This window comes from Leifsonia sp. Ger2509 (genome assembly GCF_055231915.1).
Genome location: NZ_JBUYVB010000003.1, coordinates 398301 through 512446, shown reverse-complemented (window position 1 = coordinate 512446; position 114146 = coordinate 398301). Strand labels below are relative to the sequence as shown.

Annotated in this window: 110 protein-coding genes and 1 tRNA gene (2 of these 111 cut by a window edge); 66 read left to right on the top strand and 45 right to left on the bottom strand. The window is 66.6% G+C overall.

From position 1 onward, the window contains the following. The 20 genes from mraZ to dnaE form a co-directional block, all read left to right on the top strand. A protein-coding gene (mraZ, locus tag ACV7NN_RS02700) for a division/cell wall cluster transcriptional repressor MraZ (RefSeq protein WP_463348047.1) crosses the window boundary here: on the top strand, positions 1 to 278 show its 3' portion. Its footprint begins 154 nt before the window's first position; 278 of the gene's 432 nt are visible here — the last part of the coding sequence; its start codon lies off the left edge, out of view; its stop codon occupies positions 276 to 278. 101 nt (positions 279 to 379) lie between these two features. Next, positions 380 to 1345 carry a 16S rRNA (cytosine(1402)-N(4))-methyltransferase RsmH gene (gene rsmH, locus ACV7NN_RS02695; RefSeq protein ID WP_463348046.1) on the top strand — a complete coding sequence of 322 codons (966 nt, stop codon included), beginning with the start codon at positions 380 to 382 and terminating at the stop codon, positions 1343 to 1345. After that, on the top strand, positions 1342 to 1962 hold the full coding sequence (gene ftsL / locus ACV7NN_RS02690) for a cell division protein FtsL (RefSeq protein ID WP_463348045.1): 621 nt from the start codon (positions 1342 to 1344) through the stop codon (positions 1960 to 1962). The genes rsmH and ftsL overlap by 4 nt, the downstream gene beginning before the upstream one ends. Positions 1963 to 2043: 81 nt before the next feature. Then, positions 2044 to 3801, top strand: coding sequence for a peptidoglycan D,D-transpeptidase FtsI family protein (locus tag ACV7NN_RS02685; protein ID WP_463348044.1), 1758 nt, complete (start codon positions 2044 to 2046; stop codon positions 3799 to 3801). A gap of 11 nt (positions 3802 to 3812) precedes the next feature. Next, positions 3813 to 5357: a Mur ligase family protein gene (locus tag ACV7NN_RS02680; protein WP_463348043.1), complete on the top strand. Its 1545-nt coding sequence runs from the start codon at positions 3813 to 3815 to the stop codon at positions 5355 to 5357. After that, positions 5358 to 6800: a UDP-N-acetylmuramoyl-tripeptide--D-alanyl-D-alanine ligase gene (locus tag ACV7NN_RS02675; protein WP_463348042.1), complete on the top strand. Its 1443-nt coding sequence runs from the start codon at positions 5358 to 5360 to the stop codon at positions 6798 to 6800. Continuing rightward, positions 6797 to 7906 carry a phospho-N-acetylmuramoyl-pentapeptide-transferase gene (mraY, locus tag ACV7NN_RS02670; protein ID WP_463348041.1) on the top strand — a complete coding sequence of 370 codons (1110 nt, stop codon included), beginning with the start codon at positions 6797 to 6799 and terminating at the stop codon, positions 7904 to 7906. Before ACV7NN_RS02675 ends, mraY begins: the two co-directional genes overlap by 4 nt. Next, positions 7903 to 9432 carry a UDP-N-acetylmuramoyl-L-alanine--D-glutamate ligase gene (gene murD / locus ACV7NN_RS02665; protein ID WP_463348040.1) on the top strand — a complete coding sequence of 510 codons (1530 nt, stop codon included), beginning with the start codon at positions 7903 to 7905 and terminating at the stop codon, positions 9430 to 9432. Before mraY ends, murD begins: the two co-directional genes overlap by 4 nt. Before the next feature lie 152 nt (positions 9433 to 9584). After that, positions 9585 to 10877, top strand: a complete 1293-nt coding sequence (gene ftsW / locus ACV7NN_RS02660) for a putative lipid II flippase FtsW (protein ID WP_463348039.1) — start codon at positions 9585 to 9587, stop codon at positions 10875 to 10877. Next, positions 10874 to 11950 (top strand): UDP-N-acetylglucosamine--N-acetylmuramyl-(pentapeptide) pyrophosphoryl-undecaprenol N-acetylglucosamine transferase, encoded by a 1077-nt coding sequence (locus ACV7NN_RS02655; protein ID WP_463348038.1) that lies wholly within the window; start codon positions 10874 to 10876, stop codon positions 11948 to 11950. Before ftsW ends, ACV7NN_RS02655 begins: the two co-directional genes overlap by 4 nt. A 71-nt stretch (positions 11951 to 12021) precedes the next feature. Next, positions 12022 to 13419, top strand: a complete 1398-nt coding sequence (gene murC, locus ACV7NN_RS02650) for a UDP-N-acetylmuramate--L-alanine ligase (RefSeq protein ID WP_463348037.1) — start codon at positions 12022 to 12024, stop codon at positions 13417 to 13419. Between the two features lie 10 nt (positions 13420 to 13429). After that, complete coding sequence (locus tag ACV7NN_RS02645) at positions 13430 to 14563, top strand: FtsQ-type POTRA domain-containing protein (protein WP_463348036.1); 1134 nt, start codon at positions 13430 to 13432, stop codon at positions 14561 to 14563. Between the two features lie 150 nt (positions 14564 to 14713). Further along, on the top strand, positions 14714 to 15886 hold the full coding sequence (ftsZ, locus tag ACV7NN_RS02640) for a cell division protein FtsZ (RefSeq protein ID WP_463348035.1): 1173 nt from the start codon (positions 14714 to 14716) through the stop codon (positions 15884 to 15886). After that, positions 15852 to 16553 carry a YggS family pyridoxal phosphate-dependent enzyme gene (locus tag ACV7NN_RS02635; protein WP_463348034.1) on the top strand — a complete coding sequence of 234 codons (702 nt, stop codon included), beginning with the start codon at positions 15852 to 15854 and terminating at the stop codon, positions 16551 to 16553. Before ftsZ ends, ACV7NN_RS02635 begins: the two co-directional genes overlap by 35 nt. 78 nt (positions 16554 to 16631) lie before the next feature. Further along, positions 16632 to 17132, top strand: coding sequence for a cell division protein SepF (locus ACV7NN_RS02630; protein WP_463348033.1), 501 nt, complete (start codon positions 16632 to 16634; stop codon positions 17130 to 17132). Positions 17133 to 17197: 65 nt separating this feature from the next. Then, positions 17198 to 17497 carry a YggT family protein gene (locus tag ACV7NN_RS02625; RefSeq protein ID WP_463348032.1) on the top strand — a complete coding sequence of 100 codons (300 nt, stop codon included), beginning with the start codon at positions 17198 to 17200 and terminating at the stop codon, positions 17495 to 17497. A gap of 190 nt (positions 17498 to 17687) precedes the next feature. Further along, positions 17688 to 18464, top strand: a complete 777-nt coding sequence (locus ACV7NN_RS02620) for a DivIVA domain-containing protein (RefSeq protein WP_463348031.1) — start codon at positions 17688 to 17690, stop codon at positions 18462 to 18464. Beyond that, on the top strand, positions 18454 to 19083 hold the full coding sequence (gene lspA, locus ACV7NN_RS02615) for a signal peptidase II (protein WP_463348030.1): 630 nt from the start codon (positions 18454 to 18456) through the stop codon (positions 19081 to 19083). Before ACV7NN_RS02620 ends, lspA begins: the two co-directional genes overlap by 11 nt. A 6-nt stretch (positions 19084 to 19089) precedes the next feature. Next, positions 19090 to 20010, top strand: coding sequence for an RluA family pseudouridine synthase (locus ACV7NN_RS02610; protein ID WP_463348029.1), 921 nt, complete (start codon positions 19090 to 19092; stop codon positions 20008 to 20010). Between the two features lie 36 nt (positions 20011 to 20046). Further along, positions 20047 to 23559, top strand: a complete 3513-nt coding sequence (gene dnaE, locus ACV7NN_RS02605; RefSeq protein ID WP_463348028.1) for a DNA polymerase III subunit alpha — start codon at positions 20047 to 20049, stop codon at positions 23557 to 23559. 22 nt (positions 23560 to 23581) lie between these two features. Here the strand turns inward: dnaE and ACV7NN_RS02600 are convergent, their stop codons facing one another. Continuing rightward, positions 23582 to 24124, bottom strand: a complete 543-nt coding sequence (locus tag ACV7NN_RS02600) for a flavin reductase family protein (protein WP_463348027.1) — start codon at positions 24122 to 24124, stop codon at positions 23582 to 23584. 92 nt (positions 24125 to 24216) lie between these two features. Between ACV7NN_RS02600 and hisD the strand changes: the two genes are divergently transcribed. The 3 genes from hisD to ACV7NN_RS02585 are packed head-to-tail and all read left to right on the top strand — an operon-like array spanning position 24217 to position 27152. After that, positions 24217 to 25530, top strand: a complete 1314-nt coding sequence (gene hisD, locus ACV7NN_RS02595) for a histidinol dehydrogenase (protein WP_463348026.1) — start codon at positions 24217 to 24219, stop codon at positions 25528 to 25530. A gap of 53 nt (positions 25531 to 25583) precedes the next feature. Further along, positions 25584 to 26057 (top strand): transcriptional regulator NrdR, encoded by a 474-nt coding sequence (nrdR, locus tag ACV7NN_RS02590; RefSeq protein WP_463348025.1) that lies wholly within the window; start codon positions 25584 to 25586, stop codon positions 26055 to 26057. Between the two features lie 36 nt (positions 26058 to 26093). Then, entirely contained in the window at positions 26094 to 27152 is a 1059-nt protein-coding gene (locus ACV7NN_RS02585; RefSeq protein WP_463348024.1) for a quinone-dependent dihydroorotate dehydrogenase, read from the top strand. A 32-nt stretch (positions 27153 to 27184) separates the two neighbouring features. Here the strand turns inward: ACV7NN_RS02585 and ACV7NN_RS02580 are convergent, their stop codons facing one another. Then, complete coding sequence (locus ACV7NN_RS02580) at positions 27185 to 28144, bottom strand: RNase H family protein (protein ID WP_463348023.1); 960 nt, start codon at positions 28142 to 28144, stop codon at positions 27185 to 27187. A 2-nt stretch (positions 28145 to 28146) separates the two neighbouring features. Then, on the bottom strand, positions 28147 to 28749 hold the full coding sequence (locus tag ACV7NN_RS02575; protein WP_463348022.1) for a DUF3043 domain-containing protein: 603 nt from the start codon (positions 28747 to 28749) through the stop codon (positions 28147 to 28149). A gap of 41 nt (positions 28750 to 28790) precedes the next feature. On the opposite strand from ACV7NN_RS02575, the gene ACV7NN_RS02570 reads away from it, so the two are divergent. The 5 genes from ACV7NN_RS02570 to ACV7NN_RS02550 all read left to right on the top strand — a co-directional run bounded on the left by ACV7NN_RS02570 (position 28791) and on the right by ACV7NN_RS02550 (position 33887). After that, a complete protein-coding gene (locus ACV7NN_RS02570; RefSeq protein ID WP_463351218.1) occupies positions 28791 to 30239 on the top strand; it encodes a M20/M25/M40 family metallo-hydrolase in 1449 nt (482 codons plus the stop codon). 79 nt (positions 30240 to 30318) lie between these two features. Further along, positions 30319 to 30675 carry an iron-sulfur cluster insertion protein ErpA gene (erpA, locus tag ACV7NN_RS02565; protein ID WP_345761034.1) on the top strand — a complete coding sequence of 119 codons (357 nt, stop codon included), beginning with the start codon at positions 30319 to 30321 and terminating at the stop codon, positions 30673 to 30675. A gap of 143 nt (positions 30676 to 30818) precedes the next feature. Next, positions 30819 to 31706, top strand: coding sequence for an aa3-type cytochrome oxidase subunit II (ctaC, locus tag ACV7NN_RS02560; protein WP_463348021.1), 888 nt, complete (start codon positions 30819 to 30821; stop codon positions 31704 to 31706). An 8-nt stretch (positions 31707 to 31714) separates the two neighbouring features. Further along, positions 31715 to 33469 carry an aa3-type cytochrome oxidase subunit I gene (ctaD, locus tag ACV7NN_RS02555; RefSeq protein ID WP_463348020.1) on the top strand — a complete coding sequence of 585 codons (1755 nt, stop codon included), beginning with the start codon at positions 31715 to 31717 and terminating at the stop codon, positions 33467 to 33469. A 1-nt stretch (position 33470) separates the two neighbouring features. Continuing rightward, positions 33471 to 33887: a cytochrome c oxidase subunit 4 gene (locus ACV7NN_RS02550; RefSeq protein ID WP_463348019.1), complete on the top strand. Its 417-nt coding sequence runs from the start codon at positions 33471 to 33473 to the stop codon at positions 33885 to 33887. A gap of 98 nt (positions 33888 to 33985) precedes the next feature. Here the strand turns inward: ACV7NN_RS02550 and ACV7NN_RS02545 are convergent, their stop codons facing one another. The 5 genes from ACV7NN_RS02545 to ctaE all read right to left on the bottom strand — a co-directional run bounded on the left by ACV7NN_RS02545 (position 33986) and on the right by ctaE (position 39196). Then, a complete protein-coding gene (locus tag ACV7NN_RS02545; RefSeq protein WP_463348018.1) occupies positions 33986 to 34843 on the bottom strand; it encodes a methyltransferase domain-containing protein in 858 nt (285 codons plus the stop codon). A gap of 90 nt (positions 34844 to 34933) precedes the next feature. Next, the gene (gene qcrB / locus ACV7NN_RS02540; protein WP_463348017.1) at positions 34934 to 36574 is read right to left on the bottom strand and encodes a cytochrome bc1 complex cytochrome b subunit; all 1641 of its coding nucleotides are present in this window, start codon (positions 36572 to 36574) and stop codon (positions 34934 to 34936) included. Then, a complete protein-coding gene (gene qcrA, locus ACV7NN_RS02535; protein ID WP_463348016.1) occupies positions 36571 to 37644 on the bottom strand; it encodes a cytochrome bc1 complex Rieske iron-sulfur subunit in 1074 nt (357 codons plus the stop codon). Before qcrA ends, qcrB begins: the two co-directional genes overlap by 4 nt. 37 nt (positions 37645 to 37681) lie before the next feature. Next, positions 37682 to 38503: a cytochrome bc1 complex diheme cytochrome c subunit gene (gene qcrC, locus ACV7NN_RS02530; RefSeq protein WP_463348015.1), complete on the bottom strand. Its 822-nt coding sequence runs from the start codon at positions 38501 to 38503 to the stop codon at positions 37682 to 37684. Positions 38504 to 38527: 24 nt separating this feature from the next. Next, entirely contained in the window at positions 38528 to 39196 is a 669-nt protein-coding gene (gene ctaE, locus ACV7NN_RS02525) for an aa3-type cytochrome oxidase subunit III (protein WP_463348014.1), read from the bottom strand. 102 nt (positions 39197 to 39298) lie between these two features. Between ctaE and trpD the strand changes: the two genes are divergently transcribed. The 6 genes from trpD to ACV7NN_RS02495 all read left to right on the top strand — a co-directional run bounded on the left by trpD (position 39299) and on the right by ACV7NN_RS02495 (position 43737). Continuing rightward, entirely contained in the window at positions 39299 to 40348 is a 1050-nt protein-coding gene (gene trpD / locus ACV7NN_RS02520; protein ID WP_463348013.1) for an anthranilate phosphoribosyltransferase, read from the top strand. 14 nt (positions 40349 to 40362) lie between these two features. Beyond that, positions 40363 to 41364 (top strand): dihydroxyacetone kinase subunit DhaK, encoded by a 1002-nt coding sequence (gene dhaK, locus ACV7NN_RS02515; protein WP_463348012.1) that lies wholly within the window; start codon positions 40363 to 40365, stop codon positions 41362 to 41364. Positions 41365 to 41414: 50 nt separating this feature from the next. Then, positions 41415 to 42053 carry a dihydroxyacetone kinase subunit DhaL gene (gene dhaL / locus ACV7NN_RS02510; protein ID WP_463348011.1) on the top strand — a complete coding sequence of 213 codons (639 nt, stop codon included), beginning with the start codon at positions 41415 to 41417 and terminating at the stop codon, positions 42051 to 42053. Beyond that, entirely contained in the window at positions 42046 to 42771 is a 726-nt protein-coding gene (gene dhaM / locus ACV7NN_RS02505; RefSeq protein WP_463348010.1) for a dihydroxyacetone kinase phosphoryl donor subunit DhaM, read from the top strand. The genes dhaL and dhaM overlap by 8 nt, the downstream gene beginning before the upstream one ends. Before the next feature lie 35 nt (positions 42772 to 42806). After that, positions 42807 to 43253 (top strand): YdeI/OmpD-associated family protein, encoded by a 447-nt coding sequence (locus ACV7NN_RS02500; protein WP_463348009.1) that lies wholly within the window; start codon positions 42807 to 42809, stop codon positions 43251 to 43253. An 82-nt stretch (positions 43254 to 43335) separates the two neighbouring features. Further along, the gene (locus ACV7NN_RS02495) at positions 43336 to 43737 is read left to right on the top strand and encodes a hypothetical protein (RefSeq protein ID WP_463348008.1); all 402 of its coding nucleotides are present in this window, start codon (positions 43336 to 43338) and stop codon (positions 43735 to 43737) included. Here ACV7NN_RS02495 and ACV7NN_RS02490 read toward each other — a convergent pair. Then, the gene (locus ACV7NN_RS02490; RefSeq protein WP_463348007.1) at positions 43734 to 44474 is read right to left on the bottom strand and encodes an SDR family oxidoreductase; all 741 of its coding nucleotides are present in this window, start codon (positions 44472 to 44474) and stop codon (positions 43734 to 43736) included. The genes ACV7NN_RS02495 and ACV7NN_RS02490 overlap by 4 nt on opposite strands. A gap of 148 nt (positions 44475 to 44622) precedes the next feature. Between ACV7NN_RS02490 and ACV7NN_RS02485 the strand changes: the two genes are divergently transcribed. From ACV7NN_RS02485 to ACV7NN_RS02475, 3 genes are read left to right on the top strand one after another with little or no spacing between them, the layout of a single operon-like run. Beyond that, positions 44623 to 45951: an amidase gene (locus ACV7NN_RS02485; RefSeq protein ID WP_463348006.1), complete on the top strand. Its 1329-nt coding sequence runs from the start codon at positions 44623 to 44625 to the stop codon at positions 45949 to 45951. 58 nt (positions 45952 to 46009) lie between these two features. After that, positions 46010 to 47152, top strand: a complete 1143-nt coding sequence (locus ACV7NN_RS02480; protein ID WP_463348005.1) for a zinc-ribbon domain-containing protein — start codon at positions 46010 to 46012, stop codon at positions 47150 to 47152. Between the two features lie 35 nt (positions 47153 to 47187). Further along, complete coding sequence (locus ACV7NN_RS02475; RefSeq protein WP_463348004.1) at positions 47188 to 47604, top strand: VOC family protein; 417 nt, start codon at positions 47188 to 47190, stop codon at positions 47602 to 47604. A gap of 44 nt (positions 47605 to 47648) precedes the next feature. Here ACV7NN_RS02475 and ACV7NN_RS02470 read toward each other — a convergent pair whose 3' ends face one another. The 3 genes from ACV7NN_RS02470 to ACV7NN_RS02460 form a co-directional block, all read right to left on the bottom strand. Next, positions 47649 to 48611 (bottom strand): peptidoglycan DD-metalloendopeptidase family protein, encoded by a 963-nt coding sequence (locus ACV7NN_RS02470; RefSeq protein WP_463348003.1) that lies wholly within the window; start codon positions 48609 to 48611, stop codon positions 47649 to 47651. A gap of 786 nt (positions 48612 to 49397) precedes the next feature. Beyond that, positions 49398 to 50348: an alkaline phosphatase family protein gene (locus ACV7NN_RS02465; protein ID WP_463348002.1), complete on the bottom strand. Its 951-nt coding sequence runs from the start codon at positions 50346 to 50348 to the stop codon at positions 49398 to 49400. Positions 50349 to 50422: 74 nt separating this feature from the next. Next, positions 50423 to 51067 carry a VOC family protein gene (locus tag ACV7NN_RS02460; RefSeq protein WP_463348001.1) on the bottom strand — a complete coding sequence of 215 codons (645 nt, stop codon included), beginning with the start codon at positions 51065 to 51067 and terminating at the stop codon, positions 50423 to 50425. A 115-nt stretch (positions 51068 to 51182) separates the two neighbouring features. Between ACV7NN_RS02460 and ACV7NN_RS02455 the strand changes: the two genes are divergently transcribed. Both ACV7NN_RS02455 and ACV7NN_RS02450 read left to right on the top strand, forming a co-directional pair. Continuing rightward, entirely contained in the window at positions 51183 to 51794 is a 612-nt protein-coding gene (locus tag ACV7NN_RS02455; RefSeq protein WP_463348000.1) for a VOC family protein, read from the top strand. 192 nt (positions 51795 to 51986) lie between these two features. Beyond that, positions 51987 to 52259: a DUF4190 domain-containing protein gene (locus tag ACV7NN_RS02450; protein WP_463347999.1), complete on the top strand. Its 273-nt coding sequence runs from the start codon at positions 51987 to 51989 to the stop codon at positions 52257 to 52259. Between the two features lie 40 nt (positions 52260 to 52299). Here the strand turns inward: ACV7NN_RS02450 and ACV7NN_RS02445 are convergent, their stop codons facing one another. From ACV7NN_RS02445 to melA, 7 genes are all read right to left on the bottom strand, one after another. After that, positions 52300 to 53268 (bottom strand): carbohydrate kinase family protein, encoded by a 969-nt coding sequence (locus ACV7NN_RS02445; RefSeq protein ID WP_463347998.1) that lies wholly within the window; start codon positions 53266 to 53268, stop codon positions 52300 to 52302. After that, on the bottom strand, positions 53265 to 54155 hold the full coding sequence (locus tag ACV7NN_RS02440; RefSeq protein ID WP_463347997.1) for a carbohydrate ABC transporter permease: 891 nt from the start codon (positions 54153 to 54155) through the stop codon (positions 53265 to 53267). The genes ACV7NN_RS02445 and ACV7NN_RS02440 overlap by 4 nt, the downstream gene beginning before the upstream one ends. Continuing rightward, positions 54155 to 55105, bottom strand: coding sequence for a carbohydrate ABC transporter permease (locus ACV7NN_RS02435; protein WP_463347996.1), 951 nt, complete (start codon positions 55103 to 55105; stop codon positions 54155 to 54157). The genes ACV7NN_RS02440 and ACV7NN_RS02435 overlap by 1 nt, the downstream gene beginning before the upstream one ends. 20 nt (positions 55106 to 55125) lie before the next feature. Continuing rightward, a complete protein-coding gene (locus ACV7NN_RS02430) occupies positions 55126 to 56442 on the bottom strand; it encodes an ABC transporter substrate-binding protein (protein ID WP_463347995.1) in 1317 nt (438 codons plus the stop codon). Between the two features lie 63 nt (positions 56443 to 56505). After that, complete coding sequence (locus tag ACV7NN_RS02425) at positions 56506 to 57387, bottom strand: SIS domain-containing protein (protein WP_463347994.1); 882 nt, start codon at positions 57385 to 57387, stop codon at positions 56506 to 56508. Between the two features lie 145 nt (positions 57388 to 57532). Beyond that, positions 57533 to 58384, bottom strand: a complete 852-nt coding sequence (locus tag ACV7NN_RS02420; protein WP_463347993.1) for a class II fructose-bisphosphate aldolase — start codon at positions 58382 to 58384, stop codon at positions 57533 to 57535. After that, on the bottom strand, positions 58381 to 59697 hold the full coding sequence (gene melA / locus ACV7NN_RS02415) for an alpha-galactosidase (protein ID WP_463347992.1): 1317 nt from the start codon (positions 59695 to 59697) through the stop codon (positions 58381 to 58383). The genes ACV7NN_RS02420 and melA overlap by 4 nt, the downstream gene beginning before the upstream one ends. A gap of 111 nt (positions 59698 to 59808) precedes the next feature. Here melA and ACV7NN_RS02410 point away from each other — a divergent pair, with 111 nt between their 5' ends. The 4 genes from ACV7NN_RS02410 (at position 59809) to ACV7NN_RS02395 (ending at position 62212) form a co-directional block, all read left to right on the top strand. Next, positions 59809 to 60624 carry a DeoR/GlpR family DNA-binding transcription regulator gene (locus tag ACV7NN_RS02410; protein WP_463347991.1) on the top strand — a complete coding sequence of 272 codons (816 nt, stop codon included), beginning with the start codon at positions 59809 to 59811 and terminating at the stop codon, positions 60622 to 60624. Between the two features lie 66 nt (positions 60625 to 60690). Next, entirely contained in the window at positions 60691 to 61107 is a 417-nt protein-coding gene (locus ACV7NN_RS02405; RefSeq protein WP_463347990.1) for a hypothetical protein, read from the top strand. Continuing rightward, on the top strand, positions 61107 to 61307 hold the full coding sequence (locus ACV7NN_RS02400) for a helix-turn-helix transcriptional regulator (protein WP_463347989.1): 201 nt from the start codon (positions 61107 to 61109) through the stop codon (positions 61305 to 61307). Before ACV7NN_RS02405 ends, ACV7NN_RS02400 begins: the two co-directional genes overlap by 1 nt. A gap of 167 nt (positions 61308 to 61474) precedes the next feature. Beyond that, positions 61475 to 62212: a phosphotransferase family protein gene (locus ACV7NN_RS02395; protein ID WP_463347988.1), complete on the top strand. Its 738-nt coding sequence runs from the start codon at positions 61475 to 61477 to the stop codon at positions 62210 to 62212. Between the two features lie 99 nt (positions 62213 to 62311). On the opposite strand, the gene ACV7NN_RS02390 is transcribed toward ACV7NN_RS02395, so the two are convergent. Further along, positions 62312 to 63001, bottom strand: a complete 690-nt coding sequence (locus tag ACV7NN_RS02390) for a DUF4190 domain-containing protein (RefSeq protein WP_463347987.1) — start codon at positions 62999 to 63001, stop codon at positions 62312 to 62314. A gap of 276 nt (positions 63002 to 63277) precedes the next feature. Here ACV7NN_RS02390 and ACV7NN_RS02385 point away from each other — a divergent pair, with 276 nt between their 5' ends. After that, the gene (locus ACV7NN_RS02385) at positions 63278 to 63898 is read left to right on the top strand and encodes an HdeD family acid-resistance protein (protein WP_463347986.1); all 621 of its coding nucleotides are present in this window, start codon (positions 63278 to 63280) and stop codon (positions 63896 to 63898) included. Between the two features lie 67 nt (positions 63899 to 63965). Here the strand turns inward: ACV7NN_RS02385 and ACV7NN_RS02380 are convergent, their stop codons facing one another. Together ACV7NN_RS02380 and ACV7NN_RS02375 are read right to left on the bottom strand one after the other, a co-directional pair. Further along, a complete protein-coding gene (locus ACV7NN_RS02380; RefSeq protein WP_463347985.1) occupies positions 63966 to 65969 on the bottom strand; it encodes a S9 family peptidase in 2004 nt (667 codons plus the stop codon). Continuing rightward, on the bottom strand, positions 65956 to 66735 hold the full coding sequence (locus ACV7NN_RS02375) for an SDR family oxidoreductase (RefSeq protein ID WP_463347984.1): 780 nt from the start codon (positions 66733 to 66735) through the stop codon (positions 65956 to 65958). Before ACV7NN_RS02375 ends, ACV7NN_RS02380 begins: the two co-directional genes overlap by 14 nt. Positions 66736 to 66862: 127 nt before the next feature. Here ACV7NN_RS02375 and ACV7NN_RS02370 point away from each other — a divergent pair, with 127 nt between their 5' ends. The 4 genes from ACV7NN_RS02370 (at position 66863) to ACV7NN_RS02355 (ending at position 69607) form a co-directional block, all read left to right on the top strand. Further along, positions 66863 to 67318 carry an NfeD family protein gene (locus tag ACV7NN_RS02370; protein ID WP_463347983.1) on the top strand — a complete coding sequence of 152 codons (456 nt, stop codon included), beginning with the start codon at positions 66863 to 66865 and terminating at the stop codon, positions 67316 to 67318. Continuing rightward, positions 67315 to 68370, top strand: coding sequence for an SPFH domain-containing protein (locus ACV7NN_RS02365; protein WP_463347982.1), 1056 nt, complete (start codon positions 67315 to 67317; stop codon positions 68368 to 68370). The genes ACV7NN_RS02370 and ACV7NN_RS02365 overlap by 4 nt, the downstream gene beginning before the upstream one ends. Next, complete coding sequence (locus tag ACV7NN_RS02360) at positions 68363 to 69151, top strand: glycerophosphodiester phosphodiesterase family protein (RefSeq protein WP_463347981.1); 789 nt, start codon at positions 68363 to 68365, stop codon at positions 69149 to 69151. Before ACV7NN_RS02365 ends, ACV7NN_RS02360 begins: the two co-directional genes overlap by 8 nt. 90 nt (positions 69152 to 69241) lie before the next feature. Continuing rightward, complete coding sequence (locus ACV7NN_RS02355; RefSeq protein ID WP_463347980.1) at positions 69242 to 69607, top strand: RNA polymerase-binding protein RbpA; 366 nt, start codon at positions 69242 to 69244, stop codon at positions 69605 to 69607. Positions 69608 to 69644: 37 nt separating this feature from the next. On the opposite strand, the gene lnt is transcribed toward ACV7NN_RS02355, so the two are convergent. The 10 genes from lnt to ACV7NN_RS02305 all read right to left on the bottom strand — a co-directional run bounded on the left by lnt (position 69645) and on the right by ACV7NN_RS02305 (position 80086). Beyond that, a complete protein-coding gene (lnt, locus tag ACV7NN_RS02350; RefSeq protein WP_463347979.1) occupies positions 69645 to 71231 on the bottom strand; it encodes an apolipoprotein N-acyltransferase in 1587 nt (528 codons plus the stop codon). A gap of 46 nt (positions 71232 to 71277) precedes the next feature. Then, on the bottom strand, positions 71278 to 73710 hold the full coding sequence (locus ACV7NN_RS02345) for a DEAD/DEAH box helicase (protein ID WP_463347978.1): 2433 nt from the start codon (positions 73708 to 73710) through the stop codon (positions 71278 to 71280). A 64-nt stretch (positions 73711 to 73774) separates the two neighbouring features. Continuing rightward, positions 73775 to 74527 (bottom strand): twin-arginine translocase subunit TatC, encoded by a 753-nt coding sequence (tatC, locus tag ACV7NN_RS02340; RefSeq protein ID WP_463351217.1) that lies wholly within the window; start codon positions 74525 to 74527, stop codon positions 73775 to 73777. 45 nt (positions 74528 to 74572) lie between these two features. Beyond that, complete coding sequence (tatA, locus tag ACV7NN_RS02335; RefSeq protein WP_463347977.1) at positions 74573 to 74830, bottom strand: Sec-independent protein translocase subunit TatA; 258 nt, start codon at positions 74828 to 74830, stop codon at positions 74573 to 74575. A 4-nt stretch (positions 74831 to 74834) separates the two neighbouring features. After that, a complete protein-coding gene (locus tag ACV7NN_RS02330) occupies positions 74835 to 75185 on the bottom strand; it encodes a hypothetical protein (protein ID WP_463347976.1) in 351 nt (116 codons plus the stop codon). Positions 75186 to 75227: 42 nt separating this feature from the next. Then, positions 75228 to 76202 carry a helix-turn-helix transcriptional regulator gene (locus ACV7NN_RS02325; protein ID WP_463347975.1) on the bottom strand — a complete coding sequence of 325 codons (975 nt, stop codon included), beginning with the start codon at positions 76200 to 76202 and terminating at the stop codon, positions 75228 to 75230. After that, positions 76195 to 77256 carry a helix-turn-helix transcriptional regulator gene (locus ACV7NN_RS02320; protein ID WP_463347974.1) on the bottom strand — a complete coding sequence of 354 codons (1062 nt, stop codon included), beginning with the start codon at positions 77254 to 77256 and terminating at the stop codon, positions 76195 to 76197. The genes ACV7NN_RS02325 and ACV7NN_RS02320 overlap by 8 nt, the downstream gene beginning before the upstream one ends. A gap of 43 nt (positions 77257 to 77299) precedes the next feature. Then, the gene (locus ACV7NN_RS02315; protein WP_463347973.1) at positions 77300 to 78256 is read right to left on the bottom strand and encodes an FKBP-type peptidyl-prolyl cis-trans isomerase; all 957 of its coding nucleotides are present in this window, start codon (positions 78254 to 78256) and stop codon (positions 77300 to 77302) included. Positions 78257 to 78314: 58 nt separating this feature from the next. Continuing rightward, on the bottom strand, positions 78315 to 79403 hold the full coding sequence (locus ACV7NN_RS02310) for a tRNA (adenine-N1)-methyltransferase (protein ID WP_463347972.1): 1089 nt from the start codon (positions 79401 to 79403) through the stop codon (positions 78315 to 78317). After that, entirely contained in the window at positions 79400 to 80086 is a 687-nt protein-coding gene (locus tag ACV7NN_RS02305) for an HAD family hydrolase (RefSeq protein ID WP_463347971.1), read from the bottom strand. Before ACV7NN_RS02305 ends, ACV7NN_RS02310 begins: the two co-directional genes overlap by 4 nt. A 100-nt stretch (positions 80087 to 80186) precedes the next feature. On the opposite strand from ACV7NN_RS02305, the gene ACV7NN_RS02300 reads away from it, so the two are divergent. After that, positions 80187 to 81110, top strand: coding sequence for a proteasome assembly chaperone family protein (locus tag ACV7NN_RS02300; RefSeq protein ID WP_463347970.1), 924 nt, complete (start codon positions 80187 to 80189; stop codon positions 81108 to 81110). Between the two features lie 54 nt (positions 81111 to 81164). Here the strand turns inward: ACV7NN_RS02300 and ACV7NN_RS02295 are convergent, their stop codons facing one another. Both ACV7NN_RS02295 and ACV7NN_RS02290 read right to left on the bottom strand, forming a co-directional pair. Then, positions 81165 to 82019, bottom strand: coding sequence for an undecaprenyl-diphosphate phosphatase (locus tag ACV7NN_RS02295; RefSeq protein WP_463347969.1), 855 nt, complete (start codon positions 82017 to 82019; stop codon positions 81165 to 81167). Positions 82020 to 82057: 38 nt separating this feature from the next. Further along, positions 82058 to 83368, bottom strand: coding sequence for a M20/M25/M40 family metallo-hydrolase (locus ACV7NN_RS02290; protein WP_463351216.1), 1311 nt, complete (start codon positions 83366 to 83368; stop codon positions 82058 to 82060). Between the two features lie 113 nt (positions 83369 to 83481). Here ACV7NN_RS02290 and ACV7NN_RS02285 point away from each other — a divergent pair. After that, positions 83482 to 83566, top strand: a tRNA-Leu gene (locus ACV7NN_RS02285). A 270-nt stretch (positions 83567 to 83836) separates the two neighbouring features. Here ACV7NN_RS02285 and ACV7NN_RS02280 read toward each other — a convergent pair. Both ACV7NN_RS02280 and ACV7NN_RS02275 read right to left on the bottom strand, forming a co-directional pair. After that, positions 83837 to 85609, bottom strand: coding sequence for a sensor histidine kinase (locus ACV7NN_RS02280; protein ID WP_463347968.1), 1773 nt, complete (start codon positions 85607 to 85609; stop codon positions 83837 to 83839). Then, positions 85606 to 86286, bottom strand: coding sequence for a response regulator (locus ACV7NN_RS02275; RefSeq protein WP_463347967.1), 681 nt, complete (start codon positions 86284 to 86286; stop codon positions 85606 to 85608). The genes ACV7NN_RS02280 and ACV7NN_RS02275 overlap by 4 nt, the downstream gene beginning before the upstream one ends. Positions 86287 to 86372: 86 nt before the next feature. Here ACV7NN_RS02275 and ACV7NN_RS02270 point away from each other — a divergent pair, with 86 nt between their 5' ends. The 3 genes from ACV7NN_RS02270 (at position 86373) to ACV7NN_RS02260 (ending at position 89738) form a co-directional block, all read left to right on the top strand. Further along, the gene (locus tag ACV7NN_RS02270; RefSeq protein ID WP_463347966.1) at positions 86373 to 87377 is read left to right on the top strand and encodes a cation diffusion facilitator family transporter; all 1005 of its coding nucleotides are present in this window, start codon (positions 86373 to 86375) and stop codon (positions 87375 to 87377) included. Between the two features lie 58 nt (positions 87378 to 87435). Beyond that, positions 87436 to 88434, top strand: a complete 999-nt coding sequence (locus tag ACV7NN_RS02265) for a helix-turn-helix transcriptional regulator (protein ID WP_463347965.1) — start codon at positions 87436 to 87438, stop codon at positions 88432 to 88434. 188 nt (positions 88435 to 88622) lie between these two features. Continuing rightward, complete coding sequence (locus tag ACV7NN_RS02260) at positions 88623 to 89738, top strand: VIT1/CCC1 transporter family protein (protein ID WP_463347964.1); 1116 nt, start codon at positions 88623 to 88625, stop codon at positions 89736 to 89738. A 98-nt stretch (positions 89739 to 89836) separates the two neighbouring features. On the opposite strand, the gene ACV7NN_RS02255 is transcribed toward ACV7NN_RS02260, so the two are convergent. Further along, positions 89837 to 90310 (bottom strand): DUF1707 SHOCT-like domain-containing protein, encoded by a 474-nt coding sequence (locus ACV7NN_RS02255; protein WP_463347963.1) that lies wholly within the window; start codon positions 90308 to 90310, stop codon positions 89837 to 89839. A gap of 126 nt (positions 90311 to 90436) precedes the next feature. On the opposite strand from ACV7NN_RS02255, the gene ACV7NN_RS02250 reads away from it, so the two are divergent. The 7 genes from ACV7NN_RS02250 (at position 90437) to ACV7NN_RS02220 (ending at position 99277) form a co-directional block, all read left to right on the top strand. Next, positions 90437 to 90727, top strand: coding sequence for a DUF6504 family protein (locus ACV7NN_RS02250; protein WP_463347962.1), 291 nt, complete (start codon positions 90437 to 90439; stop codon positions 90725 to 90727). Between the two features lie 48 nt (positions 90728 to 90775). Further along, on the top strand, positions 90776 to 91615 hold the full coding sequence (locus ACV7NN_RS02245; RefSeq protein WP_463347961.1) for a DUF3097 domain-containing protein: 840 nt from the start codon (positions 90776 to 90778) through the stop codon (positions 91613 to 91615). Between the two features lie 223 nt (positions 91616 to 91838). After that, entirely contained in the window at positions 91839 to 92042 is a 204-nt protein-coding gene (locus ACV7NN_RS02240; protein WP_163289618.1) for a cold-shock protein, read from the top strand. Positions 92043 to 92432: 390 nt separating this feature from the next. Next, positions 92433 to 93371, top strand: a complete 939-nt coding sequence (locus tag ACV7NN_RS02235; protein ID WP_463347960.1) for a DUF222 domain-containing protein — start codon at positions 92433 to 92435, stop codon at positions 93369 to 93371. Between the two features lie 70 nt (positions 93372 to 93441). Beyond that, the gene (locus ACV7NN_RS02230) at positions 93442 to 94167 is read left to right on the top strand and encodes a hypothetical protein (RefSeq protein WP_463347959.1); all 726 of its coding nucleotides are present in this window, start codon (positions 93442 to 93444) and stop codon (positions 94165 to 94167) included. A 1-nt stretch (position 94168) separates the two neighbouring features. Further along, a complete protein-coding gene (locus tag ACV7NN_RS02225) occupies positions 94169 to 95719 on the top strand; it encodes a DNA polymerase Y family protein (RefSeq protein WP_463347958.1) in 1551 nt (516 codons plus the stop codon). A gap of 30 nt (positions 95720 to 95749) precedes the next feature. Then, positions 95750 to 99277, top strand: coding sequence for an error-prone DNA polymerase (locus ACV7NN_RS02220; protein ID WP_463347957.1), 3528 nt, complete (start codon positions 95750 to 95752; stop codon positions 99275 to 99277). Between the two features lie 41 nt (positions 99278 to 99318). On the opposite strand, the gene ACV7NN_RS02215 is transcribed toward ACV7NN_RS02220, so the two are convergent. The 3 genes from ACV7NN_RS02215 to ACV7NN_RS02205 are packed head-to-tail and all read right to left on the bottom strand — an operon-like array spanning position 99319 to position 102766. Then, a complete protein-coding gene (locus ACV7NN_RS02215; protein ID WP_463347956.1) occupies positions 99319 to 100041 on the bottom strand; it encodes a VIT1/CCC1 transporter family protein in 723 nt (240 codons plus the stop codon). Positions 100042 to 100078: 37 nt separating this feature from the next. Further along, entirely contained in the window at positions 100079 to 101908 is a 1830-nt protein-coding gene (locus ACV7NN_RS02210; protein ID WP_463347955.1) for a DEAD/DEAH box helicase, read from the bottom strand. A gap of 39 nt (positions 101909 to 101947) precedes the next feature. After that, complete coding sequence (locus tag ACV7NN_RS02205; protein WP_463347954.1) at positions 101948 to 102766, bottom strand: mechanosensitive ion channel family protein; 819 nt, start codon at positions 102764 to 102766, stop codon at positions 101948 to 101950. A gap of 167 nt (positions 102767 to 102933) precedes the next feature. On the opposite strand from ACV7NN_RS02205, the gene ACV7NN_RS02200 reads away from it, so the two are divergent. Both ACV7NN_RS02200 and ACV7NN_RS02195 read left to right on the top strand, forming a co-directional pair. Beyond that, positions 102934 to 104595, top strand: coding sequence for a SulP family inorganic anion transporter (locus ACV7NN_RS02200; RefSeq protein WP_463347953.1), 1662 nt, complete (start codon positions 102934 to 102936; stop codon positions 104593 to 104595). A gap of 25 nt (positions 104596 to 104620) precedes the next feature. Beyond that, positions 104621 to 105418 carry an SGNH/GDSL hydrolase family protein gene (locus ACV7NN_RS02195; RefSeq protein WP_463347952.1) on the top strand — a complete coding sequence of 266 codons (798 nt, stop codon included), beginning with the start codon at positions 104621 to 104623 and terminating at the stop codon, positions 105416 to 105418. A gap of 7 nt (positions 105419 to 105425) precedes the next feature. On the opposite strand, the gene ACV7NN_RS02190 is transcribed toward ACV7NN_RS02195, so the two are convergent. Both ACV7NN_RS02190 and ACV7NN_RS02185 read right to left on the bottom strand, forming a co-directional pair. Then, positions 105426 to 106682: a D-alanyl-D-alanine carboxypeptidase family protein gene (locus ACV7NN_RS02190; protein ID WP_463347951.1), complete on the bottom strand. Its 1257-nt coding sequence runs from the start codon at positions 106680 to 106682 to the stop codon at positions 105426 to 105428. A gap of 71 nt (positions 106683 to 106753) precedes the next feature. Then, positions 106754 to 107560 carry a TrmH family RNA methyltransferase gene (locus ACV7NN_RS02185; RefSeq protein WP_463347950.1) on the bottom strand — a complete coding sequence of 269 codons (807 nt, stop codon included), beginning with the start codon at positions 107558 to 107560 and terminating at the stop codon, positions 106754 to 106756. Positions 107561 to 107690: 130 nt separating this feature from the next. Here ACV7NN_RS02185 and ACV7NN_RS02180 point away from each other — a divergent pair, with 130 nt between their 5' ends. Both ACV7NN_RS02180 and ACV7NN_RS02175 read left to right on the top strand, forming a co-directional pair. After that, complete coding sequence (locus tag ACV7NN_RS02180) at positions 107691 to 108539, top strand: Sir2 family NAD-dependent protein deacetylase (RefSeq protein ID WP_463347949.1); 849 nt, start codon at positions 107691 to 107693, stop codon at positions 108537 to 108539. A 76-nt stretch (positions 108540 to 108615) separates the two neighbouring features. After that, complete coding sequence (locus ACV7NN_RS02175) at positions 108616 to 109215, top strand: histidine phosphatase family protein (RefSeq protein ID WP_463347948.1); 600 nt, start codon at positions 108616 to 108618, stop codon at positions 109213 to 109215. A gap of 37 nt (positions 109216 to 109252) precedes the next feature. Here the strand turns inward: ACV7NN_RS02175 and ACV7NN_RS02170 are convergent, their stop codons facing one another. Further along, positions 109253 to 110347, bottom strand: a complete 1095-nt coding sequence (locus ACV7NN_RS02170; protein WP_463347947.1) for a glycosyltransferase family 4 protein — start codon at positions 110345 to 110347, stop codon at positions 109253 to 109255. Beyond that, the gene (locus ACV7NN_RS02165; protein WP_463347946.1) at positions 110344 to 111267 is read right to left on the bottom strand and encodes an alpha/beta fold hydrolase; all 924 of its coding nucleotides are present in this window, start codon (positions 111265 to 111267) and stop codon (positions 110344 to 110346) included. Before ACV7NN_RS02165 ends, ACV7NN_RS02170 begins: the two co-directional genes overlap by 4 nt. A gap of 146 nt (positions 111268 to 111413) precedes the next feature. Between ACV7NN_RS02165 and treS the strand changes: the two genes are divergently transcribed. Together treS and ACV7NN_RS02155 are read left to right on the top strand one after the other, a co-directional pair. Next, positions 111414 to 113126, top strand: a complete 1713-nt coding sequence (gene treS, locus ACV7NN_RS02160) for a maltose alpha-D-glucosyltransferase (RefSeq protein WP_463347945.1) — start codon at positions 111414 to 111416, stop codon at positions 113124 to 113126. 60 nt (positions 113127 to 113186) lie between these two features. After that, entirely contained in the window at positions 113187 to 113873 is a 687-nt protein-coding gene (locus ACV7NN_RS02155) for an exonuclease domain-containing protein (protein WP_463347944.1), read from the top strand. A gap of 163 nt (positions 113874 to 114036) precedes the next feature. Here the strand turns inward: ACV7NN_RS02155 and ACV7NN_RS02150 are convergent, their stop codons facing one another. Continuing rightward, positions 114037 to 114146, bottom strand: the end of a protein-coding gene (locus ACV7NN_RS02150; RefSeq protein ID WP_345764731.1) for a type B 50S ribosomal protein L31. 142 nt of this gene lie beyond the right edge of the window; only the last 110 of its 252 coding nucleotides appear in the window; its start codon lies off the right edge, out of view; the stop codon is at positions 114037 to 114039.

Genomic DNA, 114146 nt, shown 5'->3' with positions numbered 1-114146 from the left:
ACGAGAAGATCCGGCAGGCGCCCGTCACCAGCAAGCAGGCGCGTGACTACCTGCGCGTGTTCCTGTCCGGTGCGAGCGCGGAGACGCCGGACAAGCAGAACCGGGTCACGGTTCCGCAGTCGCTCCGCAGCTACGCCGGACTCGACCGCGAGCTCGTCGTGATCGGCGCCGGCAGTCGCGCCGAGATCTGGGATGCAGAGGCGTGGGAGACCTACCTCGCAGAACAGGAAGCCTCGTTCGCCAACACGACGGAGGAGGTGATCCCGGGACTCTTCTAGCGCCTGGCGCCCGACTCCCAGCCATTCGCCGCCCTGACACACTTCCCCGGTGCCAGGTCGGAATGGATGGGGATCAGGAACCAGGAGCAGCACCGGATGCCATGACTGACAACACTCCCGCGGACCGCCTGCACACGCCAGTGCTCCTCGAGCGCTGCGTGCAGCTGCTCGCCCCCGCCCTCCGCAAGCCCGGCGCCGTCTTCGTCGATGCCACGCTCGGTATGGGCGGACACTCGGAGGCGTTCCTCGAGCGCTTTCCGGAGCTTGTCCTCGTGGGACTCGACCGGGACCCGGAGGCGCTCTCGATCGCGGGGGAGCGACTGAGCCGCTTCGGCGACCGCGTCCACCTGGTTCACACGGTCTACGACGGGATCGCGGATGCCGTGCACGAGCTCGGGTTCGACGAGATCGACGGAATCCTGTTCGACCTGGGTGTCTCATCCCTCCAGCTGGATCGGGTCGACAGAGGCTTCTCCTACTCGAAGGATGCCCCGCTCGACATGCGCATGGATTCGACGAGCGAGCTCACGGCCGAGACGATCCTCGCGACCTACAGCGAAGCGGACCTGCGGCGCATCTTCCGCGACTACGGCGAGGAGAAGCTGGCCCAGCGTTACGCGCACCGCATCGTCGAGGCTCGACAGGAGCATCCCTTCGTCCGCTCGGCCCAGCTGGTCGACGTGATCACGCAGGCGACTCCAGTCGCCGTCCAGCGCCAGGGGCACCCGGCGAAGCGCGTGTTCCAAGCGTTGCGCATCGAGGTGAACCAGGAACTGGCTGTGCTCGAGCGTGCCATCCCGGCCGCGATCGACGCGCTCTCCGTCGGCGGCCGGATCGTCGTCGAGGCCTACCAGTCGCTCGAGGACCGCATCGTCAAGCGCGTGTTCCAGGCGAAGTCGACCTCGAGCGCCCCTGCCGGCCTTCCGGTCGAACTCCCGGAGCACCGACCTGAACTGAAACTGCTGATCCGCGGCGCCGAGCTCGCGGACGACGACGAGAAAGCGGCCAACCCGCGGGCGACTCCGGTCCGCCTGCGTGCGGCCGAACGTGTGAGGAGGGGCTCATGAGCACGAACGTGGCCGAAGACCGTCGGGCGCTCTGGATCGGTCGAACCGCTCCTCTCACGCACGATGAGGAGCACACGAGCCACCTCGAGGTCGTCTCGACGCGCGGCCAGCGTCGCGCCCGCCCCCGCACGGTCTACGCGATCGTGGCCGTCGCGACACTTCTCGGGATCGTCATCGCGCAGCTCCTGCTGAGCATCACGATCTCGCAGGGCGCGTACCAGCTCAACTCCCTCCAGGGCAGCCAGAAGCAGCTGCAGCGCGACTACCAGGCGGCATCGGAAGACCTGGACCGCCTGGCCTCGCCGCAATATCTCGCGGCCAGCGCGAACGCTCTCGGCATGGTGAGCAACAGCAGCCCGGCCTACCTCCGGCTCTCAGACGGGGCCATCCTGGGTGCGCCGGCGTCGGCGTCGTCGGCGGCAGGAACGGTCACCGGCGGACAGGGCAACCTGGTTCCGAACGCGCTCCTGGTGGGCGTTCCGCTCGTGAACCAGCACGTCGCACCGGCGAAGGCGGCGAAGGCTGTGAATCCGGCACGCCCGAGCGTGCCTGCCACGCACGCCGCGCCGACGACCTTACCGTTGAACGGAGCGCTGGCCACGCCGGTGACGCACTGACTCCGAGCCGACCGGTTCCGAGCCGGAGGCACAGGCGAGATGGACCGCTGACGCGCTGACGGAAGGACGACCAGCACAGTGATGACCCGCAAGTCGATGCGCCGGCGGACCGCCGTCACCGTCGCAGCCATCATCGTGACCGTCGGGGTACTCGGCGGCAAGCTGGTGGATATCCAGGTGGTGCGGGCCGACGAGTTGCAGCGGGAGTCGGTGAACGCCAAGTCCTATTCGCAGCCGCTCTACGGCATCCGCGGCGACATCGTCGACGAGGCGGGCAACACCCTGGCGGGGAGCGTCTGGCGCTACACGGCCGCGCTCTCGCCGTTCGACGCGAACGAGGCGGCGAAGCAGGATGGGCAGTCCACGGTGACGAAGGCTGTCAATGACATCGGGCGCATCACAGGCAAGGGCGGCCCAGCGATCCTCGCGCTCATCCAGAACGCGCTCAAGTCCGACCCGCAGTCCAAGTACGCCCTCGTGAAGTCGGGCATGGATGTGACCATGTTCGATCAGCTCGACAAGTTGAACATCCCATGGCTCAGCTTCACGAAGACGCCGTCACGCACCTACCCCGGCGGGGCGGTAGCGGGCAACCTCATCGGGTTCGTCAGCGGAGAGGGCCAGGCGCAGGCCGGTCTCGAGTTGAGCCAGAACGCGTGCCTGGCCGGCCAGAACGGCAAAGAGACGTCGCAGCTCGGTGCGGACGGTGTGGCCATCCCCGGAAGCACGGTCGTCGAGAAGCCTGCGAAGAACGGCGGGCGACTGGTCACTACGATCGACCAGGACCTCCAGTGGTTCGCACAACAGGAGCTCGCCGAGGTGGTGCCCTCGCTCGGCGCGAAGTTCGGCTTCGTGACGGTGGCCGAGGTCAAGACCGGCAAGATTCGCACGGTGGCCCAATATCCTTCCGTTGATCCCAACAATGTCGACGGGACGCCGTCGAACTACTGGGGTGCGCTGCCGTTCACCACCCCGTACGAGCCGGGCTCCACGTTCAAGGCGCTCACTGCATCCGCCCTCATCGACAACGGCAAGGCGACACCCGAGTCGCAGGTCCTCGCCCCCTACCACTTCGTCTCCGGCCACGGCGCCGACCTGCATGACTCGGGATTCCACGACACGGAGCGGCTCACCCTGACCGGTGTGCTCATGATGTCCTCGAACACCGGTATGTCGATCCTCGGCAGCAAGATGGACGACACGGTCCGCTACGACTACCTGAAGGCGTACGGCATCGGGCAGGACACGGGAATCGATTTCCCGGGTGAGTCCTCGGGCATCCTGCACCCGGTCAGCTCGTGGGACGACCAGACGAAGTACGCGACGATGTTCGGCCAGGGTGTTTCGGCGACGCAGATCCAGATGGTGAGCGCATACCAGGCGCTTGCGAACGGCGGCAAGCGCATTCCGCTCCAGCTCATCGACGGATGCAAGCAGGCCGACGGCACGATGACCGACGTTCCGAAGCCCAAGACGACCCAGGTGATCTCCCGGTCGGCATCGCAGCAGACACTGGGGATGATGGAGTCGGTGGTGCAGCAGGGCGAGCTCTCCAAACAGCTCAACATCCCCGGCTACCGGGTGGCTGCGAAGACCGGCACGGCCCAGCAGCCGGACGGACGAGGCGGGTACTTGCCGAGCTACTACGTGTCTGTTATGGGCGTCGCGCCGGTCGACGATCCGCAATACGTCGTTTCGGTCAACATCGGGTACCCGACTACGATTACTTCGTCGGCAGCAGCGGCGCCACTGTTCAAAACGATCATGAGCCAGGTGCTGAAGACGTTCCGCGTCAAGCCCTCGACGACCGCCCCCGCGAACTACTCCCCGTACTACTGAAAGTGAGCCCCGTGACAGGATCGGCGCCCTCAACACTGCGCCCGGAGCATCCCGTCGCCCGACCGCTCGCACAACTCGTGGCGGAATTCGGGCTCGAATGCCGCGGTGAACTCGACGCTGTCGAGGTCACCGGCGTCGCCCTCAGTTCGGGCTCGGTCGAGCCCGGCGACCTGTACGTCGGCGTGCCGGGCAAGAACGCTCACGGTGCGCGGTTCGCTTCGGCGGCCGCGGCGGCAGGGGCGGTCGCTGTGCTGACCGACGAGGAGGGTGCCGCCATCGCAGCTGAATCCGGTCTGCCGATCATCGTCACGCAGGATGCTCGAGCAGCTCTCGGCGCGGTCTCCGCGTGGATCTACCGCACGGACGAGAACACGGCCACCCTGTTCGGCGTCACGGGCACGAACGGCAAGACCAGCGTCGTGTATCTGCTGAACGCCATCCTGGGCCAGCTCGGTGTCGTCTCGGGGCTCAGCTCGACGGCCGAACGGCGCATCGGCACCACTGCGATCTCAAGCAAGCTGACCACCCCGGAGGCGAGCGAGTTGCACGCTCTGCTGGCCAGGATGCGCGAAGAAGCGGTCCGTGCCGTCGCGATCGAGGTCTCCGCCCAAGCGCTCACCCGCCACCGCGTCGACGGCATCGTGTTCGACGTGGTCGGCTTCACCAACCTGAGCCATGACCACCTCGACGACTACACGGCGATGGACGACTATTTCGCAGCGAAGCTCGAACTCTTCCAGCCCGATCGCGCGCGTCGCGGCGTCGTTACGGTGGACTCCGACTGGGGCCGGACGCTCGTCGAGCGGTCGCGCATCCCGGTCACCACTCTGTCGAGTTCGGCGGGTGCAGACGCGGAGTGGACCATGACCGTCGTCGATGAGAGCGTCGACTACACCGAGTTCGTGCTCGAGGGACCGGATGGGCGCCACCTGCAGACGAGGGTCCCGCTCCTCGGCTGGTACATGGCCGCGAACGCCGCCATCGCGATCGTCATGCTCGTCGAGTCGGGCTACGACCTCGGCGCCATCGCCCAGGCTCTCGACCGCGACGGCGGAATCGACGCGTTTATCCCTGGCCGCGCGGAGCGCATCTCCGGGGATTCCGGCCCGGTCGTCTTCATCGACTACGGCCACAGCCCCGACGCGTTCCTCTCCACTCTGGGTGCACTCCGCAAGGTCACCGACGGCAGGATCGTCATGGTGTTCGGGGCAGACGGCGACCGCGACACGACGAAGCGCACCGACATGGGTGCGATCGCTGCGCGCGGTTCGGATGCCGTGGTCATCACCGACTTCCACCCGCGTTTCGAGGATCCCGCGACCATCCGCGCTGCCCTGCTGGAGGGCGCGCGCCACGCGGTGCCCGACCTCGAACTCTACGAAGTGCCTGACCCGCGCGCAGCGTTCCGCAAGGCGCTGTCACTCGCGGGTGAAGGCGATGTCGTGCTCTATGCGGGGCCCGGGCACGAGGACTACCAGGAGGTCGCGGGGGAGAGGATCCCGTACTCCGCGCGTGAGGACGCCAAGCTCGCTCTGCGCGAAGCGGGGTGGCTGTAGATGATCGAGCTCACCCTCGGAGAGATCGCAGAAGCGACGGCAGGCAGGCTCGTCGTCGGCTCGACCGGCGCGACGCCGGCCACGCCGGTGTCCGGTCTCTCGCACACGGATTCCCGGGATGTGACCCCGGGCTCCCTGTTCTTCGCCAAGCCCGGTGAATTCACCGACGGCCATCTGTTCGCACCACAGGCCGTCGAGAACGGCGCCGCCCTGATCATCGTCGACCACGAACTCGACCTGCCTGTGCCGCAACTGGTCGTGGACGACACGGTCGTCGCTCTCGGCGCCCTCGCGACCGCGGTCATCGCCAGGGTGAGGGCGAAGGGGCTTCTGAAGATCGTCGGCATCACCGGCTCGAACGGCAAGACCACGACGAAGAACCTGCTGCGCGCGATCCTTGAACGGGTCGGGCCGACCATAGCGCCACGAGCCTCGTTCAATAACGAGGTGGGCGCGCCCGTCACGATGCTCGAGGTCACGGACGAGACGGAGTTCCTGGTCGCAGAGATGGGCGCCAGCGGTATCGGCGAGATCAGCCGCCTGATCCGCATGGCACGCCCGGACATCGGGGTCGTGCTCAAGGTCGGGCTCGCCCACGCCGGCGAGTTCGGCGGGATCGAGGCGACCCTTCGGGCGAAGACCGAGATGGTCACCGACCTTCTTCCGACCGATGTGGCGATCCTCAACCTCGACGACCCGCGAGTGGCTTCCATGGCGGACAAGACGCAGGCGCGCGTCCTGTGGTTCGGGCTCGACCCGCGCGCGGACGTCCGCGCCACGGATGTGGTGTCCAGTGCGCAGGGAACCACGTTCACCCTCGTGCTTCCCACCGAGGGTGCAGCCGCGGATTCCGGGTCCGGCACCATCGAGCGCCCCGTCACTTTCCGAGTGCTCGGCGAGCACCATGTGATGAACGCCCTTGCCGCGGCGGCCTCAGCCCACACGCTCGGCGTCGGGATCGACGACATCGTCTCGGCGCTGGAGTCCGTCCAGCGGGCGGAGCGTTGGCGCATGGAGGTGATGGGCGGCGCTCGTGGCGTGTCGATCATCAACGACGCCTACAACGCCAGCCCGGATTCGATGGCTGCAGCGCTGAAGACGCTCGCCCAGATCGCCGGTCCCGGCGAGCGCACCGTCGCCGTTCTCGGCGAGATGAGCGAGCTCGGGGACTTCTCCGGTGAGGAGCACGACCGCATCGGTCTCCTCGCCGTCCGGTTGAACATCGGGCAGCTCGTGGTCGTCGGACCTGCAGCGCGGCGGATGCACATCTCGACGATCAACGAGGGATCGTGGGATGGCGAGTCCCTCTATTTCGACACGCCGGACGAGGCCTACGAGCACCTCGCATCCGCCCTGAAACCGGGCGACACCGTCCTGGTGAAGTCCTCCAACTCGGCCGGCCTCCGGTTTCTGGGCGATCGACTGGGAGAATTGTTCTCGTGAGAGCTCTCCTGACGTCCGGTGCCCTGTCGATGGCTTTCACCCTCTTCCTGACCCCCCTCTTCATCCGGCTCTTCCGCCGCCTGCAGTGGGGCCAGTTCATCCGCGACGACGGTCCGAAGAGCCACCACGCCAAGCGCGGGACCGCCACCATGGGTGGCATCATCATCATCCTCGGCACGCTGTTCGGCTATTTCACGGCCCTGATCATCACCGGTGATGTGACGAGCGTCTCGGCCCTCCTCGTGCTGTTCATGATGGTGGGACTCGGGGTGGTCGGCTTCATCGACGACTTCCTGAAGACCCGCAACCAGCGCAGTCTCGGTCTCGGGGGCTGGGCGAAGGTTGCCGGGCAGGTCGTGGTCGCCACGGTCTTCGCCATCCTCGCCATCAACTTCCCCGAGAACGGAGTGACCCCCGCCTCGACGAGCGTGTCGCTCATCCGGGACATCCCGATCGATTTCATGTCCCTCACCCGGTTCGGCGTGATCGGCGTCATCCTGGCGTACGGCCTGTACCTCTTGTGGATCAACTTCATCGTGACCGCCACCTCGAACGGCGTGAACGTCACCGACGGACTGGACGGTCTTGCGGCAGGAGCATCCATCCTGGCGCTCGGCTCGTACATCATCATTGGTTTCTGGCAGTCGATCCAGTCGTGCTTCACGAGCAAGATCGATCCGGCGAACATCTACAAGTGCTACGACGTGCGCGACCCGTTCGACCTGGCCATCATCGCGACAGCGATCGTCGGCGCCATCGTGGGCTTCCTGTGGTGGAACACGTCGCCGGCGCAGATCTTCCTCGGCGACACCGGTTCGCTCGCGCTCGGGGGAGCGGTCGCCGCCCTGGCTATCCTCAGCCACACCGAACTGCTGCTGCTCCTGATCGGCGGTCTTTTCGTGATCGAGGCCGGGTCGGTGATCGTGCAGCGCCTCTACTTCAAGCTGACGCACGGTAAACGCATCTTCCTGATGAGTCCGATCCACCATCACTTCGAATTGAAGGGGTGGGCTGAGATCACGGTCGTCGTCCGGTTCTGGATCATCGGCGGACTGCTGGTCGCCGCCGGCGTCGGCTCGTTCTACCTCGAGTGGCTCGCGCGATGACCGACGCGTCTTCGCCGCATCCGTCGGAATCACCGGAGGACCGGCTCGCGGGACTGACGAGCTGGCGATCGGACTGGTCGGGCCTCCGGGTCGCCGTCCTCGGGATCGGTGTCACCGGCTTTTCGGTCGCCGACACCCTGACCGAGCTGGGTGCGAGCGTGCTGGTGGTGGCGGCCAAGGCGGACGAGGAGCGCGCGATGCTCCTCAGCGTCATCGGTGCCGAGCTGGTCGAGGACCCCGACCTCGCCGATCCGCCCCCGCGGCTTCTCGAGTTCGACCCCGAGCTGATCGTCGTCTCGCCCGGCTTCCACTACGACCACCCGCTGCTGCGCTGGGCGGAGCTCCGGGCGATTCCGCTCTGGGGCGACGTCGAACTCGCCTGGCGGTTGCGCGACAAGGTGGGGGAGCCTGCCGACTGGATCACGGTCACCGGAACGAACGGCAAGACGACCACGGTGCAGCTCACCGCGACGATGCTCGCGGCAGCTGGGTTCCGCGCGGCGCCGTGCGGGAACATCGGAATCCCGGTGCTTGACGCGATCCGCGATCCGCAGGGTTTCGATGTCCTGGTGGTCGAACTCTCCAGCTATCAGCTGCACTGGATCAACCGCAATCCCGGTGGCGAGCTCTCTCCCTTCTCGAGCGCCTGCCTGAACATCGCCGACGACCACCTCGATTGGCACGGCTCTTTCGATGCCTACCGGGCTGCCAAGGCGAAGGTGTTCGACAACACCCAGACGGCGTGTGTCTATAACCGCGCCGACCCCGCCACGGAGCTGATGGTCGAGCAGGCCGAAGTGATCGAGGGCGCGCGCGCGATCAGCTTCGGCCTGGATGTGCCGGGTCCCAGCGGTTTCGGGGTCGTCGACGGCATCCTCTGCGATCGTGCGTTCCTCGAGGACCGCTTCACCAGCGCCATCGAGCTGACCACCCTCGACGACCTTCGTGAGGCGGGCCTCGCCGCGCCGCACGTCGTGGCGAATGTGCTGGCCGCCAGCGCGCTCGCGCGGTCGTACGGTGTCGAGCCCGGCGTCATCCGCGAAGTGCTCACCGCCTTCCGGCTCGACGCGCACCGGATCGAGCTGATCCGGATCGAAGGCGGCATCAGCTGGGTGGACGACTCGAAGGCGACCAACCCGCACGCGGCAGACGCCTCGCTGCGGGCGTTCCGGTCGGTCGTGTGGGTGGCCGGCGGACTGCTCAAGGGTGTCGAGGTCGAAGAGCTGGTGAAAGGCCACGCCGATCACCTGCGTGCGGCCGTTCTCATCGGCGTGGAGCGCGACCAGCTCCGGGATGCGTTGCGCCGCCACGCGCCCGACCTCCCGGTCTTCGAGGTCGAAGCGGATGCGCCGGCCGAGGTGATGCGCGCGGCGGTCCGGTTCGCAGCGGATGCGGCGCAGCCGGGAGACACTGTTCTGCTGGCGCCCGCGGCCGCATCCATGGACCAGTTCACGGACTACGCGGAACGCGGTCGTCATTTCCAGCAGGCCGTCAACGATCTCCTGGGCGACGAAACGGACGACTGACGGTCGCGGCAGCGCACCCTCCGTGGAGCGCGGTCCTGTGAAATCACGACTGCTCGCCGGGTCTGCGCTGGAAGGGCCGTCGCTGCCTCTAGTCTTCCGGTTGGGAGACGACCACGCGCGACAGCCACGTCCGCCAGAAAGCAGGTGACCGGATGACGAACCCACCCCGCAGCGTGCGCGCTCCCCGGGTGGCCGGCGTCGGTCGGCCGGTTCCACGCCAGACGCCGCATGAGCCAGAGCGCAGCCACGGCCAGGAGCGCGAGGATGCTGCCGGAACGTCCGCCCGCATCTCGCTCGGGCGTGTCTTCCAGGCCGAATCCGCGAACTACTTCATGCTCCTCGGCATCACCCTGTTCATGGTCGTGTTCGGGCTCGTGATGGTGCTCTCGTCGTCGTCCGTCGAGTCGCACACCGACACGGACAACTTCTTCTCGCGCTTCTGGTCGCAGGGGATCTATGCCCTTGTCGGCCTGCCGTTGATGCTGCTGGTCTCGCGACTCCCGACCGCGTTCTGGAAGAAGACCGTCTGGGTGTTCCTCGGACTCGCCTGCTTCCTTCAGCTGCTCGTGCTGGTCACGCCGCTCGGCGTCGAGATCGGCGGCAACCGCAACTGGCTCCGCATCGGCGGATTCGCAGGCCAGCCGTCCGAGGCGATCAAGGTCGCCCTCGTGGTGTGGCTCGGTGTCGTGCTCGCGCGCAAGCGGGACCTCCTCGACAACTGGAAGCACCTGGTCATCCCGGTCGTCCCTGTCGCCGGCGGTGCGATCTTCCTCGTGACCATCGGCGGTGACCTCGGGACGACCGTGATCATGGCGGGCATCGTCCTCGGTGCACTCTTCTTCGCCGGCGTCAAACTCCGTCACCTCGCGTTCGGCAGCATCGTGATCTCGGGTGTCGCGCTCCTCGTCGCGTTCTCCAGCAAGAGCCGTGTCGGCCGCATCATGGCGTTCTTCGGGGGTCATAGCGCCGCCAACCCCGATGTGACGTGGCAGATCAACAACGGCTTCTACGCCCTGGCCTCCGGAGGGGTCTTCGGTGTCGGCCTGGGCAACTCGCACTCCAAGTGGTCCTGGCTGCCGGCGGCGGACACCGACTTCATCTTCGCGATCATCGGGGAGGAGCTCGGCCTGATCGGCGCACTGGTGGTGCTCATCCTGTTCGTGCTGCTGGCGATCACGTTCCTCCGAATCATCCATGCGAGCAGCGACCCGTTCGCCAAGATCACGACGGCGGCGATCCTGGTGTGGCTGATCGCGCAGGCGTTCGTGAACATCGGCGTCGTGCTCGGGGTGATACCCGTCCTGGGCGTTCCCCTTCCCCTGATCTCCGCAGGTGGAACTGCGATGATCAGTTCCATGATCGCAATCGGCATCGTCCTTTCCTTCGCTCGGGAGACCAGTCGCGAGAACGAACGTGCCGCACGCGGGATCTCACCGCGCGCATGACGAACTACCTGCTCGCCGGCGGCGGTACCGCCGGCCATGTCAATCCGCTGCTCGCCGTCGCCGACCGGCTCCGACGCGATGACCCTGCAGCGAACGTCCTCGTGCTCGGCACGGCGGAAGGCCTCGAGGCGCGACTGGTGCCAGAGCGAGGTTACGAGCTGGCCACCATCCCTCGGCTGCCGTTCCCTCGACGGCCGAATGTCGCGGCAGCGCGTTTCCCCGCGGAGTACCGACGCTCGATCGCGCGCGTCGTCGCCCTGCTGGACGAGCGGGACATCGACGTCGTGGTCGGCTTCGGCGGCTATGCGGCGGCGCCCGCGTATTCGGCGGCCCGCAAGGCGCGCATCCCCCAGGTGCTGCACGAGGCGAACGCGCGGCCGGGCCTCGCCAACCGCCTGGGCGCGCGATACACCCCCTTCGTCGGTGTCGCGTTCGAGGGCACACGGCTGCCGCACGCTCGCTTCGTCGGGATGCCCCTGCGTGTCGAGATCGAAGAGCTCGACCGCGCGGCGGCGCGGCCCGCTGCTGCCGCAGAGTTCGGGCTCGACGTCGGTCGTCCGACGCTGCTGGTGACCGGCGGATCGCTGGGCGCGCGACGCATCAACCAGACCGTCTTCGATCGTGCCGCCCGACTGGTCGAGGCGGGCTACCAGGTGCTGCACATCCAGGGGGGTCGCGGTGAGCTGACCGACCCGGGGATGGAGCATTACCGCCTGCTCGACTACTGCGACCGCATGGACCTCGCCCTCGCGATCGCGGACGTCGCGGTCGCCCGTGCTGGCGCCGCAACGGTCTGCGAGTTCGCGGCCCTCGGCATCCCGGCGGTCTACGTGCCGTTCCCGGTCGGCAACGGCGAGCAACGTTTCAACGCCGCGGGCGTGGTCGGGGCTGACGGCGGAATACTCGTCGACGATGCCCGGTTCCTGCCTGAATGGGTCGACGAGCGGCTCATCCCTCTGCTTCGCGATCATGGACGCATGACGGCGATGGGGGAGCGGGCTGCGAGTGTCGGCGTGCGGGACGGTTCAGACCGCATGGTGTCGCTCATCCACTCTTCGCTCCCGGGAGCGTAGCGTCATACTGGAGGGTGCCGTGAGAGCGGCCGGTCGAACCGAGAAGTGAACCGAGAAGGAAAGCAATACACGTGATCAAGCCCGACCTGACCATGACCATCCCCGACGACCTCGGCGCTCTGCACTTCGTGGGCATCGGAGGATCGGGGATGAGCGGGATCGCCCGCCTGTTCCTCGAGGCGGGATACACGGTGACGGGTTCCGACGTGCGCGACTCGTCGAACGTGCACGCCCTCCGCGACCTGGGCGCGACGATCACGATCGGCCACGACGCGGCGAACGTCGGCGACGCGGACACCCTCGTCGTCACGGGTGCGCTCTGGCTGGACAACCCCGAATACGTTCTCGCCACTGAGAAGGGACTGCCGGTGCTCCACCGGTCCCAGGCGCTCGCCTGGCTGATCCACCACAAGCGGCTCATCGCGGTCGCCGGCGCTCACGGCAAGACGACCTCGACCGGCATGATCATCACGGGACTGCTCGGCATCGGCGAGGACCCGAGCTTCGTCAACGGGGGCGTCATCGAATCGCTGGGCGTCAGCTCCGCGACCGGCGACGGGGAGCTCTTCGTCGTCGAGGCCGACGAGTCGGACGGCAGCTTCCTGCTCTACGAGACGGCCGTCGCCCTGATCACGAACGTCGACCCCGACCACCTCGACCACTACGGTTCGCTCGAGGCGTTCGAGCAGGCGTTCGTCACCTTCGCGCAGGCGTCCAGCGAGCTCGTGGTCGTGTCCTCCGACGATCCGGGCGCCGTGCACGTCACGTCGAGGCTGACGGACAAGCGCATCATCACCTTCGGGGAGGCGGCGGATGCGGATGTGCGGGTCCACTCGATCGTCACCGACGGTCCGGTCGCCTTCACGCTCGCCTATGAAGGCTCCGAGTACAGCGCGAGGCTTCGCATCCCCGGCCGCCACAACGCGATCAATGCTGCCGGCGCTTTCGCCGTTCTTGCTGGCCTCGGGTTCGATCCGGCGGCCTCGCTCGATGCCATCGCGACCTTCGGGGGGACCGAGCGCCGGTTCGAACTGCACGGAACGGTGGGCGGCGTCAGTGTCTACGACGACTACGCGCATCACCCGACAGAGGTCGCCGCTGCATTGTCCGCTGCGCGCACCGTCGTCGGAGAGGGCCGGATCATCGCGGTCCACCAGCCCCACCTGTACAGCCGGACACGCCTGTTCGCGCAGGAGTTCGCGGCGACGCTCGAGCAGTACGCCGACGAGACGATCGTGCTCGATGTCTACGGCGCGCGGGAGGATCCGGAGCCCGGCGTGACCGGTGCGCTCGTGTCCGAACGGTTCGAGCATCCGGAGCATGTCGCCTTCATCGCCGACTGGCAGGACGCGGCAGACCACACCGCCGAGATCGCCCGCGACGGAGATTTCGTGATCACCCTCGGCTGCGGGGACGTCTACCGCATCGTTCCCCAGTTGCTCGATTCGCTGCGGCGCGTCCGCGGCTGACCCGCTCGGCATGAAGCGTCCCCAAGGTTTCGACCGGCCGCCGCTGCCGCCGTCCGTGCCTCCGCGCACCGCGACAGCCCGCGCATCCGGTTCGTCGCGCCCGCCGAAGGCGACGCCACAGTCGAACACGCCGACCGGTCACTCACCAGCGGATGACCGGCTCATCACCGAGCCGATCCCGCTGGTCGGCCCCAAGGCGACTGCTCGCAGCGCGTCGGCGTCTCCGCGGGGTGCCGGCGAGCCGGCCTCGACGTCCGCCGAGTCGACGCCCGGGGCTGCATCGACGAGCACATCTCCCACGGCGACAGAGACCGCCGAGCCACGACGTCGCGGCGAAGCGGACGGCCCGGATCGCGCACCCTCGAATCGCGAGATCCGAAGTGCCCTGCGCCGGGCGCGCAAAGACCGGGCCCGTGTCGAGCGCGGCGAGGTGCGCCGGTTCACCAAACGTTCGCGACGGCGGCGGATGATGTGGATCGGCGCTGCGGGCACGGCGGCTTTCCTCGTGGTCGCCGTCACGATCACGGCGTTCTCCCCGCTGATGGCGCTGCGCACGATCGATGTGGAGGGGACCAGCCGGATCAAGGCCGCCGCGGTCGCCGCTACCCTGAAGGACCAGCTGGGCCGGCCGCTCCCGCTGGTCGACTTCACTGCGGTCCGGGCCGACCTGGCCGCCTTCCCGCTGATCCGCAGTTACAGCACGGAGAGCCACCCGCCGAGCACGCTGGTCGTGCGGATCGTCGAGCGGGTCCCGGTCGGCGTCATCACCGACGGGAAGGCGTACCGGCTCGTGGACGCCGCCAAGGTCACCATCAGCCAGGGCGCCACGCGTCCGGCGGGTTATCCGATCATCCGTGCTTCGGGTGCCTCCGGCAGCCCGGATGCGCAGAGCGGCTTCGATGCGGCCGTGGCTGTGTTGCAGGCGCTTCCGGCGAACGTGCTCAGCACCGTCGATACGATCACGGCCGCCACGAAGGACGACGTGACGTTCACAATGCTCGGGAGCGGTGCGAAGGTCGTGTGGGGGAGTTCCGACCAGTCGGAGCTCAAGGCCGCCGATCTCGCGGCGATCATGAAATCGGCGGGCGCGACCTCCGGCAGCGTCTTCGATGTGTCGTCGCCGCACAGCGTCGTCAGGAAGTGATCAGGCGCTCAGTGCACACTGGACTTTGGCGACACGCGGGGCGCCTACCCGGGCGTGGGCGGGCGACACCTAACGTCGAATCAGGAATTGCATACTGAGCATAACTTTAAGCCTCGACTTGAGGTTGAAGGTTCCCAGCGGAGGCCGGACGTGACATCAAACCAGAACTACCTCGCCGTGATCAAGGTCGTCGGCATTGGCGGTGGCGGCGTTAACGCCGTCAACCGGATGATCGAACTCGGGCTTCGCGGCGTCGAGTTCATCGCCATCAATACCGACGCCCAGGCACTCCTGATGAGCGACGCCGACGTCAAGCTCGACGTCGGCCGCGAGATCACCCGCGGGCTCGGCGCCGGGGCGGACCCCGAGGTCGGCCGTCGCGCGGCCGAAGACCACGCCGAAGAGATCGAAGAGGCGCTGGCCGGTGCCGACATGGTCTTCGTGACCGCGGGCGAGGGCGGCGGAACCGGCACCGGCGGCGCGCCCGTCGTCGCCCGGATCGCGAAATCGATCGGTGCGCTGACAATCGGTGTGGTGACCAAACCGTTCGGCTTCGAAGGCAAGAGGCGTTCGGAGCAGGCCGAGGCAGGCGTCGTCCGACTCAAAGAAGAAGTCGACACCCTCATCGTCGTTCCCAACGACCGCCTCCTCGAGATCAGCGACCGCGGCATCAGCATGCTGGAGGCGTTCTCCACTGCCGACCAGGTGCTCCTCGCCGGTGTCCAGGGCATCACCGACCTCATCACGACTCCCGGACTCATCAACCTCGACTTCGCCGACGTCAAGTCGGTCATGCAGGGCGCAGGCTCGGCCCTCATGGGCATCGGGTCGTCGCGTGGAGCCGACCGCGCCATCAAGGCCGCAGAGCTGGCCGTCGCATCCCCGTTGCTCGAAGCGAGCATCGACGGTGCTCACGGTGTGCTGCTGTCCATCCAGGGTGGCTCGAACCTCGGTATCTTCGAGATCAACGACGCTGCACGGCTCGTCCAGGAAGCAGTGCACCCCGAGGCGAACATCATCTTCGGCGCGGTGATCGACGACACCCTCGGCGACGAAGTGCGGGTGACCGTCATCGCAGCCGGCTTCGACGGCGGCGAGCCCGGCGGCGGCCGTCCGGGCGCCGATGCCCGGCGTACGACCTTCGTCGCCTCGGGAGCTGCGGGCTCAGAGCTTCCCGACACCCAGGCGCTCGACCCGGTGGACATCCCTGCCCCTGCCACCGCCTGGTCAGCCGCCGAGAGTCCCGTCGCAGATGCGGCCCCCATCGACCCCGCCTTCGACGACGAGAATGACGACCTCGACATCCCCGACTTCCTCAAGTAGCGCTCTCGCGGAGCGGCTCGCCGCAGCGCGTCGAAGCATCGCGGATGCCGCCCGCGCTGCCGGACGCGACCCGGAGGAGCTGACCACCATCGTCGTGACCAAGTTCCATCCGGCCTCGCTGGTGCGCGAGCTCGCCGCGCTGGGCGTGACGGATGTCGGCGAGAACCGCCACCAGGAAGCGCAGGCCAAGGCCGCGGAACTCTCCGACCTGCCGCTGACCTGGCATTTCGTCGGGCAGTTGCAGAGCAAGAAGGCACGCCAGGTGCGGTCGTACGCGAAAGTCATCCATTCGATCGATCGCGGCGCACTCGTCGATGCGCTCCGCTCCGAGGAATCCACGATCGACTGCTTCGTCCAGCTCAACCTGACGCGGGATCCCGCCAGGGGCGGGATCGCGGACGCCGAGCTGGAGCACCTGGTGGAGCATGTGCTCGAGACGTCGGGCCTCCGCCTGCTGGGCGTGATGGCCGTTGCCCCCGTGGACGAGGACCCGCGCGCGGCGTTCGCCCGGGTGCGAAGCGCATCCGACCGGGTCCGGCTCCTCGCGCCGGCGGCGACGGCGATCTCAGCGGGGATGAGCCAGGATTTCGCGGCAGCGATCGCCGAAGGGGCGACACACCTTCGCATTGGCACCGCCATTACCGGGAAACGGCCGGACCACGGTTAATCTCGAAGAGAAGGTTCCGTCCGATGCGGCAGCGCATCGACCCGGTTCACACGCGCGAAGGTTTACACGGAGGATGCGATGACCAACCCGCTGAAGAAGACGATGGTCTACCTCGGCCTGGCCGACGAAGAGCTCGAGTACGACGAGCAGCCGGTGCAGCAGCACCAGCCCCAGGCGCATCCGTCTCCTGTCGCACCCGTTCCCCATCCCGCTCCGGTCGCCCCTGCGCCCGGTCGCGCACCGGTGACGCCGCTGCGCAAGTCGAACTCCGCACGGAATGCGACGGTCCAAGAAATGAACGAGATCCTCACGGTCCACCCCCGCCAGTACCGCGATGCCCAGGTCATCGCCGAGTCCTTCCGCGAGGGCATCCCCGTCATCATCAACCTGTCCCAGATGAGCGAAAGCGACGCGCGTCGCCTCATCGACTTCGCCAGTGGCCTCTCGCAGGGTCTGTACGGCAAGATCGAACGCGTGACCGCGAAGGTGTTCCTGCTCTCGCCGTCCCACGTGGTCGTCTCGGGCGAGCACGGCGGCCAGGACGCCGAGGTCGAAGCCTCCTTCTTCGCCCAGGGCTGAGCGGAGCGGTCTCACGCAGACCGGTCGATGACCGGCCTTCGCGCGCGCTCCCTCATACTTAACTCGTGTCCTCTGTCGTCTCCATCCTCGCGAGCATCGTCTATTACCTCCTGCTGCTCTATTTCTTCCTTCTGTGGGCACGGTTCGTCGTCGACCTTGTGCGGGCCTTCAGCCGCTCGTGGCGGCCTCACGGCTTCGGACTCGTCCTCGCTGAATCCATGTACGTGGCCACCGATCCGCCCATCAAGTTCTTCCGCAAGCTGATCCCGCCGTTGTCGATGGGTCCGGTGGCGATCGACTTCGGGTGGAGTCTCACGATGCTGGTCGTCATCATCGGTCTCTACGTCACCGTCCTGTTCCGCTGAGGTCGGGCGGCGCTTCGCCGATCTGATGTGGATTTCGGCGCGGTCGCTCGGCGTTGCGCGCGGAGCCGGGCTGTAGTGTTGGTCGAAGCCGACGCTGGCGTGTCGTGCGGCGTGCGGACCTCGGTTCGACTTTGCTAGCGTTGGCTGAACACGATTTCTGTTCGCATTTCAAGATCTAAGGTGGCTTGACATGGCGCTGACTCCGGAAGATGTAGTCAACAAGCGTTTCCAACCGACGAAGTTCCGTGAGGGCTACGACCAGGACGAGGTCGACGACTTTCTCGACGAGGTCGTCGTCGAGCTCCGTCGGCTCAACCAGGAGAACGAGGAGCTGAAGCAGCGCCTCGTCGCGAGCGACTCGCGCATCGCCGAGCTCCAGCGCAGTGGGGCACAGGCCGCACAGGCCACCCCTGCGGCTCCCGAGCCGGCCACCGTTGCGGCACCGGTCGTCGCCGCCGCCGCCCCTGCTGCTCCCGCGTACGCCGCGCCGACTCCAGTCGACGCGAACGCGGTCGACCCGTCGAGCACCAACAACCTCCTCCAGCTGGCTCGTCGCCTGCACGAAGAACACGTGCGGGAGGGCATCGAGAAGCGCGACGCGCTGATCGCCGAAGGCCACGCCACCGCCGCACGGGTCGTCGCAGAGGCGGAGTCCAAGCAGCGCGCCCAGATCAGCCAGCTCGACCAGGAGCGCGCGCTCCTCGAGCACCGCATCGACGAGCTCCGCACGTTCGAGCGCGAATACCGCCAGCAGCTCCGGAACTACATCGAGGGCCAGCTGCGCGACCTCGAGACGTCGAGCGTCTCGGGCACCGGCAGCTACGCGGCGCCGGCTTCGGCGAGCCAGTCGTCGGCCTCCGGGCAGGTACCCGTCGTAGCCTCGGCTCCGGCCACCGCGCTTCCCGCGGCGGATGGCTCGCAGGAGTCGGCTCCGCAGCCACCGACGTTCCAGGGCTTTGGAGGCTAGCGCCAGGGCGAAGGTCAGCGTTCGGGCGCTCGTCGTTCTGGCCATCGTCGCACTGTGCGTGTATGCGATCGACCAGATCACGAAGTTCCTCGTCGTCAAGAACCTCGTCGAAGACGAGCAGATCCAGGTGCTGGGTCAACTCCTTCAGTTCCGTTTCGTGAAGAATTCGGGTGCGGCTTTCTCCATCGGGAGCGGGTCCACCTGGATCTTCTCCATCGTCGGCGTGGGCGTGCTGATCTTCGTGATCTGGTACGCCCCCAAGATCAAGTCCGTCGCATGGGCTGTCCTGTTCGGGCTGCTCCTCGGCGGTCTTCTCGGAAACCTGACCGACCGGCTCCTGCGCGAGCCAGGGTTCGGCATCGGGCACGTGGTCGACTTCATCCAGATCCCGCTCCTGCCGGCGATCTTCAACATGGCCGACGTCGCGATCGTCTCGAGCATGGTGCTGTTCATCATCCTCACCATCCGCGGTGTCGGACTCGACGGGTCCCACCACGGTCACGGCGGGGGCTCGGGAACGGCATCTGCCGTCGACGGCGGTGTGAGCGCCACATCCGACTCCGGCAGCCCCGACGGCGAGACACCGCTCAGCCCGGAGTCGCGCTCCGACGCAGCGTAGGCCGCTATGGAGTCACGAAGCCTCCCGCTTCCGGACGGCCTCGACGGCACACGCGTCGACGCGGGCATCGCGAAGCTCCTCGGATTCTCGCGCAGCTTCGCCGCGGAGATCGCCGAGGCCGGGGGAGTCACCCTCGACGGTTCGGTCGCCGGCAAGTCCGATCGGCTGCGCGCCGGCAGCTGGCTCGAGGTGGTCTGGGAGCCGCGGACCGAAGCGGTCATCGTGCCGATCGCGGTACCCGAACTCACGGTGGTCTACGACGACGACGACTTCGTGGTGATCGACAAGCCCGTCGGTGTCGCAGCGCATCCGTCAGTCGGGTGGACCGGGCCGACCGTCCTCGGGGCCCTCGCCGCCGCAGGCTTCCGCATCTCCACGTCAGGCGCAGCCGAGCGCGCGGGGATCGTTCACAGGCTCGACGCAGGCACGAGCGGACTGATGGTCGTGGCGAAGTCCGAGCGAGCGTATACGGCACTCAAGAAGGCGTTCCACGACCGCCAGGTTGAGAAGATCTACCACGCTGTCGTGCAGGGACACCCCGATCCGCTCGCCGGCACGATCGACGCGCCGATCGGGCGGCACCCGCGGTCCGACTGGAAGTTCGCGGTCATCGCCGACGGCAAGCCGTCCGTAACCCACTACGAGACGATCGAAGCGTTCCCGGCAGCGAGTCTGCTCGAGATCCATCTGGAGACCGGCCGGACGCATCAGATCCGCGTCCACATGGCTGCGCAACGCCATCCGTGCGTGGGCGACTCGATGTACGGAGCTGATCCGACGCTGTCCGCCAGGCTGGGGCTCACCCGGCAGTGGCTTCATGCCGTCCAGCTCGCGTTCAACCATCCATCCACGGGCGTGTGGGTGAGTTTCACAACCGACTATCCGGCCGATCTCCAACACGCGCTCGATGTCCTCCGCGACAATTAGGCTAGACATCCACCACCATCGCCAGACGGAGAAACAGTGCCATCAAGCGGCGACTCGTTCGTTCACCTGCACGTCCACAGCGAGTATTCGATGCTCGACGGGGCCGCGCGCGTCAAGCCTCTGATCGACGCGGCCGTCGAGCAGGGGATGCCTGCCGTCGCGATCACCGACCACGGCAACGTCTTCGGCGCGTTCGACTTCTGGAAGACCGCGACCGACGCCGGCATCAAGCCGATCATCGGCACGGAGGCCTATCTGACACCGGGTACGGCGAGGCAGGATCGAACACGTGTCCGCTGGGGCGACGGCGGTGAAGACGACGTGTCCGGCGCCGGCTCCTACACGCACATGACCCTCCTCTCGGCGACCACGCAGGGCATGCACAACCTCTTCCGGTTGTCATCCCGCGCCTCGATCGAGGGCTACTACTTCAAGCCGCGCATGGATCGCGAGCTGCTGAACCAGTACTCCGACGGGCTGATCGCGACGACCGGCTGCCCGAGTGGTGAGGTGCAGACGAGGCTCCGGCTCGGGCAGTACGACGAAGCGAAGAAGGCCGCAGCGGAGTTCCGCGACATCTTCGGCAAAGAGAACTTCTTCTGCGAGATCATGGACCACGGTCTCGGCATCGAGCGGCGCATCATGAGTGACCTGATCCGTCTGGCGAAGGAGCTCGACCTGCCTCTGGTCGCCACGAACGACCTCCACTACACGCACGCGCACGACTCGACCAGCCATGCAGCGCTGCTCTGCGTGCAGTCGGGCTCGACGCTCGACGACCCGAACCGTTTCAAGTTCGACTCCGAGGAGTTCTATCTCAAGTCCGCTGCGCAGATGCGCCAGCTCTTCCGCGACTACCCGGAGGCCTGCGACAACACCCTCCTGATCGCCGAGCGCTGCGACGTGAAGTTCAACACCTCCGCGAACTACATGCCGCGCTTCCCGGTTCCGGCGGGCGAGACGGAGGAGACCTGGTTCATCAAGGAAGTCGAGACCGGACTTCACGAGCGGTACCCCGCGGGCATCCCGGAGGAGGTCCGCAAGCAGGCCGACTACGAGATCGGCGTGATCTCGCAGATGGGTTTCCCCGGCTACTTCCTGGTGGTCGCCGACTTCATCAACTGGTCCAAGCGCAATGGAATCCGGGTTGGACCGGGTCGTGGATCCGGTGCAGGCTCGATGGCGGCGTACGCCATGAAGATCACCGATCTCGACCCGCTTCGTCATGGCCTGATCTTCGAGCGGTTCCTCAACCCCGACCGCGTGTCGATGCCCGACTTCGACGTCGACTTCGACGACCGCCGTCGCGGTGAAGTCATCAAATACGTTACGGAGAAGTACGGCGAGGAGCGCGTCGCGCAGATCGTGACCTACGGCACGATCAAAGCCAAGCAGGCACTGAAGGACTCGTCCCGCGTGCTGGGGTTCCCGTTCGGGATGGGCGAGAAACTCACCAAAGCGATGCCACCGCCCGTCATGGGCAAGGACATCCCACTCACGGGCATCTTCGACCGCGAACATCCGCGCTACAAAGAGGCCGCCGACATCCGCAGTGTCGTCGAGATGGACGCCGAGGCGAAGACCGTGTTCGACACGGCGCTCGGTCTCGAGAACCTGAAGCGCCAGTGGGGCGTGCACGCCGCGGGCGTGATCATGTCCTCCGATCCGCTCATCGACATCATCCCGATCATGAAGCGGGAGCAGGACGGGCAGATCGTCACGCAGTTCGACTACCCGGCCTGCGAATCGCTCGGCCTCATCAAGATGGACTTCCTGGGGTTGCGCAACCTCACGATCATCAACGATGCGCTCGACAACATCGAGGCCAACCGCGGCATCCGCCCGGTGCTCGAAGAGCTGGAACTCGACGATCGCGCGGCATACGACCTGCTCTCGCGGGGAGACACCCTCGGCGTGTTCCAGCTGGACGGCGGCCCGATGAGGTCCCTGCTGCGCCTGATGAAGCCGGACAACTTCGAAGACATCTCCGCGCTGATCGCCCTGTACCGGCCGGGCCCGATGGGCGCGAACTCGCACACCAACTATGCCCTGCGCAAGAACCACCTGCAGGAGATCACGCCGATCCATCCCGAGCTCGCAGAGCCCCTCGCCGAGATCCTCTCGACCAGCTACGGCCTGATCATCTACCAGGAGCAGGTGATGGCGATCGCGCAGAAGGTCGCTGGATTTTCGCTCGGCCAGGCGGACATCCTCCGCCGCGCGATGGGCAAGAAGAAGAAGTCGGAGCTCGACAAGCAGTTCGAGGGCTTCGCTTCCGGAATGCAGGCGAACGGCTACTCGATGGATGCCGTCGGCAAGCTCTGGGAGATCCTCCTCCCGTTCTCCGACTACGCCTTCAACAAAGCGCACTCCGCCGCGTACGGAGTCGTCTCGTACTGGACCGCCTATCTCAAGGCGCACTACCCCGCGGAGTACATGGCTGCTCTGCTCACCAGTGTCGGCGACTCCAAAGACAAGATGGCCATCTATCTCAACGAGTGCCGCCGGATGGGCATCAAAGTGCTGCCACCCGATGTGAACGAATCGATCGGATTCTTCGCCGCTGTCGGGTCCGACATCCGCTTCGGCCTCGGGGCGGTCCGCAACGTGGGCACGAACGTCGTCGACGGCATCCGCGCGGCGCGTGAGGCGAAGGGCCGTTTCGAGTCGTTCCACGACTTCCTGGCCAAGGTTCCCATCCACGTCGCCAACAAGCGCACGATGGAATCCCTGATCAAGGCGGGTGCCTTCGACTCACTAGGTGCAACGAGGCGCGCGCTCGTCGAGATCCACGAAGACGCCGTCGAATCTGCGGTCAGCCTCAAGCGAAACGAGGCGAACGGGCAGGTCGACCTCTTCGCCGGGATGTTCGAGTTCGACGAGGTACACGAGCGCGTGCCCGACCGGCCGGAATGGGCGAAACGGGACAAGCTCGCTTTCGAACGCGAGATGCTCGGACTGTACGTGTCCGACCATCCGCTCGCCGGTCTCGAACTCCAGCTCGCGAAGCACGCCAGTACGGGCATCGCCGACCTCATCGCTTCGGAATCGACCCAGGACGGCGAGACGGTGACGATCGCCGGCCTGGTCACCTCGGTGCAGCACCGCACGGCGAAGAACTCCGGCAACCAGTACGGCATGATCCAGGTCGAGGACTTCGGCGGCGAGATGACCGTCATGTTCATGGGCAAGGCGTACCAGGAGTTCGCACCGGCGCTCATCGGAGACTCGATCGTCGTCATCCGCGGTCGCGTCAGCATGCGCGACGACGGCATGAACCTGCACGCCTTCAGCCTGTTCACGCCCGACCTGGGGCAGAGCCTGGGCTCAGGACCCCTCGTGATCTCGCTGCCCGACCAGCGGGCGACGACGGACACGGTCAAAGCGCTGAACGACGTCCTCATCAGGCATGCCGGCAAGAACGAAGTGCGGCTCAGGCTGATCAAGGGCCAGACGGCCCGGGTGTTCGAGGTGCCGTACCCGGTGTCGGTGAGCGCAGATCTCTACGGCGAGCTGAAAGGTCTGCTCGGACCCAACTGCCTGAGCTGAGCCGACACCTATCGCGGCACCGTCAGGCAGGCTCGCCGGGCGCGAAATACGTTCGCTCGTGGTACAGCAGTGGTGAGTCGTCTTCGCCGAGCTCGCCCTGCTCGATCTGAACGACGACGACGGCGTTCGTGTGCACCGGGAAGCGCTCGACGATCCTGCCGATCATCCAGCTCGTCACATCCTTGATGATCGGGAGACCGTGCGGTCCCGGATACCAGTGGTCGCCGACGAAGCGCTGGGTGTTCTCGGCGGAGAGCTTCTGGGCTACGGCACGGTTGCGCACGCCGAGCGTGTGGATGACCAGTCGATCGGTCTCGGCGAGAGCGGGCCAGCTGGACGCGCTCCTGGCGATGTTGAATGTGGCAAGCGGCGGCACGGCCGCCAGCGAAGCCAGGGAGGTCGCCGTGAACCCGACAGGGTTTCCGTGGGTATCGAGCGCTGTGATGATCGCGACGCCCGCCGCATGCCGTCGGAAGCTCTGCCGGAAGGCCGCCAGGTCAGGGGTGACGTCGGGCTCCACCCGGTCGGAGGGCAGCCTGTTGTCGGGGAGCGCGAAGCTGTTCATACACATGCACGAAGCAGTCGGTGCCTCATGGTTATTCCTTGCCTGTGGAGGGAACGGGGCACGAAGGCCGGAACGGATAGGCTTGACGGGCCATGATGCAGACCATCGATCTTCGCGGAATCCAGCCTAATTGCGCCGACTTCACCAGTCTGGTGCCGCGGCCTGCCGTCGATGTCAGTGTTGCACTGCATGTCGCGACCGACCTCATCGACGACGTTCGGGCCCGCGGCCGCGAGGCACTCGACGAGCAGGCCGAGAAGTTCGACGGCGGCCGTGCGAACACGATTCGCGTGCCGGCCACGGAGATCGAGGCAGCGGTCCGGGCGCTTCCGGCGGATGTCCGGGAGGCGCTCGAAGAAGCGATCGTCCGCGTCCGTCGGGCCACCGCCGCTCAGGTCCCCGCAGAGGCGACGACGACGATCGGTCCCGGTGCCTCCATCGTGCAGCGGTGGCAGCCCGTGGCCCGCGCCGGGTTGTACGTGCCGGGCGGCAAAGCCGTCTATCCGTCCAGCGTGATCATGAACGCAGTGCCGGCCCAGGTCGCCGGCGTCGGTTCGATCGCCCTCGCGAGTCCGCCGCAGCGCGCGTTCGGCGGCGCTGTGCATCCGACCATCCTCGGCGCGGCCGGACTGCTCGGCATCGACGAGGTCTACGCCATGGGTGGTGCGGGAGCGATCGGTGCGCTCGCATACGGAGTCGCGGACATCGGCCTCGATCCTGTCCAGGTCATCACGGGTCCCGGCAATATCTATGTCGCCGCAGCGAAGCGGGTGGTGCGCGGCCAGGCCGGCATCGACTCGGAGGCGGGCACGACCGAGATCCTGGTCATCGCAGACGAGACCGCCGATGCGACCCTCGTGGCCGCAGACCTCGTAAGCCAGGCCGAACACGATGAGGCGGCGGCGGCGGTTCTCGCCACCGACAGTCCAGCCCTCGCTGACCAGGTCATGCGCGAACTCGAGCGCCTCGTTGCGACTACGCGGCACTCCGAACGGGTTGCGACCGCCTTGTCCGGTCCCCAGTCGGCGATCGTCCTCGTGGACGACCTGGCGGCCGCGGCGGTCTTCAGCAACGCGTACGGACCCGAACACCTCGAGATCCAGACGGCGGAACCCGAGGCTGTACTCTCGCAGATCGAGAACGCCGGTGCGATCTTCATCGGAGCGCACTCGCCGGTGAGCCTCGGTGACTATCTCGCCGGCTCGAACCACGTGCTGCCGACCGGCGGACAGGCGCGGTTCTCACCCGGGCTCGGGGCGTATACGTTCCTTCGACCCCAGCAGGTGATCCGCTACGACAAGGATGCGCTCGGCGTGGTGGCACAGCGCATCGTCGCCCTGTCTGGTGCAGAAGACCTCCCGGCCCATGGCGAGGCGGTCACCGCCCGCTTCCGGGCGGACCACTAGACCTGCACCGCCGTCGGCGGATGAGAAGCGAACTCGGTTAGGATTCGAGCACCATGTTCTGCCCTTTCTGCCGTCATCCGGACTCCCGAGTCATCGACTCACGCACGAGCGACGACGGGATGTCGATCCGCCGCCGCCGGCAGTGTCCCGAATGCGGCCGGCGATTCAGCACGACCGAGACGGCCAGCCTGAGCGTGATCAAGCGCAGCGGAGTGGCAGAGCCGTTCAGCCGGGAGAAGATCGTGAGCGGCGTCCGAAAGGCCTGCCAGGGGCGACCGGTGACCGACTCGGACCTCGCCGTGCTGGCCCAGAAAGTCGAGGAGACCATCCGGTCGACCGGCGCGTCCCAGATCGACGCGAACGACATCGGACTGGCCATCCTGCCGCCGCTGCGGGAACTCGACGAGGTGGCGTACCTGCGATTCGCGAGCGTGTACCAGGGGTTCGATTCGCTCGACGATTTCGAGGATGCGATCACTCAGCTACGTGTCGAGCACGGATCCGAGCGCGTCGACGCTTCCAACTGAGCCACTCGCTCCGGGTCCCGGTACGCTGACACAGGCATGTATCGCACACTCTTCTCCCTCGTCCTGTCGAAGCTCGATCCCGAGCGAGCACACCATCTGGCATTCGTCGTGATCCAGGCGTTGCCCACCCTCGGATTCGGACGGCTGGTGCGCCGTTTCACGCGCCCGGATCCATCGCTGAAGACGAACACCCTCGGACTCGAGTTCGACTCGCCGTTCGGTGTCGCCGCCGGATTCGACAAAGACGGCAAGGCGGTCGTCGGGCTCGGCCAGCTCGGTTTCGGCCATGTCGAGGTGGGCACGATCACCGCGATCGCCCAGCCGGGGAACGAGAAGCCACGGTTGTTCCGGCTCATCCCGGACCGGGCTGTCATCAACCGGATGGGCTTCAACAACGGGGGAGCGTCAGCGGCGGCCGATCGTCTGAGCAAGACGGCGCGGAGAACTGATCGCCCCGTTCTCGGCGTGAACATCGGGAAGAGCCGGGTCGTCGCCGTCGACGATGCCACCGAAGACTACCTGGCGAGCGCACGTGCACTCGCGCCGGTGGCCGACTACCTCGTGGTCAACGTCAGTTCGCCCAACACACCAGGACTGCGCGGTCTCCAGGAGCTCGAACAGCTGGAGCCGCTGCTCTCGGAGGTCAAGGCGGTAGCCGTGCGCGTTCCCCTTCTGGTGAAGATCGCCCCCGACCTCACCGACGACCAGGTCGAGAAGATCGCCGGCCTGGTCGTGCGGATCGGGCTGGACGGGATCATCGCCACGAACACGACGATCTCGCGTGATGGCTTGCGCACGGACGCGGCCGTCGTCGAAGCGGCCGGCGCAGGCGGTCTCTCCGGTGCACCGCTCGCCCCGCGGTCCCTCGAAGTGCTGCGCCTGATCCGATCCATCGTCCCAGCCGAACTCTGCGTGATCTCCGTCGGGGGAGTGGAGACCGCCGCCGACGTCGTGGAACGGCTCGCTGCCGGAGCAACCCTCGTTCAGGGCTACACGGCATTCCTGTACCGTGGGCCGCTCTGGGCGCGCCAGATCAACCGTGGCCTCGTCGCCCACCGTGACCTCGACGCCAACCGCGGCGCCGTCGACCGCTGAGCCGACGAGTCCATTGGGCCCGATCGTGCTGTTCAGGCTTCCGGAGTGCCCTGGTGGAAGCGCAGGCGCCAGCGTCCGTCGACGCGGACCCAGAGGGAGCTGCGCAGGGCGGAGCCGCGCGAGTCGGACGTCCGCGCGGTCAGCAGTATCGCATCCGTGGCCACCTGCTCGCTCCCGAGAAGCTCGAAGTCGACACGTTCTGTTTCCTGACCCGTGAGTTCGTTGACGATAGCGTCGCGGCTCCAGAGACGCCCGGAGCTCCCGATCTCTTCGAAATCGGCGTGCAGGATGGCCGCGGTGCGCGACGAATCCGCTCGCACGGCCGGGTCGAGCAGTTCGCGTTCGAGGAGAACCACCTGGTCCCGATCGTCGGGAGCCGCGATGAACTCCTCGTCGCCGAAAAGGTCCAGCTGGGTGGTCGTGGCTTTGGCGGCGGCGGGCACTTCGGGGCCGGTTTCGGCGGCCCCGAACCCCGCAGGCGTGGTCGTGCCAGGATGGGCCCCGGTTCCAGCGTGTGCCTCGCCTCCGCGCCCCGGCCATCCCGGTCCGATCGGAATCGGTGACCCGTTCTGGTAGGCGGTCGCTACCGCGCGTGCCCGCACATCCGCTGCTTCGTTCAGCTCATGACCGGCGTGGCCCTTCACCCACTCGAAGGTATACGTCCTCCCGATCGTCGCGCGGTCGAGCCGCTCGAGGAGCTCCCGGTTGAGCACGGGTTTGCCGTCCGCTTTGCGCCAGCCGCGGCTCTTCCACCCCGGGATCCACTTCGTGACGGCATTGATCACGTACTGGCTGTCGCACAGGATGCGCAGGTCGTCGTCGAGATGCGCGGTCGCATCGAGCAGGTCGATGACCGCCATCAACTCACCCTGGTTGTTCGTGCCGTGCGGCCAGCCGCCGGCCGCCCAGGTGGAGTCGTCGACGTACCACGCCCATCCGGCGGGACCGGGATTACCGAGGGCAGAGCCGTCCGCAGCAGCGACGATCGTCACGGTCAGCTGGGGTACTGTCCGCGCTTGACCTGCGGCTTCGGCAGACGGATGACACGCAGCTGCAGTGCGCGCATCGCTGCGTACCAGCGCACGCCCTTCTCGACCTTCGAGGCACCGAACTTGGCGCCGAGACGCCTGCGGACCATGAACCCGAGGAAGAAGCAGTCCAGTACGGCGATGATGAAGAACGCCCAGAGCGCGATGATGCCGTACAGCTGGACGTCGCGCTGCGGGAAGAACGTCAGCACGATGACGAGCAGCATGACCGGGATCATGAATTCGCCGATATTGAAGCGTGCATCGACGAAGTCGCGCACGTAGCGTCGCTGAGGACCGCGGTCGCGGACCGTGAGGTACTTGTCGTCACCGGCCGCCATGCCGACGCGGGCGCGCTCACGGGCCTCGGACGTCTTGATGCGCGCCTGGCGGGCGGCCTCTTTGCGGTCGTTCGGCACGAGGGGGCGCTTGCGTGCCGCCTCCTGCTGGCGGCGGGTCGGTGTCGGGGCTCCCTTGCCCGCGATCCGTGCCGCTGTCTCTTCTGCGGTCTCCTGGACCGGCTGGTTCGCCGGAGCGGTCGTGCCCGGCGTTGTGTCTCGTTTTGCCACGGTAAGCCCTCGATCGGTGTCCGCTTAAGATTACCTGCATGATGAACCCCCCACAGACGAATGATCCACAGCCGACTACGCCGGGAACGAACGGCGCCGATCCGGCCGCCCTCGAGGCGCGGGTGCGAGCTGCGGTCGAGGGCGGCATCCCGTCGACGATCGCCGACCTCTCGAACCTCGTCCGCATCCCATCGGTCTCGTGGGCGGCGTTCGACGCGGAGAACGTCGTGTCGAGCGCGCGTGCCGTGGCAGCGCTGCTCGAGGGGACGGGAGCCTTCGAAGCGGTGCGCGTGGCCCAGGCGCCGATCGGCGATGGCCCCGAGCTCGGTCAGCCGGCCATCCTCGCGACGCGTGCAGCCCGAAACGGGCGCCCGACAGTCCTGCTTTACGCACACCACGACGTGCAGCCGCCCGGCCGTGGCGAGGACTGGGAGACGTCGCCGTTCGAGCCGACCGTGCGCGGTGACCGCCTCTACGGGCGGGGCGCGGCCGACGACAAAGCCGGTGTCATGGCGCACGTCGCGTCGGTCCGCGCCCTGCTCGAGGCGCACGGCGACGATTTCGACCTCGGTCTCGCCGTGTTCATCGAGGGGGAGGAGGAGTTCGGCTCCCGGTCGTTCGCGAACTTCCTCGAACTGAACCGCGACGCTTTGGCGGCCGACGTGATCGTCGTGGCCGATTCCGACAACTGGGATCTCGACACCCCCGCACTCACCGTCGGCCTGCGCGGGAACGTCACATTCCGCCTGACCGTCAAGACGCTCGGCCACGCGTCGCATTCCGGCATGTTCGGGGGCGCGGTCCCGGATGCGATGCTCGCCATGATCCGGCTGCTGTCGACGCTGCACGCGCCGGACGGTTCGGTCGGCGTCGACGGCCTGGCGGAGCACGACGGCGAGACGCCGGCATACGACGAGAAGCAGCTCCGCCACGAGGCCGCCCTCCTGGACGGAGTCACCCCTGTGGGATCGGGTACGATTCTGAGCCGCATCTGGTCGAAGCCGTCGATCACGGTCACCGGCATCGACGCACCCAGCGTGGCCAACGCGTCCAACACCCTGGCGCCGTCGGTGGCGGTCCGCATCAGCGCGCGGATCGCGCCCGGGCAGAAGGCGTCGGACGCCTACGCCGCTCTCGAACGCCACCTGCGCGCGAACGCACCGTTCGGAGCGCACATCGAGATCGACGATGTGGACCTCGGCGACCCGTTCCTGGTGGACACGTCCGGCTGGGCTGTGGCGGAGGCCAAGCGGGCGATGGCGGATGCGTGGGGCGCCGATCCGGTCGAGATGGGCGTCGGCGGCTCCATCCCCTTCATCGCAGATCTCGTGCGCGTCTTTCCCGGCGCGCAGATCCTCGTCACCGGGGTCGAGGATCCGGATTCGCGTGCGCACAGCCCCAACGAGTCGCTGCACCTGGGCGTGTTCAAGCGGGCAGTGCTGACCGAAGCGCTCCTGCTTTCGCGGCTGGATCGGCGCACGACGGAATGATCACGGCGACTTTCGAGTTTTCCGACGTAGAATCTCGGTAGATTTCGATCGACACCCTTCACAACTCGTCAGGAGCGCTATGACCGACACGACACTCGCTGAGACCCGAGCCCACGGCGTGGGCCTCACGGACACGGCCGCCGGCAAGGTGCGGAGCCTGCTCGAGCAGGAGGGCCGTGATGACCTCCGCCTGCGCGTCGCGGTGCAGCCCGGCGGATGCTCCGGCCTCATCTACCAGCTGTACTTCGACGAGCGCATGCTCGACGGAGACGCGACAGTGGACTTCGACGGCGTCGAGGTCATCGTCGACAAGATGAGCGTGCCGTACCTCGATGGCGCGACGATCGACTTCGAGGACACGATCCAGAAGCAGGGGTTCACCATCGACAACCCGAATGCATCGGGAAGCTGCGCCTGCGGAGACTCTTTCCACTGAGTCCGCAATACCACAAGAATCCGGTCAGGGCCGTCCTTCGGGGCGGCCCATTCTGGTTCATTCCGGCGTGTGTCTCGGAGTAGGGTAGATACGGTCAATACAGTTGCTTCTGAACTGTTCACGAGTCTCTCGAAAGGTCACCGGTGCGTCACAATCGTCGTCTCCGATGGGCTGCTATTCCGATCGCAGCGACACTTGCATTCGTACTGGCAGGGTGCACCGAAGCCCAGCTCCACGGATTCCTGCCCGGCTTCCAGGCCGGACAGCCACCCGTGACGAACCACACAGAGCGCATCAGCGGCCTCTGGGTGACGAGCTGGATCGTGCTGCTGGTCGTGGGTGTGATCGTCTGGGGCCTCGTGATCTGGGCGGTCATCGTCTATCGCCGCCGCAAGGGACAGACCGGCCTTCCCGCGCAGTTGCGCTACAACATGCCGATCGAGATCTTCTACACGATCGTCCCGCTGATCCTCGTCCTCGGTTTCTTCGCGTTCACGGCGCGCGACCAGGAAGCAATCGAGCAGCCGTACGCAAATCCCGACATCAAGATCCACGTCCTCGCCAAGCAGTGGGCATGGGACTTCAACTACGTCAACGAGAACGTCTACGACCCGGGAATCCAGGCCCAGCCCGACGACGCGAGCTCGACGCCGGGAACCGTCGAGGAGAGCAAGATCCCGACGCTCTATCTCCCCGAGAACAAGACGGTCACGATCATCCTCGACTCGCGCGACGTGATCCACTCGTTCTGGGTACCGGCGATGCTCTACAAGAAAGACGTCATCCCGGGCAAGACGAACTACATGTACTTCAGCACGACCAGCCGTACGGGAACGTTCGTCGGAAAGTGCGCGGAGCTCTGCGGCGAGTATCACTCGGCGATGCTCTTCAACCTGAAGATCGTCCCGCAGGCAGAGTACGACGCGCACATCCAGTCCCTGCGTGACAAGGGATACGAAGGCCAGCTCGGCATCGAGTACGACCGCAACAACAACCTGCCCGGCACCACCGCGCCGAAGGTAAACCAGTAGGGGCATCCATGACTACGACGACAGCACCCGCTCCCGCATCGACGGCGACCCCGCTCCCCAAAGCCACTCAGGCGTTCAATGCCGGCAAGGTGGAGCGCAAGGGCAACCTCCTGGTCAGCTACATCACCTCGACCGACCACAAGACGATCGGTTACCTGTACCTGGTGACCTCGTTCCTGTACTTCCTCATCGGTGGCGTGATGGCGCTGATCATCCGCGCCCAGCTCTTCGAACCCGGCCTCCAGGTCGTCCAGACGAAAGAACAGTACAACCAGCTGTTCACCATGCACGGCACGATCATGCTCCTGATGTTCGCGACGCCGCTCTTCGCCGGATTCGTGAACGCACTGATGCCGCTCCAGATCGGCGCGCCCGACGTCGCCTTCCCGCGGTTGAACGCGCTTGCGTACTGGTTCTACAGTTTCGGTTCGCTCATCGCCGTCGCGGGATTCCTGACCCCGCAGGGTGCGGCTTCGTTCGGATGGTTCGCTTACGCGCCACTGAACAGCACGACGTTCTCGCCCGGGGTGGGCGGCAACCTCTGGGTGCTCGGCCTCGGCCTCTCCGGTTTCGGAACGATCCTCGGTGCTGTGAACTTCATCACGACGATCATCACCATGCGGGCCCCGGGCATGACGATGTTCCGCATGCCGATCTTCACCTGGAACGCCCTCGTCACCTCGATCCTCGTGCTCATGGCGTTCCCGGTCCTCGCTGCCGCGCTCTTCGCCCTCGCAGCCGACCGCGTCTTCGACGCGCACATCTATGACGCGGCCAATGGCGGTGTGCTGCTCTGGCAGCACCTGTTCTGGTTCTTCGGACATCCTGAGGTGTACATCATCGCCCTGCCGTTCTTCGGCATCGTTTCAGAGGTGTTCCCTGTCTTCAGCCGCAAGCCGATCTTCGGATACAAGACCCTGATCTACGCGACGATATCCATCGCCGCCCTCTCCGTCACCGTGTGGGCTCACCACATGTACGTGACCGGGTCGGTCCTGCTCCCGTTCTTCTCGCTGATGACGATGCTCATCGCGGTGCCGACGGGTGTGAAGATCTTCAACTGGATCGGAACGATGTGGCGTGGCTCAATCACGTTCGAGTCGCCGATGCTCTGGGCGATCGGGTTCCTCATCACGTTCACGTTCGGTGGTCTCACCGGAGTGATCCTGGCCTCGCCGCCGCTCGACTTCCACGTGTCCGACACCTACTTCGTCGTGGCCCACTTCCACTACGTCGTCTTCGGGACCGTCGTCTTCGCGATGTTCTCTGGTTTCTACTTCTGGTGGCCGAAGTGGACCGGCAAGATGCTCAACGACCGACTCGGCAAGTGGCACTTCTGGTTGCTCTTCATCGGCTTCCACACCACGTTCCTGATCCAGCACTGGCTCGGCGTCATCGGTATGCCGCGACGGTACGCGACCTACCTGCCCCAGGACGGCTTCACCTGGATGAACCAGGTATCGAGTATCGGCGCTGGAATCCTCGCCGTCTCGATGATCCCGTTCTTCGTGAACGTGTATCTGACGGCTCGCAACGCTCCGCGCGTGACGGTGAACGACCCGTGGGGCTACGGACGATCGCTCGAGTGGGCGACCAGCTGCCCGCCGCCCCGGCACAACTTCACCTCGATTCCCCGCATCCGCAGCGAATCGCCGGCGTTCGACCTCAACCATCCGGAGGCGGGTATCCCGCTCGGGATCGGGGCCGGAAAAGACGCGCCGGACGCCCCCCTGTACGACCTCGACAGCGAGAAGGTGAAGTGACATGAGGGCAAACGCGAACTTGTTCTGGATCCTCGCCGGGTTCTTCTTCCTCTCGGCCGCCCTCTATACCGTCTGGAGCCTGCTGTATTACGGCAAGGTTGAGTGGGTCGGCACCGTCGCGCTCACGCTGAGCACGATCCTGGGATCGTTCCTCGCCTTCTACATCGGCCGGTCGCACTCGTCGCAGGGTGGAGAGCTGCCTGAGGACCGCCTGGATGCGAACGTGGATGACGGTGATCCCGAGCTCGGGCACTTCAGCCCGTGGAGCTGGTGGCCGATCGCACTCGCATTCGGCGCAGGTCTTGTGGTTCTCGGACTGGCGGTCGGATTCTGGATCGCCTACATCGGGGTGGCATTCACCATCGTCTGCCTGGTCGGCTGGACCTACGAGTACTATCGCGGATACTTCGCGCGCTGATCGTCAGTCGCACGGTACGAGGTGCGGGCCCAGGATCGTCGAGCTTAACTCGGCGGCCGCGGACTCGCACCTCGATTCCGTTAAGTCCGTCCCGCGTGTCAGCGCGGTTTGAAAGCGAGAACGTCGACGGCCGCAGTGACGGTCGAACCGGCGATCGCAGCGACCTCTGCGGCGCTCCTTGTTTCCGAGCCCGCGGCCAGGACGTGATGGGCCGACGGTCCCATCGCAACAAGCGCGTCCGCGAGCGCCAGCTCGTATGGAATGTCGAACACGACCTCGGAGCTGCCCGCAAGGGTGAAGAGGGCGCTGGTCGAATCAAGGAGCGTTCGTGCTTTTTCCGTCGGCACACCGAGCAGTCGCCCAGCCTTGCGGAGTTCCTGCAGGTGCTCCGATCGGGGTACGACCACGGCGAGCAGGCCGCCAGGCGCGAGGATGCGGTGGAATTCGGGCAGGTTGCGCGGAGCGAAGACGTTCAGGATGATATCGGCGATCCCGTCGCGAATCGGCAGCGGCTGCCAGGTGTCGGCAACGACTCCATCGATCGATGCTGAATCGCGTACTGCTCGCGCAATGGCGGCAGGGGAGAGGTCCAGTGCCAGGCCTCTGGCCTCCGGCGAGCTCGCGAGAACGGAACGCAGGTAGTAGCCGGTCCCAGCGCCCGCGTCGACGATGCGGCGTGGCGCCGTGGTCGTGGTCGTGGTCGCGGTGAGGATCGCAGTGATCGCTTCGACGATCGGTCGATAGGTTCCTCGCTCGAGCACGCGCGCACGGGCATCCAACATCGCGGCGGTGTCGCCGACGACATGCGACCGGGGACCGATAAGGGTCACATAACCGCGCTTGTTGATGTCATGCCGGTGGCCGTTCACGCAGCCCAGAACGGTCACTGAGGTGGCTGTCAGCGGTTCGTTGCACACCGGGCAGAGGAGCCACTCTGCGAGCGTCTCAGCGGACATCCGGTCTCCTCCCACGCGCGACCAGCGTTGAACGACGAATGCGCCGGTGCGATTGAGATCGCAGCCGGCGCATTCGCGCAGTTCGACAGGTCAGTGGTGGCCCGAACTGGACTCGAGCTCGCCCTTGGTCGGAGGCAGGATCCGGTCTTCGAAGAACCACCGCGAGAGCCCGGACCGCATCCGCGTTCCGAGGGTGATCTTCCCCTGCTTGTTCGGACGGATCATCAGCGGCTCGTAGGTGTCGAAGCTGACCAGACGCCAGCGCTCGTACTCGTCGAGGGGCTCGTGAACCTCGATGAACTCGCCACCGGGGAGCTTGACGATACGACCGGACTCGAAGCCGTGGAGAGCGATCGAGCGGTCCTTCTTCTGAAGGGCGATGCACACGCGCTTCGTGATGAAGTAGGCGATGAACGGGCCGAGGACCGCCATGGCCTGGATGGTGTGGATCACTCCTTCCATCGTCACCTTGAAGTGCGTCGCGATGATGTCCGAGCTCGCGGCAGCCCACAGGGCCGCGTAGAACGTGACACCGGCCGCCCCGATCGCAGTGCGCGTCGCCGCGTTCCGTGGACGGTCGAGCAGGTGGTGCTCACGCTTGTCGCCGGTGATCCAGGCTTCGATGAACGGGTAGAACATCACCAGCACGATGAAGATGCCGATGGCCACGAGCGGGACGATGATGTTGAACGACCACGTTCGGTTGAGCCAGACGAACTCCCAGCCCGGTGGTATCAATCGCAGGGCGCCGTCGGCGAATCCGATGTACCAGTCCGGCTGCGTTCCTGCGGAGACGGGCGACGGGTCGTATGGACCGTAGTTCCAGATCGGGTTGATCGTGAACAGCGATGCGATCAGGGCGATGACACCGAAGATGATGAAGAAGAACCCGCCGGCCTTGGCCGCGTAGACCGGAAGGACCGGGTAGCCGACGACGTTGCCTTCGGTTCGACCCGGTGCCGCGTACTGGGTGTGCTTGTGGATCACGACGAACACCAGATGCAGCCCGATGAACGCGACCACCAACGCAGGCAGGAGCAGGATATGCAGCGTGTAGAGACGGCCGACGATCGCCGTTCCGGGGAACTCACCGCCGAACAGCAGGAACGAGGTCCAGGTTCCGATGACCGGGATGCCCTTGACCAGCCCATCGATGATGCGCAGGCCGTTGCCCGAGAGCAGGTCGTCGGGGAGCGAGTAACCGGTGAAGCCTTCGGCCATCGCCAGGATGAACAGCGTGAAGCCGATGACCCAGTTGAGCTCGCGGGGTTTGCGGAATGCGCCCGTGAAGAAGATGCGGAGCATGTGCAGGCCGATCGCGGCCACGAACAGCAGAGCTGCCCAGTGGTGGATCTGGCGCATGAGCAGGCCGCCGCGAATCTCGAACGAGATGTTGAGCGTGCTCGACATGGCTGCGGACATCGAGACGCCCTTGAGCGGTACATACGAGCCGTTGTAGACGACCTCGGCCATCGAAGCCTGGAAGAAGAACGTCAGGAACGTTCCCGTCAGCAGGATGACGATGAAGCTGTAGAGCGCGACCTCGCCGAGGAGGAACGACCAGTGGTCGGGGAAGATCTTGCGCCCGAACTCCTTGACCGCGCCGGAGATGCTGGTGCGGTCCTCGATGTAGTTCGCCGCGGCGGCGGTGAAGCCGCCCTTCTTCGCAGGGGTGGCCGTCGTGGGGCCTTCGAAATGTGCCGCAGACGATGCGGCTGCTGACGTGGTCAACTGCGCTCCCAGAAGCTCGGCCCTACAGGCTCGGTGAAGTCACTGCGTGCAATGAGGTAACCCTCGGAGTCGATCGTGATCGGCAGCTGCGGAAGCGGCCGCTTGGCGGGTCCGAAGATCACTTCGGCCTCGTGCGTGATGTCGAACTGCGACTGGTGGCACGGGCACAGCAAGTGGTGGGTCTGCTGCTCGTACAGTGCAACCGGGCAGCCGACATGGGTGCAGATCTTGGAGTACGCGACGATGCCGTCGTAGTTCCAGTCCTTGCGGGCGGGGGAGACGTGGAGGTCTTCCGGCTTGAGGCGCATGAGCAGTACGGCCGCCTTGGCCTTCTGCTCGAGTGCGTCCTCACGTTCGTTGAGTCCCTCGGGGATGACGTGGAATGCGGAACCGAGGGTGACGTCGGCGGCCTTGATGGGCGTGCCCGATGGGTCGCGCGTCAGGCGGGTGCCCTTCTTCCACATGGTGTGGGAGAGAAGGGTGACGGGGTTCTCATTCTGCGGTGCGAGACCGCGGAACAGGACGACAGCGGGGAGTGGGAAGACCACGAGTGCGCCGATGAGGCTGTTGCGGATGAGCGTGCGCCGGTTGAATCCGGACTCCTCGTCGGCGATGCGGAGGATCTCCGCAGCGCGCTCGGTCGTCTGCTCCTTGCCTCGCGTGGAGTGGCGGAGGTCGATGCCCTCGCGCTCGTGCATGAGCGCCTTGCCCCAGTGGACGGCGCCGATGCCGATGGCGAGCAGAGCGAGCGCGATCCCGAGGCCGATGAACATGTTGTTCAGGTGAACGGACCCAGGGTCGTTGTCTTCGATCGGGAACGCCATGTATGCGGCGATCGCCCAGACGCTGCCTGCGATGGACAGGTAGAAGAGCGTGTAGATCACCCGCTCGGCCCGACGAGCCTTCTTCGGGTCGATGTCGGTGACCCGCATGCGGTGCGGCGGGAAGCCCGGGTTCTCCACACGGTCGCTGAGGATGACCGCGGTGCCGGGGTCACCATCCCTGTGGACTTCGACGGCCGACGAGCTGGCAGGTGTCAGCTCGTGTCCGCCGTTATCGTCCTGTGCCATTGTTCTCCTTCGTGCGCTGTGTCATGTCAAGTACCGGCTAGTTAGACTTCGCCGTGATCCATACGGTCAGCGCGATGACGGCGCCGACTCCGAAGATCCAGAGGAAGAGGCCCTCTGCCACCGGGCCGAGCGAACCGAGCTCGAAGCCGCCGGGGGACTGGTTCTTCTCGATGTACTTGAGGTACGTGATGATGTCGGCCTTGCCTTGCGGCGAGATGTTCAGGTCGTTGAACACGGGCATGTTCTGCGGGCCGGTGACCATGGCCTCGTAGATGTGCTGCGCGCTGACGCCCTTCAGCGACGGTGCGTACTTGCCCTCGGTGAGAGCACCGCCCGCGCCGGCGACGTTGTGGCACATCGCGCAGTTGACGCGGAAGAGCTCACCGCCGTTCGCTGCATTGCCGTTGCCCTGAAGCAGTGACTCGTCGGGGATCGCCGGCCCCGGGGCGAGCGAGGCGACGTAGTCGGCGAGCGCCTTGATGTCGGCCTCGGTGAACTGCACCGGCTTCTCCTGGGCCTGTGGGCCCTGCATCGCCATCGGCATGCGACCGGTGCCGACCTGGAAGTCGACCGCCGCTGCGCCGACGCCGATGAGGCTCGGACCGTTGGTCGTTCCGGTCGCGTTCAGACCGTGACAGGTGGCGCAGTTGGCCTGGAAGAGCTTCTTGCCCTGGTCGACGGACTCCTGCGACGCTACGGTCGGCTCAGCCGAGGCCGTCGAGGTGTTGAACGCCGCGTAGGCTCCACCGGTCAGACCCAGTCCGATCGCGATCAGTGCGATCGTGGCCAGCGGGTGCCTGCGCCCGGCCTTGCGGGTCTGCCGACGAGGTCCGGCAGGTGTGTGCGTTTTTGCGCGCATGGTGGTGAGGTCTGCTCCTGATTCCTATTTGAGAACGTAGATGACCAGGAAGAGCCCGATCCAGACGACGTCGACGAAGTGCCAGTAGTACGAAACGACGATGGCGCTCGTCGCTTCTTTGTGCCCGAAGGTCTTAACCGCGAAGGCGCGGCCGATGACGAGAAGGAAGGCGATGAGACCACCGGTGACGTGCAGACCGTGGAAGCCGGTGGTGAGATAGAACGCCGAGCCATACGAATTGGAGCTGAGGGAGATGCCCTCACTGACGAGCGTGGCGTACTCCATGATCTGACCGGCGACGAAGACGGCGCCGAGGGCGTACGTGAGCGTGAACCACTCGACCATGCCCCACTGACTGGGCCTCCAGCCGGTGGAGCGGGGCTGGAGGCGCTCGGCTGCGAAGACGCCGAACTGGCACGTGAACGAGCTCGAAACGAGGATGATCGTGTTCGTCAGCGAGTACGGAATGTTGAGGTGCGCAGTCTCGGCGGCCCACAGCGCCGGCGATGTCGAGCGCAGCGTGAAGTAGATCGCGAAGAGCCCCGCGAAGAACATGACCTCACTGCCAAGCCAGACAATGGTGCCGACGGCCACGACGTTGGGCCGGTTGATTGAGGGCGCACTCGCCGTAGGAGATATTGAGGTGCTCGTCACTGTTCCATTATGGCCGAAAAGGAGTCGGGGTTTTCTCATTCATCGGGCCTGTCTGGACCCTTTTTCCGGTTAGGCTTGCCTTAGTTCGCAGGCCCCAATGCGGTTGATCACAGCAGTGCGCCGCCTCAGTAGGATCGCTGTATGACGGAATCTCCGAGCTGGTCGTCCATCCTCACGTCACTTCTCGGTGGAGAAGACCTGAGTGTCGCCAACGCGGCATGGGCGATGGAGCAGGTCATGACCGGCAAGGCGACGAGCGCCCAGCTGGCCGGATTCCTCGTGGCGCTCCGCGCGAAGGGCGAGACGGTCGACGAGATCGTCGGTTTCCGCGACGCGATCCTCGAGCACGCCATCCCGCTTCCCATCGATCCGATGGCCCTCGACATCGTGGGAACCGGGGGCGATCGCTTCGGCACTGTCAACGTCTCCACCACTGCGGCCATCGTCGCCGCAGCTGCAGGCGTGCCCGTGATCAAGCACGGCAACCGCGCGGCGAGTTCGTCGTCCGGCTCGTCGGATGTGCTCGCGGCGCTGGGCATCGACCTCGGGCTGTCCGCCGAGAAGGTGGCAGAGGTCTTCGAGCGCACCGGGATCACGTTCGCGTTCGCATCCGCATTCCATCCCGGATTCGCCAACGCGGGGCCCGCGCGTGCTGAGCTCGGCATCCCGACCGTCTTCAACTTCCTCGGCCCGCTCTGCAATCCGGCGCGCCCGGAGGCATCCGCGGTCGGCGTCGCCCACCTCGACCGGGTGCCGCTCATCGTCGGAGTCTTCCAGACGCGTGGTGCGACGGCCCTCGTCTTCCGCGGCGACGACGGGCTCGACGAGCTGTCGACCACAGGGCACAGCCACGTGTGGGAGGTCTCACGCGGCCTGGTCACCGAACACGACATCGACCCGAGGGACCTCGGCATCCCACGGGCGACGATCTCCGACCTCCTCGGAGGCGACGCGGCCCACAACGCCGACGTCGTCCGTGCCGTGCTCGCCGGACAGGAAGGTCCGGTGCGCGACATCGTATTGCTCAACGCGGCGGCGGGGCTCGTATCGTACGAGCTCGCAGCCGACCCGTCGAGGGTCCAGGATGCCATCCTGGATCGGTTCCGTTCGAAAATGGCTGTCGCCGCCCAGGCGATCGACTCCGGGGCGGCCGCCTCGAAGCTCGAAGAATGGGTCGCGGCCACACGCTGAAAGGCAGGGTTTCAATGAAGAAGCTCATCAACGACGTCCCCGACGTCGTGGACGAGACCCTCGATGGGTTCGCCCGAGCGCACGCCGACATCGTCACGGTGTCCCATGATCCGCGGTTCGTCTCGAGAGCCGGCGGTGCTGTCCAGGGCAAGGTCGGCCTCGTCAGCGGCGGTGGCAGCGGGCACGAGCCCCTGCACGCCGGTTTCGTCGGTCGTGGCATGCTCGACGCGGCTGTCCCCGGCGAAGTCTTCACCTCGCCGACGCCGATGCCCATCGTCGGTGCGACCAAGGCGGCCGACGGAGGTGCAGGCGTCCTCCACATCGTCAAGAACTACACGGGCGACGTTCTGAACTTCGAGACCGCTGCCGATCTGGCCGGGGCAGAGGGGGTCACGGTGCGCTCCGTCGTCATCAACGACGACGTCGCCGTGCAGGACTCCCTCTATACAGCAGGGCGGCGTGGCGTTGCCGGAACAGTACTCGTCGAGAAGATCGCGGGCGCCGCTGCTGAGCGCGGTGACGACCTCGAAACCGTGACAGCGATCGCCGAGAAGGTCAACGGTCAGGTCCGGTCGATGGGGCTCGCTCTCGCCGCAGGGACCGTCCCGCACGCGGGCGAGCCGGGCTTCGAACTCGCCGACGACGAGATCGAGTTCGGTGTGGGCATCCACGGCGAGCCGGGGCGCGAACGCATCAAGCTGGAGTCCGCGGACTCGCTGACCGACCGTCTCATGTCGGCCATCCTCGATGACCTTCCTTTCGCATCCGGCGACAAGGTCCTCCTCTTCGTCAACGGGATGGGCGGAACCCCGCAGTCCGAGCTGTACATCGTGTTCCGCCGTGCCGCCGAGATCCTCGACGAGCGCGGCATCGCGTTGGAGCGTTCGCTCGTCGGCAGCCTTGTGACCTCCCTGGAGATGCAGGGCGTGTCGATCACGGTGCTCAAGCTCGACGACGAACTGACCGCCCTCTGGGACGCCCCGGTGAACACCCCTGCGCTCCGCTGGGGCGTCTGAGCGGCCGGCGCAGAAACGATGAGCGTTGCAGACACGAAGGGAGTGGCGGCATGAAGCTGGACACGAGATGGGTCGTGGCATGGATCGGAGCATCGGCGGCAGCGATCGCCGAGAACAAGGCGATGCTGAACCACCTCGACAGGGAGATCGGCGACGGCGACCACGGAGAGAACATGGATCGCGGTCTCTCCGCCGCCGTCACTGCCCTCGCTGCACTCCCGGAAGATGCGACACCGGCGGCCGCGCTGCGCTCCGTCGCGATGACGCTCATCTCGACGGTGGGCGGCGCATCCGGGCCGCTCTACGGAACGGCGTTCCTGAAGGCGGCGGAGCCGGTCGGCGACTCCGGTGAACTCGACGGAGCAGTCGTGGTCTCCATGTTGACGGCCGCGCGCGACGGGATCGTCTCCCGAGGCAAAGCGGAACTCGGCGACAAGACGATGGTCGATGCGTGGACGCCGGGTGTCGACGCGGCCCGGTCCGCTGCTGCGGAGGGGGTGTCCACGGGTGCCATCCTCGATGCAGCGGCGGCGGCCGCCGAAGCGGGAGCCGTCGCCACCGAACCGCTGGTCGCCCGGAAGGGGCGGGCGAGCTATCTCGGCGAGCGCTCAGCCGGGCATCGCGACCCGGGTGCCGAATCGACCGCGATCATCCTGCGCGCTGCGGCCACGGTGGCGAGCGATGACTGACGAAGACGCGGCCAGGGTGGGCATCGTCTTCGTCTCGCACAGTGCCGACCTGGCACGCGGCATCGTCCAGGTCGCGGGCCAGATGGCTCCGTCGGTCGCGCTTGTCGCGGCCGGCGGCACGGACGACGGAGGCGTGGGCACCAGTTTCGTGAAGGTCACTGAGGCGATCGATGAAGCCGATACGGGCGCAGGCGTGGTCGTGCTGAGCGACCTCGGCTCCGCGCTGATGATCGCGGAGACTGTGCACGACCAGCTTCCGGACAGCCGTCAGTCGCACATCGCCATCGTGGATGCGCCGTTCGTCGAAGCGGGAGTCGCTGCCGCCGTGGCAGCGGAGACCCGCGCTGACTTCGCCGCCGTCGTCGCTGCTGCGGAGGGGGCCAGGCAAGCGTGGGAGGGGCTGGACCCGAGCCGCGCCTCAGCGGCAGGTGGCGATTCGGGCGCCGCACCGGCGTCCACGGTGCGCTTCGTGCGCGAGGTGACCCTGCGCAACAAGGACGGACTTCACGCCCGGCCGGCGGCGGAGTTCGTCAAACTTGCGAACACCTTCGACGCGAAGGTCACCGTCAACGGCAAGGACGCGCGGAGCCTTCTCGGAATCATGTCGCTCGGGTTGAACGTCGGAGCCTCCGCGGAGATCGCGAGCACGGACTTGGGGGGCGAAGCCGCCGTCAACGCGCTGGCAGAACTGGTGGAGTCCGGGTTCGGCGACGCGTAGGCGTCGGCTACCGGGAGCCGAGAGGAGATCGTGAGATGAAGATCCGGGCCACAGTGGAAGCGCACGGCAAGACGGCGACGGGGGTCGAGGTGCCTGCATCCGTCGTCGAGCAGCTCGGGGGTGGGTGCCGTCCACCCGTGAGCGTGACCATCAACGGGTTCACGTATCGCAGCAGCGTCGCGTCCATGGGCGGCCGCTACCTCCTGGGGCTCAGCGCAGAGGTTCGGCAGAAGACCGGCGTCGCCGCCGGTGACACGATCGAGGTCGACCTCGAGTTGGACACCGCACCCCGCGAGGTCGAGGTGCCCGCCGACTTCGCCGAAGCCCTAGCAGCGAATCCGGGCTCCCGCACCGCGTACGACGCGCTCAACTACAGCAACAAGCGGAGGCTCGTGATGGCGATCGACGCCGCGAAGGCGGACGACACCCGCCGGCGCCGCATCGAGAAGACGGTCGCGGATCTCGAGGCGGGCACCGCGTAGCTCCGGGCATGACTTCCGGAAGCCGGGATCGGTCTCGCGGGAATCGGTGACAACGGGTGTGTGCTCGGACAGAATGAGCAGCATGGTCCGTCTGCTCATCCGAATCGCGATCTTCCTGGTCGCTGCCGCTCTCGGTCTGCTCGCAGCTGCGTGGCTGCTGCCCGGTTTCGGGCTCACCGCCGAAGGCTTCCTGATCACGATCGTCGTCTTCGCCATCGTCCAGGGCGTCCTGGCGCCCTTCATCGCCAAGGTGGCTGCGCAGCACGCTCGCGCGTTCCTCGGCGGCGTCGGCCTGGTCTCGACCTTCGTGGCGCTGGTGATCGCGTCGCTCTTCGCGGGCGGGCTGAGCATCACCGGATGGCAGACCTGGGTGCTCGCGACCATGGTCGTCTGGCTGGTGACGTCTCTCGCGACGTTCTTCCTGCCGATGGTCTTCCTCAAGAAGAAGGTCGCGGCGCTTCGCGGCTCCCGACCGGCCGTCTAGGAGGTCCGGTGGGGATGACGTTCATCCCACCGCGCCTGGATCGGAGGGTACAGCGCCTCCAGCGCGTTCGGCAGGGCCGCTTTGATGGCGCGTGTCTCGTCGTCGGCGAGCAGTTCTTCGGTATCGGACCGCAGAGCATCCATCGTCATGCGAGCCACGTCGTCCGGGTCGAGCTTCGCGACATGCACTCGCTCGGCCATCTCTGTGTCGATGAACCCGGCGTGCACCGCGACCACGAGGGTTCCCTGGCTGCGGAGCTCGACGCGCACGCCGTTCGTCAATGCCCAGGCCGCCGCCTTCGACGCTGCGTACGAACCTGTGGCCGCCGGGGTGACCCAACTCGCCGCCGAGAGCATGTTGACGATCGCGCCGCCGCCGTTGCGTTCGAGAACCGGGGCGAACGCGCGACACAGGGCCAGCATCCCGAAATAGTTGACCTCCATCTCGTCCCGTGCGCCGTCCGAGTCCGGGGCCGCGATGAAGGGACTCGTGCGCATGACGCCCGCGTTATTGACCAGGATCTGGACATCGCCGCACCGTTCGGCAGCGGCCTCGACCTGCGCGGGGTCGGTGACGTCGAGTTGCACGGGGATGAGGCGGGGGTCGGCGACCGATGAGAGGTCGCGGACTCCGGCATAGACGATCCGAGCGCCCGCGTCGATCAGCGCGGACGCGAACGCGCGACCGAGCCCGCGATTCGCCCCGGTGACCAGCGCGACCGAGTCCTGGATGCGCATCTGAGAGTCTCCTTCGACGACTGCTGCGAGCCTACGCCAGCCGGATGCCAGACTGGAGAGACCACGTTCTCCTGGAGGCACCCTGTACGACGTCGAATACGCGCGTTTCGACGCTGTCGGTCTTCGACAGCTGATCAGGGACGGGCAGGTGAGCCAGCGGGACGTCGAGGCCGCAGCACGGGATGCGCTCCGCACGGTCGACGAGGATCTCGGCGCTCTATCGCAGCCGCTCTTCGAGTCGTCGCTCGCGTACGAGCCCGGCGGCCCGTTCGCGGGCGTGCCGTTCGTGATCAAGGACAGCGGGCCGTTCGCGCGCGGCGTCTCGTTCGCCTACGGCAGTCGCGCAATCCGGGGCGTCGCCGACCAGGACCACGAGCTGATGCGACGCTTTCGCCGCGCCGGTCTCGCTGCCCTCGGGCAGACGTGCGCACCCGAACTGAGCCTGAACTTCGCGACCGAATCGCGGCTGCACGGCGTGACGCGCAACCCCTGGAACCTCGGGCGTGGCCCGGGTGGCTCGAGCGGAGGAGCAGCAGCACTGGTGGCGGCGGGCGCTGTGCCGATCGCGCACGGGAGCGACGGGGCAGGATCGATCCGGATCCCGGCAGCGTGCTGCGGTGTCGTCGGCCTCAAACCGAGCCGGGGCCGGACGACCGCCGGGCCCGACCTGCAACGCGGCGCGCCCATGGGCGTCGACTTCGCGCTCAGTCGCACGGTGCGGGACTCCGCCGTGCTGCTGGATGCGGTGGCGGCGTCGGGCGCGACCCTCGCTCCGCCTTCCCGGCCGTACAGCGAGCTCATCCGGGTCGACGCGGGTCGATTGCGGATCGGCTTCACCACGGCGACGTGGTCGCAGACCGCAGTGGACGCCGAGATCGCCGATGTTGCGCGGAGTGCGGCGGATGCGCTCGCCTGGATCGGCCATGACCTCTCGGAGGCCGCGCCGGCGGTCGACCAGCGCGCTGTCGTGGAGGCCGAGCTCCTCGCAGTGCACGCCGCCGGGCGTGCCCTCCTCGGTGCGCCACGCCAACCGGACTTCCGGAAGATGGAAGCGGTCTCGCGGGCGATCGTCGCAGAATCCGCAGGGATGACGGGTACGGACCTCGACGGATTCGCGGACGCGCAGCACCGTGTCACCGCGGCCGTCGAGCGTGTGTTCGAGAACCTCGATCTGCTGCTGACCCCGGTGACGACGGAGCTCCCTCTCGGCCACGGCACGCTCGACTACGATGACCCGCGCTGGACGGCACGGACCTGGCTCGAGCGCATCCTCGACTACGGACCGTTCACCGCGGCCTTCAACGTCTCAGGGAATCCGGCCATCAGCCTGCCCCTCGGCGAGTCGCACTCCGGCCTGCCGATCGGCGTACAGCTCGTCGCGCCGCTCGGCCGCGAAGACCTGCTTCTGCAGGTCGCCGCCCAACTCGAGCAGGTGATGCCGTGGGCGGCACGGCAGCCGGTGATCTTCGCCGGATGACGGCGGCCCGTCGTACAGTGCCTTCGGAGGGTGCGGAGCCTTCGAGGGAGGAACGGTCGTGCCGGAGAGCGTGCAGCAGTGGTGGACACGGCGCCAGTGGACCAAAGGAACGTCCGTTCCCTACGCGGTCGGTACATATCGCGTCGACTGGGAGCGCTACCCGACGCTCATCCGGCAATACCACCCCGACCTGAACTCGGGCATCGTCCTGAGCCAGGTGCCACCAGGCGCGGATGTCTACCTCGTCTGGGAGTGCGACAGCGGTCATCGATTCGCGGCGACGCCCGAGGAGCAGCGCAGCAGACCGGGCGGCTCGCGCCGCCGATCGACCTGGTGCCCCGAGTGTGCAGTCCTGGCCCAGCGTCGTCGTGCACCGCTCGGAGTCGTGCGTGAGCCCGTCCCTGCTTTCGCCTGTGGTCATCCACGCGATCCGCGCGCAATCGGCGCGCCGGAGCCGAGCGAACGGTGCGCCCTGTGCGTGCGGCTCGCCCAGGCGGGCCGCACGCGGGCGCAACTCGCACAACAGGCGGCGCCCGGACGCCGAGCCGAGCTGGAGACCGAGACGCGCGTCGATCGGCGCTACTCGTGGCTGTGCCCCCGCGGACATCCGTCGTTCGAGGCGAGGATCGACTCTGTCCTTCGGGGGAGGGGATGCCCGACTTGTCGCCACGCGGCCGCAGCAGCGGACACGTACGCAGTGGGTGAAGCGTTCGTGAGCCCGTGGGCCCCTCAACCCGCTTCAGCGGCCGAGGCCGGGCTTCGGCAGCGGCTCGGTCAGGTACTCGCCGTCGACCTCACCCTGAACGCCGTCAAGGTGGCGAAGCCCTTCTACACCCACATCGAGGTCTGGCCGGATGTCGTCATCGACGAATTGAAGGTCGCAATCGAATACGACACCACAGGCCGCGACGGTCTCGAGCATGTCGGTCGCCGTGAGCTGTCCGACCGGCGCAAGGACAGACTTCTGCGGGCGGTCGGTTGGGAGGTCGTTCGAATACGGTGCGGGAAACTGCAGCCGATCGGCCCATTCGATCTCACAGCTTCCGGTGTTTCCGACCTGCTGCTCACCAGGCTGCTCGATCGGCTCAGCGAGATCCGGGGCTCCCTGATCGTCGACGCGTACCGGGCCGTCCCTGACGTGCGAACGGGACGATTCCGGGGTGCCGAATCGACCGGTGCGCATGTCAGCGGTCGTCGGTAGCCTGATCCCAATTCGATGAACAAGGAGGCCCCCAAATGCCCACGCTTCTGAATCCCTACATCAGCTTCCGCGACAACGCGAAACAGGCGATGGAGTTCTACCAGACGGTCTTCGGCGGTGAACTCAACCTCAGCACGTTCGGCGACTTTCAGGCGAGCGACGATCCTGCCGAGAAGGACAAGATCATGCATGGTCAGCTGACCACGCCGAGCGGTCTGGTCCTGATGGGCGCTGATACTCCCAACCGCATGGACTACACCCCCGGCGACAACTTCTCCGTCTCCCTGAGCGGCGATGACGAGGCCGAGTTGCGCGGGTACTGGGAGAAGCTCGTCGTCGACGGAACGATCACCCAGCCCCTCGAGAAGGCTTCCTGGGGTGATAGCTTCGGGATGGTCACCGACAAGTTCGGCGTCGCGTGGCTGGTGAACATCGCCGGACCGCGACCGTAAGGCAGGAACACAGCGACGGAAGCCGCTCGCAGCCCGACGTCAGGCTAGCTGCCGACGATGACGCCGCGGGCGGCGAGGAAAGGCTGCGGATCGATGCGTTGTCCGTCGATCCGCACCTCGAAGTGCAGGTGACAGCCCGTGGATGCGCCGGTCGAGCCGACGAGAGCGATCGGCTGACCGGCGACCACGGCTTCACCCACGTGGACGAGGGTGCCACCGTTCTCGATATGTGCGTAGACGGTCTGCACGCCGTGCCCGTGGTTGATCATCACCCAGTTGCCGTATGTACCGTTCGGGCCGGTCGCTTCGACGGTTCCCGCCGAGGCCGCGACGATCCAGCTCGAGCACGCAGCCGCGATGTCGTCACCGTAGTGGAACGGCCCGGTACCGAGCGGTCGCGATGGCCGCGGGCCGTACACATCTGTGATCTCTCCATGCAGCGGATCGACCCAGGCGGCTTTTCCGAGTCTGCCGTCGTCGATGAAGCTGGGAAACCGGGTCACCGTTCCGGTGGACGCGACCTGCAGTTGCACGGACGCCACACTCGCCTCGGCCGAATCGACCGCCGCCGAAGCCGTGGCAACGGCCTGCTGGCTGCTCCCGACAGGAATCGCGCCGACAGCATCCTTCGCCTTGTCCGCCTGTGTGCGTAGTCCGCGTGCTACGACGGCATCGTGCTCAGCGCGGGCCGCCAACTCCGTCGGCGAAGCGCTCGCCCTCGCAAGCTGATCGAGGGAGCCGAGGCGCTGCAGGAGGTTGCCGCCGCTGCCCCCGAATATCGCGGCGAGCGGGTCTGTAGAGACGAGAGGGTTGCCTCCGTCGCGCACCGCACGCAGCAGAAGCCGCGCAGACGACCTCGCGGTCTGCTCAGCCGCCTCTGCACTCTTCTCTGTGCTTGTCGCAAGTTGATCGGCCTGGTCGAATTCGCTCTTCGTGGCCTGATACTCGGCGGAGGCGCTCGCATACGTCGCCCGAGCCTGAGCGAGCTGTGTGCTGCTGGCAGCCAACTCGGCTTCTAACTGGGCGGCCAAGGCGCTCAGCGCGGCACCCGAGCCCGACGGCGCCGGTGTCTGCGGTGCGGAGGCGTCGGGCGTTGTCGGTTCGTCGTCCGCAGGCTTGTGCGATGCCGGCGTGGGAGTAGGCGTCGGTGTGGGTGTCGGCGTCGGGGTGGGCGTCGGCGTCGGCGTGGGAGTGGGGGTCGGACCGGTGGTCGGCGTTGGGTCGGGCGTGGGGGTGGGCTTCGGCGACGGGTTTGTAGGGTCGGGGGTGGGCTTCGGCGACGGGTTTGTAGGGTCGGGGGTGGGCGTGGGCTGAGGGCCGCCCGACGGAGGTGTTGCCGGTTCGCAGCTGCCCCCAGTCTGATCGGTGCCGGCGGACGGGGTCGGCGTCGGCGTGGGCGTAGGCGTAGGGGTCTTGCCCGGCTCGGCGGTCGCAGTCGGCGAGACATCCGGTGGCGGGCAGGGTGCGCTGGCGACGGAGGGATCAGCGAATCCGAGCAGGCAGAGGGACGCGATGGCGCAGACCACTCCCGCGCGGCGAGGATACCCCCGTCGTGGACTCGTCAGGCCTTCTCGGCTGTCTCTGCGCGTGTGTGACATCGGTGAACCATCCACCAACCCCGATGACGCCCATGCCGGAATGAGCTGGGCGTCTTTTCGAGTCTTTCACCACGGCTTGGTGGGCACAAGGCCGGGTGCGCCGCGCTCAGCAACCCCGAGGAATTCGAGACCGATCGGCAGGATCGTCGGATGGCAGGCGAAGCTGTCTGGATACCGCATTCGCGCCAACTGTGTTCAGCGAAGAAGGGGCGTCATGGGCGATGCGTCGGCGTCATTCGTCGTCATCGACGGGAGGCCCCATTCGACTTCGATCGTGCGAAGCAGAGAGTAGTGGTTGAACGGCGATGTCGATTTCGCATGGAGTGCCGCTGCCGGGCCCGCGAACACGCAGGCGACCACATTGTCTGCGGAGTCACCTTCGTCGAATGTGACGACGAGCAGCGAGCGCTGCCGGGTGAACGCGGGGGAGTGGAGAATGCTCGGTACCTCTGCGGCCAGCCACGTGTCACCTGTGGCGATCGAGCAGTTGTGCATGTCGTTGCAGAGGTTGGGACTGATGAACGAATAGTTCGGCAATGAGTCCGTCGTCGTCAGGTCCGCAGCGAGCTGCGAAAACCGGACGACGTGTGCGGCGCAGTACGACGGATCGTTGGTGACGCTCGGGAAGTAGAGGAAAGGGATGTGCTTCACTGCATACACGGTCGTGTTGGCGACAGAGCACGGGGTCGGCATGCTTTCGGCGTACATCTTCCAGGTGCGGTGCGTCCGGTCGAGCGCCTGGGCGATGTTCGGCCCCGTCACCAGGCAGGATCCTCCCGGCGGATTGCAGTCGGTCGTGATTCCTCCTGTCGTCCCGCTCGTCAGCGCGAGGTAGTTCGGAAGACTGGGATGCGAGACTCCCGAGTACCCGTACGCGGTTGCGTACTCCGCGGCGAGGCTGTTGAGGAACGGCGCGGCACTGTTCCCGATGATCGAGGTGGCCGTCTTGTTCTCGTCGACGATGATGACCACGTGCTGCAGCGGCTGGGAGGCGGTCGGCGTCGGCGTCGACGTCCCTCCCGAAACCCGCGGCGCCGGGGAGGAGATCGAGCCCGCCGACCGGGTCGGCGCGCCTGCGCTCGTACAGGCAGCGAGGGCGGCAGCGAGCACGAGCAAGGCGCTCGCGAAGGCGGCACGCCGGCTCATGCTCGACAATCTAATCCGTCGGCGCCATCCGGTCGCTCGACCTGAGAGGATCCGCAGGCGCCCCGGGCCGCAGGTCAGTCGCGGCCCTGCCACGTTGCGATGTCGACCACATTCCCTTCGGGGTCGATGAGCGACCACCAGGCGGGAGCATAACGGTCGCCGAGGAGGCGGCCGCCGGCCGCGAGCACGGCATCGACCCGTGCCTGGGCCTGGTCGTGCGGCACCGAGACATCGATGTGGATTCGGTTGCGCGGCGGGATGTGCTCCTTTTCCTGGAACCACACGGTCGGGCCCACGAGGTTCGGTTCGATCATGTCCTGTGGCCCGATGGGAACGTAGCCGAGTGCCGCCTGCCAGAACGGCATCACGGCCGATGGCACCGCGCAATCGAAGGCGAGTTGCATCTGCTGGACGGCGGACGGGTCCGCGGTGAGACCGAGAGTCGAGGCGATCTCCGAGATCCGCTGTGCGAGAGCGAGGTCGAGATCGCTGAGGCCCACGCCCGGCGTGATGACCTGGATCGTGACGGTGTCGGGTCGTAGGTCGATGAGGGGCGCGTGCCCGACCGCGTCTGCTTCGTCGGCGATCGCCGCGACGAACCGGGCACCCGTGGCGAAGTCCCCGGTCTCGTAAAGAGTCTTTGCCCCCCAGTAGAGTGCGCGCCAGTCGGCCACGCCGTCGGCGGCGGAGAATTCTGCATCCGAGATCTGCTCTGCCATAGCCCGACGCTACTCGCGCGCCACGAATGGTTCCAGTGCCCGGTGCCGAGGCGCGGACACGATCGAGCAGGAATCGAGAAGCAGGATGTGCAGGGCGGGCAATAGCGTCGTTCGCATGACATCCATCGAATACGTCAGCCTCGAAACGGCTGACCCCGCCGCCGCAGCACAGTTCTATTCCGACGCGTTCGGACTCGGCTCCCGTGTGCGCGTGACGCCCGCGGAATCCGATACGACCGGCTTCCGCGGCTTCACGTTGTCGCTCATCGTGTCCCAGCCGTCGATTGTCAGCGGTCTGATCGACTCCGCTGTCACGGCCGGTGCCACGACACTCAAGCCGGTGTCGAAGTCCCTGTGGGGTTACGGCGGAGTGGTGCAGTCTCCGGACGGCTCGATCTGGAAGGTCGCGACATCGGCGAAGAAGGACACCGGTCCGGCCACGCTCGATGTCGATCAGATCGTCCTCCTTCTGGCAGCCGAGGACGTCGGCGCGAGCAAGGAGTTCTATGTCGATCGTGGCCTCGCCATCGGCAAGAGCTTCGGCAAATACGTGGAGTTCTCCCTTCCGTCGAGTCCCATCGGCCTGGGGCTGTACGGGCGTCGGGCTCTCGCCAAGGATGCGGGGGTCGCCCCCGAGAGGACCGGTTCACATCGACTCGTCATCGGAAGCGATGCCGGCCCGTTCGTCGACCCGGACGGCTTCGCCTGGGAATCTCCCGTCCAGTAGACCGATCGCGACAGACGCGCTCGATCGGCGGCTCATTGTGGGCATCCTTTCACGTACCGGGCTGAGGGAAACGCACGGAGATCACATCGTCTGCCACACATTTCTCATGCATCCCACGCCTACGACCTGCAGGTCGCTCTCAGAATTGGTACTCCACTCACACCACATCGGTGCCGAACAAGGAGAGCCTTTTTGTCCACGAACTATCAGCCTGCCGTTGCCGAACGCTCGACCAACACCCTTGCGATCGTTGCTTTCGCCACGTCGTTCGTCGTCGGGCTCGCCGGAGTCATCTGCGGTCACATTGCGCTCAGCCAGATCAAGCGGACGGGTGAGAACGGCCGGGGCTTCGCGATCGCCGGGCTGGCGATCGGTTACGCAGGAATCGCCTCCACGATCGTCGCCGTGATCGCCTTCTTCTTCCTCGTCTCCGTTGCGGCGGTAGCAGGCACGGCGAGCTACTAGCCCGGCGACCGCCGAATCAGCCCGGACGGGTCCGGTGGGGTCAAGCCCTGCCGGACCCGACGCCGCTCACCGCGTTGTCCACCAGCTCGGCGCGCGTGGCCTGTGCCCCGGTGCCCCCGCGTCCGCGAACCGAGAGCGATCCGGCCACAGCGGCCCAGCGCAGACGATCGCTTTCTTCGCCATCGGTGTCGAGGTACGCCGCCAGGTAGCCGGCGTCGAAACTGTCGCCCGCACCGGTCGTGTCCACGACGTCGACCACCAAACCGGGAGCGGCGGCGACCCGTGCGCCGCCCTCGAAGGCCAGGCCTCCGTCGGCGCCCGCCTTCACGACCACGCGGCAGCCGAGTGCCGAAAGCGCCGACCCCGCAGCATCCAGATCGTCGACACGGCGACCCGTCACCGCTGATGCGATCGCGATGGCCTCCTCACGGTTGGGCAGAAAGACGTCCACTCGGCGCAGCATCTCGTCGAGACCGGACCATCGTTCGGCCGGGTCCCAGTTCGTGTCGAGGCTGACCGTCGTCCCGTGCGCTGAGAACTCCTCCAGCAACGCGGGCAATGCGTCGGCGAGCGCCGGTTGCAGGAAGTACGAGGCGACGTGCACGTGCCGGGGCTGGAGGCGCATCCAGGCCTCCCGCACAGCGTCGACGGTGAGCGCAGGGATCGTTCCCGGCAGAGTCAGGATGGCGCGATCGTGGGGCTGGCAGAGCACGACCGAGAGTCCCGTGGGGGCGTGCGGGTCGGTGCCGATCGCGGAGACGTCGACGCCCTCGGCGAGGAGCCGGTCGAGCACCACGGCTCCGAACCGGTCGTCTCCGACCACTCCGGCCAGGGCGGTGTGCACACCCAGGCGGGCGAGTCCGCACGCGACGATCGCTGCGCTGCCCCCGAGCACCAGGTCGGCCGCATCGAGCAGCTGCTCCGCCTGCCCGAATCGGGGAACAGTGTCGCCGCTGAGCAGCAGGTCGGGATTGGCGTCCCCGACCACGAGGACGTCGATTCCGCTCATCCCTTCAGGCCCGAGAAGGTCATCGTCGCGATGAACTGCCGCTGCGCGAAGAGGAAGAACAGGATGAGTGGCATGGTCGCGACGACGTTGCCGGCCATGATCAGGCTCCAGTCGGTCTGGTGCATCCCCTGGAAGTTCGCGATCCCGAGCTGGAGCGTGAACGCCTGCTGGTTGTTGATCGCGATGAGCGGCCAGACCAGATCGTTCCACGCGCCCAGCAGGGTGAAGATCGCGAGGGTCGCGATCGCGGGTCGCGCCAGCGGCAGGACGATCCGGAAGAAGACCTGCCAGCGGTTGCAGCCGTCGATCGCTCCGGCCTCTTCGAGCTCAGCGGGCAGGGAGAGGAAGAACTGTCGCATCAGGAAGATCCCGAAAGCGGTCGCCAGCCACGGCACGATCGCCGCGCCGAGCCCGTTGAGCAGTCCGAGCTTCGCGAACAGGATGTACGTGGGGATCATCAGCAGCTGTGTCGGGATCATGATGGTTGCGAGGATCATCAGGAAGCCGAAGTTGCGGCCGGCGAACTTGAGGCGTGCGAAACCGTATCCGGCGAGCGAGCAGAGCACGATGTTCGACACGATCGCGGTCGCGGACACGATGACCGTGTTGCCCAGCCACAGGAGGATGTCGGTCTGGCCGAACAGCCTCACGTAGCCATCGAGCGTCAGCCGCGACGGGATGAACGGTGGCGGAAAGGCTACCAGGTCCTTCGCGGGCGAGAACGATGCGAGCAGCATCTGCACGAAAGGGACCAGGAACAGGATGGCGATCGGGAAGAGCACGAAGTGCCATCCGCTCACCCGCTGCTTCCGCCGGCCAGCACCGGCGCCGACCTCCTTCGCGACGGTCAGGGAAGCCCCGGAGACCTCGTCGAGAACCGTAGCCATCAGAAAGCCTCCGAACCCCGGCGCCGTGAGAACACGACGACGCCGATCGTGATGAGCAGCGTGACCGCGAACAGAACGTATGCTGCGGCGGACCCGTAGCCGAACTGGAGTGCGTGGAACGCCTTGTCGTACAGGAAATAGACGATCGTCTTCGTCGCATCCAGCGGGCCGCCGCGGGTGGTCGTGTATACGAGGTCGAAGAGCTGGATGGCCTCGATCGTCTGCCAGATCACCACGAAGACGGTCACCGGCGCCAACTGCGGCCAGACGATCCGCCAGAAGGTCTGCCAGCGGTTCGCGCCGTCGATGCGGGCGGCTTCGATGAGATCGGACGGAACATCCTGCAACGCGGCGAGGTAGATCACGGTCGTGAACGCCGCCGAACCCCAGAGCGACATGATCGCGATGACGAGCATCGCCTGGTGCGGGTCGTCCAGCCAGCCCTGTTGCGGCAGGCCGAGCACGCGGAGCACGTTGTTGACCAGCCCGAACTGCGGGCTGAACAAGTACGTGGAGAGGATGCCCGTCGATGCCGCGGAGGCGACGAACGGGACGAAGATCGCCGTGCGGTAGAAGCCCATCCAGCGGATGCGCCGGTTCAGCGCGACCGCGAGGAAGAGCCCGAGAAGCACCGACGCGGGCACGAAGAGCAGGGTGAACCCGGCGGTGTTTCCGACCGCGTTCCAGAAGTCCGCATCGCCGACCAGATCCGCATAGTTCTGGCCCCCGACCCACGTCGGTTCGCTGAACCCGTCCCAGCTCTGGAACGAGAGCACAAAGGCCCACAGGGCGGGGAAGATCGACAGGCCGAGAATGATCACCGTGGCCGGAGCCACGAATCCCCACCCCGTGAGGGCGGACATCACCCCCTGGCGGCGTTTGACGCCGCGCGAGCGCGTCGCATCCGGTGTCCTCTTTAGACCGACTGCGTCGGAGGTCATGTCAGCCATGGCTGGTCCTCGTCCCGCTGCTACTTGCTGAGACCGGCGTCAGCCGTCTTCGCCGCCTGCTCGAGCGAGGACTTCGGTTCGCCCTGGCCCTGCAGTACGTAGGAGATCGACTTGCCGATCGCGACCGAGAGCGCAGCGTATCCCTTGCTGGTCGGGCGTGTCTGCTTGACGTTCTGGGAGTTGGCGACGAACACGTCGTAGCCCGGGAACTGCGCGGTCTCCTGCTTGACCGCTTCGGACGACGCCTCAGACGAGCGAAGGGGCAGGTTGCCCAGAGCGACGTTGAAGCGTGCATCCTGTGCATCGGAGGTCAGCCACTGGGCGAACTGGGTGGCCCAGTACGCTCGGTTCTTGTCGTGGTGATCGAACAGCGCCCAGATGTCGGGGCCGGACACGGTCTGGTGGTCGCCCTTCGTGCCGGGAAGCTGGACGACGCCGTACTTCGTGCCGCCTGTCTTGAGATCCGACAGCTCCCACGGCCCGGAGGTGATCATCCCGATCCGGTTGCTGACGAAGAGCTGGCCGAATTTCTCGTCGGTCTGGTCGAGATAGACGCTCTTGTCGTCGACCGCCATGGAGCGCAGGAAGGTGAGGGCGGCAGTGCCCTCGGGCGAGGCGAACTGCGACTTCGTGCCGGCGCTGTTCAGGATGGCGCCGCCGTTCTGCCAGAGGTGCGGCCAGAACTGCCAGGTCGTCTCCTCGCTGCCGGAGACGGAGTATCCGTAGCCGTAGATGTGGTTCGCAGGGTCGGTGAGCTTCTTGGCAGCGTTGCGGAAGTCGTCCCACGTCCAGTCGGCGGTGGGGTAGGCGAGGCCCGCCTTGTCGAAGAGTGTCTTGTTGTACAGCAGGCCGATGTTGTCGACGACCGCCGGAAAGCCGATGACCTTCTTGCCGGACGGCTGGGCGGTCCCGCGCGCCGCCGCGGTGAACTCGTCCCATTTCACATCGGGCTTCTTCACGTCGTTCGAGATGTCGAGCGTTCGGCCCGATGCCTCGAGCTGTCCGGCCCAGGAACCGAAGGCGTAGGAGACATCGGGGTACTGGTCGCCAGCGAATCCGGCGGAGAGCTTCTGCAGCAGCTGGTCCGTCGAGGACGCGCCGGGGGACAGGTCCACGGTGACGTTGGGGTGCAGCTTCTCGAACTCCTTCGCCAGGGCCTCGATCGCCTTCTCGGCGGCATCGCTCTGCCCGGACCAGACCTCGATCTGGACCTTGGCCTTGGGGTCGAGCGTGGTCGCGCCCTGCGAGCCGCTGCAGCCGGCGAGTGCGACGAGCACAGTCGCGGCGGCCACGACGCTCGAGGCGCGGAGCACGCGCTTACGGAGTGGAGTCAACATCTTTGGTTCCTCTTCTCGGGTTACTGCTGGTGTCTGATATTCTGCAATGCCGGTGGCTGGGGGTTAGCCGAGTACGATCGAACGCGTCAGGTGCCGGGGGGCATCGGGATCGAGTCCGCTTCGTTCGGCGATCGCAACCGCGAGCCGTTGCGCCTGGGCGAGTTCGATCAGGGGATCGGACGTGCCGACTCGCACAGTGGCGCCGGTGCGCTCGATGTCGGCCACGAGGGTCGGCTCTGCGCGGCCGATGATCCAGACGATCGAACGGCCGTCTGCGACCGCAAGGGGACCGTGCCGGTAGTCGAGCATCGGGTACGACTCCGCCCATGCCTGCGCTGCCTCACGGATCTTGAGGGCCGCCTCCTGCGCCAGCCCGTAGGTCCAGCCGCTGCCGAGATAGACGAAGTGACTCAGGTCCGAGATGTCGAGGTCGAGGGGCCGTGAAAGGACCGCTTCGGCGGCGGCTGGAAGGCCCTGCACGTTCTCCCCGAACGCCGAGCGGGCGAGCAGCAGGAACGTGGTCGGGAAGCGCGTCTGCACGACGGACTCCTCGTCGGCGAAGTCGAGAAGCAGGACGGCGTCGACCCGCTCGGCGATGGGGGAGTCGGCGACGCCCGTGACAGCGATGGTGCGGACGCCGGCGGGCAGCGCGTCGAGCGCCTCGATGGCCTCCGTGGTGGTCCCTGAGCGGCTGAGCACGAGGACGGTGTCGTAATCGCGCCAGGTCCACGGCTCGGATGCGTATGCCGCGTCGGTCATGCCGAAGCCGGCCTGCTCTCGCAGAGTCGCGAACGATTCGGCCATGAAGGCCGATGTTCCGCAGCCCAGCACGAGCATCCGCTCGCCCGGAAGCGTGAAGAGTTCGGCCGCGAGCTCCGCGCGGGTCTCGAGTGCCTCGCGCCAGATGGCCGGCTGGCTGGCGATTTCGCGGGAAGTCAGTGTCACGTGGTGCTCCTGTTTGTTTTCAGCGGCGCAGCGCTCTCCGCTGCGCGTTGGATTCATCATTCGCGCAGAGTGAGCGTTTGACAACGAAAGTGTCCATATCGCTCACTCCGCTTGATCGTTTATTGCAGAGTGGGTGCTTCGTGCGTCACGACGATCGGTTCACGACCGCGCAGAATCGGGCCACCAGGTCCGCCATCGCCGTGCGCGCGTCCTGCGTGTAGCGACGCGGATCGACCGCGTCCGGATGCGAAGTCAGCGCATCCCGCAGTGACGCCGTGTACGCGATGTTGAGTGCGGTGCCGACGTTAACCTTGCGGATCCCCGCCGCGATCGCTGCGGCGATCACGTCGTCAGCGACACCGGAGGAGCCGTGGAGGACGAGAGGGACGGGCACCACGGCGGCCAGCCGCTCGATGAGGCCCAGGTCGAGCTCTGCAGAGCGGTCGAGCATCGCATGCGAACTCCCCACGGCGACCGCGAGCCCATCGACGCCCGTCGCTTCGACGAACGCCGCGGCGTCGTCCGGATCAGTGCGTACTCCGGGTGCGTGCGCGCCGTCCTTGCCCCCGATCTCGCCGAGCTCGGCCTCCACCCACACCCCGGCATCCCGGGCCTGCGCGACGACCGCGCGGGTGGCGGCGACGTTGTCCGCATAGTCCAGCTTGGAAGCGTCGAACATGATCGAACCGATCCCGAACTCGGCCGACCGTGCGAGTACGCGGGAGACGAGTCCGCGATCCTCGATGTGATCGAGGTGGATGCCGAGCAGGGTCGGGGAGGCATGCGCGATCTCGCGGCACGCTGCCAGCAGGGGCTCAGGCGCACCGCGGAAGACGATGGCGTTCTGGCTGAGCTGGATGAGGGCAGGAGACCCGGCCGAGGCAGCGCCGGCCGCAACAGCCTCCGCGTGGTCGAGCGAGAGCACGTTGAAGGCCGCGAGCCCCCCGTGCGCTGCCGCTGCCGCCGAGACCAGCTCGTTCGTCCGTGCGAGCGTCACCGCGCGGACTGCTCGAGCGTGCCGCCGAGCGCGCTGGGCAGGAGGGCGGCGTGTCTCGAAGTGAGCTCCTTGCAGAGATCCCAGATCTGCTCGGGAGTGAGCGAGGACGCCGCGTTCGGGTCGCTGAGGACAGCGCGCCGCACGAGCTCCGGGTCGCCGGTGCGAGCGGCCTCGATCGTGAGCTCGGCGACCGAGAGGTAGACGCGGTTCAGTGCGGCCCCCTGGGTAGGGATGGCACCGAACGGCAGTGCTTGCACGCCCTTTGCGTCGACAAGGCTCGGAACCTCCACCACCGCGCCCTCCGGGAGGTTGTCGATGAGCCCGTGGTTGACGACGTTGGCGTGGATGATGCGCTCGGTTCCGGTGAGGATCGAGTGGATGACCTGCGGCGCATACTCGGCTGCGCCGTCCTCGAGTTCCAGGAGTTCGCCGGCGGCGAGGGCCGCTTTGGCGTGCTCGAACTCGGCGACGTTCTCTTCGGAGATGCCGATGTACTCGAGCGGGCGAAGGCGGAACTTCTCGATCTGCTCGGGGGAGCGGAGGAACCAGGAGAGGTACTCGGAGGAGTGCTCGCTCGTCTCGGTCGGGTAGAACCCGATCCGGTTGAAGATCTCGACGCGCACGCGGCGACGGAGTTCTGGATCGCGCTCGATCGCTTCGCGCAGTCGCGGGTAGAGGTCTTCGCCGTCGCGCGACCATTCGACAAGCCAGGCCTGATGGTTGACGCCTGCCGCGCGGTAATGCGTGCCCTCCATCGGTACGCCGATCAGCTCGCAGAGGTCATGGACCGTCCAGTAGACGCTGTGGCACAGGCCGACGGTCTTGATCTGAGGAGCGACGACGGACATCCACCAGACGTTCATCGCCATCGGATTGGTGTAGTTGAGGAACCACGCTTCGGGGCACAGTTCGAGCATGTCGGCGGCGATGCCGGACAGGACGGGGAACGTGCGCAGGCCGCGGAAGACGCCGCCGACGCCGGTCGTGTCACCGATGGTCTGCAGGAGGCCCGCCGCAGCGGGAACCTCCAGGTCGACCCGGGTCGCTGCGATTCCGCCGACCTGGATCATGTTGATCACGAAGTCCGCGCCCGTCAGCGCCACGCGGCGGTCGAGAGTCGCGACGATCTCCGCCGTGCGGCCGAAGCGCGCCGCGACCTGCTCGGCTGTTCCGCGGGCGACCTCCAGGCGTTCGCTGTCGATGTCGTGCAGGACGATACGCAGTGGGGGCAAGTCGTCGAACCGGAACAGATCGGCGAGGAGTTGGCGGGTGAACACGACGCTCCCGGCGCCGAGGAAAACAATCTGGGGCATGGTGCGATTTTGCGATACTCTGTCTACTCCGCGCAACGAAATGAGCGAATTGCAGATAAAGTGATCACATTGATTGATTGATTTGCTATCGACTCGCCGAAAGGACTCGTTTTGGATGCTCCTGCCGCCCAATCCCTGATCGCCCACGTCACATCGGGACGTCGCGCCCAGCGCATGGTCGAGATCCTCGACCTCGTCTCGGAGCGCGGATCGATCAGCCTGGCCGAGCTCTCGGAAACGCTGGGCATCTCAGCCGCGACGGCTCGGCGAGACCTGTCCGATCTCGCCGACCAGCACTTGATCGTGAGAACCCACGGGGGAGTGTCTGCCCTCGAGCGCGGTCGCGAGATCCCTGTGGCTCTGCGTGACACGCGGTTCCAGGAGGCGAAACGCGCAATCGCGAGGGCGATGGTGCAGAGGCTTCCGTCGGAACGTCACGTGATCGCGCTGAGCGGCGGCACGACGACCGCGAGCGTGGCCCGCGCTCTGGCCAATCACCGCGACATCGCTGTCGTGACGAACTCCCTGACCATCGCCAATCTGCTCTCCGCGTACGCGGGAGTGCGCGTCGTGATGACCGGCGGCTTCCTGCGCCCGCAGTCGCTGGAGCTCGTCGGAGCATTGGCAGAGAGCACATTCAACGCCGTCAACGTGGGCACGGCCATCCTCGGCGCGGATGGCATCAATTCGACGAGCGGCGTGACGACTTACGACGAGACCGAGGCGCGGACCAACCGCGCGATGGTCGCGAAGGCGCAGCGCACCGTCGTCGTCGCGGACGGATCGAAGATCGGCGCGGTCGCGCTCGCGCCGATCGCCGACATCGCCCAGGTGGCCATGCTGATCACGGACAGCACAGCGGATCCGGTCGAACTCGAGCAACTGCGCGCGGCCGGCGTGGAAGTCGTCGTCGTCGAGGTGGGCTGAGCGTCCGTCGTTCGCTGGGTGTCAAGCGTCCTTGACTCGCCACTGCTCACAGCTTACGATCGAGGAATGACAAGCGACCTTGACTCGGGCGGAGAATCACGGATCGAACTTCTGCGCAGGCGGGTGTTCCGCGTGCAGATGTTGGTGGGGGCAGCATGCTTCCTCCTCGCCAACGTCGCGCTCTACGCGCTCGGTCGGGAGGCGGGCCCGTGGCGTCTCCTCTGGGCGGTCCTGCCGCTGCTTCCCATCGTGTGGATCGTAATCGCCATCGTGATCCGCGTACGTCAGATGGACGAATACCAGGTGAAGCTGTTCTTTCCCGGACTGGCCGTGGGCTTCGCCGTCTCGATGGTCACAGCCATCACTCTGGGCACCCTCAGTTCCGCCGGGCTCGACGTGCCCAATGGGGGATGGGCTGTGGCCGTCGTCGGGATCGTGGCGTGGGAGGTCACCAACCTCGCGGCCGGCGCCCCCAGCGCCTGATGGAGAACCTGATCCGTTCTGAACGCGAAGCGCGGGGATGGACGCAGGCGGTTCTCGCCGAACACCTCGACGTTTCGCGTCAGACGGTCGTCGCGCTCGAGACGGGAAGGTACGATCCGTCGCTCCCGCTGGCGTTTCGCATCTCACGTCTGTTCGCGAAACCTATCGAGAAGATATTCATTCCGCCGGCCGCTCCGTGAAGCCTGAAGTGCGCAGGGTGGGGGAACGCCTGGACGGTTGACCCGGCTCCGCGACAAGCAACCACTTCCCGGTCGCCGCCACGACGGCATGCTCGCCGCGCACGCCGCGGGGATCGACGAGCAGGCGGGATCGCGCGAGCCGCAGAGTGACCTGCAAGGATTGCTGCGTGGAAGACGTCGAGATCATCGTCGCGCACCGGGCACGCGCGACGTTGCGTGTCGGCGATGTCTTCCTGAAGGTCGACTCCGACCAGGCGAATATCGACCGCGAGGTTGCGGCGATCGGGCTGTCACCGATCCCCACGCCGCGCGTTCTGTGGCAGAAGCCGTCCGTGCTCGCGCTCTCGGCGGTTCCGGGCGAAGCGCTGGGGCGCCTCGGTGTAGCCTCGCCAGCGTCGTCTGCCGCGTGGTTCGCTGCGGGCGCAGCTGTTCGCCGCCTCCATGAAGAACCACTTCCGACCTGGCCCGGACACAGTCTCGTCGATCTCGAGTCGCGCCTCGACGCAGAATGCGAGCTCCTCGTCGCGACCGGAACGCTTCCGCCCGAGATGGTGACCCGAAACCGTCGGATCGCTGAAGCTGTGCTCCATCCGACAGTGCCAGTGTTCATGCACGGAGACCTGCAACTGACACATGTCTTCACAGAGAACGATGAAATAACCGGTGTTATTGATTGGTCCGAGGCGGGCAGGGGAGAGGCTCTCTTCGATATCGCGACGCTGACACTCGGGCACGAGGAGCATCTCGGTGACGTGATATCCGGCTACGGCGCAAGTGTCGACCGCGAATCGATACGGGCTTGGTGGTCGGTCCGAAGTCTGCTGGCGATTCGATGGCTCGCTGAGCACGGATTCGACCCATCGACGCCGGGTGCCGAGCTCGACGTCCTCCCCGCCGCAGTGTGAGGTCAGGAGGGACGGGATGACGCTTACTTGACATAATGTGCATTATCAGCGCAACGCCCGGCTGGAGCGATTGCCGCAGGAGATGGTGCCCACATCCGCTCAACGGCACGTCGATGCGAGGTCCTCGATGTCGTGCTGGACGTTCTTGAGGTCGAGGTTCAGCAAGAACGGGTCCCGGTCGGCAGGGTCGTCTGACACGTAGTCGGCCAGATCGTCGCGGAGATCGCCGAGGTCGGCCTTGAGACTCTCGACATCGAGGAACACGATGTCGCTGGTGTCGGAACTGAACTTCTCGAACGCATCGTCGATCGCCATCTTCCCGGTCTTGGGCGCGTCGACGATCGACGTCGACAGCGAGCTGAGCGTCGATGTCAGGTTGGCCACTGCGAGGGCCGCCGTCGCGCATTCCTTCGTCGTAGCTCCGAAGGAGTCGGACTTACTCACGCTGGAGCGCGGGTGAGAACCGTTCGATGCCTCGGAGACCGCGCCGAGAACGCTCAGTCCGACGATAGCGATCGTGATGGAGATAGCGGCCGCCAGGGTCGTGTAGCCGATGATGATTCCGGCCAGAGCGAAGCCCCGGCCTCTCTCCCCTGTTCGCTTGATCTGAGCGAGAGCAATGTGCCCGCAGACGATCCCGGCGAGACTGATGAAGAACGAGCAGATGAAGGATGTGAGCGCGAGCGGGTTGAAGGTCGAGGGGCGACGCGGAGGACCCGGCGGTGCGGGCGGCGGGGTGCCGACTCCCTCGTGCTCGGAGGTGGGCGGCAGAGGCTGTGTGGCGGACATCGGATCTCGTTTCAGGTCGGAGGGCAAGCGTCTCGCGAGACGGACCACGCAACTGTGCCATCCCGCCGCCTCGGCTCGGGGCCATGACCTCTGAGGATCGGCGTGCGCACGGAGCGGTTACGCGTGCACGCGCGAGCGGCTACGCGCCGCTAAGAAGCGGCCCGGCCCGGCCGTTCTCGTAACACGCGCGAAACTGAGTGCAACCTGTGTAAGACAGCGCTATCGTCAGCGTTACATGCAGTCGAGCCGCACGGCTCGCAGAGAAAGGTGCTTCTCATGACATCTGTTGATCCTCTGGACGCCGAACCGAGCTACTTCGATCTCGACGAGAGAAACCTGACCCGTTCCGCCATCAACGGGATCCGAGCGGCCTTCGCCGTCAGCGGCATCATCGCCCTCGTCTTCGGAATCGTGTTGCTCTTCTGGCCGGACCGCACGTTGTCCGTTCTCGCCATCTTCCTGGGTATCTACTTCGTGATCGCCGGTATCGTGCGTCTCGCTCTCGGCATTTTCAGCCGCGGCATCAGTGGCGGACACCGTACACTCGACATCCTGTTCGGACTTCTGCTGCTCATCGCCGGCGTCATCGCGATCAAGAACTCGGAGACCGCGGCGGCGACCCTGCTGATCCTGATCGTCGCCATCATCGGCATCGGCTGGATCATCGAGGGTGTGATGGCACTCGCGGAATCGGGTCGTGCTGCGTCACGCGGCTGGGCGATCACCTTCGGCATCGTGAGTGTCGTCGCCGGTATCGTCGTGCTGATCATCCCCGGGTGGTCGGCGTTCTGGCTCGTGCTCATCACGGCGATCATCCTGATCGTCCTCGGTGTCGTCGGTATCGTTCGCGCCTTCACCTTCGGGCGTGCGGCACTCAAGGAACTGGCCGCCAAGTAGCGCTCGTTCATGATGAAGGCCCCGGTCGCAGCGACCGGGGCCTTCATCATGAACGAGGAAGAAGGATTCAGCCCGCGTTCGACGAACTGGGCAGGTACCGCGCCCACCAGTCGAGGATGGCGTCGAACCGTTCGCGACGGTGGCGCGGCCGCCCGCTGCGGCTCAGCTCGTGGTCCTCTCCGGGGAACACCAGAAGCTCGGCGGCCACTCCCCTGCGTTTCAGCGTTGCGTAGTACCGTTCGGCCTGGCCGAGTGGGCAGCGCAGATCGCTGGACGAGTGCAGGACGAGCGTCGGGGTCTGCACCACGTCGACGTGGGCCTGCGGACTCTGTGCGCGCATCCGCTCCACGTCGGTTCCGGTGTACTCGTCGCTGAAGAAGCTGCCGATGTCGCTCGTGCCGATGAACGCCTCCGGATCGAGATAGCCACGCTCGACGATCGCCGCTGCGAAACGGTGGTCGTGCGAGGTCGCCCATGCGGTGAGGTACCCGCCGTACGAGCCGCCCATGATCCCGAGACGCCCCCGATCGAACGACGAGTTCTCGTCCAGCGCACCCTCGAGAAAGTCGAGAACATCCGTGAGGTCGACGGTGCCCATCTTCTGGCGGATGACGCGGCCGTGCTCCTGGCCGTACCCGGCAGAACCGCGCGGGTTGCACATCACCACCGCGTAGCCCGCGTCTGCATACACCTGCGCTTCGTCGAAGACGCGAACGGAGTACTGGGCGAACGGACCGCCGTGGATGTTCAGGAGAACCGGATGTGGACCATCGCCCTCCGGTGCGACCACCCAGCCGTGGATCTTGTATCCGTCGCGGGCGGTCACCGTCAGTTCACGAGCGGCCAGGACTCCGCTCGCGCGCAGCCGTGCCGAGAAATCGGTGAGCTTGCGCAGTGACCCGTTGCCGTCGACGACGGCCACATCGCCGTTCGTCGAGGCGTCGGCGAAGCTCACGACGAGCGTGTCTCCAGCTGCGGCGGCACCGGTGATCTCGCGACTCCGATCGGTGAGCTCCCGCACCTCCCCCGCCTGGTTCACCGCAAGGAGGCGGAGCGCGCCTCGGCTGCGGTCGCGCACGAGGACGGAATCGTCTTCGTAGGCGATGATGTCTGACTCCGTGAAATCGAGTGTCTCCGGGTCGGTCAGCCGTCGCGGCGCTCCGCCATCGGGGTCGATGATAAAGAGAGCGCCGTTCCGCGCAACGAAGTCACGGCCCGTCGGACCGACGTCCTGCGCAGTGAAGTAGAGTGCGCCGTTGAGTCCATATGCCGCATCAAGCATGGACCAATCGCCGTACTCCCCCGTCAGGTTCTTCGGCTCCGCTCCCCTCCCATCGAGGCGGAGCGCGTAGACGTCCGATCGGAGGTCGTCGTCCGCGCTCCTGTGACGGGCAGAGACGAAGGTCACCGTTCGACCATCCGGCGAGAAGTCGATCGACGAGTCGTCCCACTCCCCCGTCGTCAGTTGCGTGGGCTCCACCACCGCGGGCGCGACGGCCGGGGCGCCCTCCGCGGTCGGGGCAGGCTGGACGACCGGCTCGCCCCAGACGTCGGGCACTGCCACGAGGAACACATGGGCCCGCCGATCCGTGATGTAACCGATTCCGTTGGACTGATATTTCAGTGTCGTGAAATGCCTCGGTGATTCTGCAGCCGGATCGATGCCCTCCACGGTTCCGTATCGCCCGGCCTCCGGAACCCGGCTGACGAAGGCGAGCTGCCGCCCGTCCGGCGCCCACGCGAACTCACTGACACCGAGCTTGCGGTCGGTGACGGCGACGGGTTCGCCGCCGGCCGCATCCACCACGTAGAGCTGGGCCGCACCCTTGGCGGGCGCGCGCAGGAACGCGAGAAGCCTTCCGTCCGGCGAGAACTTCGGCGCCGTGTCGCGGAATCCTCGCGTGAACCGCTTCGGCGCGGCGTGCCCGGTCAGCTGCACCGTCCAGAGCTGACCGACATAGGCGTCGGCTCCGAGGTCCGGACGAGTCACCGACACGACCGCGCGCCCGCCGTTCGGGTGGATGGTCGGGGCCGAGACCCCGGTGAGCAGGTCGAGATCAGTTGCTTTCATCATCCACCGGCACGAAATCGGAGGTGTCGCCGACGTAGCGGGTGTGCGATTCCGGCACGGGGTCGACCGCCGCCGATGCGACCTCCGCGGCGAACTCGCCGACGTTGTAGAGCTTGCCCGCCGCGTCCTTGCGTGCGCTGATCGCGCCGGGGTTCGCCCGCTCGAGCAGCGTGGCCGTGATGGTGCCCTCGATCATGTCGCCCGAGACGACGACGAATTCGACACCCTTCTCAGTGAGCGACGGAATGAGCGCGCGCAGCGCATCCTCGCCGGCCCGCTTGCTGAGCGCGACGGGCTCGTACTCGGGCATCGTCGGCGTCGTACGGATGAAGTGCGCCTGGTGGCTCGTGACGAAGACGATGCGCGATCCTGCCCCGAGCAGCGGAAGGGCCGCGGTCAGCACGTTCACCTGCGCGTCGCGGTTGAGCTGCATCGCGTAGTCGGCGGCCATGCCGGACTCCATGCCTCCCGACGCGTTGAGCACCAGGATGTCGAGGCCGCCGAGCTCGTCCTCGACGGTCTGGAACATGGCGGCGACGGATGCGGCATCGGTCAGATCCGCACCGACCGTGACCGCGGTTCCGCCGGCCTCGCGGATCGCGTCGGCGAGCTTCACCGCTCGGGCTTCCTTGTTGCGGAAGTTGATGACGACGCGTGCGCCGGCCTCGGCGAAGTAGCGCACGGTGTCGGCGCCGATCCCGCGGGACGAGCCTGTGACCAGGACGCGTCTGCCGTCGAGGGAGCCGGGGGCGAGCGGGTTGGACACGGAGCACTCCTAGGGATCGAACGACTGCCCGCGATGGCGGGATTTTCCTCCCTGAGACTACCAAGTGGGTTCCGTCTCCGCGCCTCCGGAACTGATAGCGTCGGATCATCCGTAGAAGGGAGCGCTGATGGACGAATACACCTGGATCGTCTGGCTCGTTCTCATCCTGATCTTCGTGATCATCGAGATGCTCACCGTCGATCTCGTCTTCCTCATGCTGGCGATCGGCAGCGTCGGCGGCCTGATCAGTGGCCTTTTCGGCGCGCAATGGTGGCTTCAGCTCATCATCGCCGCCGTGCTGAGCGTCCTCCTCATCTTCACCATCAGGCCTCCGCTCCTCCGCGTGCTGAAGCGCGGCGGAGATCCGGCGAAGACGCTGGTGGATGCGCTGATCGGAATGTCGGGAACGGTCGTCTCGACCGTCACCCCCGCCGGTGGCCAGGTGAAGCTCGCCGTCGGCGAGACCTGGACGGCCCGCACCGCCCCGGGGACGCCGGATGTCGTCCCCGGTCAGCACGTCACCGTCGTAGCAATAGAAGGGGCGACGGCCGTCGTCGCACCTGCTGAAAGGAGCGTCCATTGAGCAACGCCACCCAATTCGTGGTTCAGATCGTGGTGTTCGTGGTCGTTGCGGTCATCGCGATCTTCGTGCTGGTTGCGCTGTTCAGGTCGATCCGGATCATCCCCCAGGCGACTGCAGGGGTCGTCGAGCGGCTGGGCAAGTACCACAAGACCCTTCTGCCCGGGCTGAACATCGTCGTGCCCTTCGTCGACCGGGTCCGCCCGCTGCTCGACATGCGTGAGCAAGTCGTCTCGTTCCCGCCGCAGCCGGTGATCACCGAGGACAACCTGGTCGTCTCGATCGACACCGTCGTCTACTTCCAGGTCACGGATGCACGGGCCGCGACCTACGAGATCGCCAACTACCTGGGCGCCGTCGAACAGCTCACCACGACGACGCTCCGTAACGTGGTCGGCGGACTCAACCTCGAGGAAGCACTGACCTCGCGCGATGAGATCAACGGCCAGCTGCGTATCGTCCTCGACGAAGCCACCGGCAAATGGGGCATCCGAGTATCGCGCGTCGAGCTGAAAGCGATCGATCCCCCCATCTCGATCCAGGACTCGATGGAGAAGCAGATGCGCGCCGAGCGTGACCGGCGCGCGGTGATCCTCACGGCCGAAGGAAACAAGCAGTCCGAGATCCTCAACGCCGAAGGCCTGCGGCAGGCCGCGATCCTCAGTGCTGAGGGTTACGCCAAAGCGGCTGTCCTGAAGGCGGAGGGCGAGGCGAAGGCGATTACCACCGTGTTCGGCGCGATCCACGAGGGTCGGCCGGACAACCTGCTGCTCGCCTACCAGTACCTGCAGACGCTTCCCAAGCTGGCCGAGGGCGCCGCGAACAAGCTGTGGATCATCCCCAGCGAGCTGACCGAGGCGCTCCAGGGCATCGGCAAGGCGTTCGGCGAGAAGGGGGGCGCAGGACCGGACCCGGCGCCGCCTGCACCGCCGGCCATGTCGTCCCTCGCGGCTCCCCCGGCATCGGCGGCACCGGTACCTGCTACTCCGAGCGCTCCATCGACACCGGCATCGCCGGAGACCGCGGCGCCCGGGGCGTCCGGAACGGATGCCTAGCCCGTCTCGTCCGCAGCTCCAGGGATACGAGGGCGACTTCTTCTCCACGTCGTATCCCCGGGTGATCGCCCACCGCGGTCTCGCGCTCACGGCGCCCGAGAACACTCTGCTCGCCTTCCTCTCCGCATTGAACGCGGGCGCGACGCACCTCGAGACGGATGTTCACGCGAGTGCCGACGGCGTCGCCGTGATCAGTCACGATCCGGATCTGAAACGCGTGGTCGACCGCGACGTCGCCGTCGGCCAGCTGCGGATGTCCGAGCTCCGCCGGATCGACCTGGGTGCCGGGCAGAGTTTCGTCTCGCTCGCCGACGCTCTCGACACGTTTCCCCAGGCGCGTTTCAACATCGACATCAAGGTCGACGAGGCCGAGAAACCAGCCGTCGCAGCCATCCGAGCCGCCCGCGCGACCCGGCGCGTGCTCATCACCTCGTTCGACGAGGCCCGCAGGCGGCGCACGGCGGATGCCCTCCCCGGCGTCGCGAGCAGTGCCTCTGTCAGCCGGGTCCTCGCCTCCGTCCTCGGAGGAAAGCTGGGAATCGCTCCTGTCGTCCGGCGGTCGCTGGATGGTCTCGTCGCCGTCCAGGTGCCCGAGAGATCCGGGCGGTTCAGGGTCGTCACCCGGCGCTTCGTGGATGCGATCCACGCCGCAGGACGCGAAGTCCACGTCTGGACGGTGAACGATCCTGCCGACATGAATCGCCTTCTCGATCTCGGTGTCGACGGCATCGTCACCGATCGCTGCGACCTGCTGAAAGGGGTCGTGGACTCGCGTATCTGAGAGCCTGCTGGGAAGAACTCGCAAACGGAAAGAGAAAACCCAGCTTGACGGTTTATAACTGAGGATGCATCGCGAGAAGGAGACCACACAATGGCAGATCGCAGTTTGCGCGGAATGAGACTTGGCGCCCAGAGCTTACAGAGCGAAGAAGGCGTCGTCTACTCCCCGCGTTCCCGTTACACCTACCTGTGCGCACAGTGCGGCAAGGAGTCCGAGGTCATCTTCTCGGCTGAGGCCGAAGCGCCGGAGACGTGGGAGTGCAAGCACTGCGGCCACGAAGCGATCCTGCTCGTCGGCAACGAGCCCGTGGTCGTCGACCGTTCTGACTCGAAGACCCCCCGAAGCCACTGGGACATGCTGCTCGAGCGCCGGACCCGCGCCGAGCTCGAAGAGCTGCTCGAGGAGCGTCTCACCTACCTGCGCGCACGCCGTGGCGAGCACAAGATCGGCGCATGACGCGTCGAGCACTGCTCGCCTGACCGACGAAGCCGCTTCACACCGCGTGTGAGGCGGCTTTTTCCGTGTCCGGGGTCGCGATCCCGTTCGTCGATCGCAAGCGTCCGGTGCGTCTGGTCCGCACCGCGAAGAACGCGATGACCAGGGCCGCGAGGCCCAGCCCCGAGACGAGCACCTCGATCCCGCGGCTGAGGAGCGTCGCCGGCGTCGTCGACGTGCCGAGCGGCACGTCGGAGATCATCGAGCCGGCCTGGTACGCGGGGATGCTCGCGATCGTGCGGCCCGACGGGTCGATGATCTGGCTGCTCCCGACGGTCGAGATGTTCACGAGCGAGCGGCCGGCCTCGATTGCGCGGAGCCGGGCGATCGCGAGCTGCTGCACGTTCTCATCCGTGCGTCCGAAGTCCGCGTTGTTGGTCTGCGCGAGGATGACCTGCGCCCCGCCGTTCATCATGTCCGTGAGCAATTGGTCGTCCACGATGTCGAAGCAGATCGAGATACCGGCTTTCACTCCGTTGATGTCGAACACGTTGTCGCGGGTGCCCGGGGTGTAGTCGCGGCCGATCAGGTCGATCAGCGAGGGCGCGAACATCCGCCAGAACGCGCGGTCCGGCACGTACTCGCCGAACGGCACCGGGTGCTTCTTGTCGTAGTAGTCGGTGACGCCCTTGCCCGGCTCCCACAGGAGCGACGTGTTGAAGTACTCGCGGTTGCGATAGGTGATCGTACCGACGACGAACGGCGCGTTCATCCGCGTAGCGAGATCGTCGATCGTGTTCGCCGAGTCCTGGTCCCGCGTGGGGTCGATGTCGGCCGCGCCCTCGGGCCAGACGACCATGTCGGCCTTTTCGTCGATGATCTTCTCCGTGGCGGATACCTGGGTCGCCATCACGTCCCCAGGGGCAGCGTCGTCGAAGTAGCCGGCGGGACCGTTGCCTTGGACCGCAGCGATCCTGGTCGTCCCGTGCGTCGTCGCCGGCCACGCAGGAATGACCAGCACGAGGGCTATCGCACCGACGGCGAAGGAGACCCGCCAGGCCCGGCGGACATCCGCCGTGAAGACGCACTCCAGTGCCAGCGCCACCAGCCACACGATGACGAACGTGAGACCGGACATCCCGAACCACGCGACCAGCGGTGCGAACGGACTCTGCGACTGCGACTCCGCAACGCGCCCCCAGGAGAAGCCGCCGTACGGCCAGTTGCCGACGAGAAATTCGCGGGCGGTCCAGAGCCCGGCCACGACGACTGGGAGGAGCCCCAGCCTGCCGAGCTTCGATGGCCAGGCGACAGGGACCCAGCGGTAGGCCAGCGTGATCAGAAGGGAGCCGAGGGCGAAGAACAGCGCTTCTAGGACCGAGAGCGCGATCCAGGGCACGGGTCCCAGGTAGAGCGCCGTCCATTGCACGTGGAAGAGATAGAACGAGACTCCCGCGACGAAGCCGACCAGGAGGGAGCTACGCGTGCTCCGCCCCCGCAGGCTCCAGAGGATCATCGCGACACCGACGAACGCCAGCGGCCACCAGTCGCGGTCGGGGAACCCTGCATCGAGCACGGGTCCTGCACCGGCAGCGACGATCAACGCCAGCCACAGGGGCAGCGGCGCACGAAGGGCAGGACTCACGTCGTGAGAGCTTAGGGCATGCGTGTGGGTGCGCGCCGATAGCCGCCTAGGCAACGGATGAGTACGCCACGATGCCGCGGCGGATCGACTCGAGCGCCTGGCGTGCGGTGCGGCCGACAGGTCCCTGGGCGACCAGGGACAACTGGTCGAGAAGATCGATCGTCTGCTTCGTCCAGCGCACGAAGTCGCCGGCAGCCATGTCCGCATCCTCGAGGACCTTGTTGAGACTTCCCCCACGGGCCCAGCCGTGCATCGCCAGCGACAGGCCGGTCGAGATCGGCTCGCTGCCCGGCAGACGGTGGTCGCGCTCGAGGTCGTCGAGGATGCTCCAGAGTTCGGTGGTCTTCTCCAGCGCCGGGCGGAACGCGCCCTTGGGCAGGTAACGGTCGGAGACCAGCCCTTCATCGCGCCGCGGTTCGAAGACGAGGGCGCACGCCATCGCAGCAAGACTCGGAGCGTCGAGCTGGTTCCACACGTTGCGGCGGAGGCACTCGGCGACGAGCAGGTCCCGCTCGCCGTAGATCCGCTTCAGCGTCGCGCCATGCACGGTCAGTGACGTTCCGCCGTCATCGTCGATGCTGAGATAGCCGCGATCGACGAGAACGTCGGTGACGCGATCGAAGACCTTCGCGACCGCGCCCGTGCGGGAACGGATCTGCTGACTGAGCGCATCCGTCTCCCGCTTCAGCTTCCACCACCGTTCCGCCCAACGCGCGTGCTGCTCGCGCTCGGGGCAGCGGTGACACGGATGGTCCTTCATCCGCTTGCGAAGCGCGTTCAGCTGGCGCTGGCGCTTCTCCCGCTCTCCCCGGCTCATCCCGTCGAGGCGCGCTCCCTGCCGCTCCAGGTCACTGAGCTGGCGTCGGATCGCCGAATACTCGCGGAAGTCGCCGAGGTGGCAACTCATCGCCTGCTCGTAGCCGGCGAGCGACTCCTCCTGCTGGCGCACTTTGCGGGCCAGATCGACGACCGCGCGGTCCGCCTGGAACTGGGCGAACGACGACTCGAGGATCTCACGCGTTCGCTCGCGGCCGAACTGATCGATGAGGTTGACGGCCATGTTGTAGGTCGGCCGAAAACTCGAGTTGAGCGGGTAGCTTCGGCGGGATGCGAGCGACGCGACGGACTGCGGGTCCAGCCCGTCCTGCCACTGGATGACCGAGTGCCCCTCGACGTCGATTCCGCGGCGACCCGCGCGGCCGGTCAGCTGGGTATACTCCCCCGGGGTGATCGGAACACGAGCCTCGCCGTTGAACTTCTCGAGCTTCTCGAGCACTACGGTGCGCGCCGGCATGTTGATTCCGAGGGCCAGGGTCTCCGTGGCGAAGACGACCTTGACGAGCTTGCGGCGGAAGAGTTCCTCGACGACCTCCTTGAAGGCAGGAAGCAGACCGGCGTGGTGCGCTGCCACCCCGCGTTCGAGACCTTCGAGCCACTCCCAGTAGCCGAGGACCGCGAGGTCCTCGTCGAGCAGCGTGCGGCAGCGTTCCTCCACGATCGCCCGGATTTCGTCGCGTTCGTGCGCCTCGGTCAGCCGAACGCCCGCCCGCAGCACCTGGCGAACCGCCTGGTCGCAGCCTACCCGGCTGAAGATGAAGAAGATCGCGGGAAGGAGGTTGCGTTCCTGAAGCAGATCGACGAGGTCGGCGCGGTCCATCCTGAATGACTCCGGGCGGCCTCCCCTCGAGTGGTAGCGGCCCACATCCTTCATCTGCCGCGAGCTCAGCGTGCGCCCGCCGTACCTGGCCATCTGCACGAGTTCCGGATTCACACGATTCGTCGCGGCCAGGCCGGACGAATCGAAGAGGTCGATGAGCTTCGTGCGCATCAGGATGTGCTGCTCGAGCGGCACCGGGCGCTCCTCGGAGACCACGACATCCGTCTCTCCGCGGACCGCCTGCAGCCAGTCGCCGAACTCCTCCGCGTTCGACACTGTCGCGCTCAGCGACACCATGCGCACGGACTGCGGGAGATGGATGATGACCTCCTCCCACACGGCCCCCCTGAACCGGTCGGCGAGATAGTGCACTTCGTCCATGACGACATACGCGAGATCGGTCAGCAGATCGGAGTCCGCGTAAAGCATGTTGCGCAGGACCTCCGTTGTCATCACGACGATCCTGGCGTGCGAGTTGATGTTCGTGTCCCCGGTCAGCAGCCCGACGCTCTCCGGCCCGTACTCGCCGACGAGTTCCTGGAACTTCTGGTTGCTCAGGGCCTTCATCGGCGCGGTGTAGAACACCTTCTCGTGCGGCTCCTGCATCGCGAGGAACACGGCGAACTCGGCGACGATCGTCTTGCCCGCGCCGGTCGGAGCGGCGACGAGCACGCTGCGTCCGTTCTCCAGGCTCGCGCACGCCTCCCGCTGGAAGGGGTCGAGTTCGAATCGCAGCCGGTCGCGGAACGCTTCGAGCTTCGGCAGCGTGGCGCGCGTCCGCGACGCAGCGTAACGCTCGGCCGGGGAGAGCTGGTCGGTCACGATCCCAGCTTAGGTGCCCCTTCCGGATGGCGGCCGGCCTGCGGGGAACGCCTCGCCGGTCCGATCAGGTGGCGAGCTCGGATTCGAGGCGTATCGCAGCGCGCGCGACCCGCCGGTCGTGCAGCCAGGACACGCCTGCGGCTGCGAAATAGAGCAGGACCATCGGGATGGCGAGAAGGAACATCGAGACGATGTCGGCCGACGGCGTAGCGATCGCTGTGAAGAGGATGATCACCAGCAGCGCCCAGCGCCACGACCGCATGATCGATTTCGCGCTCAGCACGCCCACGAAGTTGAGGAGGACGAGGAAGACCGGGAGCACGAAGGCCACGCCGATCGCGACCACCAGTTTCAGGACGAAGTCGAAATAGTCCTTCGCCTGGATGAACGCGGTGTCCTGGCTGGGCGCGAAGCTCGTCAGCAACTGCACGATGTGCGGAACCACGAACCAGCCGGCCGCACACCCGGCGAAGAACAGAGGAACCGCTGTGAAGAAGAAGCCCAGACCGTACTTGAGCTCCTTTCGGTTGAGCGCCGGAACGAGGAACGCCCACAACTGATAGAGCCAGATCGGACTCGAGATGACGATCCCGATCGTCACGGCGATCTGCATCTTCAGGTCGAACGCACCCGTGATGTTGTCGTAGTTCAGTTCGGCGAGCCGACCCTGCTGCTTCGCGATCTGCACGATCGGCTCGCGCAGCGCGTCGAGGACCCAACCAGCCAGAAACCACCCAGCGATCGACCCGGCCAGAAGTCCCAGTGCCGAACGGAAAAGACGTTTGCGAAGCTCGACGAAGTGCTCGCCGAACGTCATGCGGCCTTCGCGGTTCTTGCCTCGCTTGACGGAGGAGGCCACGACCTAGGGTTTCGGGTGCGGCTCGGTCGAGGTCGAAGCGGGACGCGGGACGGAAGCGTCGGTGGGGGTGGCGGTGCCATCGGTAGCCGTCGTGGTGCCGGCTGCGGCGTCGTCGTCCTTCATCGCCTTGACCTCGCCGCGGAAGATTCGCATGGACTGGCCGAGGCTCTTCGCGAGTCCGGGAAGCTTCGGCGCACCGAACAGCAGCAGGATGACGGCGAGGATGATGAGCAGGTGCCATCCAGTGAGATTGCCGAACATGGAATCAGGTCCTTCTGGTCAGATGCGAAAACTGTTGCGGATCCGCTTTTACGAGAAGTTTACCCCGCTTCACCAGTGAATCCCTGCGAGCTTGCCGACGGCGCTCACGGTCATAGAGATCCTGCTCGCGCGCCGCCCGAAGCTCTCCGGCGTCCGCGAAGACCGCGGGTGCGAGGCGTTCCTCGCCGAGTTCCTCGGCACGCCGCTGGAGCACCTCCGTTTTGTCGGCGAGCCGTCCCAGTTCGTCGAGGGCGGCCATCGATTTACGGAACAGGCTTACGCCGAACAGAACGAGCATCCCGAGCAGTGCGAGAACCAGCACCACCCAGATGACGACCCAGGACCACCACGGCATGCCAGCGAGTCTACGGGACACGCGCCATGCGAGTGGGCGGAGTCATTCGTAACGGGCTGCTCCCGCTGCCGCCCACTCGGCGACGGCGGCACGGGCTTCGGGGGGCCCCAGGACTGTCACCATCCCGGACAGGCCGCCGACGAGCCGTTTGAGGCCGTGGTAATGGGCGACCCTGACGTTGGTGCGCACGAACGTGCCGTCGTCGGCGAGGTCGGCGCCCTCGGGGATGTAGTCCGCGATGAGCGGCAGGGCCGAGGCCGAGACCTGGATATCGACGATGAGGTCGTCCGGCGAGCCCTCGAACAACGTCTCCGGCAGCGTGACATCGGCGGGCCGGTATGTGATCGGCTCATCCGTCGCGTGGAGGTCGCTGATGCGGTCGAGGCGGAACGTCCGGATCGCCTTGCGCAGGTGGCACCAGCCGCGCAGGTACCAGTCCTGATCCACGGACTCGATGCGCAGCGGATCGACCCGGCGGCGTTCGTGTTCGCCGCGCGAGTTGAGGTAGACGAACTCGAGTTGCGTGCCGTCGGCGACGGCGTCGCGGATCAGTTGGAGGGACTCGTCGGTCTCCGACCCGGCCACGGCCACCTGGCTCGGGACCGCGGATGCACCGCGCGCCAGTTTCGCCATCAGCGAGCCGATCACATCCCGGTCCGCGTTCTCCGGAAGAGCGGACAGGTACTGGAGCCCGGCGATCAGGGCCGCGGCCTCCCGCGCCGAGAACCGTGGAGAATCGTCGATCGCGACCAGGTGGGTCAGCACGATCTGGTCGTTCTCTTCGAAGTCGTCCCAAGCGATGTCGAAGAGGTCGCCGTGCTGGTAGGAGCTGGTCTCCCCCGGCACGCCCGAGACAGCGATCAGGCGGACGGCCTCGCGGAGTTGGGACTTCTCGACGCCGAAGTGCTCCGCCGCCTCCGAAACGCTGACGCGGTCCCGATCCATCAGGTACGGCACGAGTGCGAGGAGGAAGGCGAGCTTGTCCTGCGCCTGCATCGGCCGGCGACGGTCAGCCATCGGATCCCCCCTCGGCGGCGGCGCTCCTGTCGCCGCGCGCGGCGGCGCCGGTGTGGGCATCAGCGTGAGCCGCGACCGTCGCGGCCAGTCGGGCCCTGACCCGCTCGCGCAGGTGCGGTGGGGACAGAACGACGATCTCCGGGCCGTAGCTGGCGAGCTCATCCGCGATGATGTTCAGGTCCGAGTAGTTCACCGACAGTCGCGTGTTGCCCGGCGCGCCGCCGTAACGCTTGTTCAACCTGGTCGCCGCATCGGAATCGGGCACCACCTCGATCTCGGCGCGGTTGCTCCGCCAGATCCGTTCGAGTTCGTCGAGCGCGTGAGCCGCGAAGTCGGTGCCGACAGGCTCGAACGTGCGGTTCGTGGGCGTGACCGGTCCGACCATGCGCGACAGGAGGAACGTTCGCGGTCCGTTCGCGTCCTGGTCGGTGCCGTGGAGGTGCCACCGGCCCTGGTGCTGGATGAGTGCGAGCGGTGCGACCGTGCGGAGCCTGGATGCGGACTCGCCGGGCTTCAGGTACGGGAACCGCACGATCGTGCGGCGTTCGAGCGCGACGCTCAGCGGCTCGAAGGCGCTTTCGCGGACCCTCAGCCGTGGCGCGTAGCCCAGGATGGGCTCGTCGGACTCGACCCCGAGCGAGCGGAGCTTCATGATCGCTCGGCGGGACTCCGCCGAGAGGGAACCCTCCCGCCAGACCGTCGCTGCCAGTCCCAGCAGAGTGATCTCCTCCGCAGAGAACACCACGTCGGGCGGGAGGTCGTATGCGCCTTTCGGAATGCGGTAGCGCAGGGTCTGGTTGTTGCCCGCGTCACCCGGGGACTCGACCGTTTCGAGTGGAACGCCGAGTTCGCGGATGTCGTCTTTGTCGCGCTCGAACTGACGCTCGAGACTGGCGTTGTCGCCCGACGACGAATAGCGCTGGCGATACCCCTGCACGGTCGACAGGATCTCGCTCTTCGTCAGTCCTGTCTCGGTGGCGAGCAGGGCGAGCACGAGGCTGAAGAGGCGTTCTTCGACCGGCACGCGCGGACGCGAGGAAGACGAGGAAGGCACCCCTTCATCCTAAGGCCGCGGGCGGCCAGGGACGCGGAATCGGCTAGACGATGCCGAGGATGTCGACGACATAGACCAGCGTCGCGTTCTGCGGCACCGGTCCACTGCCCTGGGCGCCGAACGCCTTGCTCGGCGGAACGATGATCGTCACCTGAGAGCCGACCTTCTGACCCACGAGGCCCTCGACGAGCCCGCGGGGAAGCGAGGTGCCGGAGGCCGTCTGGCCCGACGACATCTGCAGGGTGGCCGGAGTGCCCGTGTCCCACGTGCTGTCGAAGACCGTGCGCTCCTTCCAGAGCACGCCGGTGTAGTGGATCACCACGGTGTCGGACTTCGTGACGGTCTTGCCATCGCCCTGCTTGTTGACAGCGACTTCGAGCGAGGTCGGCGGTGCGATGGTCGGCACGGTGACGCCCGGGCGCCCGCCCGGGGCGATGACGACGGTCGGGAGGCCGGGCCGGCCCGCCTGCGGTGTGCCGTTCGCGGCCGGGAGGTAAGCTTTGTTCACGTCGACCACGATCACGACCGTGTCGGTCGGTTTGACACCTGCGCTCGAGGCGCTCGAGCCGAGTCCGTCCTTCGGGGAGACCGCGATGGCGAGCCGGGATCCGACCGTCGCGCACTGCAGGCCCTTGTCGAGACCGGGGATCGTCTGGCCGACCACGAGGGAGGACCCGGAGGACCCGCCGTACTGCGTCGTCTGAAGCAGCTTGCCGTCCGTGCCGTTGTAGATCATGAAGTCGACGACGACCTGCTGGCCTTTGTGGATCGCCGGGCCGGTGCCCTCGATCACGGTGGTCCGCTGCGACGTCGACGTGCGAACCGGGGTGGGGAACGTGACCATCGGGTGCTCGCCGAACTTGCCGGAGACGTGGACGACGTCGGAGGCACTCCCCGACTTCAGCGCCGTGTCGCAGTTGGCGTTCGGGTCGGACGAGCACGCCGTGAGCGTGACAAGGAGCAGTCCTGCGGCTACGAACAGAGCGGATGCGCGGTGCACGAGTCCTCTTTCGGTGCGATCGACGGGAGCGGGGAGGGCTGGCCTCCGGCATCCCATGCTAGTTGATGGAGTCAGGTGCGCCCTGCGCGCCCGTGTCCGCGCCGGTCTCGACCTCGGAGCCGGGCTGGGAGGAGCCGGCGTGGCCGGCATCCCCTGCAAGGTTTCGCGCTTTCGAGAGCTCGGCTCCCGTGCCGGCCGCGCGCACCCGCTTGCGCAGGCTCTTCGGGCTGACCTGCCGTTCGCCGAGCGCCCCGGGCGTCCAGGCTTCGACATCTTCGTCGCTGTAGTCGCTCTTCGACGGGCGGCGCTTGAGCTCGGGCAGAATCGTTCCGGGAGCCAGCCGACGGGCGGTGACCAGGAACCCGGTGTGGCCGATCATCCGGTGGTCGGGGCGCACCGCCAGTCCTTCGACGTGCCAGCCGCGGACCATCGTCTCGTTCGACTGCGGGTGCGTGTACTGCCCGGATGCGCGGATCGCCTCGGCGACGCGCGACAGCTGGGTGACCGTGGCGACGTAGCAGAGCACGACCCCGCCGGGCTTCAGCGCCTCCGTGACCGCATCCAGGCACTCCCAGGGGGCGAGCATGTCGAGCACGACCCGGTCTACCGACTCGGCGGGAACCGTCTGCGGGAGGGTGTCCTGGAGGTCGCCGACCGTGACCGACCAGTTGTCGGGGTCGCGTCCCAGGAACGTCGCGACGTTCCCGCGCGCGACCTCCGCGAACTCGTCGCGGCGCTCGAACGACCGCAGCGTGCCTGCCGGGCCGATCGCTCGCAGCAGCCACAACGACAGCGCGCCCGATCCGACTCCGGCCTCCACCACGGTCGCACCGGGGAAGATGTCCGCGAGGGCGAGGATCTGTGCCGCGTCCTTCGGATAGATGATCGCGGCTCCGCGCGGCATCGACATGACGAAGTCGTTGAGGAGCGGGCGCAGCGCCAGATGCTCGACGCCGACATTGTTCGTGACGACCGATCCGTCGGGAAGCCCGATGATCGCATCGTGCGCCAGCACGCCCCGGTGCGTATGGAAGACCTTGCCGGGCTCCAGCGTGATGGTGTTCAGCTTGCCCTTGGGGCCCGTCAGCTGCACGCGATCGCCCGCGCGGAACGGACCGCTGCTCTGCGGGAGCTCCGACGCGTTCACAGCGCGGCCGTCCGGGCCGTCGCCAGTTCGACGAGGTCGTCGACCGTGCGACCCGCAAGCGTCGTCCAGAGGACGTGCTCGTCGGTGTCCGGGAGCGGAATGATGTGTGGGACCCCGATCGTGGTGGCTCCTGAGGCGACGGCCGACGCCAGTCCTGCCACCGAATCCTCGATCGCGACGCACTGGCGCGGATCGACACCGAGCAGTTCCGCCGCTTTCAGGTAGGCCTCCGGATGCGGCTTGGGTTCGGCGACCTCGTCACCGCTCACCACGACATCGAAGGCATCGAAGGGGATGCTCGACACGACCTGCTCGGCCATACGGCGGACCGACATCGTGACCAGGGCCGTCGGGACACCGCGTTCGCGACACTCCGCGAGCAACTCCCTCGCGCCCGGCCGCCACGGCACACCGACCTCTTTGAGCTGGTTCTGGACGCGGTCGGTCAGCCGTGAGACGATCTCGTCGGGTTCCAGGTCAACACCGCGCGACCTCAGGATGTCGGCGGATATCCACAGGCCCTGGCCGACGAGGGCGAGCCCGTCGTCATGGGTCCAGACCTGCCCGAACGACGCCACGAGTTCGACTTCTGCCGCCATCCAGTACGGCTCGGTGTCGACGAGGGTCCCATCCATATCCCAGAGAACGGCAGCGGGGAGGGAGGGTGGAGTCAGGGAGGTCACGGGGTCCAAGTCTAGTCCGGGCGCCCCGGGCCTATCCTTGAAGGATGGCGGCCGCACGGTCGCCGCGACGGAACGGGGTACCTGGATAGTGGCACAGGGCATGAACTTCCTCGGCGGCCGGCTGCTGGTCGTTGCGTTCGAGGGGTGGAACGACGCAGGAGAGGCAGCGAGCGGAGCGGTCAGGACCCTCCAGGACGTCCTCGAGGTCGTGCCCATCGCCGAGGTCGATCCAGAGCTCTACTTCGACTTCCAGTTCAACCGGCCGACCGTCGTCACCGACGACGACGGTCGACGCCGGCTGGAGTGGCCCTCCGCGGTGATGTACGGCCCCGTCCGCCCCGGCGAGACGGCCCCGGGACTCGCGGACGATGCGAACCTCCAGGTCAGCGGCAACAACGTCGGCAACATCTACCTGCTGCTCGGCACGGAGCCTTCGCGCAGCTGGAAGAGCTTCACCGCGGAGATCCTCGACGCCGCGCTCGCCGCGGACATCACTGCGATCGTCTTCCTCGGCGCGATGCTCGCCGACGTCCCGCACACCAGGCCCATCTCCATCTTCGCCTCCAGCGAGAACGCGGCCGTGCGAAGCGAGCTGCAGATCGAGCGGTCGACCTACGAAGGCCCGGTCGGCATCCTGAGCGCGATCGCCGAAGGCGCGGAAGCCGTCGGCATCCCTACCGTCTCCATCTGGGCCTCGGTCCCCCACTACGTGCACAACGCGCCGAGTCCGAAGGCGATGCTCGCCCTGATCGACAAACTCGAAGAGCTCGTCGACGTCACGATCCCCCGCGGCAACCTCGTCGAAGAGGCCGCAGCCTGGGAGGCGGGCATCGACGCGCTCGCCGCCGATGACGACGAGATGGCCCAGTACATCCAGCAGCTCGAGCAGGCGCGCGACACCGTCGACTCGCCGGAAGCCAGCGGTGAAGCGATCGCGCAGGAGTTCGAGCGCTACCTGCGTCGGCGCGGCGACGGGCGCGACGGCCAGGCCGGCGGTCGCCCGGACGAACCCTGGCGCAGTTGAGGGTCCCCCGGGTGCGGCCCTGGCGAATCGCCTCGTCCCGCGCTCGGAAGGTGTCTAGGCGGCCAGCACGCCCGTCGAGAGCAGCACGATCAGCAGCACTCCGACGACGATGCGGTAGATCACGAAGGGCAGGAAGCTGTGTCGTGAGATGTAGCCCATGAAGAACGCGATGACCAGCAGGCCGACGGCGAAGGCCACCACGGTCGCGGCAGCCGTCTCGAGCGGCCCGAACACCTCGGGCGTGCAATTGGTGGCCGCGGCGACGCAGGGCTCCTTGATTGACTTGTACAGCTGGAAGAAGCCGCTGCCGAACACCGCAGGCAGTGCGAGCAGGAACGAGTACCGGGCGGCAGCGCGACGCTGGTAGCCCATGAACAGACCAGCGGTGATCGTTCCGCCCGACCGGGACACGCCGGGGATCAGCGCGAGTGCCTGCGCGAACCCGAAGATGATGCCGTGACCCCAGGTGAGTTCCTTCAGGCGCCGCGTCTTCGCCCCCACGGCGTCGGCGACTCCGAGCAGGATGCCGAAGATGATGAGCGTTGCCGCCACGATCCAGAGGGAGCGGAGCGTCGTCTCGATCTGGTTCTGGAAGAGGACGCCGAGAACGACGATCGGGATGGAGCCCACGATGACCAGCCAGCCCATCCGCGCATCCGGATCGTCACGTGGCACGCGCCCGAACAGCGACCGGAACCACCGGCTCACGATCCGGACGATGTCCTTCCAGAAGTAGATGAGCACCGCGGTCTCGGTGCCCAGCTGGATGATCGCGGTGAACCGTGCACCCGGGTCCGCGCCCGTGCCGAGGAGCTCACCGACGATGCGGATGTGCGCGCTCGACGATACGGGAAGGAACTCGGTGAGTCCCTGCACGAAACCGAGGATCAGGGCGTTGATGAAATTCATGTGCGTCTTTCCGAGGCAGGCGCGGCGTGATGCTGTGCTCAGTAGTTCAGGAGGAGGTCCCGGAGGACGGTCCTGCCAAACACTAGCGCGTCGAGTGGCACACGCTCGTCGACGCCGTGGAACATCCCCGGAAAATCGAGTTCCGGTGGCAGTCGAAGGGGCGCGAACCCGTAGCCGGTGATGCCGATCAGGCTGAGTGCCTTGTTGTCGGTGCCGCCCGACAGCAGGTACGGAAGCACCGGTGCACCGGGGTCGTGGGCGTCGAGTGTGTCGACGATGGCGTCGATGAGCGGACCGTCGAAGGCCGCCTCCAGGCCGACATCCCTGTGCATGACCTGGATCTCGATCTCGGGTCCGACGAGGTCACGCACCTGGTCGAGCACAACGTCCTCCTCGCCGGGGAGCGTCCTGATGTCGATGAGTGCCTCAGCAGTGTCCGGGATCACGTTGTGCTTGTAACCCGCGTTGAGCAGCGTCGGGTTCGTCGTCGTGCGCAGCGTGGCCAGGATGAAGCCGGATGCGGTGCCCGTGCGGAGCACCAGCTCGTCCGGCCCGACGCGCTCAGGGTCGACGTCGAGCAGTCGCGCGAGCTCCGCGAGAAGCTGCGTCGTCGTCGCCGTGAGCTGGATCGGCCACTGTCTGCGTCCGATCGCGACCACGGCTTCGGCGAGCCTCGTGATCGCATTGTCACGGATGAGACGGGATCCGTGAGCCGCGCGCCCCCGCGCGACCAGCTTGATCCACACGAGCGACTTCTCCCCTGTCTGCATCAGGTAGGCGCGGCGGCCGTCGAGCTCGATCGAGTATCCGCCGACTTCGCTGATCGCCTCTGTGGCGCCCGCGAACAGCTCGGGGTGGTGCTCGACGAGGTGGTGCGATCCTCGACGGCCACCGTCCTCCTCGTCGGCGAAGAACGCGACCACCAGGTCGCGGGCCGGCTGCCGACCCGAGCCGAGGATGTCACCGAGTGCGGCGATGATCATCGCGTCCATGTTCTTCATGTCGACCGCGCCGCGTCCCCACAGCATCCCGTCTTTGATGACTCCGCCGAACGGGTCGACCGTCCAGTTGCGCGGGTCTGCAGGCACGACATCGAGGTGGCCGTGCACGACGAGCGCAGGCTTCGACCGATCGCGGCCCTCGACCCGTGCCACGACGCTCGTGCGCCCCGGATCGGAATCGAACGACTGCGTCCGGAGACCGATCGCCTCCAGCCTGGCCGCGACATAGGCCGCCGCTTCGCTCTCGCCGTTCGACCGGCCCTCGCCGTAGTTCGTCGTGTCGAAGCGGATCAGGTCGCGGGCGATGATCGCCGTTTCGTCGAGTGTCGGGTCGTCGGTCGCGCTCATCATGCCCCAACGCTATCGGTGCCGTCCGGGGGCCCACCACCGCGACGAACGGGCGCCGATTTTCGTGCTAAGGTCTTACGTCGGCGGCTGATTCGTCAGCGGCTGATTCACCTGTCCGGGTGGCGGAAATGGCAGACGCGCTAGCTTGAGGTGCTAGTGCCCGTATAGGGCGTGGGGGTTCAAGTCCCCCCTCGGACACACTGTGTTGAGACAGTAGTAACAGAACAAATGCCCCGGTCGACTGATCGGGGCATTTGTTCTGTGGGCATCCCCCTGCGACGCTCGCACAGAAAGAATCCGAGGCCGGCTCTTCACGTTCGGGTCGTGAAGATGGCGGCCCCGGTGTTCTCTTCGAGGCTACAAAGGACCACCGACGCGGACGCGCCGATGGTCGGTTGATGCGACACACAGCGCGAGGTGCCGACGCCGAGGCCGAGCTGTCCGTTCACCTGCCAGGAAGGTTGGGGTTCAGGCGAGAACGACGGTGAGGACGACCTGCTCGTCCTCCGTGTGGATGCTCACATCCGACGCGGTTCGGCGAAGAGTCGCAAGACCGATGCCACCCTCTGTGTGCCGGTTATCAGCGAGGGTTCCCTCCGAACGGAGCTCGACCACCACGGCGTCTCTCAGTGCGTCGTGACGAAGGCCCACCGACACCGCGTCCCCGCGACCGTGGCGTACAGCGTTCGTGAGTCCTTCCGAGAGCGCGTCGACGACGGCAGCGGCGCGTGCGGGATCCTCGTCGAGGGCAGTCCAGACCGCGCTGGTGGCTTCCACATCGATTCGCAGGGCCGTCCCCCACAGCGACAGGATTCCTTCAACCGTCTTCCGGGCGGACAGCGTGGGCCCGGCTGCGGCCGAGAACAGCTCGCGTTTGACATCCGCGACAGTCCTCGCAACGACCACGGATGCGCCCTCGACGCCCAGAGTTCCCCTTCCGTCGGTCGAAGCGCGCAGTCCGAGCGATGCCGCGATCAGCTCGGCCTGGACTGTCGCGTGCAGCACGTGGGAGAGACGGAGGCGCATATCCGCGAGGCGGCGCTGCGAACGGCTCGCGAGCCGGACACGCTCGCGAAGAGACGCGGCAAGGGCATCCTCGTCGGCGTGCAGCTGGACGGAGACCGAGCGGATGACCGCGATCGTGACTGCGACGAACGGGTAGCTTGCGACTTCGGCCCAGTAGAACTCGGCTGCGTAGCCGAAGATGTGGAGTGCAGTGGCGTTCTGCAGCGCCGCGAGGACGGCCACGCCGGTGTAACAGGCGACGATCGCGAGGATCCTCCACACCGCTGGCTGGATGCGCGAACCGACGGCGTATGTTGCGGCATTGCCTGCGAGGTAGATGCCGCCGATGACAGGCGTCTGGATGACGGTCACAGCGAGCCCGTACGTTGTGAGGAAGTGCGGGAAGACCAGGATCAGGTAGACGAGCGTGATCACGATCGGAGGATCGGGTTGGAGCCCACCTGCAATGCGACGGAATCGAACACCGATGCGGACAGGACGTCCCGGATCGAGGTCCGCCTCGGCATCGATACCACTCGACGTCGGGCCGGGGTTCCCCGCATCCGCCGATTCCGCATCCCGGAACAGCTCGTGGCTCATCGGACGCACGACATCGTCGGAGATCCTCCGCAGCAGCAGGGCCGCGTCCGCCGCGGCGAGGTCGCGGCCGGCGGCGCTCATCGCCGCGTCGATCCGGTCGGAGACGGTCGCGGCGAATTCCAGACGGAGCCCGTCGACCTGGCTGTCCGCATCCGCCCGGCGCTTCTCGACGGCGGTCCGCGCTGCGATCAGCCGTCGCTGGACCTCGCCGTGCTCACGGAGGACGTCGACCACCACCGCGATGAGCGGCAGCATCACGATCGCGCTCACCACGTTGATCGTGACCCGGGAGATCACGTCACCCTGTGTGACCTCGATCCCCAGCAGCGGCGCGAGCGAGACCGCAAGAAGCGGGCGCGCCACACCGATCGCCGCGAAGAGGAGCAGTGTGGTCATGGCGCGATGGCGGCCCCGCCCCGGTCGCAGGATCGTGAGCCGCGACACGAGCAGGACGCCCCCGAGAAGCAGATGGGCGACCAGGGCGACCAGGAACGCGCGATCCGCGGGCTGCCCGGCCCGGAGGAACTCGTATCCAGCCATCACCGTCACGGCGAACGGCAGGGTCAGCAGCCACGACCAGATCGTGATCGCGTTGTCACCGAAGGCTCGCGCGATCCAGGGATAGCGACCCGTCATGCCGAGTGCTGCTCCGGTGCCGTCTCCTCCGCGTCCGTCGGGACGCCGAAGACGCGGACGTACATGTTCGTCGCTGCGACCCGCGGCGTCATCGATGTGTCGTTGGCGAGGCCCAGCGCCTCGTAGGTCCGCGTGACCGTGCGTTCCAGGGCGCGCACGCTCGTCTCTCGCTGGCGTGCGATCTCCATGTTCGACCAGCCGAGCGCGATGCGACGGAGCGTGTCGAGCTGGGTCCTGCTGAGTGCTCCGATGAGCTTCTCGGCCTCGGAATGCTCGGCGTCCACGGTGACCGGCCGCTCGGCGAGCGTCGCCTCGACGACCTCCACGAGTTCGTCGACCGATCCGATCGCCGACTTGTTGATGAACGAGGCGCCGGGGATGCCCGTTGGGCCGGTCCACGCGGCGGCACGGGGGTGGTTCGTCAGGAAGACCACCGCGGTGTGCGGAGCCCTGGCGTGGAGGATCGTTGCCAACTCGAGTCCGTTCGGGCGCTCCCCCAGCTCGACGTCCGTGATCAGCACATCCGGATCGATCCGGTCGAAGTCCGCGACGGCAGCGGCCGCCGACGAACGTGCATGAACCTCGAAACCTGCGTGCGTGAGCGCATCCGAGACGAGCGCGCGCATCAGCGCGTGATCCTCGACGACGAGCGCGGTCCGCACCCAGGTAGCTGACATGTCCTCAGGTTAGTTGCTGGCGGAGGGAAGCCCTGTTCGCTCCGGGCGCGTCGCACGAGTCGGGGCGTGGGGCTACTGTGTGCGACATGACTGCAGCGCCCGATCAGGTCACCGGCAAGCGCCAGGCGGGGAGCCTGCGCACCGTGATAATTGCGTTCGGCGCGAATGTGCTCGTCGCCGCTGCGAAGACCATCGCGGCCATCGTGACCGGCTCCGCGTCGATGGTCGCCGAATCGGCGCACTCGTGGGCGGATGCGGGGAACGAGATCTTCCTGCTGCTGGCCGAGCGGAGGTCGGCACGACCGCGGGATTCCGCGCATCCGGTCGGCTACGGACGCGAAGCGTACGTGTGGTCGCTGATCGCGGCTTTCGGCCTTTTCACCGCCGGTGCCGTCTTCTCGATCATGCACGGCATCGCCGAGCTCACCAGCACCGTGCCCGGCAGCAATTTCGGCATCGCCTACGTCGTGCTCGCTGTCTCGTTCGTCTTCGAGGGGATCTCGTTCGCCCAGTCGTACCTTCAGGCCAGGCGGATGGCCGGTGCACGCGGGGCCGGGACGCTCGAGCACGTGCTCGTCACATCCAACACCACCCTGCGTGCCGTCTTCGCGGAAGATGCCGCAGCACTCATCGGTCTCGTGATCGCCTTCGCCGGCGTGCTCACCCACCAGCTGACGGGCAACGCGGTGTTCGACGCGGTCGGCTCGATCCTGGTCGGGATCCTCCTCGGCGTCGTGGCGATCATCCTCATCGACCGCAACCGGCGTTTCCTCATCGGTGAGCCCGCATCGGATGCGATCACCGACACCGTTCTCGCAGCACTGCTCGAGCGCGACGAGATCGAGAAGGTGACCTACCTGCACCTCGAATTCGTCGGACCGGAGCAGTTCGACCTCGTCGCCGCGGTGGACCTCTCGGGCGATGACCCGGAATCGGACGTCGCGGCAGAGCTCGACGCCATCGAGCGTGAGCTCGAGAAGAGCCCGTACATCACCGGGGCCGTGCTGACGCTGTCGCGCCCCGGTGCGCACGCGCTCGAGGCGACGCCGCGGGACGGCGGGCTCGGAAGTGTCGGGACCGTGATCCACTAGCGGCGGTAGGATCCGATTGCGGCCAATTGCTGGCCGCAATCGACGTCAGACTGGACGCATGGCCACCACCGGATCGCGCACGTTGCAACTGCTCTCGCTGCTGCAGACCCATCGCTATTGGCCGGGTCCGGAGCTCGCCGAGAGGCTCGAAGTATCCGTACGCACGCTCCGCCGGGACGTCGACCGACTGCGGGAGCTCGGCTACCCGGTCGATGCGTCACGGGGCGTCGACGGCGGGTACCAGCTCGCCGCGGGAGCGTCCCTTCCCCCTCTCGTGGTCGATGACGAGGAAGCCGTCGCGCTCGCCGTCGGGCTGCGCACCGCGGCCCAGGGAGGCATTGCGGGAATCGAAGACGCTTCCGTGCGTGCGCTCACCAAGGTCGTGCAAGTGATGCCCCCGAGGCTCCGCAGGCGTGTGGATGCGCTCAGGTCCGTCACGATGGTGGGAACCCTCCGCCCCGGCCCGACCGTCGACCAGGATGTGCTCACAGCCGTCGCACAGGCCTGTCGCGACGAGGAACGCCTCGAGTTCGCCTACGTCGCCCGTGACGGACAAGCCAGTCGGCGGCGGGTGGAACCGCACCGGCTCGTCTCCGTCGGGCGGCGTTGGTACCTGGTCGCCTACGACCTGACCAGGTTCGATTGGCGCAGCTTCCGACTTGACCGGGTCAGCGAACCGCACCAGACAGGATCGCGCTTCCGGCCGCGCAGCCTTCCGGCAGAGGACGCGGCCGCGTTCGTTCGTGAATCACTCGGCAGCCTTGCGCCGGAGCCGGTTGAGATCGACGTCCTGATCCAGGCGCCGATCGCCCATGTCGATGCCGCGATCGGCCAATGGGCGCGGTCCGAACCGGTCGACCAGAACACGACCCGCTCGCGGATGACGTCGGACGGCTACGACTGGGCCCTGTTCGCCCTCGGCGTGGTCGACGCGGACTTTACGGTGATCTCGCCACCCGGATTCGCCGACCGTGCCCGATCGTGGGGCGACCGGTTCGTGCGGGCCGCCGAAGCCGCGTCCGCTCCGTCCGGTAGAATGGGACGAGAAGGGGAGTAGTTCCTGCCGGTTCCGCGAGAATCCGGCGGCGGTGTGTCGACATACTGGCTGTGACAGCCCGGTGCACCACCCGCGAATCGGGCGAACGAGACCTTCGGCCACACAACAATCGACGACGCGAAACGCGTCCTCTTGCTATGGCCGAAGCGTCGGACCCACCGTGCTTCGGTCGAGACCGAAGGAACGACATGAACCCACAGACCACACCGGCCAACCCGTCCGCCGCTCCCCCACGTGAACCGAGCGCCGGCGATATCAAACGGTGGCGCCAGTACCTCGCTGACGAACGCGCGGAGGCCGCCGTCTACCGGGACCTCGCCGGACGGCGCAGTGGAGAGGAGAAGGACATCCTGCTCGCTCTCGCCGAGGCCGAAGGCCGGCACGAAGCGCACTGGCTCGCCCTACTGGGCGACCGCGCCGGTAAACCGCTGCGTGGCGATCTCCGCACGCGGATCCTCGGCTTCCTCGCCCGCCGATTCGGGTCGGTCTTCGTGCTGGCTCTCGCCCAGCGGGCGGAAGCCCGTTCGCCATACGCCGCCGACTCGGATGCGACCGCCTCGATGGCTGCGGACGAACAGATCCACGAAGAGGTCGTGCGTGCGCTGGCCGCACGGGGACGAAACCGCCTCTCCGGCACCTTCCGGGCCGCCGTCTTCGGCGCCAACGACGGCCTGGTCAGCAACCTCGCACTCGTCCTCGGAATCAGCGCGAGCGGCGTCCCCACCCATGTCGTGCTCCTCACCGGACTGTCCGGGCTTCTCGCGGGCGCACTGTCGATGGGAGCCGGGGAATACGTCTCCGTCCGGTCGCAGCGGGAACTGCTCGAAGCATCCACACCGAATCCCCAGACGCGCACAGCACTTCCCGACCTCGACGTCGACGCGAACGAGCTCACACTGGTCTACCGGGCGCGCGGAATGGGCGCCGACGAGGCGGCCGCGCACGCGACGGAAGTCCTCCGCGACTTCACCGTCGATCCGGACGCCGGATCCGCGGACGAGGAGACCGTCGACGCGCACGAAACGATCGGGACCGCGTGGAGTGCGGCGATCTCGAGCTTCTGCTTCTTCGCATCCGGTGCGCTCGTTCCGGTGCTCCCCTACCTGTTCGGTCTGCAGGGTACGACCGCGGTCCTCGTCGCTGCGGCGCTCGTCGGAATCGTGCTCCTGTCGACCGGTGCGGTCGTCGGGCTGCTGTCCGGCGGGCCGCCCCTGCGCCGCGCTCTGCGCCAGCTCGGGATCGGCTACGGCGCCGCCGCCGCGACCTACCTGCTCGGCCTGCTGTTCGGGACGACCCTGGGGTGACGGGTGCCGGGCGACGGGCGACGGCGCTCAGTATCGCTCGGTGCGCGGGACATGTCGACCCGTGCTCGACGGAGTTCGCTGACCCGAGCGCGGTCAGGTCAGCGGTCGCGGTTCCGGTTGCGGTCGTGACCCTGGCCGCCGTCCGCGTAGGCGATGATCGCGACCACCGGGATCAGGAGGAACCACAGCCAGCTGTACGCGAAACCCCACAGCGCGCTCGTCAGGAAGAACAGGATCAGTGCGATGAAAGGGATGATCGCTGTCCACACGACGCGCCACCGTGCCGGCGATCCCCCGCCATAGCGGTCCCAGTCCCGGTCGTGTGAGGCGTCGCTGGAGGGGGTGAACGTTCGAGTCGCGTTCGAAGCAGGAAGCGCACCGGGAAGGTCGGCGAACAGCGGTGCGAGGTCTCCTCTGGTGACTGCGGCCCGGGCGGCCGCCGTCCGCGTGGCAAGCTCCGAGTCGGTGAGCCGGCCATCCCTCCTGTGCCCTTCGAGGGATGCGACCGCCTGGTCGCGTTCGGCGTTGCTCAAGCGGAACCGGGATTCCGACGGATCGGTGAAGTCGCTCATGAAGTAATTGTGGACCCCGTTGCAACATGGATACACGGTCGACCGGGCTTTCCATCAACCCCTCTCCGGACCTACACTCGAGACATTCGAACATACGTTCGAATCCGCGAGAAGGGGCGAATGGACATGGCGGAGATCGATGAGGCCGTCACCGTGTGGACGACCGATGACGGCGTGCCCGAGCGGATCGTGTGGCGGTCGACACCGTACCTCGTCACCGACACCCCGACGGTCTGGGCGGACACCTGCGAATGGTGGCGACCATTCGAACCCAATGAATACGGGATCGGCAGTGTCCCCCGCCGGATCGGCGGGTGGAGGTTCCAGGCGACGAGTGACTGGGGCGAAGCGCACGTCTTCGACGTTCGGCACGACGACACACGACGGAGCTGGAATCTCGTGCGGATCTTCGACTGACCGCGTGCCATTTCTGCGCTCCCCGACCGTGCGAACTACGCTCGCCGGGTGACGTATGACCGCTACAGCTCCGATGTGCTCGCATCCGGATGGAAGACCGCCGGCCAGAAGCCCGTTCCCGACGTCGAAGCCGTGCGTGACCTCGTCGTCGAAGATGCAGCGAGCGGGTTCTGTGGAGCAGTCACGCGGATTGAGAACGCGACCGTCGAACTCGAAGACTACTTCGGGAAGAAGCGGGTGTTCCCGCTCGGCAGCGGGTTTCTGATCGATGGGGAGGCCGTCACGCTCGTCGTCCCCAGGGCGGCGGATGCGGGAACACGCGCGCGGACCGCATCCGGTTCCTTCCGGGTCGGCGACGCGCCCGCACGCGTCGCCAGGGCGAGCCGCATCTTCGTCGAAGGCCGGCACGATGCTGAACTCGTCGAAAAAGTGTGGGGTGACGACCTCCGGGTCGAAGGCGTCGTCGTCGAATACCTCGAAGGCGTGGATCACCTCGACGAGATCGTGCGCGACTTCGCGCCAGGCGCGGGACGGCGGATCGGCGTGCTGGTCGACCACCTCGTCCCGGGCTCGAAGGAGAGCAGGATCGCGGAGCAGGTCGCGCGCGGTCCGTACGGGAAGAACGTGCTCGTCGTCGGACATCCCTACGTCGATGTGTGGCAGTCGGTGAAGCCGGAGCGGCTCGGGCTGAATGCGTGGCCCGTCATTCCGCGGACCATCGAATGGAAGCACGGCATCTGCGATGCGCTCGGTTGGCCGCACGCAGAACAGGCGGATATTGCGCGCGCCTGGAAGCGAATCCTCGGCACCGTGAGGTCGTATGCCGACCTCGAACCCGAGCTTCTCGGACGCGTGGAACAGCTGATCGACTTCGTCACGAGCGACTGACGCGCCTAACGATTTGGCAACAGCCGGACAATGAAAACTGGCGCGTAGGGTGGATTCGCAGCGCCCTGTGAGTAGGCTTAGGGTAAGTCGTTGTGTTTTGCATGTATGGAGCGGTTGCGTACCGGACCCCCGGAACGTTGCGATCCTTTCAGGAGCAGGCTTACAACACGCGGCCGAGGCCTCGGCTTTCGAGGTCAATTAAACGCTCCTGGAGGAGTTTGTCATGGCAACAGGTACGGTCAAGTGGTTCAACGCAGAAAAGGGCTTCGGCTTCATTGCTCCCGATGACGGAAGCGCAGATGTCTTCGCGCACTACTCCGCCATCGCGAGCTCGGGCTACCGCTCGCTCGACGAGAACCAGAAGGTCGAGTTCGAGGTGACGCAGGGCCCCAAGGGCCTGCAGGCGGAGAACATCCGCCCCATCTGAGCTCACTGAGTGGGTTTCTGAACTCTTGAGAGCCGGGTCTTCGGACCCGGCTCTTTTTTTGTGCGCGGATGCTATTCGTGCGCGCAGGGGTTCTGGTTCTTTCCACAGGGCGGAGTTGTGCACGAGTGTGTCTCCTGGTCGATGGTCGGGGGGCAACGCCCGATTGGGTGGAGGCATGTCAGTTACCGCGGCTTGCGACCTCGATGCTGCTGTTGCTGTGCTCGATGAGTTGCGTGCCATGGAAGCGGCGGCCCGGCAGACGCTAGCGGGTGAGGACGCGCCCCCGGAATTCCCCGACGTGGCCGCTGCACTGTTCGGTGATGTCCGTGACCCGGGGAACGACACAAGTGATGACCAGACCGGCGATGTCGCGGTGCTTCGCTTCCTCGTGTGTCCGTTGACCAGGCCGCCGCGATCAGCCGCGAACTGGAGAAGACCGGCCCCGGCTGTACCGTCGAGCAACGCGGTGTCGGCGAGCGGGTCCTGATCGAGCACGCCCCTGGTCTCACGGTCGAGCAGATGCGACGGCTGGCAGTGCAGGTGCGCGATCAACTCGATGCGGACGGTACGGAACCGCGAGAGCAGATCCTGCGACGGCGCCGCTCCCTCTCGATCACCACCACGCGCGAGGGGATGACCCACCTCGACTGGTTCCTGGACGCTGAGTCCGCCGGACATGTACTCCCCCAGATCACCGCATACGTCAGCGCTGAGCAGCGCGATCGACGCGACCCCGGGATGCCGGAGCCCCGAAGCCTCGTCCAGCTCCGCTCGGACGCGGCCGTCGAAGTCTTCCGGCATCGGGCCGGATGCGATCGGGATGCGTCGCGCGCACCGGTCACGATGATCGTGCGCGTCGCGCTCTCCCATCTTCGCGCCGGCCTCGGGACCGCCGCGATCGACGAAGTCGCCACCCCCGTCAGTGCTGGCACGACGCGTCGGCTCGCGCCGGAGGCGCACCTCATCCCGGCCGTATTGGGTGGCGAGAGCGAGGTCCTCGATCTCGGCCGGAGGCAGCGCCTGTTCAGTCTCGCGCAGAAACAAGCCCTGGCTGAGAGGGATGGCGGGTGCGCCTGGACGGGCTGTCCGCATCCGCTTTCGTACACGCAGGCCCATCACATTCGCTGGTGGGACCGTGACGCGGGTTCTACAGATCTGGGCAACGGCGTCCTGCTGTGTTCGCATCACCACCACCGTGTCCATCAGGACGGCTGGGATGTTCGGGTGCTCGATAACGTGCCCTGGTTCGTTCCACCGGCGCATCTCGACCCATCCCGTACCCCTCGCCGCGGTGGACGCGTAAGGGTCCCCGGTCCGGTGCCACCATGACCGGTGGGCAAGGCTCACCACAGGAGTTAAACCATTTGCGTTCTTCGAACATATGTTCGAAAATTGAAGAGTGTCATCACCCGCCGCCGTTCTCACCGCACCGGGGCCCGACCTCGCCCAGGTGAGTGATCTGCAGGCCCGGATCCGGCAGATGCAGGCGACGAAACTCGAGACCAGAAACCTGCAGACCCATCCCGCTATCGCCGATCTTCTCCCCGGTGGCGCCCTGCGTTCGGGGGCCGCATACTCCGTGCAGGGTTCCACGACACTTCTGATGGCACTGCTGGCCGGTCCTTCGGCCGCCGGCGCATGGTGCGGTGTGGTCGGAATGCCGGATTTCGGCGCAGAGGCGGCCGGTCGGTTCGGCATCGATCTGGAAAGACTCGTGCTCGTCCCGCACCCCGGTGATCAGTGGCTCACGGTCACGGCGGCTGTGGTCGACGTGCTGACAGTCGTTGTCGTCGCACCCCCTGAGCGGGCCAAAGACGGCGATGTCGCGCGTCTGAGCGCACGACTTCGGCAACGCGACGCGACTCTGATCGTGATCGGTGACTGGCCGCAGGCCGAAGCGAAACTCAGCATCACCAACAGCGGATGGCAAGGGCTCGGCTCAGGCAACGGCTACCTCTCTTCACGTCGGGTCACGGTCACTGCGACAGCGCGTGGCGGTATGGGTGCCTCACGCAGTGCACAGCTCTGGCTGCCTGATCCGGGCGAACACTTCCGATCGGCAGAAGCCGAAATGCACCCACGTACGCAGGTCCTGACAGCTGTGACATGGGAAGCGGTGGGTTGACATGCCCGCCGTTACAAGGGCGATCGTGCTGTGGTGCCCGGATTGGCCGGTCATAGCCACGATGCACGCCCAGGAGCTCGCAGACGACATTCCTGTCGCCCTCGTGGAACGCAACCTCGTCTTCGCCTGCTCGCCAGCTGCACGAGCGGAAGGAGTCAAACGTGGGCTGCGCGTCCGCGAAGCCCAGGCGAGGTGCACGCAACTGCTCGTGTTCCCCTACGACCCCATCCTCGACGCGCGGGCGTTCGAACCCGTCCTTGCGGCAATCGAAGAGATCATGCCCGGCGTGCAGCTGGTGCGTCCGGGAACATGCGTGCTCCGGGCCAGGGGGCCGAGCCGTTACTACGGCAGTGAGGAGCTGGCGGCGGCAGAGATCCTCCGCTGTCTCGAAGGATTCGACATCACCGGTGCCCGGGTGGGCATCGCAGACGGACCGTTCGCTGCAGAGCTGGCAGCCAGGAGTACGGGGGGCGACGCGATCCGCATCATTCCCGCTGGACAGTCCCCTGCCTTCCTGGCACCGCTTCCTGTCTCACTTCTCCCCCAGACGGAACTGACGGCACTGTTCCGGCGCCTGGGCATCCACACGCTGGGCGACCTTGCCGAACTCGACACCACGGATGTGCGCGAACGGTTCGGCGAGCAGGGGGCACGCAGCCATCTGCTGGCCAGCGGTCTGGACAGTGCAGGGGTGGTACCGCGCACACCGCCGAAACAGCTGGACCGCGCGATCGAATTCGAACCGCCTCTTGACCGCATCGACCAGGTCACCTTCGCGTTCCGTGCGACAGCCGACACCTTCATCGCTGGACTCACGAAAGCAGGTCTGGTGTGCACATCCATCCGCATCGAAGTGACCGCCGAGGCCGGTCAGGTCAGCGAACGCACCTGGCTGCATCCACGTCTGTTCAGCGTGACAGATGTGGTCGACCGGGTGCGTTGGCAACTCCAGGGAAGCGGAGCGATCGACAGCGGGCTCGGATCGCCCATCGTCCGGGTGCGCGTGTCTCCGGAAAGCGTGGACGACATCGGCCACCACGAAGAGGGACTGTGGGGTGGTGGTGCGGACGAACGGATCCACCACGGTCTGTCCCGGGTGCAGAGCATGCTCGGCCATGACGCTGTGCTCACCGCCACGATCGGTGGAGGGCGCATTCTGGCCGAACGCCGGCAGCTGGTTCCCTGGGGAGACAGGGCGACCGGTGCGGCCGGTGCGAAACAGCCGTGGCCGGGAAGCCTGCCTGCACCTGCCCCCGCGACAGTGTTCGAAACACGCCGCAGGGTCGGAGTGTTCTCCTCCGAGGGCGAACCGATTCGCGTAGACGAACGCGGCACGGTTTCGGCACAGGTGGCGTTGTTCTCGGACACGGGATCCCGCGGTGACGCACGCGGGGTCAGTGCGTGGGCCGGTCCGTGGCCCATCCTCGAACGGTGGTGGGATGCGCGCCAGCACCGCAGCATCCAGCGATTCCAGGTGGTCGACGCAGACGGCACGGCCTGGTTGCTCATCCTCGACGACAAGGAATGGTCCGCGGAGGCTCGCTATGACTGAGAGCACAACATTCCGGAACGGCGGTGAATGATGGGCTGGAACAATCCCCCGATCCCGTGGGCGGAATTCGAACGGCGGCTGTCAGACACCCGTCGCACCGGTGGACCCCCGCATGACGGTGACGGCGGCGACAGTCCGGCATGGTCACGCAAACGGGAACCGTATCTCCCCCCGGAACTTCCGGACGACGACCAACCGGATGCGGATCACGTGCCGTATGCGGAACTCCATGCCCACTCCAACTTCAGTTTCCTCGACGGGGCGAGCTCGCCCGAAGAACTCCTCGAAGAGGCCACCAGACTGCGACTCCACGCGCTGGCGCTGACAGACCACGACGGGTTGTACGGCATCGTGCACCTTGCTGAGGCCGCTGAGGGATTCAACCGGGTGAAGACGGTGTTCGGGGCGGAACTGTCACTGGAACTGAGCAAACCGCAGAACGGTGAGGCCGATCCCGAAGGCAGCCATCTGGTCGTGCTGGCCAGGCAGGAGGAGGGGTACCACCGTCTGGCCGGGGCACTGACGGCAGGACAGCTTGCGGGGACCGAGAAAGGTCGCCCGGTCTACGACCTCGACGATCTGGCCGGCCGTGCCGGCGGCGAATGGATGGTGCTGACCGGCTGCAGGAAAGGAACAGTCCGGCAGGCGCTCGCGGGTGGTCTTCCGTGGTCGGCTGCCGGCGGTCGGGCTGGCGTTCGGGGAGACACCGTCCTCGGTGGCGATGTTCGCAGCCCGGCACTGGATGCTGCAGCGGCCGAACGGGAGGTGATGAAGCTCGTGGAGCGGTTCGGTAGCGAAAACGTGCTTGTGGAGCTCTTCGACCAGGGCAACCCGCTCGACAGCACCCACAACGATGCGCTGGCGGAGATCGCTGCCAGGCACGGGCTGTCAGTGGTGGCGACCAACAACGTCCACTACGCGACACCTGCCCAATACCCGCTGGCTTCCGCTCTCGCCTCGGTGCGCGCCCGCAGGAGTCTCGACGAGATGGACGGTTGGCTGCCCGCATCCGATGGTGCGCACTTGCGCAGCGGACGCGAAATGGCGACGCGTTTCGCCCGCTACCCCGGAGCGGTCGAACGCACGGTGGAGATTGCGGACGAGCTGTCGTTCCGGTTGCGAAGCGCGCGTCCGAAGCTTCCGAAACAGGATGTGCCAGAAGGCCACACCCCGATGAGCTGGCTGCGTGAACTGACCTGGCGCGGCGCGGCACGGAAATATCCCGACCTCGATTCGACGAAGAACAACGCGAAACGGGAACGGATACAGCGAGAGCTCGACGTGATCGAGGCGAAGGACTTCCCCGGCTATTTCCTCATCGTCTACGACATCGTGAAATATGCGCGCGAACAGGGCATCCTCTGTCAGGGTCGTGGGTCGGCAGCGAACTCGGCGGTCTGCTACCTGCTCGACATCACAGCGGTCGACTCGATCAAATACAACCTTCCGTTCGAGCGCTTCCTTTCGAGCATGCGCGAGGAGGAGCCCGACATCGACGTGGATTTCGACTCGGACCGTCGTGAAGAGGTCATCCAGTACGTCTACCGGCGCTACGGACGGCTCAATGCAGCGCAGGTGGCCAACGTGATCACGTATCGACCGAAGAACGCCGTGCGCGACATGGCGAAAGCACTCGGCTACAGTCCGGGACAGCAGGACGGTTGGTCGAAGCAGATCGATTCGTGGGGGTCGGTGCAGACCAGTGTCGACCACGACATCCCTGACAGTGTCGTCGGACTGGCGCAGCAGGTGCTGCGGTTCCCCCGGCATCTGGGCATCCATTCGGGCGGGATGGTGCTCACCGATCGCCCTGTCGGCGAGGTGTGCCCCATCGAGCACGCCCGCATGGAGAATCGCACGGTACTGCAATGGGACAAAGACGACTGCGCATGGATGGGTCTGGTCAAGTTCGACCTTCTCGGACTCGGGATGCTCAGCGCTCTCGACTACTCGATGAAGACCATCGCATCCGCCATGGACGAGCACTGGACGCTCGACACGATCCCGAAGGAGGAGCAGGGCGTCTACGACATGCTGTGCCGGGCAGACTCGATCGGGGTGTTCCAGGTCGAGAGCCGAGCGCAGATCGGAACGCTCCCCCGGTTGCAGCCCCGCGAGTTCTACGATCTGGTCATCGAGATCGCACTCATCCGGCCCGGGCCGATCCAGGGCGGCGCCGTGCATCCGTACATTCGTCGCAAACTCGGTAAAGAGAAGGTGACCTACCTGCATCCGTCCCTCGAACCGGTGCTCGAACGCACCCTCGGTGTTCCGCTGTTCCAGGAGCAGCTGATGCAGATGGCGGTCGCTGTCGGAGACTGCACGGCAGAAGACGCCGACCTGCTCCGTCGGGCGATGGGGTCCAAACGGGGTCAGGAGAAGATCGGCTCACTGCGGGAGAAGCTGTACACGGGGATGGCCGGTAACGGCATCACGGCTGAGGATGCGGACGCGATCTACGGCAAGATCGAAGCGTTCGCGAACTTCGGTTTCGCGGAAAGCCACGCGATCAGTTTCGCCCTGCTCGTGTATGTGAGCTCCTGGATGAAGTTGCACTATCCGGGTGCGTTCCTGGCAGCGTTGCTTCGCGCGCAGCCGATGGGCTTCTACTCGCCGCGAACGCTGACAGCGGATGCGCGCAGGCACGGCGTGGAAGTGCTGCGCCCGGACATCCTGCGGTCGGACGTGTTCCCGGTGCTGGAACCGATCGCTCAGCGTGAACCGGCGCCCGACGGGTCACCCGCCACTGCCGTCACCGGTTCGGATTCCTGCGTCGATCCCGACCAGCCGCCGATCGCTCCGTTCGATCGCACGGTTCCGTTGGACCACGGCGTGCATCGGAGGGATGCCGGTTTCGCGGTACGACTGGGACTCGCAGGGGTCACGTCGATCGGTGAGAAACTCGCTGAGCGGATCGTTGCCGAACGAACCACCGGCGGCGCGTATCACGACCTCGGCGACCTGGTGCGCCGGGTGGGGCTGAATGTGGCACAGCTGGAGGCCCTCGCGACCGCGGGAGCGTTCGACACGCTGGGATTCACCAGGCGGCAGGCGATCTGGGAGGCGGGCAATGCGGCACAGGAGAAGCCCGATTACCTGAACGGGACGACGATAACTGTGCAGCCTCCCCTGCTTCCGATGCTCACAGCGCCGGAACAGCTCGCGTCCGACCTGTGGGCGACAGGAATCTCGACCGACGACCATCCCATCCGGTTCCTTCGGCAGCAGCTGAGCGACCGTGGGGTGTACCGAGCCGAACAGCTGATGGGAGCGGAATCGGGCCGCCGCATCGAAGTGGGTGGTGTTGTCACCCACCGGCAGCGCCCCGCGACCGCGGGCGGGGTGACCTTCCTCAACCTCGAAGATGAGACAGGGCTCGTCAACGTCGTGTGCCCGGTGGGGGTCTGGAACCGTTACCGGCGGGTGGCGCGAGAAGCTCCGGCGATGATCATCCGTGGGATGCTCGAACGATCCGAGGAAGGCGTAGTCAATGTGATCGCGGATCGGCTGGAGACGCTCACTACGGGGATCCGGACGAGTTCACGCGACTTCCGCTGAGCGAAAGAAAACAGGCCAGGCGGGTCACCTTATCCTCGCGGTCAGACGACACCTGTCGTGCCCAGAAGAGAGCCGATGAGGAATGTCGCGACCAGTGCGAGGGCGCCACCGATGACGACCCTGAGCATTGCCCGGCCACGCGAGCTTCCCCCGATGTATGCCGCGACATACCCGGTGATCGCGAGTGCGATCAGCACGACCACGAACGTGACGATGATGCGGATAGAAGCGGGCAGCAGCAGGATCGACAGCAACGGCAGGATCCCGCCGATGGTGAACGCGACAGCGGATGCGATTGCCGCATGCCATGGACTGACCACATCGTCCTGGTCGATGTTGAGTTCCGCCGACAGGTGGGCCGCGAGGACGTCGTGCTCGGTGAGTTCGAGCGCGACCTGCCGTGCCGTTGCCTTGGTGAGACCTTTCGCCTCGTACAGTCCCGCGAGTTCTTCGAACTCTTCTTCCGGCATCTCTGCGAGTTCGCGTTTCTCTTTCTCGATGAGGGCATGTTCACTGTCGCGCTGGCTGCTGACCGAAACGTATTCGCCGAGTGCCATCGACACGGCGCCACCGACGAGTCCGGCAAGGCCGGCAGTCAGGATGGGCGCGATGGCGCTCGTCGCACCGGCGACACCGACGACGATAGCGGCCACGGACACGATGCCGTCGTTCGCGCCGAGCACCCCGGCCCTCAGCCAGTTGAGTCGCTGTGCGAGTCCTTCGCGGTGCGGCTCGTCGTCGTGGATTCCGTTCTCTGCGCTCATAGCAGAAGCCTAGAACCAGCGACCGGCGGTTCCGGACCTATGAGCCGAGACGTCGCCGAAGGAAGTCGATTCGTGCCTGGAGTTGCGTGACGCTCGCCTGCGCCACCGCCGGACCCCCGCACACCCGCCGCAGTTCTGCGTGCACCAGTCCGTGCGCTTCGCCGGTGTTCTTCGCGTAGAGGCCGACGAGGCTGTTGAGCAGGCTTCGCTGCTCTTTGAGGTTGCGGTACAGCGGCGCTGGAGGATGCGCTGCGTTCTCGGCACTACCGCCGTGCTGGGGACGTGACGAGCCGCGCCGGGCTTGTCGTGCCTGACGCTGGGTGAGGAGTTCGTGGACCTGGTCAGGTTCGAGGATGCCGGGCAGCCCGATGAAGTCGTGCTCTTCGTCGCTGCCGGGCACGGCATAGCTGCCGAATTCGGCCCCGTCGTAGAGCACTCGATCGAAGTTCGCTTCGGACGCGAGCGCCTCGAACGCGAAAAGGTCCTGGAGTCGGTCGGACGCCTTATCGTCGCGGTTGGCTTCTGCGACCATCGCGTCTTCGGGGTTGTAGAGGTCGCCTTCTTCGTCTCCGGTGCGGATGCGGTCGAGGGCGTGGTCGCGCTCGAGTTCGAGCTGGGCCGCGAGACTCATGAGCATCGGCACGTTCGGAAGGAAGACCGAAGCGGTCTCACCGCGGCGCCTGGCACGCACGAACCGTCCGATCGCTTGCGCGAAGAAGAGCGGTGTGGATGCGCTGGTCGCGTACACGCCGACCGACAGCCGCGGAACGTCGACGCCCTCGGACACCATGCGCACGGCGACCATCCAGCGTGAGGTCCCTTTCGAAAATTCTTCGATGCGGTCGCTGGCCTCCTTCTCGTCGGAGAGGACCACCGTGACCGGCTCGCCCGTGAGCTGTCGCAGGATGTCGGCGTAAGCGCGCGCGGTGTAGTGGTCGGTTGCGATCACCAGACCACCCGCATCCGGGATCGAGTTGCGCACTTCGGTGAGCCGGCGGTTCGCGGCGTTCAGGACGGCGGGTATCCACTCTCCTTTGGGGTCGAGTGCCGTACGCCAGGCTTGCGACGTAATGTCTTTCGTGTTGCCTTCGCCGAGCCGGGCCTCCATCTCATCCCCCGCTTTGGTCCGCCACCGCATGTGACCCGCGTAGATCATGAAGATGACCGGTCGCACGACGCCGTCTTCGAGGGCGCGGCCATACCCGTAGTTGTAATCGGTCTGCGAGGTGCGGATGCCCTGACGGTCGGGGAGGTACGTGACGAACGGAATGGGTGCGGTGTCCGACCGGAACGGCGTCCCTGTGAGCGCGAGCCGTCTGGTGGCGGTTTCGAACGCCTCACGGATCCCGTCACCCCAGCTGAGAGCGTCACCTCCGTGGTGGACCTCGTCGAGGATCACAAGGGTGCGATACGAGTCGGTGATGTCGCGATGCAGGCTGGGTCGCATGGCGACCTGAGCGTAGGTGACCGCAACACCTTTGTAGTGCCGGCCGTAGCGCCCGTCAGCGTTCCTGAAGGTCGGGTCGAGGCGGATGCCCACGCGTTCGGCCGCTTCGGCCCACTGTCGCTTGAGGTGTTCGGTCGGTGCCACGACCGTCACGCGCTCGACCACCCGTCGAGCGAGCAGTTCCGTCGCGAGCCGGAGAGCGAACGTGGTCTTGCCCGCGCCCGGTGTCGCGGCCGCGAGGAAGTCCCGCGGCTGATGGACGAAGTAGGCGTCGAGTGCTTCCGCCTGCCACGCACGGAGTTTGCTCGCCGTTCCCCACGCAGCGCGCTCGGGGAACGATGGCGACAGATGTTCCGCCGCGAAGGTACCGACATGCGCACCCTCGCGTTCGGGTGTCGGGGGCAAGGTCGGTGTATCCACTTGGAACCAATTTACCGGCTCCCACCGACACCTTCCGACTCAGGCGGCTGGCTGTGGAGAGACTGGGTCCACTTTGTCCGCCGACGTCGTGGTGGCTGCGATTCCGGCCTTTCTCAGCGCACCCGTCACCGACACGAGCGCGGCTGAGGATGCGTGAGGACCGTTTGCCGGGTCGTGCCAGAAATCGACAGCGCATGCCATGCTGTCCCTCGCGATATGCGTCGCCCGCACGTGAACCGGCTTGTCCTGCACACCTTCGGCCGCGGCAACCGCACCCGCAAGCAGGACGGAGATCGTCTCGAACGGCTCGGTCGTCAGCATCCCGACCTGGATGCTCGCTCGGACTCCGCCGAGTTCGCTCCGGTTGATCAGCGGGTTGTCGAGAACGGACGAGTTGGGAATGTGAATGCTCTTCCCATCCGCCGTGTGGATGATGACAGCGCGGGCGTTCAGGTCTTGCACCGTCCCGACATGCCCCAGGATCTCGACGGTGTCTCCCACATCGATCGGACGCCGAGACTGGAGGATGATCGCGGAACCGAAATTACCGGCGACGTCGCGCAGGGCGAGAGCGGCGATCGTCCCCACGATGATGACGGTGACGATGAGCGGCTGGAGATTCGCGCCAAGGAAGGCGAGAGCGACGCCGACACCGAGCAGGACGACCAGGTACTTGGTGACGCGTGCGATGAGCCCGATCAGTGCACTGCTCAAATTCGGCCAGGTTCGCCCGATCGTCAGCACGGCCTTCTTCGCGAGGGAGCCGAAGACGAACCCTGCTGCCAGTGAGAGGACTGCGAAGAGGAGGTCCCACCCCGACAGGCTCGCATCCTGGAAGAAGCTCGCGATCTTGTCCATGACCGCAGTAAAGCAGCAGGTGCAGTCGACCCGCTCGCACCACGCTGGTGGGTGGGAGGCGCGCGCCACTAGGCTCGCACCCAACGGGCGTTCGATCGGGAGGTCGGATCATGAGCGATGAGGTCCGGACCCGACCAGCGACTCGGCCGCGGGCCCTTCTGCCGGGCTTGACTCGTCACGATCTCCTGCGTGAGATCCTCGCCGGTGTCACACTCCTCGCGATCGCGCTGCCCGTGAACCTCGGCTACGCCCAGATCGCTGGACTTCCGCCGACCGCCGGCCTGTACGCGCTCATCGTGCCGGCCGCGATCTGGGCGCTCGCCGCGTCGTCACGACAGCTCGTCGCATCCCCGGACGCCGCCGCTTCCGCGCTCGTCGCCTCCAGCCTGGGTGGTTTGGCCGTCGCCGGCGGCAAGGACTATGCGACCCTCGCCCTGGCCCAGGCGATCATCGGCGGGGTCATGTTCCTGGCCTGCGCTTTCTTCAAGCTCGGATTCCTCGCCAACTTCCTCTCGAAGCCGATTCTGACCGGCTTCGTCGGCGGGCTCGCGCTCGACATCCTGCTCGACCAGGTCGCCAAGATGCTGGGCGTGAAGATCGAGTCGGGAGAGGATTTTCTCGTCAAGCTGGGTCAGTTCTTCACGAGGCTGCCCACACTGAACATCTGGTCGGTACTGATCTCGGCGGTCTCCGTTGCGATCATCCTCGCCGGCCGCAGGCTGCTCCCCCGCGTCCCGTGGGCGCTGGTGGCGCTGGCCGCCGCCACGATCGCCACGTGGGCACTCGATCTCGAGGGTGCCGGCGTAGCCGTCCTGGGCACCGTCCAGGCGGGTCCACCGCACCTGACCTGGCCGATCATCCCGTGGGCCACCTGGTTGGCTCTGGTCCCGAGCGCGGCAGCACTGACGATCGTCGCGATGGGCGAGGGGCTGCTGGTCTCGCGCGCGTACGCGGCGAAACGTGACTACCCCGTGAACCTCAACCGCGACCTCTTCGCTTTCGGCGCCGCGAACATCGCAGCCGGCGCGACAGGAGCATTCACGATGGGGTCGTCGACATCGCGTACCGCGGCGATGGATCAGTCCGGCTCCCGCACGCAGGTCCCCGCGCTGGTGACTGCAGTCGTGACCTTCCTGCTCGTCGTCTTCGGCACGAGCGTGCTCGAGCACATCCCTTCGCCTGCGATCGGCGCGATCATCACGGTCGCGGTGGTGCCGTTGCTCGGGTTCGGTGAGATGGCCGAGCTCTGGCGGGTGCGCAAGTTCGAGTTCGCGGTGGCGGCGGTGTGTTTTCTGACCTCGCTTCTGATCGGCCCGATTCAGGGCATCCTGATCGCTTTCGTGCTCGCCCTCGTGAACCTGGCCAAGCGGGCGGCCGACCCCGCGACCGACGTGCTGAACGCCCAGGGCGTCCCCGAGGGAGCGCTGATGCCGGTCCAGCCTCCAGGAGCGGTGACCGCCCCGGGCATCCTCGTGATCCGTTTCGCCGCCCAGGTCTTCTTCGCGAACGCGTCGGCGTTCAAGGATGCAGTGCAGTCGGCCGTGACGGATGCGCGCGAGGAGGTCCGGCACGTCGTGATCGACTGCGAATCGATCACGGACATCGATGTGACCGGGGCGGAGAGTGTTGCCGCGACCAAGGAGTGGGTACGTGACCGCGGACTCACGTTCGGTTTCTCCCGGGTGCGGCCCGATTTCGCGCGGATCCTTGCGGAGTTCGGTCTGGATGCGGACACGACGACGTATGGAACCAATGCGGATGCGATCGCACGTCTCACCGCTGCTGACGATGCGGAAGCGTCAGGGCGCGATGGCACGGAACGTCCGTGACGCCGATCGCGTGCAGAATGGACGTATGGCCGAACGGCAGCATCCCTGGTCCCGCTATGTCGCGATCGGCGACTCCTTCACCGAAGGCATCGGTGATCCGGAGTCCGGCAGCCCTGGGGGTCACCGTGGATGGGCCGATCGCGTCGCCGAGGTGCTCAGCAGTCAGACCGAGGATTTCGCCTACGCCAATCTGGCCGTGCGGGGCAAGCTGATCAAACAGATCCTCGACGAGCAGGTGGAGCCCGCGCTCGCCTTGCACCCGGATCTCGTGACCATCTCCGCCGGCGGCAATGACGTCATCCGGCCCGGCACCGACCCCGATCAGATCGCCGCACTGCTCGACGTCGCCGTAGGGCGCCTGACGACTGACGGGGCGACGGTCGTCGTGTTCACCGGCGTCGATGTCGGCTTCTCGTCCGTGTTCCGCGGCATCCGCGGCAAGGTGGCGATCTACAACGAGAATGTTCGCGCTGTCGCGGCTCGCTACGACTGCATCGTCGCCGACCAGTGGTCGCTGACGGAGATCCAGGATGCGCGGATGTGGGCACCGGACCGCTTGCATCTCGCGCCGCTCGGCCACCACACGGTCGCGCGCATGGTGTTGTCGGCGCTCAACGTCGAGAACGACCTGCAGCCGCTGGAGCCGGAGCCGCTTCCCGAGCGCACCTGGCGGCAGGCCCGGTCCGAGGACCTGTCATGGGCTCGCGAGTACCTGGTTCCGTGGGTGATCCGCCGGATCCGGCACCAATCGTCGGGCGATCACATCCTGCCGAAGAGACCAGAAGCCGCACCGTTCGTTTTCCCCGGTTATCCCGGCGACTGAGCCCCGGTCAGGCTCCCAGCCCGCCCGGGTGGGCCAGGCGCCACCAGAACCCCGGATCGGGCAGCTTCGATTTGAGGGCGAGCTGCGCTGTCTCGGTCTTGCCGTTGAGTGTGAAGGCGACTTCCCCGACCACGTCGCCCGCGGCGCCGACCTGCACCGGCCGCGTCTGGATGGACACGGTCACCGGGGTGTCGGACCAGACGAGGAAGGTCTTGGTCGAGGTGGCGACGAGTTTCGATCTCGCGCCCCACACGGTCGTGTAGGTTCCGAAGACCTGTCCGTCGGTGGCGACGTCGACTTCGTGGAAGCCGTTCTGCATGCTCGTGAGGAGTGTCTTCACGGCCGCCCAGAGCTGGTCGTGCGTCGGTGCGCCGACGACCACACCGAGCACCCGCACCTTGCTGGAGCCGACGGCGACCTCGGCGGAGAACATGAGGCAGTTACCGGCCTGGTCGGTGTTCCCGGTCTTGATCCCGTCGATCCCGTCGACCCCGAGCAGCACGTTGGTGTTCTCCTGGAGGCCTGCGCCCGGGAGAGTCGCTTCCTTCGTCGCAACGATCGACGGCAGGACCGGGTCGGCGAGAACGAGCTTACCGATCGCGATCAGGTCTTTGGTCGTGCTGCGGCTGCCCGGGTCCAGGCCGCTCGCGTCGACGACCTTCGTCCCGCTCAGGTTGTGCGCTGCCAGCCAGGCTTTCGCGGCTTTGAGGTAGGAAGCGACGCTCCCGTATGCCCAGGTGGCCAGTGAGATCGCGTAGTTGTTGGCGGATGGGAGGAGCATCGCTTCGAGAGCCTGCTTCTCACTCATCGACGTGCCGGACACGACAGGGGCCCACGAGCCGCCTTGTGCGACGACTTCGTTCCACACGGCGACGTCGGCGTCGGTGAAGCGGATGCTCGGACCGTCGTCGCCTGCTGTGAGGGGCTTCTTCGCGAGGACGACGAGCGCGGTGATCGTCTTGGTCATGCTGGCGATCGGAAGGCTCGCGTCGGTTCCGTGGAACTCCGAGACGCCCGGATAGTCCAGTGCGGTGATCGCGCTCGCGCCGAAACCGGGCCAGGACAGCTGGGCCGTGGGCTGCGCGATCGAGGTCTCGTGTTCGGTGACGGCAGCTGTCGCTGGCATGGGCGCCACGAGGGAGCCTGTCACGTACATCACGCTGACCAGAAGCAGCCCGAGGATCCCGAAGACCGCGATGCGACGCCGACGGTACGTTCGACGCTTGGTCGATTCGCGCGTCTCACGGCGTGGCTGGTCTGGCACGCGTTAGATCATAATGCGAGCTTCCAGTGGATGCCCTGAAAGCCCCCCGAGGGTCGCGAACCGGTCGACCGTCAGCCGTCGCGGAGCGCCCAGAGCGCTACAGCGCTGGCGGATGCGACGTTCAGCGAGTCGACGCCGTGCAGCATCGGGATGGTCACCACCGTGTCCGCAGCGCGGAGCGCGTGACGGCTGAGGCCGTCCCCTTCCGATCCGAGGACGAGTGCGACGCGCTCCGGCGGCGCCGCCGCGAAGGAGTCCAGCGATACCGCATCCGACGCGAGGGCGAGTGCGGCGATGGTGAAGCCGGCGTCATGAAGGATCGGTGCTGCTTCATCCCACTCGGGCAGGCGGGTCCAGGGCACCTGCAGCACCGTGCCCATGCTGACCCGCACACTGCGTCGATACAGGGGGTCGGCGCAGCGCGGAGTGACGAGGACAGCATCGGCGCCGAGGCCTGCGACGCTCCGGAAGATCGCCCCGACGTTGGTGTGGTCGACGATGTCCTCGAGCACGACGACACGGGTCGCGGCCCGGAGCAGGTCGCGCGGGTCCGGGAGTTGCGGACGATGCATCGCGGCCAGCGCACCCCGGTGGAGATGATAGCCGGTCAGCCGTTCCAGCAGCGCGCTGTCGCCGACGAACACGGGAACATCGGGGAAGTCCGCGAGGAGGGGCTCGACATCGGCGAGCCATTGTTCCTGCAGCAGCACGGATCGGGGACGATGCCCGGCTGCCAGAGCACGGGTTATCACTTTCGTCGATTCCGCGATGTACAGGCCGCCCGCCGGTTCGCTCACGCGCCGCAGCGCCACATCGGTCAGACGTGAGTAGTCGCCGAGCGCCGGGTCGTCCAGGTCGCTGATCCGCCTGATGAGCACTGCGGGTGCCGCCTTTCCTGTGGGGGTCGCGCTCCTAGATTGCCAGTTGCCGGAAACAAACCGGAAAACTCGTGTGTTTACACTCAGGATGTGCGGTGCGTTTTTCAGCGCTCCGGATCCGGAGGTGGGGATGGCTGCAGTGGCGACCGAGCCGGACGCCCAGGTCGGAAGCGACCTGGATCGTGCCGTGGAGATACTCGGCGCGCGGACTTTCGCGGTGCTCACCGGCGCCGGTGTCAGCACGGATTCCGGAATCCCCGATTATCGGGGTGAGGGCGCACCCCAGCGCACCCCGATGACGTTCCAGCAGTTCCTCGCGAGCGACGCGCATCGCAAGCGATACTGGGCGGGAAGCCACCTCGGCTACCGGCGGTTCCGTGCCGCCGAGCCGAATGCGGGCCATCGCGCTCTGGCACAGCTCGAGGCGGGTGGTGTGCTGACCGGGGTGATCACCCAGAACGTCGACGGTCTCCACACACGGGCCGGCTCGCGCAAGGTCGTCGACCTGCACGGCGCGATGGATCGGGTCCTGTGCCTGAACTGCGGCCAGATCTTCGCCCGCGAGAGCATTGCGCTGCGCATCGAAGATGCCAACCCCTGGCTCGGTCAGCCGGATGCTGTGGAGATCGCTCCGGACGGCGACGCGATCGTGACCGACATCGATGCGTTCGTGGTCCCGGACTGCACAGTGTGCGGCGGCCGCCTGAAGCCCGACGTGGTCTTCTTCGGCGAGTTCGTTCCCGCGGAGAAGTTCCGTGAGGCCAGCGCGCTGGTGCAACGGTCGGATGCGCTTCTCATCGCCGGGTCCTCCCTGGTGGTCAATTCGGGCATCCGCCTCCTCGAACAGGCGAGGCGCAGGCGCATCCCGATCGTCATCGTGAATCGTGGCAGCACCAAGGGCGACACGCGCGCGACGGTTAAGCTGGATGCAGGGACGACGGAGACACTCGTGGAGCTCTCCGCCCGGCTCACCGCCTGATCGCACTGGACGTGCATCCGGTCCGCACCCGCGGAGGCGATGCGGCCGGGTGTGCCGTCCCTGGAAAGGGATGCCTGTGACCAGACTGTCTCTTGTGCGCCACGGCCAGACGGACTGGAACCTCGCCAGACGCATCCAGGGTTCGACCGATGTACCGCTGAACTCGACAGGGCGCGCGCAGGCGGATGCGACGGGTCGCGCGCTCGCCGCGGGAACGTGGGATGCGATCTACACCAGCCCGCTGAGTCGGGCACGCGAGACGGCGAGCATCATCGCGGCCCATGTCGAACTCGGCGAGCCCACCGACCTCGCCGGGATCGCGGAGCGACGCTATGGGGAGGCCGAGGGTTTGACCGGTCCCGAGATCCTCGCCCGCTGGCCGGAGGGGACGGCGGTTCCCGGCCGCGAGAGCCGAGAGGCGGTCGTCGAGCGCGCTCTCCCGGCGCTCGTCGATCTCGCCCAGCATCACGATGGCGAGTCGCTGATCGTCGTCAGCCATGGCGGGGTGATCTCGTCGCTCGTGCGACATGTCACCGATCACGCCCTCCCGGGCCCGGGTGAGGTCATCCCGAACGGTTCCGTGCACACGTTCGTCTTCCGCGACGGACGGCTGGAACTCGATCGGTTCAACGTCGGCCTCGAGGAGCGCGACCTCTTCACCGCGTCGGTGCTCTAGGCGGGTTCAGATAGTCCGGGCGAGCGGTTCCGCCCGTTCAGCTCAAGCGGCGCCTCGAGCGCGCGGCCGCCGCGGTCAGGACGGTCAGCAGGTGTTCCGCCGACGCATCCCAGGTGAATCGGGAGGCCTCCCTCTCTGACTGTGCCGAGCGTTCGGCCCACACGCCGGGGGCTTCGAGGTCGCGGATTCGCGCGACCAGTTCGTCGGCGGATTCCGGCTCGAAGTAGAGGGCTGCGTCTCCCCCGATCTCGCGGAAGATCGGGATCTCGCTGACGACGACGGGTGTCCCCACGGTCATCGACTCCACCAGTGGGATGCCGAACCCTTCGTCGAGGGATGCGGTCACGAGCGCCGTGGCGTTCCGGAGCGCGTTCCTGTAGTCCTCGTCGCTCGCACCGTTGTGGAACACGATCCGCGCCGCCGGCGCGAGGGCGGTGAGGCGCTCGCGTTCCCGCTCGTCGATCCGGCTCATCAGGTGCAGTTCGTAGTCGGGGAGCTTCGCGACGGCACGGACCAGCGTGTCCACGTTCTTGTACGGCATGAACGAGCCCATGTACACCAGGCTCTTCGACACGGGTGCCGATCGCACGGTGGGATCCGCGTGGGCGGCGCCGGGGACGTCTGCCGCGTTCATGACGACGGAGATCGGCCGTCGGGTCAGGTGATGCTCTGTGATCAGGTCCTTGGTGGTCTGCGAGACCGTCACGACGGCATCCGACCGGTTCAGCAGCATCCGCTGCGGCCACCAGGCGAGGTGGTAGAGGCGCCACAGGAGACGAATCGGCCACGCGAGGTCCCGCGGTGGCGTGCGGTTGCGGTAGTAGATGAGATCGTGGACGGTGAGCACGAGCCGGTAGTCGCGCCCCCAGCCGCCCATCGTCTGCATCGGAGTGAACACGACGTCCGGCTTGAGCCGGTTCACCTGGTGGGCCACGAACGGTTCGCGCGCACTGGTGGGTGCGCTGATCAGCTCCCACGGCAGGTCGGGGAGCATCTCCAGCTGGCGGTGGTCGCTGACCAGCATCGTTACGGGATGCCGCTTCGCGAGCGCGGTGACGATGCCGGCGGTGTACCGGCTGATTCCGTCGTGGCGCCCGATGCGGGTGTAGCGGCAGTCGAAGACGATCTTCATCGGGCACCGTCCGCGGTCGGCTGGGCGAGGAATGCGGTGATCTGCTCGGCGGCGTCGGCGGGGACCTCGTAGTGGATGAGGTGCCCGACATCCGCGATGACGTGCAGGCGCGCATCGGGGAACAGCTTCACCAACCGCTCCTGGGCTGCGACCGGTGTGATGTCGTCTTTGTCCGCAGCGATCAGCAGGGTGCGTTCCGGGATGCGCGGAGCGAATTCGCTCACGTCGTTGCTGACGGATGCGCGGAAGGCCTCGAGCACGACGCGCCGGTCGGAGAACGCGCTGAAGTAGCGGTCGTGCTGGTCGTGGATCCAGCGGCGCAGGGTCTTGTCATCGGTCTTCGCCATGGTCACGCTCATCACGCGGACGATGAGTCCGTTGCGCAGCAGAGCGAATCCGAGCCTCTCCGGCAGGACGGAGGCGAGCCAGTAGTAGAACACCGCGAGGCGAGTGAGGATCCCGCGCGGGCCCTTGAGCGCTGGAGCGGCGATCGGGTTGACGAGGACGACGTCGTCGGGTCTCAGGGAGTGCTCCGGTGTCGGCGCGGCGAGGGCGGCGGAGACGACGATCGACCCGAATGAATGGCCGAGGATCACGACACGGCCGCTCAGGCCCAGTTGCTCGACGAACGCACGCAGCCAGCGGCCATAGCCGTCGATGTCGTGGTGTGCGTCCCTCAGGGGTTCGGACTCTCCGAATCCGGGAAGGTCTGGCGAGATCAAGCGGAAGCCCTCGAGATGAGCGACGACCGGTTCCAGTCCGTGGTGGTCGCCACGGAAGCCGTGCACGAGCACGATGGAGGTGGCGGCGGACGGGTCGCCGTAGTCCCAGTAGCGGGTGATGCTCCCGAGGACGGTGACCTCGGATGCGCGCACGGGAATGCGGCCGAGACGGTCGTCGTAGGGTGAGGAAGCGGACATCAGGCTCAAGTTTAGGCAGCCGGGCAGCGCACTCCGGACATCCCCAGCCCCTGTACAGGCGCGCACTAGACAGGGCCCCGGTACTAAGACCTAGACTCGAACGGTTGTAACCGCTTGCAGAAGGCCACGGCCCCGGAAGGAGAATCGTGAGCTTCACCGCGCCCATCACGTTGCCAGGACTCACACTCGACCCCCAGTGGTATCGCCGCTCCGTCTTCTACGAGGTGATGATCCGCTCGTTCGTGGACAGCAACGGTGACGGCTCCGGTGACCTCCAGGGGCTCACGTCGAAGCTCGACTACCTGCAGTGGCTGGGGATCGACGCGCTCTGGATCCCGCCCTTCTTCACGTCTCCCCTGCGGGACGGCGGCTACGACGTGTCGGACTTCCGTACGATCCTTCCCGAGTTCGGAACGATCGACGAGTTCAAAGACCTGGTGACGAAGGCGCACGAGCGGAACATGCGCGTGATCATCGACCTTCCCCTGAACCACACGTCGGACCAGCACGAATGGTTCCAGCAGTCGCGCTCGGACCCGGAAGGGCCGTATGGCGACTTCTACGTCTGGAACGACACGGACGACAAGTGGCCTGACATCCGCATCATCTTCGTCGACACCGAGGACTCCAACTGGGCGTTCGATTCGGAGCGCCGTCAGTTCTATTTCCACCGCTTCTTCTCGCACCAGCCCGACCTCAACTTCGAGAACCCGGCCGTGCACGAGGCCATCTTCGACATCATCCGGTATTGGCTCGACATGGGTGTCGACGGCTTCCGGCTGGATGCGATCCCCTACCTCTACGAGTCGGACGAAGGAAACGGCGAAGGCGAGCCCCCGACGCACGAGTTCATCAAGCGGCTGCGGGCGATGGTCGACCACGACTATCCCGGGCGGGTCATGATCGCGGAGGCAAACCAGTGGCCGCGCGAGGTCGCAGCCTTCTTCGGCACCGAGGACGAGCCGGAATGCCATATGGCGTTCGACTTCCCGGTGATGCCGCGCATCTTCTACTCGCTGCGGTCGCAGCAGGCCGGTGAGCTCGTGCGGGTGCTGTCCGAGACGACGGACATCCCCGAGGGCGCCGGCTGGGGCGTGTTCCTGCGTAACCATGACGAGCTGACGCTCGAGATGGTCAGCGAGGAGTACCGGCAGGCGATGTACGGCTGGTACGCGTACGACCCGCGGATGCGCGCCAACATCGGCATCCGTCGCCGCCTGGCCCCGCTGCTCGACAACTCGCGGGCCGAGCTGGAGCTCGCGCACGCATTGCTGTTCTCCTTGCCGGGGAGCCCGTTCCTGTATTACGGCGACGAGATCGGGATGGGCGACAACATCTGGCTGCCCGACCGTGACAGCTCGCGAACCCCGATGCAGTGGACGCCGGACCGCAACGCCGGGTTCTCGACGGCGGACCCGGGGAAGATCTTCCTCCCGGTCGTGCAGTCGCTGGTCTACCACTACAACCAGATCAATGTCGAAGCGCAGCTCGCCCAGTCCCGGTCACTGCTGCACTGGATCCGGAACGTCATCCACGTGCGCAAGGCGCACCCGGTTTTCGGGCTCGGATCGATCCGTGTCCTGCAGACAGATCACGAGTCCGTTCTCGCGTTCATCCGTTCGTATGCGGGCAGCGGCACGCACTTCGGCGATCTGCCCGAAGATGTGCTCTGTGTCTTCAGCTTCGCGCACAATCCTGTCGCGGTGACGCTGGAAGCGCCGGAGTTCGCCGGTTCCCGGCTGTACGACCTGTTCGGCGGCGGCGAGTTCCCGACGGTCGCAGATGACGGGCGCTTCAGCCTGACCCTCGGGACCCAGAACTTCTACTGGCTGCACATCGAGCCGACCACGCGTGCCTGACCTGAGCGCCTCCCGCGTGTGCCGGCGGGCAGTGACAGTGGTCTCGCCTAGCCTTGGACTATGAGCAACTGGCACGAAGAACTGGGCGTATTCGATCTCGAGACCACGGGAATCGACGTCGAGACCTCCCGGATCGTGTCAGCCCATGTCGGGCTCCTGAACTCCGAGGGCGTGGTCGTCGAACGCAATGACTGGCTCGTCGATCCCGGTGTGGAGATCCCGGTGGAAGCGACGGCGGTGCACGGTATCACCACGGAGCATGCTCGCACCCGCGGACTACCCGCGGCCGAGGCAGTAGCGCAGATCGTCTTCGCCCTTCGGGCCGTGTTCGAACGGGGCACGCCCGTCGTCGCTTACAACGCGCCATACGACTTCACCCTGCTGAACCGGGAAGCGCTCCGCTACGGCATCCAGCCGCTAAGTGCGCCCGCACCGATCATCGACCCGCTCGTGATCGATAGGGCGGTCGACAAGTACCGCAAAGGCAAGCGCACCCTCGAACTGACCGCGCTGTTCTACGGCGTCGACCTGACCGACGCGCACGACGCGGGCGCCGACGCGATCGCCGCGGGCCGGGTCGCTCAGGCACTCGCCCGGGTCCACACCGAAGAGCTTGCCCTGGAGGCCGCCGAATTGCACCTCCGCCAGGTGCAGTGGTGCCAGGAGCAGGCCGAGGACTTCCAGGCCTACATGCGCCGCGAGCACAACCCGCTGTTCACCACGTCGGGCGCGTGGCCCGTCCGCTGACGCCGGGGGCCATGGGTACGCCGGCGCCATTCGGGTGCGATTGGCGTTCCCGTCCGCGTGCGCGCAGCCTGCCGTCGCCTGCGCAGCCGCCGTTCACCGGGATACCGCAGTACGCACGAAAAGGCGACCGGCCGGAGCCGGTCGCCTTTTCGATGGCAGGTGGTTACTTGCCGAAGCCCTTGTAGCGCGAGTTGAACTTCTCGACACGGCCGGCCGAGTCGAGGATGCGCTGCTTGCCCGTGTAGAACGGGTGCGACTCGGACGAGATCTCGA

Bases quoted from the DNA above. Each gene is read 5' to 3' on its own strand.
- ACV7NN_RS02295 (WP_463347969.1), bottom strand. From the start codon at position 82,019: ATGAATTTCATCAACGCCCTGATCCTCGGTTTCGTGCAGGGACTCACC.
- ACV7NN_RS02180 (WP_463347949.1), top strand. From the start codon at position 107,691: ATGGCTGCAGTGGCGACCGAGCCGGACGCCCAGGTCGGAAGCGACCTG.
- ACV7NN_RS02390 (WP_463347987.1), bottom strand. From the start codon at position 63,001: ATGTCCGCCACACAGCCTCTGCCGCCCACCTCCGAGCACGAGGGAGTC.
- ACV7NN_RS02550 (WP_463348019.1), top strand. From the start codon at position 33,471: ATGAGGGCAAACGCGAACTTGTTCTGGATCCTCGCCGGGTTCTTCTTC.
- ACV7NN_RS02460 (WP_463348001.1), bottom strand. From the start codon at position 51,067: ATGGCAGAGCAGATCTCGGATGCAGAATTCTCCGCCGCCGACGGCGTG.
- dhaM (WP_463348010.1), top strand. From the start codon at position 42,046: ATGACTGACGAAGACGCGGCCAGGGTGGGCATCGTCTTCGTCTCGCAC.
- ACV7NN_RS02455 (WP_463348000.1), top strand. From the start codon at position 51,183: ATGACATCCATCGAATACGTCAGCCTCGAAACGGCTGACCCCGCCGCC.
- ACV7NN_RS02655 (WP_463348038.1), top strand. From the start codon at position 10,874: ATGACGAACTACCTGCTCGCCGGCGGCGGTACCGCCGGCCATGTCAAT.
- ctaE (WP_463348014.1), bottom strand. From the start codon at position 39,196: ATGAGAAAACCCCGACTCCTTTTCGGCCATAATGGAACAGTGACGAGC.
- murD (WP_463348040.1), top strand. From the start codon at position 7,903: ATGACCGACGCGTCTTCGCCGCATCCGTCGGAATCACCGGAGGACCGG.
- ACV7NN_RS02360 (WP_463347981.1), top strand. From the start codon at position 68,363: ATGCCTAGCCCGTCTCGTCCGCAGCTCCAGGGATACGAGGGCGACTTC.
- ACV7NN_RS02490 (WP_463348007.1), bottom strand. From the start codon at position 44,474: ATGCGCATCCAGGACTCGGTCGCGCTGGTCACCGGGGCGAATCGCGGG.
- ACV7NN_RS02385 (WP_463347986.1), top strand. From the start codon at position 63,278: ATGACATCTGTTGATCCTCTGGACGCCGAACCGAGCTACTTCGATCTC.
- ACV7NN_RS02405 (WP_463347990.1), top strand. From the start codon at position 60,691: ATGACAAGCGACCTTGACTCGGGCGGAGAATCACGGATCGAACTTCTG.
- ACV7NN_RS02255 (WP_463347963.1), bottom strand. From the start codon at position 90,310: ATGAGCGACTTCACCGATCCGTCGGAATCCCGGTTCCGCTTGAGCAAC.
- ACV7NN_RS02215 (WP_463347956.1), bottom strand. From the start codon at position 100,041: ATGAGCGCAGAGAACGGAATCCACGACGACGAGCCGCACCGCGAAGGA.
- ACV7NN_RS02570 (WP_463351218.1), top strand. From the start codon at position 28,791: ATGAACCCCCCACAGACGAATGATCCACAGCCGACTACGCCGGGAACG.
- ctaD (WP_463348020.1), top strand. From the start codon at position 31,715: ATGACTACGACGACAGCACCCGCTCCCGCATCGACGGCGACCCCGCTC.
- ACV7NN_RS02275 (WP_463347967.1), bottom strand. From the start codon at position 86,286: ATGTCAGCTACCTGGGTGCGGACCGCGCTCGTCGTCGAGGATCACGCG.
- ACV7NN_RS02205 (WP_463347954.1), bottom strand. From the start codon at position 102,766: ATGGACAAGATCGCGAGCTTCTTCCAGGATGCGAGCCTGTCGGGGTGG.
- rsmH (WP_463348046.1), top strand. From the start codon at position 380: ATGACTGACAACACTCCCGCGGACCGCCTGCACACGCCAGTGCTCCTC.
- ACV7NN_RS02165 (WP_463347946.1), bottom strand. From the start codon at position 111,267: ATGTCCGCTTCCTCACCCTACGACGACCGTCTCGGCCGCATTCCCGTG.
- hisD (WP_463348026.1), top strand. From the start codon at position 24,217: ATGATGCAGACCATCGATCTTCGCGGAATCCAGCCTAATTGCGCCGAC.
- ACV7NN_RS02155 (WP_463347944.1), top strand. From the start codon at position 113,187: ATGAGCAACTGGCACGAAGAACTGGGCGTATTCGATCTCGAGACCACG.
- ACV7NN_RS02685 (WP_463348044.1), top strand. From the start codon at position 2,044: ATGACCCGCAAGTCGATGCGCCGGCGGACCGCCGTCACCGTCGCAGCC.
- ACV7NN_RS02400 (WP_463347989.1), top strand. From the start codon at position 61,107: ATGGAGAACCTGATCCGTTCTGAACGCGAAGCGCGGGGATGGACGCAG.
- ACV7NN_RS02435 (WP_463347996.1), bottom strand. From the start codon at position 55,105: ATGGCTGACATGACCTCCGACGCAGTCGGTCTAAAGAGGACACCGGAT.
- ACV7NN_RS02270 (WP_463347966.1), top strand. From the start codon at position 86,373: ATGACTGCAGCGCCCGATCAGGTCACCGGCAAGCGCCAGGCGGGGAGC.
- ACV7NN_RS02675 (WP_463348042.1), top strand. From the start codon at position 5,358: ATGATCGAGCTCACCCTCGGAGAGATCGCAGAAGCGACGGCAGGCAGG.
- tatA (WP_463347977.1), bottom strand. From the start codon at position 74,830: ATGTTCGGCAATCTCACTGGATGGCACCTGCTCATCATCCTCGCCGTC.
- ACV7NN_RS02220 (WP_463347957.1), top strand. From the start codon at position 95,750: ATGGGCTGGAACAATCCCCCGATCCCGTGGGCGGAATTCGAACGGCGG.
- ACV7NN_RS02380 (WP_463347985.1), bottom strand. From the start codon at position 65,969: ATGAAAGCAACTGATCTCGACCTGCTCACCGGGGTCTCGGCCCCGACC.
- ACV7NN_RS02495 (WP_463348008.1), top strand. From the start codon at position 43,336: ATGGTCCGTCTGCTCATCCGAATCGCGATCTTCCTGGTCGCTGCCGCT.
- ACV7NN_RS02240 (WP_163289618.1), top strand. From the start codon at position 91,839: ATGGCAACAGGTACGGTCAAGTGGTTCAACGCAGAAAAGGGCTTCGGC.
- erpA (WP_345761034.1), top strand. From the start codon at position 30,319: ATGACCGACACGACACTCGCTGAGACCCGAGCCCACGGCGTGGGCCTC.
- ACV7NN_RS02500 (WP_463348009.1), top strand. From the start codon at position 42,807: ATGAAGATCCGGGCCACAGTGGAAGCGCACGGCAAGACGGCGACGGGG.
- ACV7NN_RS02170 (WP_463347947.1), bottom strand. From the start codon at position 110,347: ATGAAGATCGTCTTCGACTGCCGCTACACCCGCATCGGGCGCCACGAC.
- ftsL (WP_463348045.1), top strand. From the start codon at position 1,342: ATGAGCACGAACGTGGCCGAAGACCGTCGGGCGCTCTGGATCGGTCGA.
- qcrA (WP_463348016.1), bottom strand. From the start codon at position 37,644: ATGGCACAGGACGATAACGGCGGACACGAGCTGACACCTGCCAGCTCG.
- ACV7NN_RS02330 (WP_463347976.1), bottom strand. From the start codon at position 75,185: ATGCCGTGGTGGTCCTGGGTCGTCATCTGGGTGGTGCTGGTTCTCGCA.
- ACV7NN_RS02545 (WP_463348018.1), bottom strand. From the start codon at position 34,843: ATGTCCGCTGAGACGCTCGCAGAGTGGCTCCTCTGCCCGGTGTGCAAC.
- ACV7NN_RS02610 (WP_463348029.1), top strand. From the start codon at position 19,090: ATGGAGTCACGAAGCCTCCCGCTTCCGGACGGCCTCGACGGCACACGC.
- ACV7NN_RS02195 (WP_463347952.1), top strand. From the start codon at position 104,621: ATGGCCGAACGGCAGCATCCCTGGTCCCGCTATGTCGCGATCGGCGAC.
- ACV7NN_RS02445 (WP_463347998.1), bottom strand. From the start codon at position 53,268: ATGAGCGGAATCGACGTCCTCGTGGTCGGGGACGCCAATCCCGACCTG.
- ACV7NN_RS02475 (WP_463348004.1), top strand. From the start codon at position 47,188: ATGCCCACGCTTCTGAATCCCTACATCAGCTTCCGCGACAACGCGAAA.
- trpD (WP_463348013.1), top strand. From the start codon at position 39,299: ATGACGGAATCTCCGAGCTGGTCGTCCATCCTCACGTCACTTCTCGGT.
- ACV7NN_RS02225 (WP_463347958.1), top strand. From the start codon at position 94,169: ATGCCCGCCGTTACAAGGGCGATCGTGCTGTGGTGCCCGGATTGGCCG.
- ACV7NN_RS02355 (WP_463347980.1), top strand. From the start codon at position 69,242: ATGGCAGATCGCAGTTTGCGCGGAATGAGACTTGGCGCCCAGAGCTTA.
- ACV7NN_RS02300 (WP_463347970.1), top strand. From the start codon at position 80,187: ATGAACTTCCTCGGCGGCCGGCTGCTGGTCGTTGCGTTCGAGGGGTGG.
- ACV7NN_RS02585 (WP_463348024.1), top strand. From the start codon at position 26,094: ATGTATCGCACACTCTTCTCCCTCGTCCTGTCGAAGCTCGATCCCGAG.
- ACV7NN_RS02250 (WP_463347962.1), top strand. From the start codon at position 90,437: ATGGCGGAGATCGATGAGGCCGTCACCGTGTGGACGACCGATGACGGC.
- ACV7NN_RS02635 (WP_463348034.1), top strand. From the start codon at position 15,852: ATGACGACCTCGACATCCCCGACTTCCTCAAGTAGCGCTCTCGCGGAG.
- ACV7NN_RS02280 (WP_463347968.1), bottom strand. From the start codon at position 85,609: ATGACGGGTCGCTATCCCTGGATCGCGCGAGCCTTCGGTGACAACGCG.
- ACV7NN_RS02620 (WP_463348031.1), top strand. From the start codon at position 17,688: ATGGCGCTGACTCCGGAAGATGTAGTCAACAAGCGTTTCCAACCGACG.
- ACV7NN_RS02645 (WP_463348036.1), top strand. From the start codon at position 13,430: ATGAAGCGTCCCCAAGGTTTCGACCGGCCGCCGCTGCCGCCGTCCGTG.
- ACV7NN_RS02430 (WP_463347995.1), bottom strand. From the start codon at position 56,442: ATGTTGACTCCACTCCGTAAGCGCGTGCTCCGCGCCTCGAGCGTCGTG.
- melA (WP_463347992.1), bottom strand. From the start codon at position 59,697: ATGCCCCAGATTGTTTTCCTCGGCGCCGGGAGCGTCGTGTTCACCCGC.
- dhaL (WP_463348011.1), top strand. From the start codon at position 41,415: ATGAAGCTGGACACGAGATGGGTCGTGGCATGGATCGGAGCATCGGCG.
- dhaK (WP_463348012.1), top strand. From the start codon at position 40,363: ATGAAGAAGCTCATCAACGACGTCCCCGACGTCGTGGACGAGACCCTC.
- ACV7NN_RS02265 (WP_463347965.1), top strand. From the start codon at position 87,436: ATGGCCACCACCGGATCGCGCACGTTGCAACTGCTCTCGCTGCTGCAG.
- ACV7NN_RS02290 (WP_463351216.1), bottom strand. From the start codon at position 83,368: ATGAGCGCGACCGACGACCCGACACTCGACGAAACGGCGATCATCGCC.
- ACV7NN_RS02370 (WP_463347983.1), top strand. From the start codon at position 66,863: ATGGACGAATACACCTGGATCGTCTGGCTCGTTCTCATCCTGATCTTC.
- ACV7NN_RS02600 (WP_463348027.1), bottom strand. From the start codon at position 24,124: ATGAACAGCTTCGCGCTCCCCGACAACAGGCTGCCCTCCGACCGGGTG.
- ACV7NN_RS02630 (WP_463348033.1), top strand. From the start codon at position 16,632: ATGACCAACCCGCTGAAGAAGACGATGGTCTACCTCGGCCTGGCCGAC.
- ACV7NN_RS02260 (WP_463347964.1), top strand. From the start codon at position 88,623: ATGAACCCACAGACCACACCGGCCAACCCGTCCGCCGCTCCCCCACGT.
- nrdR (WP_463348025.1), top strand. From the start codon at position 25,584: ATGTTCTGCCCTTTCTGCCGTCATCCGGACTCCCGAGTCATCGACTCA.
- ACV7NN_RS02325 (WP_463347975.1), bottom strand. From the start codon at position 76,202: ATGGCTGACCGTCGCCGGCCGATGCAGGCGCAGGACAAGCTCGCCTTC.
- tatC (WP_463351217.1), bottom strand. From the start codon at position 74,527: ATGACGTTCGGCGAGCACTTCGTCGAGCTTCGCAAACGTCTTTTCCGT.
- ACV7NN_RS02465 (WP_463348002.1), bottom strand. From the start codon at position 50,348: ATGAGCCGGCGTGCCGCCTTCGCGAGCGCCTTGCTCGTGCTCGCTGCC.
- qcrC (WP_463348015.1), bottom strand. From the start codon at position 38,503: ATGCGCGCAAAAACGCACACACCTGCCGGACCTCGTCGGCAGACCCGC.
- ACV7NN_RS02440 (WP_463347997.1), bottom strand. From the start codon at position 54,155: ATGGCTACGGTTCTCGACGAGGTCTCCGGGGCTTCCCTGACCGTCGCG.
- ftsW (WP_463348039.1), top strand. From the start codon at position 9,585: ATGACGAACCCACCCCGCAGCGTGCGCGCTCCCCGGGTGGCCGGCGTC.